The 115,343-nt window shown below is 42.1% G+C and carries 117 protein-coding genes, 1 tRNA gene and 10 pseudogenes (1 of these 128 running past the window's edge); 61 read left to right on the plus strand and 67 right to left on the minus strand.

All coding sequences use genetic code 11. The features are described 5' to 3' along the window. A pseudogene (locus AACQ83_RS24565) lies at positions 1-122 on the plus strand (IS982 family transposase); the annotation flags it as partial. A gap of 40 nt (positions 123-162) precedes the next feature. Continuing rightward, the gene (locus AACQ83_RS06640; protein ID WP_112876872.1) at positions 163-432 is read left to right on the plus strand and encodes a type VI secretion system PAAR protein; all 270 of its coding nucleotides are present in this window, start codon (positions 163-165) and stop codon (positions 430-432) included. Positions 433-607: 175 nt separating this feature from the next. On the opposite strand, the gene AACQ83_RS06645 is transcribed toward AACQ83_RS06640, so the two are convergent. The 19 genes from AACQ83_RS06645 to fliF form a co-directional block, all read right to left on the minus strand. After that, positions 608-1,018: a hypothetical protein gene (locus AACQ83_RS06645; RefSeq protein WP_112876873.1), complete on the minus strand. Its 411-nt coding sequence runs from the start codon at positions 1,016-1,018 to the stop codon at positions 608-610. A gap of 5 nt (positions 1,019-1,023) precedes the next feature. Further along, a complete protein-coding gene (locus tag AACQ83_RS06650; RefSeq protein ID WP_112877004.1) occupies positions 1,024-1,560 on the minus strand; it encodes a LemA family protein in 537 nt (178 codons plus the stop codon). An 11-nt stretch (positions 1,561-1,571) separates the two neighbouring features. Next, positions 1,572-2,453, minus strand: coding sequence for a hypothetical protein (locus AACQ83_RS06655; RefSeq protein WP_112876874.1), 882 nt, complete (start codon positions 2,451-2,453; stop codon positions 1,572-1,574). 17 nt (positions 2,454-2,470) lie between these two features. Beyond that, a complete protein-coding gene (locus AACQ83_RS06660; protein ID WP_112876875.1) occupies positions 2,471-3,028 on the minus strand; it encodes a LemA family protein in 558 nt (185 codons plus the stop codon). 528 nt (positions 3,029-3,556) lie between these two features. Beyond that, entirely contained in the window at positions 3,557-3,841 is a 285-nt protein-coding gene (locus AACQ83_RS06665) for a CopG family ribbon-helix-helix protein (RefSeq protein ID WP_112876876.1), read from the minus strand. A gap of 572 nt (positions 3,842-4,413) precedes the next feature. Continuing rightward, positions 4,414-4,821, minus strand: a complete 408-nt coding sequence (locus AACQ83_RS06670) for a cytidine deaminase (protein WP_112876877.1) — start codon at positions 4,819-4,821, stop codon at positions 4,414-4,416. A 187-nt stretch (positions 4,822-5,008) separates the two neighbouring features. Beyond that, on the minus strand, positions 5,009-5,791 hold the full coding sequence (fliR, locus tag AACQ83_RS06675; RefSeq protein WP_112876878.1) for a flagellar biosynthetic protein FliR: 783 nt from the start codon (positions 5,789-5,791) through the stop codon (positions 5,009-5,011). A 2-nt stretch (positions 5,792-5,793) separates the two neighbouring features. Further along, a complete protein-coding gene (fliQ, locus tag AACQ83_RS06680) occupies positions 5,794-6,063 on the minus strand; it encodes a flagellar biosynthesis protein FliQ (RefSeq protein ID WP_049581963.1) in 270 nt (89 codons plus the stop codon). Positions 6,064-6,083: 20 nt separating this feature from the next. Continuing rightward, on the minus strand, positions 6,084-6,800 hold the full coding sequence (gene fliP / locus AACQ83_RS06685; protein WP_112877005.1) for a flagellar type III secretion system pore protein FliP: 717 nt from the start codon (positions 6,798-6,800) through the stop codon (positions 6,084-6,086). Between the two features lie 46 nt (positions 6,801-6,846). Next, entirely contained in the window at positions 6,847-7,299 is a 453-nt protein-coding gene (fliO, locus tag AACQ83_RS06690; RefSeq protein WP_112876879.1) for a flagellar biosynthetic protein FliO, read from the minus strand. Between the two features lies 1 nt (position 7,300). After that, positions 7,301-7,720 carry a flagellar motor switch protein FliN gene (gene fliN, locus AACQ83_RS06695; protein WP_112876880.1) on the minus strand — a complete coding sequence of 140 codons (420 nt, stop codon included), beginning with the start codon at positions 7,718-7,720 and terminating at the stop codon, positions 7,301-7,303. Further along, positions 7,713-8,717, minus strand: a complete 1,005-nt coding sequence (fliM, locus tag AACQ83_RS06700; protein WP_112876881.1) for a flagellar motor switch protein FliM — start codon at positions 8,715-8,717, stop codon at positions 7,713-7,715. Before fliM ends, fliN begins: the two co-directional genes overlap by 8 nt. Before the next feature lie 5 nt (positions 8,718-8,722). Beyond that, positions 8,723-9,199 carry a flagellar basal body-associated protein FliL gene (fliL, locus tag AACQ83_RS06705; RefSeq protein WP_112876882.1) on the minus strand — a complete coding sequence of 159 codons (477 nt, stop codon included), beginning with the start codon at positions 9,197-9,199 and terminating at the stop codon, positions 8,723-8,725. A gap of 173 nt (positions 9,200-9,372) precedes the next feature. After that, a complete protein-coding gene (locus tag AACQ83_RS06710) occupies positions 9,373-10,704 on the minus strand; it encodes a flagellar hook-length control protein FliK (RefSeq protein WP_112876883.1) in 1,332 nt (443 codons plus the stop codon). Next, complete coding sequence (gene fliJ / locus AACQ83_RS06715) at positions 10,704-11,147, minus strand: flagellar export protein FliJ (protein ID WP_112876884.1); 444 nt, start codon at positions 11,145-11,147, stop codon at positions 10,704-10,706. Before fliJ ends, AACQ83_RS06710 begins: the two co-directional genes overlap by 1 nt. Before the next feature lie 42 nt (positions 11,148-11,189). Next, positions 11,190-12,554: a flagellar protein export ATPase FliI gene (gene fliI, locus AACQ83_RS06720; RefSeq protein ID WP_112876885.1), complete on the minus strand. Its 1,365-nt coding sequence runs from the start codon at positions 12,552-12,554 to the stop codon at positions 11,190-11,192. Beyond that, positions 12,554-13,258 carry a flagellar assembly protein FliH gene (gene fliH / locus AACQ83_RS06725; protein ID WP_112876886.1) on the minus strand — a complete coding sequence of 235 codons (705 nt, stop codon included), beginning with the start codon at positions 13,256-13,258 and terminating at the stop codon, positions 12,554-12,556. Before fliH ends, fliI begins: the two co-directional genes overlap by 1 nt. Beyond that, positions 13,251-14,243: a flagellar motor switch protein FliG gene (gene fliG, locus AACQ83_RS06730; protein ID WP_112876887.1), complete on the minus strand. Its 993-nt coding sequence runs from the start codon at positions 14,241-14,243 to the stop codon at positions 13,251-13,253. The genes fliH and fliG overlap by 8 nt, the downstream gene beginning before the upstream one ends. Next, entirely contained in the window at positions 14,240-15,943 is a 1,704-nt protein-coding gene (fliF, locus tag AACQ83_RS06735) for a flagellar basal-body MS-ring/collar protein FliF (RefSeq protein WP_112876888.1), read from the minus strand. The genes fliG and fliF overlap by 4 nt, the downstream gene beginning before the upstream one ends. A 410-nt stretch (positions 15,944-16,353) precedes the next feature. On the opposite strand from fliF, the gene fliE reads away from it, so the two are divergent. After that, positions 16,354-16,665, plus strand: coding sequence for a flagellar hook-basal body complex protein FliE (gene fliE, locus AACQ83_RS06740; protein WP_088371893.1), 312 nt, complete (start codon positions 16,354-16,356; stop codon positions 16,663-16,665). A gap of 24 nt (positions 16,666-16,689) precedes the next feature. Here the strand turns inward: fliE and AACQ83_RS06745 are convergent, their stop codons facing one another. After that, positions 16,690-16,941 (minus strand): type II toxin-antitoxin system MqsA family antitoxin, encoded by a 252-nt coding sequence (locus AACQ83_RS06745; protein WP_240000719.1) that lies wholly within the window; start codon positions 16,939-16,941, stop codon positions 16,690-16,692. A gap of 453 nt (positions 16,942-17,394) precedes the next feature. Here AACQ83_RS06745 and AACQ83_RS06750 point away from each other — a divergent pair, with 453 nt between their 5' ends. Continuing rightward, positions 17,395-18,171, plus strand: coding sequence for a DUF2829 domain-containing protein (locus AACQ83_RS06750; RefSeq protein WP_445260523.1), 777 nt, complete (start codon positions 17,395-17,397; stop codon positions 18,169-18,171). A 384-nt stretch (positions 18,172-18,555) separates the two neighbouring features. On the opposite strand, the gene fliT is transcribed toward AACQ83_RS06750, so the two are convergent. The 3 genes from fliT to fliD are packed head-to-tail and all read right to left on the minus strand — an operon-like array spanning position 18,556 to position 20,777. Further along, positions 18,556-18,930: a flagella biosynthesis regulatory protein FliT gene (gene fliT / locus AACQ83_RS06755; RefSeq protein WP_112876891.1), complete on the minus strand. Its 375-nt coding sequence runs from the start codon at positions 18,928-18,930 to the stop codon at positions 18,556-18,558. Next, the gene (fliS, locus tag AACQ83_RS06760; protein WP_036775505.1) at positions 18,930-19,340 is read right to left on the minus strand and encodes a flagellar export chaperone FliS; all 411 of its coding nucleotides are present in this window, start codon (positions 19,338-19,340) and stop codon (positions 18,930-18,932) included. Before fliS ends, fliT begins: the two co-directional genes overlap by 1 nt. A gap of 12 nt (positions 19,341-19,352) precedes the next feature. Next, positions 19,353-20,777, minus strand: a complete 1,425-nt coding sequence (fliD, locus tag AACQ83_RS06765; protein ID WP_112876892.1) for a flagellar filament capping protein FliD — start codon at positions 20,775-20,777, stop codon at positions 19,353-19,355. Between the two features lie 274 nt (positions 20,778-21,051). Between fliD and AACQ83_RS06770 the strand changes: the two genes are divergently transcribed. The 3 genes from AACQ83_RS06770 (at position 21,052) to fliZ (ending at position 23,659) form a co-directional block, all read left to right on the plus strand. Then, positions 21,052-22,125, plus strand: coding sequence for a FliC/FljB family flagellin (locus AACQ83_RS06770; RefSeq protein WP_112876893.1), 1,074 nt, complete (start codon positions 21,052-21,054; stop codon positions 22,123-22,125). Between the two features lie 246 nt (positions 22,126-22,371). Continuing rightward, complete coding sequence (locus AACQ83_RS06775) at positions 22,372-23,094, plus strand: RNA polymerase sigma factor FliA (protein ID WP_112876894.1); 723 nt, start codon at positions 22,372-22,374, stop codon at positions 23,092-23,094. 52 nt (positions 23,095-23,146) lie between these two features. Continuing rightward, entirely contained in the window at positions 23,147-23,659 is a 513-nt protein-coding gene (fliZ, locus tag AACQ83_RS06780; RefSeq protein ID WP_011146218.1) for a flagella biosynthesis regulatory protein FliZ, read from the plus strand. 630 nt (positions 23,660-24,289) lie between these two features. Here the strand turns inward: fliZ and putA are convergent. Beyond that, positions 24,290-28,270, minus strand: coding sequence for a trifunctional transcriptional regulator/proline dehydrogenase/L-glutamate gamma-semialdehyde dehydrogenase (putA, locus tag AACQ83_RS06785; protein ID WP_112876895.1), 3,981 nt, complete (start codon positions 28,268-28,270; stop codon positions 24,290-24,292). 486 nt (positions 28,271-28,756) lie between these two features. Here putA and putP point away from each other — a divergent pair, with 486 nt between their 5' ends. After that, entirely contained in the window at positions 28,757-30,241 is a 1,485-nt protein-coding gene (gene putP / locus AACQ83_RS06790) for a sodium/proline symporter PutP (protein ID WP_112876896.1), read from the plus strand. 174 nt (positions 30,242-30,415) lie between these two features. On the opposite strand, the gene xylB is transcribed toward putP, so the two are convergent. Continuing rightward, on the minus strand, positions 30,416-31,927 hold the full coding sequence (xylB, locus tag AACQ83_RS06795) for a xylulokinase (RefSeq protein ID WP_112876897.1): 1,512 nt from the start codon (positions 31,925-31,927) through the stop codon (positions 30,416-30,418). Positions 31,928-31,930: 3 nt separating this feature from the next. After that, the gene (locus AACQ83_RS06800) at positions 31,931-32,959 is read right to left on the minus strand and encodes an NAD(P)-dependent alcohol dehydrogenase (protein WP_112876898.1); all 1,029 of its coding nucleotides are present in this window, start codon (positions 32,957-32,959) and stop codon (positions 31,931-31,933) included. A gap of 242 nt (positions 32,960-33,201) precedes the next feature. Between AACQ83_RS06800 and AACQ83_RS24570 the strand changes: the two are divergent. Continuing rightward, a pseudogene (locus AACQ83_RS24570) lies at positions 33,202-33,387 on the plus strand (IS982 family transposase); the annotation flags it as partial. A 44-nt stretch (positions 33,388-33,431) separates the two neighbouring features. On the opposite strand, the gene AACQ83_RS06805 reads toward AACQ83_RS24570, so the two are convergent. From AACQ83_RS06805 to cycA, 4 genes and pseudogenes are all read right to left on the minus strand, one after another. Beyond that, complete coding sequence (locus AACQ83_RS06805) at positions 33,432-34,448, minus strand: alpha-xenorhabdolysin family binary toxin subunit B (RefSeq protein ID WP_112876899.1); 1,017 nt, start codon at positions 34,446-34,448, stop codon at positions 33,432-33,434. Positions 34,449-34,490: 42 nt separating this feature from the next. Further along, positions 34,491-35,717 carry an alpha-xenorhabdolysin family binary toxin subunit A gene (locus AACQ83_RS06810; protein ID WP_275658139.1) on the minus strand — a complete coding sequence of 409 codons (1,227 nt, stop codon included), beginning with the start codon at positions 35,715-35,717 and terminating at the stop codon, positions 34,491-34,493. 552 nt (positions 35,718-36,269) lie between these two features. Then, positions 36,270-36,471: pseudogene (locus AACQ83_RS06815) on the minus strand (NAD(P)H:quinone oxidoreductase); the annotation flags it as partial. Between the two features lie 358 nt (positions 36,472-36,829). Further along, positions 36,830-38,236 (minus strand): D-serine/D-alanine/glycine transporter, encoded by a 1,407-nt coding sequence (gene cycA / locus AACQ83_RS06820; RefSeq protein WP_112876901.1) that lies wholly within the window; start codon positions 38,234-38,236, stop codon positions 36,830-36,832. A 252-nt stretch (positions 38,237-38,488) separates the two neighbouring features. Between cycA and AACQ83_RS06825 the strand changes: the two genes are divergently transcribed. Beyond that, positions 38,489-38,564: transfer RNA gene (locus tag AACQ83_RS06825), tRNA-Lys, on the plus strand. Positions 38,565-38,744: 180 nt separating this feature from the next. Here the strand turns inward: AACQ83_RS06825 and AACQ83_RS06830 are convergent. Continuing rightward, positions 38,745-39,317, minus strand: a complete 573-nt coding sequence (locus tag AACQ83_RS06830) for an Ail/Lom family outer membrane beta-barrel protein (protein ID WP_112876902.1) — start codon at positions 39,315-39,317, stop codon at positions 38,745-38,747. A 514-nt stretch (positions 39,318-39,831) separates the two neighbouring features. Further along, the gene (gene dsdC, locus AACQ83_RS06835) at positions 39,832-40,770 is read right to left on the minus strand and encodes a DNA-binding transcriptional regulator DsdC (RefSeq protein ID WP_112876903.1); all 939 of its coding nucleotides are present in this window, start codon (positions 40,768-40,770) and stop codon (positions 39,832-39,834) included. Between the two features lie 241 nt (positions 40,771-41,011). Here dsdC and dsdX point away from each other — a divergent pair, with 241 nt between their 5' ends. After that, positions 41,012-42,349, plus strand: coding sequence for a D-serine transporter DsdX (dsdX, locus tag AACQ83_RS06840; RefSeq protein WP_112876904.1), 1,338 nt, complete (start codon positions 41,012-41,014; stop codon positions 42,347-42,349). A gap of 415 nt (positions 42,350-42,764) precedes the next feature. Beyond that, positions 42,765-44,096 carry a D-serine ammonia-lyase gene (locus AACQ83_RS06845; protein WP_112876905.1) on the plus strand — a complete coding sequence of 444 codons (1,332 nt, stop codon included), beginning with the start codon at positions 42,765-42,767 and terminating at the stop codon, positions 44,094-44,096. Positions 44,097-44,288: 192 nt separating this feature from the next. On the opposite strand, the gene AACQ83_RS06850 is transcribed toward AACQ83_RS06845, so the two are convergent. After that, positions 44,289-46,010, minus strand: a complete 1,722-nt coding sequence (locus AACQ83_RS06850) for a phospholipase (RefSeq protein WP_112876906.1) — start codon at positions 46,008-46,010, stop codon at positions 44,289-44,291. Positions 46,011-46,419: 409 nt separating this feature from the next. Between AACQ83_RS06850 and AACQ83_RS06855 the strand changes: the two genes are divergently transcribed. From AACQ83_RS06855 to AACQ83_RS06870, 4 genes are all read left to right on the plus strand, one after another. Continuing rightward, complete coding sequence (locus tag AACQ83_RS06855) at positions 46,420-46,656, plus strand: TA system antitoxin ParD family protein (RefSeq protein WP_112876907.1); 237 nt, start codon at positions 46,420-46,422, stop codon at positions 46,654-46,656. After that, the gene (locus AACQ83_RS06860; protein WP_112876908.1) at positions 46,625-46,954 is read left to right on the plus strand and encodes a type II toxin-antitoxin system RelE/ParE family toxin; all 330 of its coding nucleotides are present in this window, start codon (positions 46,625-46,627) and stop codon (positions 46,952-46,954) included. Before AACQ83_RS06855 ends, AACQ83_RS06860 begins: the two co-directional genes overlap by 32 nt. Positions 46,955-47,314: 360 nt before the next feature. Continuing rightward, on the plus strand, positions 47,315-48,370 hold the full coding sequence (locus AACQ83_RS06865) for an alkene reductase (RefSeq protein ID WP_112876909.1): 1,056 nt from the start codon (positions 47,315-47,317) through the stop codon (positions 48,368-48,370). A 181-nt stretch (positions 48,371-48,551) separates the two neighbouring features. Continuing rightward, entirely contained in the window at positions 48,552-48,953 is a 402-nt protein-coding gene (locus AACQ83_RS06870; RefSeq protein ID WP_112876910.1) for a nuclear transport factor 2 family protein, read from the plus strand. Between the two features lie 62 nt (positions 48,954-49,015). Here the strand turns inward: AACQ83_RS06870 and AACQ83_RS06875 are convergent, their stop codons facing one another. Then, positions 49,016-50,056, minus strand: a complete 1,041-nt coding sequence (locus AACQ83_RS06875; RefSeq protein WP_112876911.1) for a LacI family DNA-binding transcriptional regulator — start codon at positions 50,054-50,056, stop codon at positions 49,016-49,018. Positions 50,057-50,334: 278 nt separating this feature from the next. Here AACQ83_RS06875 and AACQ83_RS06880 point away from each other — a divergent pair, with 278 nt between their 5' ends. From AACQ83_RS06880 to AACQ83_RS06890, 3 genes are read left to right on the plus strand one after another with little or no spacing between them, the layout of a single operon-like run. Further along, positions 50,335-50,778, plus strand: coding sequence for a PTS sugar transporter subunit IIA (locus AACQ83_RS06880; protein WP_112876912.1), 444 nt, complete (start codon positions 50,335-50,337; stop codon positions 50,776-50,778). Positions 50,779-50,806: 28 nt separating this feature from the next. Continuing rightward, the gene (locus AACQ83_RS06885; RefSeq protein ID WP_112876913.1) at positions 50,807-51,094 is read left to right on the plus strand and encodes a PTS sugar transporter subunit IIB; all 288 of its coding nucleotides are present in this window, start codon (positions 50,807-50,809) and stop codon (positions 51,092-51,094) included. A gap of 13 nt (positions 51,095-51,107) precedes the next feature. Further along, on the plus strand, positions 51,108-52,364 hold the full coding sequence (locus AACQ83_RS06890; RefSeq protein ID WP_112876914.1) for a PTS ascorbate transporter subunit IIC: 1,257 nt from the start codon (positions 51,108-51,110) through the stop codon (positions 52,362-52,364). A gap of 319 nt (positions 52,365-52,683) precedes the next feature. Here the strand turns inward: AACQ83_RS06890 and AACQ83_RS06895 are convergent, their stop codons facing one another. From AACQ83_RS06895 to AACQ83_RS06910, 4 genes and pseudogenes are all read right to left on the minus strand, one after another. After that, positions 52,684-53,379: a helix-turn-helix transcriptional regulator gene (locus AACQ83_RS06895; protein WP_112876915.1), complete on the minus strand. Its 696-nt coding sequence runs from the start codon at positions 53,377-53,379 to the stop codon at positions 52,684-52,686. A gap of 55 nt (positions 53,380-53,434) precedes the next feature. Continuing rightward, positions 53,435-54,106 carry a helix-turn-helix transcriptional regulator gene (locus AACQ83_RS06900; protein ID WP_112877006.1) on the minus strand — a complete coding sequence of 224 codons (672 nt, stop codon included), beginning with the start codon at positions 54,104-54,106 and terminating at the stop codon, positions 53,435-53,437. 80 nt (positions 54,107-54,186) lie between these two features. Next, a complete protein-coding gene (locus AACQ83_RS06905; protein WP_112876916.1) occupies positions 54,187-54,516 on the minus strand; it encodes a hypothetical protein in 330 nt (109 codons plus the stop codon). Positions 54,517-54,842: 326 nt separating this feature from the next. Beyond that, positions 54,843-55,001 (minus strand): annotated as a pseudogene (locus AACQ83_RS06910) (MurR/RpiR family transcriptional regulator); the annotation flags it as partial. Positions 55,002-55,562: 561 nt separating this feature from the next. On the opposite strand from AACQ83_RS06910, the gene AACQ83_RS06915 reads away from it, so the two are divergent. From AACQ83_RS06915 to AACQ83_RS06965, 11 genes are all read left to right on the plus strand, one after another. Next, complete coding sequence (locus tag AACQ83_RS06915) at positions 55,563-55,757, plus strand: hypothetical protein (protein WP_112876917.1); 195 nt, start codon at positions 55,563-55,565, stop codon at positions 55,755-55,757. After that, complete coding sequence (locus AACQ83_RS06920; RefSeq protein WP_112876918.1) at positions 55,757-56,377, plus strand: tyrosine-type DNA invertase; 621 nt, start codon at positions 55,757-55,759, stop codon at positions 56,375-56,377. The genes AACQ83_RS06915 and AACQ83_RS06920 overlap by 1 nt, the downstream gene beginning before the upstream one ends. Before the next feature lie 561 nt (positions 56,378-56,938). After that, a complete protein-coding gene (fruB, locus tag AACQ83_RS06925; protein ID WP_112876920.1) occupies positions 56,939-58,066 on the plus strand; it encodes a fused PTS fructose transporter subunit IIA/HPr protein in 1,128 nt (375 codons plus the stop codon). 72 nt (positions 58,067-58,138) lie between these two features. Next, positions 58,139-59,806: a PTS fructose transporter subunit IIBC gene (fruA, locus tag AACQ83_RS06930; RefSeq protein WP_112876921.1), complete on the plus strand. Its 1,668-nt coding sequence runs from the start codon at positions 58,139-58,141 to the stop codon at positions 59,804-59,806. 152 nt (positions 59,807-59,958) lie between these two features. Then, positions 59,959-60,864, plus strand: coding sequence for a GntR family transcriptional regulator YhfZ (gene yhfZ, locus AACQ83_RS06935; RefSeq protein ID WP_112876922.1), 906 nt, complete (start codon positions 59,959-59,961; stop codon positions 60,862-60,864). 23 nt (positions 60,865-60,887) lie between these two features. Next, entirely contained in the window at positions 60,888-61,244 is a 357-nt protein-coding gene (locus tag AACQ83_RS06940; RefSeq protein WP_112876923.1) for a PRD domain-containing protein, read from the plus strand. 117 nt (positions 61,245-61,361) lie between these two features. Then, complete coding sequence (locus tag AACQ83_RS06945) at positions 61,362-62,540, plus strand: YhfX family PLP-dependent enzyme (protein WP_112876924.1); 1,179 nt, start codon at positions 61,362-61,364, stop codon at positions 62,538-62,540. 43 nt (positions 62,541-62,583) lie between these two features. Next, positions 62,584-63,474: a phosphotriesterase-related protein gene (locus AACQ83_RS06950; protein WP_112877007.1), complete on the plus strand. Its 891-nt coding sequence runs from the start codon at positions 62,584-62,586 to the stop codon at positions 63,472-63,474. Between the two features lie 11 nt (positions 63,475-63,485). Further along, a complete protein-coding gene (locus AACQ83_RS06955; protein WP_112876925.1) occupies positions 63,486-63,845 on the plus strand; it encodes a DUF2620 domain-containing protein in 360 nt (119 codons plus the stop codon). Between the two features lie 10 nt (positions 63,846-63,855). After that, entirely contained in the window at positions 63,856-65,211 is a 1,356-nt protein-coding gene (locus AACQ83_RS06960) for a YhfT family protein (RefSeq protein WP_112876926.1), read from the plus strand. A gap of 225 nt (positions 65,212-65,436) precedes the next feature. Then, positions 65,437-66,573, plus strand: coding sequence for an aminotransferase class V-fold PLP-dependent enzyme (locus AACQ83_RS06965; RefSeq protein WP_112876927.1), 1,137 nt, complete (start codon positions 65,437-65,439; stop codon positions 66,571-66,573). A gap of 289 nt (positions 66,574-66,862) precedes the next feature. Here the strand turns inward: AACQ83_RS06965 and AACQ83_RS06970 are convergent, their stop codons facing one another. The 15 genes and pseudogenes from AACQ83_RS06970 to AACQ83_RS07045 all read right to left on the minus strand — a co-directional run bounded on the left by AACQ83_RS06970 (position 66,863) and on the right by AACQ83_RS07045 (position 76,630). Next, complete coding sequence (locus AACQ83_RS06970; protein ID WP_112876928.1) at positions 66,863-67,558, minus strand: helix-turn-helix transcriptional regulator; 696 nt, start codon at positions 67,556-67,558, stop codon at positions 66,863-66,865. Between the two features lie 147 nt (positions 67,559-67,705). Then, on the minus strand, positions 67,706-68,377 hold the full coding sequence (locus tag AACQ83_RS06975) for a helix-turn-helix transcriptional regulator (RefSeq protein ID WP_112876929.1): 672 nt from the start codon (positions 68,375-68,377) through the stop codon (positions 67,706-67,708). A 27-nt stretch (positions 68,378-68,404) separates the two neighbouring features. After that, on the minus strand, positions 68,405-69,085 hold the full coding sequence (locus tag AACQ83_RS06980; protein ID WP_112876930.1) for a helix-turn-helix transcriptional regulator: 681 nt from the start codon (positions 69,083-69,085) through the stop codon (positions 68,405-68,407). Between the two features lie 30 nt (positions 69,086-69,115). Beyond that, entirely contained in the window at positions 69,116-69,796 is a 681-nt protein-coding gene (locus AACQ83_RS06985; RefSeq protein WP_112876931.1) for a helix-turn-helix transcriptional regulator, read from the minus strand. A 29-nt stretch (positions 69,797-69,825) separates the two neighbouring features. Further along, positions 69,826-70,506 carry a helix-turn-helix transcriptional regulator gene (locus tag AACQ83_RS06990; RefSeq protein ID WP_112876932.1) on the minus strand — a complete coding sequence of 227 codons (681 nt, stop codon included), beginning with the start codon at positions 70,504-70,506 and terminating at the stop codon, positions 69,826-69,828. A 29-nt stretch (positions 70,507-70,535) separates the two neighbouring features. Further along, positions 70,536-71,216, minus strand: a complete 681-nt coding sequence (locus AACQ83_RS06995; protein WP_112876933.1) for a helix-turn-helix transcriptional regulator — start codon at positions 71,214-71,216, stop codon at positions 70,536-70,538. A gap of 29 nt (positions 71,217-71,245) precedes the next feature. Further along, positions 71,246-71,926, minus strand: a complete 681-nt coding sequence (locus tag AACQ83_RS07000) for a helix-turn-helix transcriptional regulator (RefSeq protein ID WP_112876934.1) — start codon at positions 71,924-71,926, stop codon at positions 71,246-71,248. Between the two features lie 29 nt (positions 71,927-71,955). Beyond that, positions 71,956-72,324, minus strand: a pseudogene (locus tag AACQ83_RS07005) (helix-turn-helix transcriptional regulator); the annotation flags it as partial. Further along, positions 72,316-72,978 (minus strand): annotated as a pseudogene (locus AACQ83_RS07010) (helix-turn-helix transcriptional regulator); the annotation flags it as partial. The pseudogenes AACQ83_RS07010 and AACQ83_RS07005, both read right to left, overlap by 9 nt. A gap of 76 nt (positions 72,979-73,054) precedes the next feature. Beyond that, a complete protein-coding gene (locus AACQ83_RS07015; protein WP_339366762.1) occupies positions 73,055-73,237 on the minus strand; it encodes a hypothetical protein in 183 nt (60 codons plus the stop codon). Positions 73,238-73,267: 30 nt separating this feature from the next. After that, positions 73,268-73,951 carry a helix-turn-helix transcriptional regulator gene (locus tag AACQ83_RS07020; RefSeq protein ID WP_112876935.1) on the minus strand — a complete coding sequence of 228 codons (684 nt, stop codon included), beginning with the start codon at positions 73,949-73,951 and terminating at the stop codon, positions 73,268-73,270. A gap of 287 nt (positions 73,952-74,238) precedes the next feature. Further along, positions 74,239-74,919 carry a helix-turn-helix transcriptional regulator gene (locus AACQ83_RS07030; RefSeq protein ID WP_112876936.1) on the minus strand — a complete coding sequence of 227 codons (681 nt, stop codon included), beginning with the start codon at positions 74,917-74,919 and terminating at the stop codon, positions 74,239-74,241. A gap of 48 nt (positions 74,920-74,967) precedes the next feature. After that, entirely contained in the window at positions 74,968-75,177 is a 210-nt protein-coding gene (locus AACQ83_RS07035; RefSeq protein WP_315903389.1) for a hypothetical protein, read from the minus strand. A gap of 29 nt (positions 75,178-75,206) precedes the next feature. Continuing rightward, positions 75,207-75,887, minus strand: coding sequence for a helix-turn-helix transcriptional regulator (locus AACQ83_RS07040; protein ID WP_112876937.1), 681 nt, complete (start codon positions 75,885-75,887; stop codon positions 75,207-75,209). A 50-nt stretch (positions 75,888-75,937) separates the two neighbouring features. Beyond that, positions 75,938-76,630 carry a PAS domain-containing protein gene (locus tag AACQ83_RS07045; RefSeq protein WP_112876938.1) on the minus strand — a complete coding sequence of 231 codons (693 nt, stop codon included), beginning with the start codon at positions 76,628-76,630 and terminating at the stop codon, positions 75,938-75,940. Between the two features lie 932 nt (positions 76,631-77,562). Between AACQ83_RS07045 and AACQ83_RS07050 the strand changes: the two are divergent. Both AACQ83_RS07050 and AACQ83_RS07055 read left to right on the plus strand, forming a co-directional pair. Continuing rightward, positions 77,563-78,578, plus strand: a pseudogene (locus AACQ83_RS07050) (PAAR domain-containing protein); the annotation flags it as partial. Positions 78,579-78,615: 37 nt separating this feature from the next. Further along, positions 78,616-78,804, plus strand: a pseudogene (locus tag AACQ83_RS07055) (DUF6392 family protein); the annotation flags it as partial. Between the two features lie 221 nt (positions 78,805-79,025). Here the strand turns inward: AACQ83_RS07055 and AACQ83_RS07060 are convergent. The 4 genes from AACQ83_RS07060 to AACQ83_RS07075 form a co-directional block, all read right to left on the minus strand. Then, positions 79,026-79,694 carry a LuxR C-terminal-related transcriptional regulator gene (locus tag AACQ83_RS07060; RefSeq protein WP_112876939.1) on the minus strand — a complete coding sequence of 223 codons (669 nt, stop codon included), beginning with the start codon at positions 79,692-79,694 and terminating at the stop codon, positions 79,026-79,028. 746 nt (positions 79,695-80,440) lie between these two features. Further along, positions 80,441-81,115, minus strand: a complete 675-nt coding sequence (locus AACQ83_RS07065) for a helix-turn-helix transcriptional regulator (protein WP_112876940.1) — start codon at positions 81,113-81,115, stop codon at positions 80,441-80,443. Between the two features lie 836 nt (positions 81,116-81,951). After that, the gene (locus AACQ83_RS07070) at positions 81,952-82,755 is read right to left on the minus strand and encodes a lipopolysaccharide core biosynthesis protein RfaZ (RefSeq protein WP_146747888.1); all 804 of its coding nucleotides are present in this window, start codon (positions 82,753-82,755) and stop codon (positions 81,952-81,954) included. A gap of 140 nt (positions 82,756-82,895) precedes the next feature. Beyond that, positions 82,896-83,492, minus strand: coding sequence for a serine acetyltransferase (locus AACQ83_RS07075; protein ID WP_240000720.1), 597 nt, complete (start codon positions 83,490-83,492; stop codon positions 82,896-82,898). A 110-nt stretch (positions 83,493-83,602) separates the two neighbouring features. On the opposite strand from AACQ83_RS07075, the gene AACQ83_RS07080 reads away from it, so the two are divergent. From AACQ83_RS07080 to AACQ83_RS07095, 4 genes and pseudogenes are all read left to right on the plus strand, one after another. Next, the gene (locus tag AACQ83_RS07080) at positions 83,603-83,791 is read left to right on the plus strand and encodes a hypothetical protein (RefSeq protein WP_113048417.1); all 189 of its coding nucleotides are present in this window, start codon (positions 83,603-83,605) and stop codon (positions 83,789-83,791) included. Positions 83,792-84,034: 243 nt separating this feature from the next. Beyond that, complete coding sequence (locus tag AACQ83_RS07085; RefSeq protein WP_112876943.1) at positions 84,035-84,916, plus strand: phage tail protein; 882 nt, start codon at positions 84,035-84,037, stop codon at positions 84,914-84,916. Between the two features lie 854 nt (positions 84,917-85,770). Further along, a pseudogene (locus AACQ83_RS07090) lies at positions 85,771-86,389 on the plus strand (tail fiber protein); the annotation flags it as partial. Positions 86,390-86,619: 230 nt separating this feature from the next. Next, positions 86,620-87,246, plus strand: a complete 627-nt coding sequence (locus AACQ83_RS07095; RefSeq protein ID WP_112877008.1) for a tail fiber assembly protein — start codon at positions 86,620-86,622, stop codon at positions 87,244-87,246. Positions 87,247-87,529: 283 nt separating this feature from the next. Here AACQ83_RS07095 and AACQ83_RS07100 read toward each other — a convergent pair whose 3' ends face one another. After that, entirely contained in the window at positions 87,530-88,534 is a 1,005-nt protein-coding gene (locus AACQ83_RS07100) for a phage integrase (protein WP_112876944.1), read from the minus strand. A gap of 149 nt (positions 88,535-88,683) precedes the next feature. After that, positions 88,684-88,998, minus strand: coding sequence for a helix-turn-helix domain-containing protein (locus tag AACQ83_RS07105; RefSeq protein WP_240000721.1), 315 nt, complete (start codon positions 88,996-88,998; stop codon positions 88,684-88,686). Positions 88,999-89,190: 192 nt separating this feature from the next. On the opposite strand from AACQ83_RS07105, the pseudogene AACQ83_RS07110 reads away from it, so the two are divergent. From AACQ83_RS07110 to AACQ83_RS07135, 6 genes and pseudogenes are all read left to right on the plus strand, one after another. Next, a pseudogene (locus tag AACQ83_RS07110) lies at positions 89,191-89,595 on the plus strand (phosphoadenosine phosphosulfate reductase domain-containing protein); the annotation flags it as partial. Positions 89,596-89,597: 2 nt separating this feature from the next. Further along, positions 89,598-92,063, plus strand: a complete 2,466-nt coding sequence (locus AACQ83_RS07115; protein WP_112877009.1) for a replication endonuclease — start codon at positions 89,598-89,600, stop codon at positions 92,061-92,063. Positions 92,064-92,065: 2 nt separating this feature from the next. Beyond that, positions 92,066-92,398, plus strand: coding sequence for a MazG-like family protein (locus AACQ83_RS07120; protein ID WP_240000722.1), 333 nt, complete (start codon positions 92,066-92,068; stop codon positions 92,396-92,398). Beyond that, positions 92,395-92,586 (plus strand): hypothetical protein, encoded by a 192-nt coding sequence (locus AACQ83_RS07125; protein ID WP_112876946.1) that lies wholly within the window; start codon positions 92,395-92,397, stop codon positions 92,584-92,586. Before AACQ83_RS07120 ends, AACQ83_RS07125 begins: the two co-directional genes overlap by 4 nt. 213 nt (positions 92,587-92,799) lie before the next feature. Further along, positions 92,800-93,381 carry a hypothetical protein gene (locus AACQ83_RS07130; protein ID WP_112876947.1) on the plus strand — a complete coding sequence of 194 codons (582 nt, stop codon included), beginning with the start codon at positions 92,800-92,802 and terminating at the stop codon, positions 93,379-93,381. Positions 93,382-93,391: 10 nt separating this feature from the next. Beyond that, a complete protein-coding gene (locus AACQ83_RS07135; RefSeq protein WP_112876948.1) occupies positions 93,392-93,769 on the plus strand; it encodes a type II toxin-antitoxin system YafO family toxin in 378 nt (125 codons plus the stop codon). A 381-nt stretch (positions 93,770-94,150) separates the two neighbouring features. On the opposite strand, the gene AACQ83_RS07140 is transcribed toward AACQ83_RS07135, so the two are convergent. Both AACQ83_RS07140 and AACQ83_RS07145 read right to left on the minus strand, forming a co-directional pair. Then, the gene (locus AACQ83_RS07140; protein WP_112876949.1) at positions 94,151-95,206 is read right to left on the minus strand and encodes a phage portal protein; all 1,056 of its coding nucleotides are present in this window, start codon (positions 95,204-95,206) and stop codon (positions 94,151-94,153) included. A gap of 2 nt (positions 95,207-95,208) precedes the next feature. Beyond that, positions 95,209-96,924: a terminase large subunit domain-containing protein gene (locus AACQ83_RS07145; RefSeq protein WP_112876950.1), complete on the minus strand. Its 1,716-nt coding sequence runs from the start codon at positions 96,922-96,924 to the stop codon at positions 95,209-95,211. A gap of 145 nt (positions 96,925-97,069) precedes the next feature. On the opposite strand from AACQ83_RS07145, the gene AACQ83_RS07150 reads away from it, so the two are divergent. The 17 genes from AACQ83_RS07150 to AACQ83_RS07230 all read left to right on the plus strand — a co-directional run bounded on the left by AACQ83_RS07150 (position 97,070) and on the right by AACQ83_RS07230 (position 107,939). Beyond that, the gene (locus tag AACQ83_RS07150; protein WP_112876951.1) at positions 97,070-97,909 is read left to right on the plus strand and encodes a GPO family capsid scaffolding protein; all 840 of its coding nucleotides are present in this window, start codon (positions 97,070-97,072) and stop codon (positions 97,907-97,909) included. A 20-nt stretch (positions 97,910-97,929) separates the two neighbouring features. Continuing rightward, positions 97,930-98,988 (plus strand): phage major capsid protein, P2 family, encoded by a 1,059-nt coding sequence (locus tag AACQ83_RS07155; protein WP_112876952.1) that lies wholly within the window; start codon positions 97,930-97,932, stop codon positions 98,986-98,988. Positions 98,989-99,035: 47 nt separating this feature from the next. Beyond that, positions 99,036-99,827, plus strand: coding sequence for a phage terminase small subunit (gene gpM, locus AACQ83_RS07160; protein WP_112876953.1), 792 nt, complete (start codon positions 99,036-99,038; stop codon positions 99,825-99,827). 98 nt (positions 99,828-99,925) lie between these two features. After that, the gene (locus tag AACQ83_RS07165; protein WP_112876954.1) at positions 99,926-100,417 is read left to right on the plus strand and encodes a head completion/stabilization protein; all 492 of its coding nucleotides are present in this window, start codon (positions 99,926-99,928) and stop codon (positions 100,415-100,417) included. Continuing rightward, complete coding sequence (locus tag AACQ83_RS07170; RefSeq protein ID WP_112876955.1) at positions 100,417-100,617, plus strand: tail protein X; 201 nt, start codon at positions 100,417-100,419, stop codon at positions 100,615-100,617. Before AACQ83_RS07165 ends, AACQ83_RS07170 begins: the two co-directional genes overlap by 1 nt. Before the next feature lie 43 nt (positions 100,618-100,660). Then, positions 100,661-100,978 carry a phage holin, lambda family gene (locus tag AACQ83_RS07175; protein WP_112876956.1) on the plus strand — a complete coding sequence of 106 codons (318 nt, stop codon included), beginning with the start codon at positions 100,661-100,663 and terminating at the stop codon, positions 100,976-100,978. 2 nt (positions 100,979-100,980) lie between these two features. After that, positions 100,981-101,382, plus strand: a complete 402-nt coding sequence (locus AACQ83_RS07180) for a structural protein (RefSeq protein WP_112877010.1) — start codon at positions 100,981-100,983, stop codon at positions 101,380-101,382. 9 nt (positions 101,383-101,391) lie between these two features. Beyond that, positions 101,392-101,841, plus strand: a complete 450-nt coding sequence (locus tag AACQ83_RS07185; protein ID WP_112876957.1) for a lysis protein — start codon at positions 101,392-101,394, stop codon at positions 101,839-101,841. A gap of 8 nt (positions 101,842-101,849) precedes the next feature. Then, on the plus strand, positions 101,850-102,302 hold the full coding sequence (locus tag AACQ83_RS07190; RefSeq protein WP_112876958.1) for a phage tail protein: 453 nt from the start codon (positions 101,850-101,852) through the stop codon (positions 102,300-102,302). Further along, entirely contained in the window at positions 102,299-102,940 is a 642-nt protein-coding gene (locus AACQ83_RS07195) for a phage virion morphogenesis protein (protein ID WP_112876959.1), read from the plus strand. Before AACQ83_RS07190 ends, AACQ83_RS07195 begins: the two co-directional genes overlap by 4 nt. Then, positions 102,937-103,566 (plus strand): phage baseplate assembly protein V, encoded by a 630-nt coding sequence (locus tag AACQ83_RS07200; RefSeq protein WP_112876960.1) that lies wholly within the window; start codon positions 102,937-102,939, stop codon positions 103,564-103,566. The genes AACQ83_RS07195 and AACQ83_RS07200 overlap by 4 nt, the downstream gene beginning before the upstream one ends. Continuing rightward, positions 103,566-103,904: a GPW/gp25 family protein gene (locus AACQ83_RS07205; RefSeq protein ID WP_112876961.1), complete on the plus strand. Its 339-nt coding sequence runs from the start codon at positions 103,566-103,568 to the stop codon at positions 103,902-103,904. The genes AACQ83_RS07200 and AACQ83_RS07205 overlap by 1 nt, the downstream gene beginning before the upstream one ends. Positions 103,905-103,908: 4 nt before the next feature. Then, positions 103,909-104,817, plus strand: a complete 909-nt coding sequence (locus tag AACQ83_RS07210; protein WP_112876962.1) for a baseplate assembly protein — start codon at positions 103,909-103,911, stop codon at positions 104,815-104,817. Continuing rightward, positions 104,810-105,418: a phage tail protein I gene (locus AACQ83_RS07215; protein WP_112876963.1), complete on the plus strand. Its 609-nt coding sequence runs from the start codon at positions 104,810-104,812 to the stop codon at positions 105,416-105,418. The genes AACQ83_RS07210 and AACQ83_RS07215 overlap by 8 nt, the downstream gene beginning before the upstream one ends. After that, positions 105,415-107,061, plus strand: coding sequence for a phage tail-collar fiber domain-containing protein (locus AACQ83_RS07220; RefSeq protein WP_112876964.1), 1,647 nt, complete (start codon positions 105,415-105,417; stop codon positions 107,059-107,061). Before AACQ83_RS07215 ends, AACQ83_RS07220 begins: the two co-directional genes overlap by 4 nt. Beyond that, positions 107,061-107,687: a tail fiber assembly protein gene (locus tag AACQ83_RS07225; RefSeq protein ID WP_112876965.1), complete on the plus strand. Its 627-nt coding sequence runs from the start codon at positions 107,061-107,063 to the stop codon at positions 107,685-107,687. Before AACQ83_RS07220 ends, AACQ83_RS07225 begins: the two co-directional genes overlap by 1 nt. Before the next feature lie 51 nt (positions 107,688-107,738). After that, positions 107,739-107,939: a hypothetical protein gene (locus AACQ83_RS07230; RefSeq protein ID WP_112876966.1), complete on the plus strand. Its 201-nt coding sequence runs from the start codon at positions 107,739-107,741 to the stop codon at positions 107,937-107,939. Here the strand turns inward: AACQ83_RS07230 and AACQ83_RS07235 are convergent. The 6 genes from AACQ83_RS07235 to AACQ83_RS07260 form a co-directional block, all read right to left on the minus strand. Then, on the minus strand, positions 107,919-108,353 hold the full coding sequence (locus AACQ83_RS07235; protein WP_112876967.1) for a phage tail protein: 435 nt from the start codon (positions 108,351-108,353) through the stop codon (positions 107,919-107,921). The genes AACQ83_RS07230 and AACQ83_RS07235 overlap by 21 nt on opposite strands. Positions 108,354-108,357: 4 nt before the next feature. Then, positions 108,358-111,516 (minus strand): phage tail tape measure protein, encoded by a 3,159-nt coding sequence (locus AACQ83_RS07240; RefSeq protein WP_112876968.1) that lies wholly within the window; start codon positions 111,514-111,516, stop codon positions 108,358-108,360. After that, on the minus strand, positions 111,513-111,578 hold the full coding sequence (locus AACQ83_RS07245; RefSeq protein ID WP_315903414.1) for a GpE family phage tail protein: 66 nt from the start codon (positions 111,576-111,578) through the stop codon (positions 111,513-111,515). Before AACQ83_RS07245 ends, AACQ83_RS07240 begins: the two co-directional genes overlap by 4 nt. An 83-nt stretch (positions 111,579-111,661) precedes the next feature. Beyond that, positions 111,662-111,967: a phage tail assembly protein gene (locus tag AACQ83_RS07250; RefSeq protein WP_112876969.1), complete on the minus strand. Its 306-nt coding sequence runs from the start codon at positions 111,965-111,967 to the stop codon at positions 111,662-111,664. 65 nt (positions 111,968-112,032) lie between these two features. Next, positions 112,033-112,545 carry a phage major tail tube protein gene (locus tag AACQ83_RS07255; RefSeq protein WP_049585618.1) on the minus strand — a complete coding sequence of 171 codons (513 nt, stop codon included), beginning with the start codon at positions 112,543-112,545 and terminating at the stop codon, positions 112,033-112,035. 12 nt (positions 112,546-112,557) lie between these two features. Further along, entirely contained in the window at positions 112,558-113,736 is a 1,179-nt protein-coding gene (locus AACQ83_RS07260) for a phage tail sheath subtilisin-like domain-containing protein (protein WP_370446046.1), read from the minus strand. 159 nt (positions 113,737-113,895) lie between these two features. Between AACQ83_RS07260 and AACQ83_RS07265 the strand changes: the two genes are divergently transcribed. Both AACQ83_RS07265 and AACQ83_RS07270 read left to right on the plus strand, forming a co-directional pair. Then, positions 113,896-115,053, plus strand: a complete 1,158-nt coding sequence (locus AACQ83_RS07265) for a phage late control D family protein (RefSeq protein ID WP_112876971.1) — start codon at positions 113,896-113,898, stop codon at positions 115,051-115,053. A 46-nt stretch (positions 115,054-115,099) separates the two neighbouring features. Next, on the plus strand, positions 115,100-115,343 hold the 5' portion of the coding sequence (locus AACQ83_RS07270) for an ogr/Delta-like zinc finger family protein (protein ID WP_112876972.1). The gene runs 8 nt beyond the window's last position; only the first 244 of its 252 coding nucleotides appear in the window; its start codon is at positions 115,100-115,102; its stop codon lies off the right edge, out of view.

Below are 115,343 nucleotides of genomic sequence, written 5' to 3' on the forward strand. Positions count from 1 at the left end.
ATCGGAGCATTGTCGGCTTTTTGTTGGAGGTGGTATCAGGCTTAATTGCTTATACGTTCCAACCGAAAAAGCCGAGCTTAGGTTTACGTGCTCAGGAAATCGCAATGCTTAAGCAGAGTTGAGGTTAATTATATTAATTTTGCCAGATATAGAGGAAGAAATATGGGTAATACAGTAAAGATTGGCGATATTGGCACAGCGCATGGTGATTGTGAAGCGACACCGGTTATTTCGGGATCGACCAGTGTGAAAGTTGACGGTATTCCTTTAGCTCGTCAGGGCGATAGTTTGGCGCCGCATTCATCTCATTCACGAATAATTGCTGGCGGTTCCAGCACCGTTTTTGTTGATGGTAAACCTGCGGCGAGAACCGGTGACGCGGTGAGTTGTGGTGGAATTGTGATTGGTGGTGGTAGTGTTAATATTGGTTAAGGAAAAAATATGCTCTCAGTTACTATGGAGAGTGTAATTTGTGATTGCTAGAATTTGGCTCCCTGTATTCTCGTTCACCTCGGTCACATAGTTAGTTATGCATAGTTATCTATGCTCCCGGGGATTCGTTCCCTTGCCATCTTGATGCACTTTGAAATCCATAGGATATATGTATTTATTTCCTCTGCTTTCTTTTCTTTTTCTTGGTATTATTTTTTCTTTCTATTTTCGAATGCCTCTGGCGTAGGGCGTCATCCTGTTCAGCCAGTTTAAACACAGCTCCTTTATTAATAAACCAAAAAGACAAACAGGCCGTTTGGACAATAATCAAGCTCCAGAACAGGCGGATAATATCGTTTGTAAAGATTAAATAAATGACAGCGACACAGAGTAAATTAATAAAAGCAGAGGTTAATAGACTGATAACCAGTGTTTGAATAACCTGGCTAATTCCTGGTATTCGAGCAAAGGGAAGTAGGCATAACATTGCACCCACAGGGCCGAAAATCGCAGTAACGATTAAAATACCCGGATTATTACGGATGGCGTCAACAAATCCGAATAAATCAAATGGAATGGTAAACATGGGTTTTATCCTTGCATGGGGTTCAGCATTGGGCTAGGTTTATATCTTAATATCCGGGCGAAAATGATATTGGGAAACTGCCGGATCCCGGTATTGTAAAGGGCAACACTTTCATTAAAGAATTCACGTCTGTCTGCAATCTGATTTTCCAGCAGAGTGATCTGCGCTTGCAAATGTTGAAAAGGCGGCTGACTGATTAGGGCCGGATAATTCTTTGCAAGTATCAGAAATGACAACAACTGATGTGCTAATGTATTACCCATTTTCACCTTTTCATTGGTTGTTTTTGCACTGGGGTAGTTTTTCCTGATTTCTGCTAGTTGCAGAAAGAACGATTTTTCATGGGCCATTGCTTGTTCTGTTATTGCGATAAGCTGTGGAATTAAATCAACCTGTTTTTTCAGTAAAATATCAATATTGGCAAATGCTTTATCCCGGTATCTTTTTAACATAACGATTTTATTAAAAACGCCTATGAGATAACGAACCGCAATGATCAGGATGACGGCCAGAATAAGAAAAGTGAGAAGATATCCACCCATTGCTGTTATCTCTAAAATAACCATTTCAGTAATGGAGATTCACGATAAAAAACCGTTAAATGATGAGACTGATATTCATAAGGAACGGTCAGAATAAAGGCAATCAGAATTGCTGCGCTAATGACAGTAATTGCAAGATTACGGCGCATTGGCGCAACTTCATTCCAGGTGCCTAAATATCCCTTAGAGGCAATCCCCAGTAATCTGTGAGGAGCAGCCTGAGTAATAACAATTTGATCGTCTTTTTCAATAGCTGTGCCAATAATTAAATACTCTTCATTTGGAAATAACAAGTACTCTTGGTAAGAAACGGAATCGGTTTCATCGTTCTGATAAGAAGAAAAATTCACAAATGTCAACGTTTCTGGCGTTGCATCAATACGGACTGATCCTGAATCATCGGTCAAAGTGAATTGACGGATTTTTTCTTCCGAATGACGCAAAGAATAACGTTTATCGCCTTCTGAATCTTTTATGACATCATATTCATAATAACGATAGCCATAGCATAGCTTGTTACTCAGAGGACTTTTGAAGTGAGTTCCCGCTGTTATTTTTCCTTCTACTTCTACCAAGCCCATAGCGATTGAACGGATTTTTGAGGTAGGCAAAATCTGCTGAAATTTAAGGAATTTTTTTTCTGGTGTTGTTTTCAGACCGTTATAGATAAATAGTAATAAAATTAAGCCAAATAAGGCACCGGGTGAAACAAAAAAGGCAATCAGAAAAATGGCAATAGCCGCCGAGCCTAAAATCACTTTCCAAATTTCCTTGCTGGCAAATTTACCGGACTGCCGTGTTTGTCTATAATACTCTGCCGCGTTTTTCCCAAACGAAAAGATTAATACACAGGAAAAAACAAAAATAAAAGTAAAAAATAGCATAGTCATCATAAGGTTTACCATCTGATTTATTTAAATTTGATACCGTTATAGGCTTTTTCTTCCTGACAGATTTCTAATAAAGGCAGCCTCTGATAATGAAACATGCGGGCAAAAATCAGATCAGGGAACAGATAAATCGCCGTATTATACTCCGTTACTGCATCATTAAACATTTCGCGGCGATGAGCAATTTTATTTTCTAGATCCGTCACCGATGTTTGCAATTGTGAAAATTGGGAACCTGAAATTAGAGTCGGATAGTTTTCAGCTACGGCCAGTACAGATCGGAATGCATTGTGCATTTCATTGGAGGCTTTGATTTTATCTGTGAGGCTATTGGCATTAAGATATACCTGCCGTGCATCACTTAACCGAGTAAAAATATCACGTTCATGTTCCATAGACTTTTCCAGCACGGTCACAAGCTGCGGGATCTGTTCTGCACGCTGTTTTAAAATAACATCGATATTGGCAAATGTATTGCTTGTCTGTTCTTTCAGGGCAATCAGGCGATTATAAATTGTGATCCCCCAGCCGATAAGTCCTACAGCAATCAGAGAGATAATAATAGTGGTTATTGTCATCTTTTTCTCCACGAAAATTCGGTTATATTTATTGTTAAGTCATGCCCTCCCTGCTGATTTGCGTAGCATCAGGGAAGGAGCCCACTTTGTTTAACCTGCCATAATCATTTAAAAATGAAAATACAGAGGTATTAAGAATACTATATCGAGGGCAGATTTAATTCAATAAGTGAAATTTTTCAAAAGAAGATTTAATTGCACTTACTATGAGAATTCAAGGGATATTAAAGTTATCTTTGCTATTTTTTTACTAATCTGGTTTTTGCCGCCGTTTAACTTTGTTATATCCAATTGAATTATTGAGAAGATTTCCAGTCCCGATACTTTTTATAAATCGCTTTTGGTACCAGAAGAATTGGTATTGGTAACGGTTGATTTTGCATTGGTAAGACAAGGATAGCTTAAGAACTATGAAGGAGGGAAATGTCGCTTCCTGTCATGTAGGGTGTCAAGATTTGGGCCATTGTCTGGCGGTATGTAATATTTCCTCACGGTCTTGAATGGCTTCTGGCGTCCAAAATAATTGCATTACTTGGCCTCAAAACGGCGGAGTGTGGCTTTGCGGCGGGCTAAAAATTTAGCCTCGACTTGGTCGGCTGGCACTAGATTACCAGCATTGGCAGAAGCTTGGCCTATTTCTATTTGCCTGCGGAACCAAGCATCATGGGCGCTCGTTTCTTGTTGCTGACGCACGAAATCCCGCATGAAGTCACGTAGTAGTTGTGCACCTTTGCGATCGAGTGATTTTGCTGCTGCGGTAAAGTCATTTTTCAGGGCATCATCGACCCTAAAGGTAAAAGTAGTTTCGCTCATAGCTAATGATTCCACTGTAATGTGTTACAAAGTAAGTATAGTGTAGTACTTAAGTGGGTAGAATACTACCAGAAGGATGGTAAAATATAATATTTAGATAAAATTAAATCCGAAATAGTGTCACCTATTTGTAAAAAATTTATTATTGTCTCTTATTTATTCTCGTAAATAATATTGTGAATTGTTTATTTAAAATATCTTTAATAAGTAAGATGATATATTGATAAGTCTTAACTAAATTAATAAATGAAAATGATAGTCATTATTTTTAATTCTGGCTTGTTAAAGCTTAAAATTAATGTACCTTGATGATTAAATTATTTTGATGTCTTGGTGGTAATGTTTTGTTAAAATATAATTTCATTTAATATAACCAAGTATTAACCACAATGAATAGTTAATACTTGGCAATAAAATAAATAACCAAGTTAAAATAAATTACATATATACCAAATGGATTTCAAGATGCATCGCGACGGCAAGGGAGCGAATCCCCGGGAGCATAGATAACTATGTGACCGGGGTGAGTGAGTGCAGCCAACAAAGAGGCAACTTGAAAGATAACGGGTATATTAGAGTTTCTCTCCATTAACGGCTGACCAATGATAAGGTTGCAGTTCACGTATGGCTTTAAATAACAGTTCATTTTTATCATTAGTCACCGCGGCTTTTACTGAGCCTCCCCAATGAACCAAACGCTCCTGACATATTCCACATGGCGTCAAAATGATATATTCACAGCCGTCATCTTCACGGTAGAGACATAAAGAGTGTGTCACCGCTTCATTCAGTTTATGGGCTTCCAGATAAGCGCCAACTTCCATACAAAGGGATAATGCGTCAATTTTGGTATCAGGGGCAATGCTGGTTAAGATTTTTCCCGATTCTGTCCGTACTGCGGCAGCGCCACCCCATCCTTTAGGGTATCGTTTTTCAATTAAGTTAACTGCGGCATTATATAACTCTTGTTCTATATTCATTAATTTATTACTCCGCTCTAATGAGCTTATTTTTTTTCTATGTTAATAACATCTTTAAAAATAAGCGGTTAGTTGATAATAAAATGCGCTTGTCTTTTTCTTATCGACAGGAGTATAAAGCAATACGATTTATGTTGTATAGAATACTTATAATTTTTTCAGATCAATTCCGGTTTTAAAAATGCCTTTAAATAACCATTCCACTGATAATGACCGCCAGTCGATTAAATAATTCACTAAACATACGCTCGGTAAATGGCGCTAACATCGGGATTAAAAGCGTGAGTACCAATATACCGGTAGTCAGCGTTAACGGAAAACCGACCACAAAGATGGAAAGTTGTGGTGTCATCCGGTTTAAAATCCCCAATGATAAATTCAGTGTTAATAATAGTGTTATCAATGGTAGAGCCAGCATCATGCCGTTGATAAATATCATACTGGCGCTTTGTGCTAGCAGTAAAAATCCTTGAGCGCTGAGTTGCAGTGGTTGTACCGGAAGAATCTGGAAGGTGTCTGCCAGAACCGATAATAGCCATAGGTGACCATCAAAGGCCAGAAATAACAGTAAAGTCAAGAGGTTAAAGATTCGTGCCAAAATAGGCATATTGGGGCCGCCGGAGGGATCAAAAAAGGTAGCGAATGAAAGCCCCATCTGTAAACCAATTATTTCACCGGCGTGACGCACGGCTGCAAAGGCAATTTGCATTGTCAGGCCAAGTGATGCCCCAATTAAGATTTGCTGGAGCATCACCCAGAATGCCGCAACAGAGAAAATAGGCACTTGCGCAGGTTGCAGGTTTGGCATCAAGAGCAGTGTTACCATCACGGCTAGTCCAATCTTAACTTTCTTAGGCGCCTGTTTTTCACTGAATAATGGCGCAGTACTGAACAGCGCAAGCACCCGAACCAGCGGCCAGAAAAATTCACTGACGAACTGGATCAGCATTTCACTGTTAAAAGAGATCATAACTAGCCAATTATCACCGGTATGCTGCTGTAGAGTTCACGCATGTAGTCCAGTAATAGGTTTAGCATCCAAGGGCCGGCGATAACGGTAGTGACAAATACCGCCAGAATTTTGGGAATAAATGAGAGTGTCATTTCGTTAACCTGTGTTGCAGCTTGCAATAAGCTCACAATTAAACCACATAATAAAGCCGCTAACAGCAACGGCGCAGCTAGCGCCAATGCGACTTTCATGGCTTCTGTTCCCAATGCCATGACTGATTCAGGAGTCATAATGTTTGCCTCTTTTCAGGTCAACCGTAAAAACTTTGTGCCAGAGAACCCAGTAGTAATTGCCAGCCGTCAACTAAGACAAATAGCATGAGTTTAAAGGGCAGTGAGATGGTTGCAGGGGGGACCATCATCATCCCCAACGCCATCAATACGCTGGCGACCACTAGGTCAATAATCAAAAATGGAATAAACAGGGTAAAACCAATCTGAAAAGCGGTTTTCAATTCGCTGGTAATAAATGCCGGCATTAATACTCGCATAGGAACAGAATCGGCGGTTTCAAACGGCGGTTGATCAGCAAGACGTGCAAACAGCGCTAAATCGTTTTCCCTTGTCTGACGCAACATAAATTGCCGTAACGGCTTGGCGCCATTTTCTAACGCGGTTTCCAGACTCATTTTATCTTCACTGAAAGGCAGATAAGCATCTTGATAAACTTTATCGAAAACCGGTGACATAATGAAAAACGTCATAAATAACGCCAGTCCAAGTAAAACCTGATTCGGTGGCGCCGATGGGGTACCTAAAGCATTACGCAGTAAACCCAACACGATAATAATGCGGGTAAAACTGGTCATCATGAGTAAGGCTGCGGGAATAAACGTCAGCGCGGTAATGAAAACTAATGTTTGAACCGGTAGTGACCAACTCTGCCCACCGTTTGCCAGCGGTTGACTGATGATGCTCGGTAACTGTGCCGCGGCATCTATCGGTAAAATAAGCGCAGCGAGTATCATCCCCAGGCGGCATGACAATGCAAACTTATCCCTTATAAAGAGAGAACTACTTTTTTTCATCATCTTTGCCTTGTCGCATCAGCGTATTTTTTAAAATCTGACCAAATAGTGCCGGTTTTATAGTTTGTTCTTCGGTGGTATTACGGTGGGATTCAGGTATTGGCATCTGGTGTAATAAATTAATTTGCTGAGCAGTGACACCTAATACCAGCCAGTTATCTTCAACTTCGACAATGACGACACGTTCACGTTGCCCCAGAGAGCAACTGGCTTTGATACTCAATTGTTGCTGAGTTTTCCCTTTGTTGGAAAACAACCCTATACGGCGTATTAGCCAAGTGAGGGTGAAAATCAATAGCAACACCCCCGCCAGTGCACTGCTGACCTGCATCAACGTCTGACCTGCGGGAAGTGGCGCGGATGTGGCGACTTGAGTAACCGCTTGGGTTTGCGCGGCAGAACCTGCCGCGCCATTATGCAAAGAGGGCTGGAAAGCCATATTAACGACTCAGGCGACGCATACGTTCAGAAGGGGTGATGATATCAGTGATACGGATACCGTATTTATCGGATACAACCACAACTTCACCCTGAGCAATCAGATATCCATTGATTAAAATATCCAACGGCTCCCCGGCAAGGCCATCAAGAGAAACTACTGAACCTTGAGATAATCTCAGCAGTTGTTTGATGGTCATTTTTGTCCGACCCAATTCTACGGATAATTTGACCGGTATATCCAGAATCAGGTCGATATCCGATAAGTGAGCCAGTGTATCCTGAGGCTCCAGAGATTCAAAAATTGCCGCGCTGCTGTCCGAGGTTTGTTGTTGCGCGGCCTGTTGTTCCAGAGCTTCTGCCCACATATCTTCGGCAGATCCGGTTGAAGCGGTATCTGTGGGTTGCTTAGCATCACTCATTGGGCTGTTCCTCATCCAGAGCATTTAAAACAGGGTTAATAAGATGTTCGACACGCAGGGCATATTGCCCGTTTAATGTTCCGTACTGACTGGTGAGCACGGGCACACCATCAACGTGAACGATCAGGCGTTCGGGTTTATCAATAGGTAAGATATCGCCCGGCTGAAGTTGCAGGATTTTTGACAGCCTCAGCGGGATATCAACAAAGTTAGCGACCAATTCCAGCTCTGAATGCTGAACCTGTTTTACCAGGCTTTCTCGCCACAGGCTGTCTTCTTGCCGGGCATTTTCTAATGGTGGATTGGTCAGACGTTCCCGTAGTGGTTCGATCATGGCAAACGGAATACAGATATTAAATTCACCACTCAACGCACCAATTTCCACTTGAAATGGCGTTGTCACCACAATATCGTTCGGTGATGTTGTAATGTTGGTGAATTTCACCTGCATTTCAGAGCGAATATATTCCACTTCAATTTTGAAAATGGCGCTCCAGGCATCACGATAGGAATCCAACGCCATGCGTAACATCCGGTTAATCACTCGCTGTTCAGTATGGGTGAATTCACGACCTTCCACTTTGGTCGGGAAACGTCCGTCACCACCAAACAGGTTATCTACCGCGATGTAAACCAGGCTTGGTGCAAATGCAAACAGCGCTGTTCCTCTTAGCGGTTTCAGATGAACCAGATTAAGGTTGGTCGGTACTGCCAGGTTACGGGCGAATTCATGATAAGGCTGAATTTTTATTGCGCCGACGGTAATGTCAGGACTACGGCGGAGCATGTTAAACAACCCCATCCTAAAATGACGAGCAAAGCGTTCATTAATAATTTCCAGTGCTTGCAGACGTTCCCGAATAACACGACGTTGGGTATTGGGATCATAAGGGCGAACCTCATTTTCCCCGGACGCGGTATTTTCTACGTCGTCACTGGCACTGTCGCCATTGAGCAGAGCATCAATCTCTGCCTGTGAAAGAATATTGTCACTCATGGTGATTATCGCAGAATAAACGTGGTAAACAGCACATCGGTGATGACCTGATCCGGTTCACCGGGTACCAAGGTTGGGCGAAGTGTTTGCTTGATGTCGTCCATCAGACGCAATTTACCGCTGTCATGAGCCAGATCGGCCGATTTTTGGCGTGATAATAGCAACAACATACGACTACGAACTTCCGGCAGATACTCGTGGAAACGCTGGCGAGTTTTTTCATCAGCTAAACGTAAAGTCACACCAATGTAGAGCACTCGGTCAAAGTGATCTTCATTGTCGATCAGGTTGACGGTGAAAGGCTCCAGAGTCATAAAGACAGGGACTTCTATGGCTTTGGATGCCGTGGAGTCACTCTCTTTTGCCTGTTTAAGCGCCCACCAACTGTATCCCCCGATGGCGGCGCCGATAACGGCAATCAGTACTAACAGTATCATCCCAAATGGATTTTTGCGTTTATGCTCGTAGCTATAGTCAGACATGGACAGACAAATTCCTGTTTTTGTTGCGGATAAGTGTCCACGCATTCCGTGGTGGGCTGACTTATCCATCAATATCGATAATCATTATCCCGCGTATTTCCGCAGGCAATAGCTGGAACAAACGGGGAAAAAACGACTAACTCGTTCGTTTGTTATGAAGCTACTTTCCACTATCAGGCGAAAATATCCACACCTCCTCGGGCGGACGCGAGTTGATGAGGTGTTAAATGTACTGTGGATTCAGTGGCTGAGTGATTTTCTGAGGTGGCATCAGCATTGCGGCTTGCGGTTCCGCCTGAATGTTGTGAATCAGAGCGTTGTTCTTGTTGCCATGGGCTAGCGTTGTCACTGCTGACACTGCTTTGGGTCAGTTGAATACCACTTTCTGCCAGTGCGTGGCGAAGTCCAGGTAATGCCGCTTCCAGTGCCGCCCGGACATGGCTGTGAGCCGATGCCAGATGTAATTGTGCTTGATTATCTTCAACGGACATGCGGATTTGCAAGGCACCTAGCTCTTGTGGATGCAGGCGTAACTCTGCCTGTTGCAGGCCGTTGCGGTTGAATAAAATGATTTGTTGATTTAATTGTTGTTGCCACTCTTCACTACCCAATTGGGCATTCAGTAAGGGGGTAGAGGCACTGGATAACTGAAACTGGGCGGTCTGATTGTGCCCTACGGAGAGCAGGGGAGAGGTTGCCACAGAGGAGATTTGCCCGGTTTGTTGATTTTCAGTGACTGCTGGCGCGGGCTGGATCTCAGCTTGAGCGGTAGTTTGAGTTAGTGCTGATTCACGTGGATGAGGCTGAGTTGCAGTTTCATGCTGGATAGTTGCGACAGCAATCTTGGGTTTTACCGAAGAATTTTGCCCAAATCCGTTTTCAGGTTTGGTTTTAAAAAAGGCTTCTGCTTTTTCTTCTTCCTGTTTTGGTTGTTCTGCAATCGCTGTCAGAGGATTCTCTTCAGTCGATAATCCTGTAACGACCAATTCTTTAACGCTAATTTGACGGTTTTTATCATTATGCTTAACGAGTCCGTCAGGTTGGAGGCTACTTTTCTGGTTTTCTGATTTGATGGCTAACCCGGATAATTGTATGGGTAAACTTGCCGCCAGCTCTTCTGCTGACATGAGTTTCTCATCAACAGCAACCGGTTGTTTGTTTGCATCTACTTTTACATCGAGGGGAATCAGCGAGGAGGTAATAGGTTCCGTTGGTATTTCATTTGAGGTAGATAATTCATTTGCGATAGACAATTCGTTTGGGACAGACAATTCGTTTGGGACAGATAATAGTGGCGACAAATCGTGGTCTGTATCATCTATAATCTTTTCTCCTTCTTTGGATGATATTTTTCCTGGTTTGGTCCCGCCTTTCTGCGCCAGTTCGGTTTCCAGATTAAGAAACTGAGCAAAAGCCGAAGGTTGATCGGCATCAGTGAGTGAATTGCTGCGCGGTGGTTGATTTTCTGTCGGTTTCAGGTCGGCAGGCAAAAGAGTGAGATTCATTATTTATTTCTCCGTTGTGCGCTACGTTGGGCATACTCATCCATCTGTTTCTGTTCCGTTCTGTTCTGATGTAATCTTCGGTTGTTATCTGCCCGTTGTTGCAAAGTATCGAAGGCATTAAGGCGCTGTTGTTTTTCCCGCCACTGTGATAAAGCCGTATCAAGCCGCTGTTGCCATTGATTAAGCTGCAATTTGTGCTGTTCAATCGCTTTTTCCAGCGTTTTCATGAATTGCTGATAATTTTGCCAAGTGGTACATGGCATACCATTACTCAATGTGTCATTTAGGCGTTCTCGGTATTCATCCTGATAGCCCATCAACGTTGCGAGTTGTTGCTCCATTTGCTGATAGTTCTGACGAACTTGTGCTAAGTGAGTGGCGGCTTTTTCCACTGCATTTTGTGCAAGGTCACGCAAGGTTATGAGAGGTGATTGTTGCTGCATCTTATTCCTCGCTTTAATGGCAACACCCAGAAAATCGTTACGTTATGTAGGTAACAACTGTTGTAATTGAATGCAGGCAGCTTCATATTCACTACGCTCTTCAATATCTTGCTGTAGAAATTGTGCCATGTAGGGATAAAGCTCAATGGCTTTGTCCAATAGCGGATCACTGCCAGCCGCATAAGCACCGACGTTAATCAGATCACGGTTACGCTGATAGCTTGCGAGTAGTTGTTTGAACTGCTGTACCCGCCGGTAGTGCTGCTTATCAATGAGCGCGGTCATTGCGCGGCTGATAGAAGCTTCAATATCAATCGCCGGGTAATGTCCTGATTCTGCCAGCGAACGGGAGAGGACGATGTGACCATCGAGAATTGCTCGGGCAGCATCGGCTATCGGGTCTTGCTGATCATCACCTTCGGTGAGTACGGTATAGAACGCGGTAATCGAGCCACCGCCATTCACCCCATTGCCTGCACGTTCCACGAGTGCCGGAAGTTTGGCGAAAACCGAAGGCGGGTAGCCTTTGGTTGCAGGAGGCTCGCCAATGGCTAGGGCAATTTCACGTTGCGCCATGCTGTAGCGGGTCAATGAATCCATAATTAGCAATACATGTTTACCCCGGTCACGAAAATCTTCAGCGATACGGGTAGCGTAGGAGGCGCCTTGCATGCGCAACAGAGGTGAGATATCGGCGGGTGCGGCGACAACCACTGAGCGGGCTAAGCCGGCGGAGCCAAGGATGTTTTCAATGAAATCTTTAACTTCGCGGCCACGTTCACCGATCAAACCAACGACAATCACATCAGCCTGTGTGTAACGTGCCATCATGCCAAGCAGAACACTCTTACCGACCCCGGAACCGGCAAACAACCCCATACGCTGCCCACGGCCTACGGTCAGTAGGGCATTAATCGCTCGTACACCGACATCCAGTACATCACTGATTGGTGTACGTTGCAGTGGATTGATTGGCGGTGTGGTGAGTGGGGCACGATAGCCGGTATCTGGCGAAGGAAAACCATCCAGTGGACGACCGGCGCCATCCAAAACTCGCCCTAACAGTTCCGGGCCAAGTGGTAACTGGCGCCCACTGCCACAATCTTCACTGTATGGGCGGGCGTATACCCGGGCGCCGGGTACAATCCCTTCCAGATCTTCAAGTGGCATGAGGAGAAGTTTTTCGCCATTAAAACCGACAACTTCACTTTCAACTTCTTCAACATTGCTACCGTTTTGTCGCTCAATCAGGCAGGTTGCTCCGAGAGGCAGATGTAAACCCGTTGCCTCCATCACCAGCCCGGTCGCTCTGGTCAGACGTCCATAACGACGCACTGGTGAAGTTTTCTCCAGTTTCTGCTCAAAAGCATCCAGTGTCGCTAGCCAGCGCCCGAGTCTTGCTGTCATTACAATTCCCCCGGTGCGGCCAGCCGGCATAACTCATGCCAGCGGGTTGCCAAACTGGCATCCAAATCGCCTTCATCGGCACTAATTTTACAACCACCGGGATGCAGTTTGTTATCTGCCAGTAAGCGCCAGCCGTGTAATGAGAGCGTGTTGCCTAATTGTTGTTCAACCATTGGCATATCTCGTGGATGAACCCGCAATTGGGGTTTTCCACTCAACATTGGCTCCTGTTGAATAAATTCACGGATCTGATTGAGCAGGGCAGTGCCATCACAAATCGCCGGTTGACCCAAGATCTGTTTCGCCGCGGTCAGTGACAGTTGCATCAAGCGGGATGCAATGATCGTGTCAAGCCCTTCCAATGAATGTTGGAAATCCGCTAGCAGATTTTGCCACTGCTCGGTGATAGGTTGCTGCTGCTGAATGGCATCTTTTCGCCCCTGTTCCAAACCGGCTTCTAAGCCGGCTTGGTAACCTTTTTCATAACCTTGCGCTTGACCTTCGGTAAATCCCTGTTCATGGCCTGCTTGTCGAGCCTGTTCTTTCAGGTTATCCAGCATTACCGCTTGTTCAAGGATTTCATTGTGCTCAGAGTCTTCCTGTGAGTCATCTACGGGCTCTGGTTTGGTCCGTAGTTTTTCCCACTGTGTGAGTTCGTTTGGTTTCCAAGGTTGCCAGTCAGCATTGTTTAACTTATCAGACATAGCTATCGTCGCCACCATTTAGGATAATCTCACTGCTTTCTGCCAGACGACGAACAATAAGCAGAATCGCTTTCTGTTCGCTTTCCACTTGCGACATCCGTACCGGACCACGGTTTGCCAGATCATCGCGCATAATCTCTGCGGCACGTTGAGACATATTGTTGAGGAAATGATCGCGTAGTTGCTGGTTGCAGCCTTTCAGTGCAATGAGCAGAGAGTCGGTAGTGATTTCCTGCAACAGGCGTTGGATACTGCGGTCATCCACATCAATGAGGTTTTCGAACAGGAACATTTCATCGATGATTTTTTGTGCCAGTTCATTATCGTAGGCACGCATGGCTTCGATAACATTCTCTTCTTGCTGACTTTTCATCAGGTTGATAATTTCAGCCGCAGTACGAACGCCACCCATTTTGCTACGCTTGAGATTCTGACCGTCTAACAGGTTATTGAGCACTTCTGTCAGTTCAGCCAGTGCCGCCGGCTGTACGCCACCAAAAGTTGCGATACGTAGCATGATGTCGTTGCGTAATTTGTCATCAAACAGCGCAAGGATATCGGCTGCTTGTCCACGATTTAAGTGAACCAAAATGGTGGCGATAATCTGTGGATGCTCTTCACGGATCATATCGGCTGCCATTTGAGGTTCCATAAAGTTGAGGGTCTCAATACCGGTGGTGGTTTCACGGGATTCGAGAATATCCTCAAGCAGACTAGAAGCGCGTTCTTCACCTAGCGCTTTAATTAACACTGAGCGCAAATAGTCACTGGCGTTGATACTCAGTGCCGCATACTGGCCGGCATCTTCTTCAAACTCTGCCAATACATCCACCAGTTGCTGGTTAGAAATTTGGCGCATGCCTGCCATTGTGATACTGAGTTGCTGGACTTCCCTGGAGTTCAGGTGTTTAAACACCTCGGCCGCCTGATCTTCTCCCAGGGTCATTAACATGACGGCGCTTTTTTCTGTTCCGTTCAGGCTCATTGTTCGTTACTCATCCATTGACGGATCACCAGTGCCACTACGCGAGGATCTTTTTCTGCCAGCTCGCGAATGCGTTGGCTTTGAATTTCAGCACTGACTCGTTGACGCGTCAGTTTCTGGCGCGTTTTTTCATCCATTTCTGCACTAGATTCAGTCAGTTGTTTTTTCTGAACTTTCTGTGCTTCAAGGGCGGCTTTTTCCGCAGCGCGTTTTTTGGCAAGTTGAGGAACAACCATTTTGCGCCATAGCAGCCATGCCACCAGAATCAATAGCAGGTAGCGGCCAAAATCGAAGGCTTTTTCCAGCAGAATTGGGTTCTGCCAGACAGGAATAACCTCGATGTTTTCTTTGCTTTCAGTAAATGGCGTGTTAACCACATTCAAGCTGTCGCCACGTTCTTTAGAAAAGCCCATCGCTTCTCTGGTCAGCGCTTCTATTTTTGCCAATTGCTCAGGGGTTAGTGCCTGAGTTTCCGGGCCATTTTTGCCTTCTACCGTGGCATAATTGACGACAACGGCGACAGATAAGCGTTCAACACCGCCGGCTTGTTGTTGCACATGGCGAATAGTCCGGTCCACTTCATAGTTTGTGGTTTCGTCACGGCGGTTATTGCGATTACTGTTGACCGTGCGTTCGTTACTACTACCGGTGGATGAGGTTTTCTTATCGCTCTTGTCGTTTTTGTTGTTCTCTTTGGTATTTGGTTTATCAATCGGCGCACTCGGTGGAGGGCTCGGTTGATTGGAAAGCGCACCGGGAATACCGCCAACCTGAGGGCCGCCACTCTGTTCGCTCTCGCTTAACTGTTTTGAGCGAACCGCCGCCTGATTTGGTGGCTGATTAGGTTTATATTCTTCCGCTGTCTCTTCACGACGTGAAAAATCCACCTGTGCCGTCACTTGTGCGTGAACGTTACCACGACCGACAACCGGAGCCAGAATCGCTTCAATACGATGTTGGAAGCGGTTCTCTACTTCCTGAATGTATTTCAGTTGACTGGTATTGAGATCGCGTCCGGTAGCATCGGCTTGGGTCAACAGACGTCCGGCCTGATCAACGATGGTGACATTGCCCGGCGGTAAGCCGGCGACACTGCTGGAAACCATATGGACAATGGCGTTTATCTGGCCTTCATCCAGGGTCCGGCCTTGCAGTAATCCAACGGTCACGGAAGCTGAGGGCGATTTCTGTTCACGGACAAACAGCGAGGGTTTGGGGAGTGCAAGGTGAACACGGGCATTTTGCACCGGCCCTAAAGATTCAATGGTACGTGACAGTTCACCTTCCAATGCCCTTTGGTAGTTAACTTGCTCACTGAATTGGCTGATCCCAAACTTTTCTTTATCGAGTAGTTCGAATCCAGCAGCTCCACCCTTAGGCAGCCCTTGTTGCGCCAATCTTAGCCGTGTCTCATGCACCTGTTCGGCAGGGATCATGATAGCAGCGCCATTTTCGGCAAAACGGTAAGGGATATTTAATTGGGTTAATTGTGTGACAATATCGCCACCATCTTTATCGCTCAGATTACTGTAAAGCACCCGATAATCGGGGCTGCGTAACCACAGGAAAAGGGCAATGACAATCGCAACGGCTGCGCTGCCGGCAACTAATAATGGTACTTTAGGATCAGCTTTTATCTGGTTAATGATAGCACTGAAACCTTTAGTTTGATTTTCAACGTCGGTTGTTGCGGCACTCATAGACGATCCTTGCCTTGCTGTTCAACATGAATACTAAAAGCGTGGCGTAACAAAACAGACTCCCCATACGCAAGCGAAAAAATTCTTCCTATTTTCAGTTTTGTCATTATTCGCTGTTCACTCATCTTTTAATGGCACAATAAGCCCAGACTTTTTACTTTAATTACCCGCTTTAGATCGAGAGGGCTATGTTAGGGTGGCAGTCTAAAAATATGCCGTATATACCCAATAGATTTCAATTTGCAGCGCGGCGGCAAGTGAACGCATCCCCAGGAGCATAGAGAACTATGTGACTGGGGTAAGTGAAAGCAGCCAACAAAGCAGCAATTTGAAGGATGAAGGGTATAAACTTTGGGTTAATATGGCATTGAATTGAGTAGGTTATAGGGGTGGTTTAACACGAGGTTTTTATGTCAATTCAGGCAATTGAAGGCGTGCTGCAACTGATGCAAGCTCAGGCGTCACAGGCAGCAAGTATCGCAAAACCAATACCATTGCAGAGTGGATTTGCCAGTCAACTGATGGCGGCTGTTGGTAAAATTAATCAGACACGTTTGAATGCCACAAAACAAACTCAGGATTTTACACTAGGTGTACCCGGTGTTGAATTGAATGATGTTATGGTGGAGATGCAGAAATCCAGTATCGCTTTGCAAATGGGAGTCCAGGTAAGAAATAAGCTGGTGGCTTCTTATCAGGAGATTATGAATATGCCGGTGTAGGTATTAATTTATTGATATCTATTGTTAGTAAGACAGATCGCGAGTGTCGTGGATAAATTCCGCGGCGCTGCAAACAGGACATTCCATCGGTTTTATTTCTGGTCTTTTGTGTTGAGAGCTAATCCATAGCTCATACTGAGATTGCATTTCTGTCCACATTTCAGTACTGCCCATTTTGTTATAATCAGCCCCTTTTAGCGGATGAAGTTTCCAACTCGGAGCGTTCATATTATCTGGTTTTTTAGCCGTGTTTATTGCGGTTAACTGAATTTGCAATGTTACCGCATGTTTTGGTTGAATACTTGTTGTAGTTAGCGGTTTAATTAAGTGTTGTAAAACTCATAGTCAATAAAATATTTAAGGTGTCACGGTTTCGAATAATAATTCTCAACTCTATTTTATGAGGTTAATGTTAACTTATTGATAAGTATCAAAAAACGATAAGGAGAATGAACAGCATATCCTGTTATAATTAAATCTTAAGTTTTATGCTGGTTGCATTAATTCATAAAAATTTACTGAATGTTTAATGATAGATTGAAAGTTAAATCATGTGGTTTAATTTTTAATTATTTATACCCGTTATCTTTCAAGTTGCCTCTTTGTTGGCTTTTGTTGGCTGCGCTCACTCACCCCGGTCACATAGTTATCTATGCTCCCGGGGATTCGCTCCCTTGCCGTCGCGATGCATCTTGAAATCCATAGGGTATATAGATATAAGGAAATAATATTTCTGAAGTTATGAAACCTGAGAATGAATGCCCGTTTGATCCTAAGCAATATGAATGTCACAGTGTTATCGCTCCGGTTGGTTCTTTTTCTTGGGCTTTAATTCAATTAAAACTACGTAAGCGTGTCGTTCGTTCTGTTTGGAGCGATAAGAATATGTATTTAGTTATTATCCCTCGTGTGAATGATTTAACTGTGGAAGAAGGAAGTGCCTATGCTGTTGATGGTGTCGCTGTTGGTACTAAATATGATTACTTAACGCATATCGATTTATGCAATGAGCACGGCAATTTTGTACCGTGGCAGCCAACACAAGAAGATATGATGGCTTGTGATTGGGAATTAAATATTGATATTTCAGTCCCTTATGAATACATGTTGGTTTTCGATGCAACGCCATATGAAATTTCGAAAAAAGAATCATATAAAGAATGGGGGGATCATAGTAATAAAAATTTAGTTACGATTGAAAACAATATAAGCAATGGGAATGAAACTGTTAGTGGTTTTTATTGGAAAGAAAGCGAAGATCTTATTTTTGGGCATACATTAGATATAAATTTGACCGAATTATCTATATACAAAGACCATCTGACAAGTGTTACAAATAAAAAACTAACAATTACAGTGGATGGAGTCAAATACCATCTTGGGCATCGTATAAAAGAGTCAGTTTATTATTCTCCACAATATAAAAGTAGTGAAGCTGAGAAAATAGGTGATCTGTTAAAACAAATAGATAAAACCTTCCGTTTTTACTGTAATTGGCATGATTAATTTATATAGCTGATTTTTTTCAACCTTGGCAAATGCTCTGTATCTTAGTCAGAGTTCTGGTTAAGAGACGGGCAACTGGGGGGATTCTTCGATATATCAGTAGTAAACTTAGAGTTTACAACTAAATATCTGGAATTTTTGTATTGCTAGATTATTCAAGGCTGCGCTCCGGCGTGGTCTTTTTATTTTTCACAATCAACTTAAATCACAGGGCTACATATAACAGCTCATTAATGCCTATTGGTCGTGATGGGGGAGAATATGAAGACGAAGGGCAATCCTGATTTGTAGATCGGAATACTACAAGGTTTTAAAGACATCCTAAACCAAGCTCACAAAACGGGTAAATAATGGTGATGAGAGTACATCACCTTTATTTCTCGATTACTTTTGTTCCGTAGAATTCATAAGAGTATAATAGGGTTCAACAGGGAATTGGCCGTAGCTATCATTTAATAATTGCTGTTGGCTTGCTTGTTTGATGAGTTTACTTAATTCATCAAGTCTTTGCTGTAGTAGTTTTTTAATCTCATTTTCATTATCTAAAATTATCTGCAAAATGTTGGTCATTTTTTGCTGTAACGAAAGAGAAACAGTCGATGATATTGAAGAGTGGCTGATCACTTCTACTGCTTTGAGGTAGGTGATTTCCATATCAACAAGTTCATCCCATTTTTCATTTTTAGCTAAATTAAGCATTTGCTCACTTAAACTTAGGATCCGTTGGTAAGCTGACAAAAGATCCATTTCATTATCCATTAAACAATATCCTGACTGGCGTTGTAATGAGGGCCAATTTGCCGCCAAGCGTCTGAAATCTCGGTGAGTAACTTTATTACTTCGGTAATGGCTGGCTCATCATTGCGTAAATTAGCGTGGAGTAAACGTTGGGTCATATAGTCGTAAAGGGAAGCGAGATTGTGTGCCAGCTCTCCACCTTTTTCATTATCTAACCCCTGTTTGAGGCCATTATCGATGATATTGATCGCTTTGGAAATAGCTGCGCCTTTTTCTGCGATATTACCTTGTTCCATCAGAATAATTGCTCGACGTAGGGCGCTAAGCGCCCCGTTGAACAAAATCTGAATCAACTGATAGGGGGAGGCGTTCATAATTTCGCTCTCCACATCTATCTGGGCATATAATTGACTTGCCGAACGTTGATACATAATTTCCTTTAATTATCTTATTGTCTGTAGCTGTGATAGGAAGTTACCGGTTTTTCCCAAGGAAGAGACCATTTTATCCAGTTGTGAAAATTGGCGTTTATAACGTTCAATTGTTGCGTTAATAGTGTCTTTCGTTCTGTCTACTTGTTTCTCAAGGGTTTTTAGATGCTTGTTAATGCCATTAGTCGCGGTAACTAAGGTACCTTCATGGCTATCCAGAGCATCTTTTAATAGCTTATGTGTCTGGGTGGCAAAACCCGTTTCTTTACCGTCACCCATAAAGAATGCTTTCACATTAGCCGGTTTTTCTTTTAGATTTTTTTCCAGTTTTTCGTTATCAATTTCCAGCTTGCCGTCAAACTTTTGTTTAATGCCCAGTTTATTCAGGGTTGGAATATCATTGACCTTTTGAGAGCTGAAAATTTGGCTTCTTAGCTGGTTCTGTATTCCGCGTAATGTGCTGTCACCTAATAAAGCACCATTATCTTTCGACGGTTCTTCACCCTGTTTTACTGGCTTATATTTGGTCAGCGAATCAAACGTTGTTTGCAACTCATTATAAGCATCAACCCAGTTTTTAATCGCCTCTTTCATCGGCTCAATATCACGGGATATGACCAGTATTTCTGGATTATGTTCCTCAGGCTTGTCTTTATCATGGGTTATTTTTTTCAGATCTAGTTTAACGCCTTCGGGTGCATCGGTAATATGGTTTGTTTGACGCTCAATTTCGATGTTGTTAACTTTCAAGAGTGCATTTTTAGCTTTGACTGTTTCAGTTAGTTTACTTGTTGCACCCGGCGTATAGTCTAAAAATTGGCTAAGTTTGTTATCACCTTCAACTTTGATGGTCATCACGGATTCAGTGCCAGCTTTTTTAGCCGTCAGCACTAAATAGTTTTCGCCATCTTTGGCCTTAAGAATACTGGCGCTGACATTACCTTCCTGTTTATTAATTGCATCCTTGATCTCAATAATGGATGTTTGTCTGTCTGTCAGCTCGATTTTCATCGGCTTTTTTTCGCCAGGTTGAGTAATGGTGATTGTCCGGGTTTTACCTTCACCCAAAGATTCGCCCATATACTCTTTGATATTACTGACTTTTTCTGCCTGTAATGATTGTGCCTGCGCCAACTGCGTAACTTCAATACTGTAGTTACCTGGGCTGGCTTTAGAATCAGTACTGGCAGTGAATGCGTCATGTTTTTCGCTGGCAGTGGTTGTATTAAGTTTATCGAACTTTTTCAGGGATTCAGACGCGGTTTCCAGCTTTTCCAAACTGCTTTTTAATGTGCCAAAAGCCGTTAGCTTACCTTTATAACTGGTTTGCTGTTCTGTCAGAGGGACTAAACGCTTTTGTTCTGCTGCCTGAAGTTTATCCAATATAGAACCAAGATCCATCCCCGACCCGGCGCCTAATGAAGAAATGCTAGCCATTTATTGACTCCTTTATTAGTAAAGCTTTATTGAACCGGTTATCGGTAAGTTTTTAGAAAAGTTTACTAATAAAAATAATTTTTCTATGGTAAGAATAGTCGTGAAGAACCGACGCTGTTTGGCTTATCAGGGCAAAGTGATAAAAAAGAAAAAGTTTTTTCAAGAAAAATTAAAGGTTCTTTGAGGGGCGCCGATAAAACTGTTGGCGGTGGTGAACACCGTGGGTAAAACCCAAACTTATATATCGACTTGATTTTAAAAAGGAACTCTAATTATGGCACAAGTCATCAACACCAACAGCCTGTCCCTGCTGACTCAGAATAACCTGACCAAATCCCAGGGTACTTTGGGTAACGCTATCGAGCGTCTGTCTTCTGGTCTGCGTATCAACAGTGCCAAGGATGACGCGGCTGGTCAAGCGATCGCTAACCGTTTCACTTCAAATGTTAGAGGTTTGACTCAGGCAGCACGTAACGCTAATGACGGTATCTCTATTGCACAGACTACTGAAGGTGCTCTGAACGAAATTAACACCAACTTACAGCGTATTCGTGAACTGGCTGTTCAGGCGAAAAATGAAACCAACTCTGCGAGTGATACCAAATCTATCCAGGAAGAAGTTACTGAGCGTTTAAAGGAAATTGATCGTATTTCTAAACAGACTCAATTTAACGGTGTTCATGTTCTAAGTGAAAAGAACGAAATGACCATTCAGGTTGGTGCTAACGATAACGAAGTTATCAAAATTAATCTGGAAGAAATTAACAGCAAAATTCTGAAAGTGGATACATTCACTGTTTCTGCGGCAGTTCCACACGGCGAAGCAGTTGCACAGGTTGACGATGGTAAAGGTGGTGCGAAGAAAAATATCGATTACACTGCTGATACTAAAGTTAAAGACCTGAAAAGTGTAGAAGTTTATAAAGCTGTTAAGGGTGATGGTTCAGTTGATCCTGACAACTATGTTGTCAAAGGTACTGACGCTACAGATGGTAAAGTAAAATATTTCAAAGCTCAGATTGATAAGACCAATGGTAAATTAACCGCAGGTGATGAAGTCACAGCTAAAGCATCAGAAAAGCCTCTGGAAACTTTGGACAATGCTCTGGCAAAAGTTGACAGCCTGCGCAGTTCTCTGGGGGCTATTCAGAACCGTCTGGAATCTACCGTTAACAACCTGAACAACACCGTTAACAACCTGAGCGCTGCTCGTAGCCGTATCGAAGATGCTGACTATGCGACTGAAGTATCTAACATGAGCCGTGGTCAAATTCTGCAACAGGCAGGTACTGCGGTTCTGGCTCAGGCTAACCAAATTCCTAATAACGTATTGTCTCTGCTGCGTTAATTGCTCAGCTAGGGCAATATGTGAACCTGATTCACATAAAAATCCAAATAAATCAAGGATCGGCTCGCCGGTCCTTCTTTTTTAGGAGTTTATCAGGAACAGCCTAAAATTTGTGATACTATTAGGCAGACAATAAATTTCGCATAGGTGAAAAAGAAGCGTTTTTACTACATTGTTCAAACGATTGCCCTTGTTAGGGGATTGGATAATGAGGGTTAGTCTCTTTTTCCAAAGGTGTCTGTTGTTGTGAGCGATTTGTATACCGCCGAAGGCGTGATGGACAAAAACAGCCTCTGGAAGCGCTACGTACCATTAGTTCGCCATGAAGCGTTAAGGCTACAAGTTAGGTTACCCGCGTGTGTGGAGCTGGATGATCTACTTCAGGCCGGGGGAATCGGCTTACTAAATGCGGTGGAACGTTTTGATTCCTTACAGGGAACCGCGTTTACCACTTATGCGGTACAACGCATCAGAGGTGCAATGTTGGATGAGTTAAGGAGCCGCGATTGGGCTCCGCGTAGCGTGCGCCGTAATGCGCGCGAAGTGACGCAAATCATCCGAAAACTTGAGCAAGACTTAGGCCGTCCAGCCAGTGAGCAGGAAGTTGCTAAAGAATTAAAGATTGATCTGGTAGAATATCGGCAGATACTATTAGATACGAATAACAGTCAGTTGTTTTCGTATGACGAATGGCATGAAATGCATGGTGAAAGTTGTGAACCTGTCATTGAAGAAGGGCATGAAACCAATCCATTACAACAATTGCTGGAGAGTGATGTTCGTCAACGGGTAATTGAGGCTATCGATTCGTTACCTGAACGAGAAAAAATGGTTCTGACGTTGTATTATCAGGAAGAACTTAATCTGAAAGAGATTGGCGCAGTACTTGAAGTCGGGGAGTCCCGTATAAGTCAGCTACATAGCCAAGCGATTAAACGCTTGCGGGCACGCTTAAATCCGGAAAAGTAACTTTTTTGCTTATTTGTTTTTTGTTTAAGACTACACACAGGGCTTATCTCTTATGTCTGTTACAACACAAAAGAAACGGCCGCTCAGCCGTTACATTAAAGACTACAAGCATAGTCAAACTCATTGCTTGCATTGTCACAAAGCTCTTGACCGTATCTCTTTGGTTTTTAATGGCCAAGTGATCAACAAAGAGTCCATCTCCGAGATGACGGAGTTGATTGATGACAAGACTTGGGATGAGCTGCAAGATAAATTTGTCGCGTTATGTCGTTTTTGCAGTGAGATTTATTGCAATAGCGAGACAGATTATTTTGACATCATGTCGTTCAAACAGTACCTGTTTGAACAGACTGAAATGAGTCATAGTACTGTTCGTGAGTATGTGGTTCGTTTACGACGTTTGGATGAATTGCTCACTTCAAGCAATTACCCTGTAAAAGAGTTCACAACAGAGAAAATTCAGGAAAAACTGAGTGAAAAGCTGTCACAGTCGGCATTCAGTAACTACAACATTGCTTTGCGCAAGTATGAACAGTATTTGAGCTGGCAACAGGGCGGTCACTAAGCTGGAAATATAAACAGCAAAGAGATGATTAATTTGGGGGGAACACATGTTTGATGTGTTCCCTTTGGACCGTGGACAAACCACGTTAAAAATAACGAGGTTCGTTTCTTTCATTATGAATAATAATGCAACTCATTTTCTTCATTAATCCGGTTTAATCGCCCATCAGGGTGTGTAGAAGAATTTATACGTTGGGCAAATTACCTATTTGTTACGGGATTTTTTCTATTATTTCATTTGCTTAAAATTACAGAAGTGATGTGGGAAGTTTTTTAAATATCACAATAGGCGCCAATTTATTTTACCTTATTATTTTTTTTAGCCATCTCAACATTAATTTTCCCAATATCATTCGAAATCTTATTGATTTTTGTGTTCGGCAATATATTGTATACCCTATAGATTTCAAGATGCATCGCGACGGCAAGGGAGCGAGTCCCCGGGAGCATAGATAACGATGTGACCGGGGTGAGTGAGTGCCGCCAACAAAGAGGCAACTTGAAAGATGACGGGTATATATGGCTAAAGGAATATCTGAAACAGTAATGAACCGTGGGCAAACAACCAGTGATTAAGCTAAGACTCTTGGGGAATACATTTTTGATGTATTCCCCTTAGCTACAGCCGAAATTAACCGATAGTCATCAAACTGGCATTACCCCCCGCCGCTGCGGTATTAATGCTCAATGAGCGTTCATGTAGCAAACGTTCTAACAGCAGATTAGTTTCTCCACGGGCAAAACCTTGTACGGAAATGATAACGCCTTTACGTTGAGCGACTTGTTCGCAAACTTGACGCAGTTGATCAGAGTCGCCGTGGTAAATAACCGCTTCGAATGCCGTATCTTCACTCTGCCAGTCCTGAACCAAATTGATTGATTTACGGACGCTATCTGGCAATTGACGAAACAGTTTCTGATGTAGTTCATCATTTTGCCATAGCAATTGACAGCCTACAGACAGTGTTGCTGCCAGTTGAATGAATGTATCTTGTTGATTATCCGCCAGACACAGCACCTGACCACGAGGTAACAGGGTGTAAGTGTTGCGTTCGCCCGTCGGCCCAGGCAACAGGCGGGTGGTGCCACCTTGTGCCAGCAATTTATATTGTTGAACTAACTGATTTAGCTCTTCGTTGTGCTGATTGGCTGCCCATTCTGTTAATGCATCAAAGGGAGCCATTAGCGCTGAACGGGCATTGGCATCCAATGGATATTCAGCATCTTGACGTTCCAACGTTTGGTTGATCGCATTTTGAGGACGGCAAGAGAGTAGACGGTACAAATAGAGTGGGCCGCCTGCTTTCGGTCCGGTACCAGACAAGCCTTCACCACCGAATGGCTGTACGCCAACAACAGCGCCTACCATGTTGCGGTTAACATACAGATTACCGACTTTCGCTTTAGCGGTAACTTGTGCAATCGTTTCGTCAATACGAGTATGGACACCCAGAGTCAGGCCATAGTTGGAACTATTAATTTGATCCAGCAATTTATCCAGTTCATTACGTTTAAAACGGACAACATGCAGAACCGGCCCGAAAATCTCCTGCTTCAATTCATCAAAGCTTTCTAGTTCAATTAGTGTCGGTTTAACAAAGGTGCCTTGATCCCACTCTTGATTGTCAACCACATTATCTTGTGCTGCCTGATAAATCGTGCGCCCTTTGGTACGCATTGCTTGAATATGACGATCAATGCCGGCTTTGGCTTCCGCATCAATGACCGGGCCGATATCGGTAGACAGGCGCTCAGGATTACCCATCCGGCATTCAGACATGGCGCCTTTCAGCATAGCAATGGTGCGTTCTGCTACATCATCTTGAATACAGAGGATACGCAAGGCAGAGCAACGTTGACCGGCACTGTCAAAAGCAGAGGCGACCACATCAGTAACAACTTGTTCTGTCAGTGCGGAAGAGTCGACAATCATGGCGTTCAGACCACCAGTTTCGGCAACCAGAGGGGTTGGGCGCCCTTGTGCATCAAGCCGTCCGGCAATATTACGTTGTAATAGGCCGGCCACTTCAGTGGAGCCAGTAAACATCACGCCTCGTACTCTCTCATCACCCACCAGAAGAGAACCAATGGTTTCACCTCGGCCGGGTAATAATTGCAATGCGTCGTGGGGAATACCTGCTTGATGCAGTATTTTGACCGCTGTTGCCGCAATTAATGGGGTCTGTTCCGCAGGTTTTGCTAATACGCTGTTACCGGCAGCCAATGCAGCCGCTATCTGTCCGGTAAAAATGGCTAATGGGAAGTTCCACGGGCTGATACAGACAACCGGCCCCAGTGGGCGATGCGTATCATTAGCGAAATCATGGCGAATCTGTCCCGCATAGTAGTAGAGAAAATCGACCGCCTCGCGTACCTCAGCAATCGCATTATTAAAGGTTTTGCCAGCTTCCCGCACTAAAATACCTAATAACGGTTGCATCTGGTTTTCCATCAATTCCGCCGCACGAACTAAAATGGCTGCCCGTTCTGATGGTGGCGTGGCAAACCAGATTGCGCCGGCTTCTGTTGCAACATTCAGCGCATGACCGACTTCCTGTTCAGTTGTTTCACGAACATGACCGACAATATCCGAAGGTGTCGCCGGGTTAATAACCGGTTTAGCGGCTGGTAACTCACCTTGATGGTGATAATTGCCGCCCAGTAGTGGCTCGCTATACTGCTCTTCGGTAGCAGAACTTAATAGCGCACTGGAAAGAGATGCCAGACGATGTTCGTTGGCAAGATCTAGACCGGCTGAGTTTGCGCGATCTTTGCCATATAAATTATGAGGCAGAGGAATTTTCGGATGTGGAAGACCGATTTGACCTTCGGTTTCGGCCAGTTTCTGAACCTTTTTCACCGGATCGGCAACCAGTTCATCCAGTGGTAATGTGGTATCGGCGATACGGTTGACGAAAGAGGTGTTAGCACCATTTTCCAGCAGACGGCGGACCAGATAAGCTAGCAGTGTTTCGTGAGTGCCTACTGGCGCATAAATACGGCATGGGCGGTTTAATTTACCATCAGCGATTTTCCCGACCACTTGTTCATACAATGGTTCTCCCATGCCATGCAGACACTGAAATTCATATTGACCGGGATAATAGTTTTGGCCCGCCATATGATAAACAGCAGCTAAAGTATGGGCGTTATGAGTAGCGAACTGAGGATAAACCAGATTAGGTACTGACAACAGTTTGCGGGCGCAAGCCAGATAAGAAACGTCAGTATAAACTTTGCGGGTGTAAACTGGATAACCTTCCAGCCCGTCGATTTGAGCACGTTTAATTTCACTATCCCAGTAAGCGCCTTTTACCAGTCGCACCATCAGCCGACGGCGGCTGCGCTGTGCTAAGTCAATAACTGTATCGATAACAAAGGGGCAGCGCTTCTGATAAGCCTGAATGACGAAACCAATGCCATTCCAGCCAGCTAGTTGTGGTTCAAAACAGAGCTTTTCCAACAGATCGAGAGAAATTTCCAGACGATCTGCTTCTTCGGCATCAATATTGATACCAATATCATATTGGCGAGCTTGTAATGTCAGAGAAAGCAGGCGTGGATATAGCTCATTGATGACGCGTTCATATTGAGCACGGCTATAACGCGGGTGCAGGGCAGAAAGCTTAATGGAAATTCCAGGCCCTTCATAAATGCCGCGGCCATTAGATGCTTTCCCGATAGCATGAATGGCTTGTTGATAGGAAACCATATAATTCTGAGCATCTTCCTCAGTTAAAGCGGCTTCACCTAGCATGTCGTAGGAGTAACGGAACCCTTTTTCTTCCAGCTTACGTGCACTTGCCAGCGCTTGGGCGATGGTTTCTCCGGTCACAAACTGTTCACCCATCAGGCGCATTGCCATATCTACGCCTTTACGCACTAATGGTTCGCCGCTCTTACTGATAATGCGATTCAGTGAATTGGAGAGTTTGGCTTCGTTGTGGGTAGAAACCAGTTTGCCGGTAAACAGTAGCCCCCAGGTTGCTGCATTGACAAACATGGACGAACTTTGGCCTAGGTGAGAATGCCAGTTGCCGTTACTGATTTTGTCGCGGATCAGCGCGTCGCGAGTGGCTTTATCAGGAATACGGAGCAGGGCTTCCGCAAGACACATTAGCGCAACGCCTTCCTGAGATGAAAGCGAGAATTCCTGCAATAACCCTTGAACCAGACCTGAACGACCCATGCTGTTTTTCTGGTTACGCAATTTTTCTGCAATGCTGTAAGCCAGCTTATGAGTTGCTTGTGCCTGATCTTCTGGCAATTGCGCCTGTTGTAGCAGCATGGGAACGGCCTGTGTTTCTGGCAGGCGATAGGCAGCAGTAATTGCGGAACGTTTTACTGATTGAGGCAGGATATGTTCTGCGAAGTCGAGGAAAGGTTGATGAGACGAATCTGTTACCGTTTCTTCTGCGATTATCTTCTCTTCTTTAATATCCTGACTAGCAGAGAGTTCAGCGATCTGTTCATCGTTTTCAAGACGTTCAAGATAATTAAAAATAGCTTGTTTAATTAGCCAATGTGGAGTGCGGTCAATCCGTTGTGCCGCAGCTTTAATGCGATCGCGCGTTGCTTCATCAAGCTTCACGCCCATTGTTGTACTACCCATCCTTGCTCCTTAATAGGTAAGGTTTATCTAAAATTGCATGATAATATCTGACATGTTGCAACTTTGTGCAACCTTATGAGAATCGCTTGTTTTATTTTTGTGAAATTAATCTAGTTATTATAATTAGGTGGATATATTTATTTTTGTGACTTTATTTGATTGATATATATTGGTTTAACCTTTTGTGGCTAATGTAGGCGTATAACCCTAAAATGGTTAAAAAGTATAATTTTTAAATCAAATAAATGTGATTCAGTAAACGTTTTTTGTAAAAAATGGCGTTAATTAGTTGTTAAATTACCTGATGCTAATCTAGGATTCACTGTAACTTTCTAATTGGTTACAAAAATAATTATTTCAATTTAGAATTATGGTCCATCTTTAGGTGCAATCAGGTGCAACGTTCCTGAACCTGACAGGGAAAACTCTGTGTACCCGGGAGAACTGCGGATTTGCAAAACACAGATAACACTATGGAGAACTTGCATGACAGTAAATACACCAATGCTAATCACCTTTATTGTCTACATTACTGGAATGTTGTTGATAGGTTTTTTGGCTTATCGTTCAACCAAAAATTTTGATGACTATATCTTGGGAGGAAGGCGATTAGGTAGTGTGGTAACGGCTTTGTCTGCCGGTGCTTCGGATATGAGTGGCTGGTTATTAATGGGCTTACCTGGCGTAGTCTATTTTGCGGGGATTTCAGAAAGCTGGATAGCCATTGGTCTTGCTTTAGGTGCTTACCTGAACTGGAAATTGGTGGCAGGCAGGCTACGTATCCAGACGGAAGTCAATAATAATGCGCTAACATTGCCGGATTATTTCACCGGTCGTTTTGAGGATAGTAGCAAAATTCTACGTATTATTTCTGCACTGGTTATTCTGATCTTCTTCACCATCTATTGTGCTTCTGGCGTGGTTGCCGGAGGATTGTTATTTGAAAGTACGTTTGGTATCAGTTATCAGAAGGCCATGTGGCTCGGTGCCGCAGCAACAATTGCCTATACTTTCCTTGGCGGCTTCTTGGCGGTCAGTTGGACTGATACGGTTCAGGCCTCATTAATGATCTTTGCGCTTATCTTGACGCCGGTCATCGTTATTTTCTCTGTGGGTGGCATTGATACCTCTCTGGCTCTGATAGCAGCAAAAAGCCCGGCTTATATGGATATGTTTAAAGGGTTGAACTTTATTGCCATTATCTCGCTGTTGGGTTGGGGGTTAGGTTATTTTGGTCAGCCACATATTCTGGCGCGTTTTATGGCGGCAGACTCCCATCACACTATCCGCAAGGCTCGTCGTATCAGTATGACCTGGATGGTGTTATGTTTGGCAGGCACTATTGCTGTCGGTTTCTTTGGTATTGCTTATTTTGAAATGCATCCTGAACTGTCTGGCCCGGTCACAGCCAACCGTGAGCGTATCTTTATGGAATTGGCGGTTATTCTGTTTAATCCGTGGATAGCGGGCATTTTACTCTCTGCTATTCTGGCTGCGGTGATGAGTACCTTAAGCTGTCAGTTGCTGGTGTGTGCAAGTGCTTTGACGGAAGATCTTTACAAACCCTTTATCCGTAAATCTGCCAGCCAGAAAGAGTTAGTGTGGGTGGGGCGTTTCATGGTGTTGCTGGTGGCGGTCATCGCAATGGTGATAGCAACCAACCCGGACAATAAAGTACTGGCTCTGGTCAGTAATGCATGGGCTGGATTTGGTGCTGCGTTCGGCCCGGTCGTACTGATTTCTGTTATCTGGAAACGTATGACACGTAATGGCGCATTAGTGGGGATGTTGGTAGGGGCCGTCACGGTATTGGTGTGGATGAAATACCAGTGGTTTGCGTTGTATGAGATTATTCCTGGCTTTATCTTAGCTTCTATTGCGATCGTGATTGTGAGTCTGTTGGGCAAAGCACCGAGTAGCACAGCGCAACAGCGTTTTATTGATGCTGAGGCGCAATATAAGACTAAATGAGTTGAAATAAAGTAAATTGAAATAAAGGTAAAAAAGCGTGAAGGCGAAACGCCTTCACCACACTGCCGACAAACCTCGTTTAAAATAGCGAGGTTTGTTTTTTCATCATGAAAAATTATTGGATACCAGTGACCTTGAGTCATTCATTAAGAGAATTATCGGCGATCAATGTCGTCATATCTTCACCTCGGGATATTCAGTAGTAAGCAGAGATAAATAATCTTGATAAAACACATCATATAATGTGGCCGTTTCGGGGGTTGGAACGGTGCGGGTTTCTTCATCAAGATGAACAAAATATTGGCAAAGGTGGGCGAGCTGCGCTTGTTTATCTTTCTCTTCTGCCAAGGAATCACACCACATAGCTTGAATAGCCGCACCCAGTGCGGCAGCTTCTTGGTTAGTGACACAAATAACAGGCGTATTCATGACATCAGCCACAATTTGCCGCCATTTTTTACTGCGAGCGCCGCCGCCGGTCAAACGGATCTCATTAATTTCAATCCCTTGCTTGCGAAATAATTCAATACCAAAACGTAGCCCGTAGGTGGCGCTTTCGACTGCCGCCAAAATGAAATTTTGTTGATTCATATTGCTAATATCCAGGTTATGGAGACTCGCTTTGGCGTGGGGAAGCGGTGGAACACGTTCACCATTAAAAAACGGTAGCATCATCAAACCATTAGCACCGGGTTTACTCTGGTTCAATGTGTCATTAAAAGCCTGAATATCCATATTAAACAGCTTTTGAATGGTGGTTGTGGCTGAAGTCACATTCATCGTGCAAATCAATGGTAACCATCCATTATTAGAGGAACAGAAACCCGCGATCATTTCAGAATCAGCGACAATTGGTTTGTCAGAGTAAGTGAATAGGGTGCCAGAGGTGCCTAAACTCATGGTCGTGATACCTGGAATGATATTACCCGTTCCAATTGCAGCCATCATATTATCGCCCCCGCCAGACGCAACTTTGGTTGTCGGTGAAAGCCTTAATCTTCTTGCTATTTCAGGCTTTACTGTGCCAATACAGGTCTCAGCGGAAACCAATTCAGGTAATGCATTCCAAAGACGGCCATCTTGATCAATGAATTGGGCAATTTGGTTATCCCATTCGCGTTTACGAATATTCAATAATCCCGTTCCTGAAGCATCACCATATTCGGCAACTAATCTGCCTGTTAGCCAATAATTGAGATAATCATGAGGTAATAAAACGGCGTTCAGTTTTTCCCATAACTCAGGGTGGTATTTTTTGAACCAAAGAATTTTAGATGCGGTATAACCTGTTTGCGGCATTAATCCGAGTTGTGCTAAAGCAGCTTGCGTACCACCGAGTGCATCAATAATTTCCTGATTTTCAGCCGTAGTTTCAGTGTCACACCAGAGTTTTACCGGCGCTAAAACATGACCTTCTGCATCCAGAGGAACAAAACCGTGCTGTTGGCCTGATACGGCAAGAGCGACAATTTCTGTACCAGAAATTCCTGCTTGCTTGATCGCCTGAGCAAAGGCATTTTCCAGTGCTTCTGTCCACCAGTGAGCCTGTTGTTCACGACGGCCGTTTGAATCGCTAATTATTGGGTGAGGAGAGCTGCCTTCACCCAAAATATGCGCTTTTTGGCTATCGACAATAATGACTTTAGTACTTTGTGTACCGCAATCGATACCAGCATAGAGCGCCATGTGTTACTCCATTTCCAACATAATTTTGATATCTGTCGGACGACCCTCTGCGGCTCGTTCATACGCCTGAACGCTGTCTTTAAATTTATAGGTTGCGGATAATAGGGGGGTTACCTTGAGCTTGCCAGCGCTGAGTAAACGAATAGTACGAGGATACATATTTGCGTAGCGGAAGATTGTTTTGAATGTGATCTCTTTAGCTTGGGCAGAGACAATATCAAATGGCGCTGGATCAATAGGCATCCCGACCAGAACAGCTATTCCACCCGGTGTAATGTGCTCTGAAATAGTGGTAATGACGGGTTTTGCGCCACTACATTCAAATAGAATATTGACGCCATTACCATCGGTTAAGGTATTCACTTTCTCAGCAAGTACTTTGTTATTAACCGGGTGAAGACCTGGATACTGTTTTGCAATTTCTAGTTTTTCATCGAACACATCACAAATAATGACATCAGAACAACCACCGGCTAATGCAGCAAGTGCGGTAACAATTCCGATCGTGCCAGCACCAACAACTAATGCGATATCTCCAGGTTTAATTTCTGCTTTTGTGGCTGCTTGCATACCGATAGATAATGGTTCAACCATTGCACCTTCGGCAAAACTGACATTATCAGGTAATTTGAACGTAAATGCTGCCGGGTGAATAACCCTTTCACGTAAGCAACCATCAATAGGGGGCGTCGCCCAGAAACAGATTTCTGGATCTAAGTTATAAATACCTGCCCGTGATTGTGGTGATTGCAGATTAGGAATTCCAGGTTCCATACAGACACGATCACCGATTTTTAAGTGAGTCACGTTTTTACCTACTGCTGTGATTACACCTGATGCTTCGTGCCCGAGGATCATCGGCTTTTCGACAACAAATGGCCCAATGCGCCCGTATTGATAATAATGCACATCGCTGCCGCAAATCCCCACTGAGTGAATTTTTATTTCAACATCATTTTCACCCAGTATTTCGGAGGCTTCCCAATCTTGAATTGAAATCTGACCTGCTTTTTCTAATACTAATGCCTTCATGATTTGCCCTCTTAATTTTGATGTTATTGATATCATTTATTTGAGGGGATATTAGATCGAAAATTATTATATTTATGTGATTTAAGTTAAGGTCTTATTAAATGGTGTATTTTATCGTCGATATTGAGAAAGGAACTGCCCACTTGATCACTATTTTGACATGTATATTGACAATATAATGATATCAATATTATGAGTATGAGCAAGCAACTGTATATTGAAAAAACAATAACTTTTTTGGCAAAAGGTATATTCAACCGGTCGTGGATCAGCTCAAAAATATTTCTTAGATGGGCATTCAGGGCACCGCAATCAGCTCGGCTTTTTATTGGAAGTCGCCGTAGGCCTAATCGCTTATACGTTCCAACCTAAAAAAACCGAGCTTGAATTTACGGGATTATGATATCGCTATTCTTAAACGAAGTTGACGTTACCAATATATTTATTTCTATTTCAACATATTATATTGATATTACAAATTATCCAAGAAATTTAATTGTCCGTTTATCAGATTGGTTAGATAGTCCTGATTAATATCCTTATCTGATAATTCGTGTAATTGACTGGAGAATAAACGCCACGCTTTTTCTAGTTTACCCACTTCGTTAAGCATAGTGGTGCGTTCTGTATCGATTTGCATCACATCATTTAAACCAGAAAGCCTCAGCTCTGTTTCCTCTAATGTCGCTTTCAGTGCCTTAGATTCTTGCATGGTATGATCAATTTGCTCAGTGAGCTTCATTCTGGCATTTTCCAAATCGATGTATTTCAATCCTTCAGAAACCTTGCCCAATACTTTTTTTACTATCTCAATACTTTGTTTAATAATTTCTTTTTCAGGTTGAGCGAAATTCAGGCCATCGATATCATTGGTATTTGGGAGATAATCTTTAAACATATCCGCAATATTTTTTGCGCGAATAACATCCTGACTTTCGATAATTTTATTCCGTTCTGCATCTAAATTATTTCTTTCTTTGGTTTTCTGTTCAATATCACTCTGCAATTCTGCCTTTTGTTTTTTTGTTTTCGCCAACACATCTTTAAAATGCTCTGCAATCACTATATCGTTAATATCATTAATTTTTCCAGTCAGTTTGTTGATTCTGTCATCGAAATTAGCAATCACATTGTGAATATCTTTCGATAATTTCTGAATCAATTGATCGCGTCCTTTTAGTATGGCATTGCGATTCTCATCACTCAAATCATGAGCTTCCAGGGCTTTATCAATTTTACGGATTGATCGGAAAATATCTCCTGCTAAAAATTGACTTAATATTGGTGATAATTGTGATAAAGATTCACTTACCAATTCACTGAGTTCACGGCTATAGAACCTGATTCGCTCGGTTTTCTCTCCAATAGCTGTAATACCGGATGTTTGTCGTTCTGCCAAAAGCCAAATTTTATTTACAGTCTCATCCAAGGATTTGATATTAACTTTTGGATACTGGATTTCTTTTTGTGAGATGATACTCTCAGACATTTTTTAATATTCCTTTTTCACTTTATAAATTAATTTAAGAAATTATCTAGAGAGTTTTTTATATTCCGCCAATGCTTCATCAAAAATTTTAACCAATTTTTCAGCAGAACCTTGAACTTCTTTCCAGGGGCTAATAGCTTGCTTAAATGTTTCCTCAAACACTAAAAGCATCGATGCATTATCAATTTCAGCAAACGATTTTTTGGAGAGCTTAATTTGCATTAGCATTGTACTCCACATGAAATCCAAGTGTTTTAGGGCAACTTCTGCATCTTGCATACAGGTCTGAATACTAAGGCAGTGTAAGGATAAATTTTGGATTGCCGTTTGTAATGCACTTTTACCTTTAATTTTCTTTTGTAACTCTTTGACTTCCTCAATCAATTCATTTTTCCGTTTACGCGCATTTTCTGCTTTAGGACCAAAAATACCACCGGTAATCGCCCAGCCAATAAGACTAGCCGCGCCAGAAAATGACAATTCAACATATTTATTATAGTCTTTTTGGAGTTGCTCAATATCTTTTTTCTTCTCATTGATCTCATCTTGCAGCTCTTTGATAGTTGCAGAAAGATTATTATCATCCATCAGTTTTTGCTTGATATCAACCTGTGGCAGTAATCCATCAGCTTTTTTGCCATCTGATAAAGTTCCACCAAACAGTGTGATTTTAAAGTCGGTTATTGCATCTTTAACTCGCTGGCTATTCTCCTTATGTTCTTTTATATCTTTCTCCATGCTTTCTAGGATACTTTTCAATCCGACTGCTACTTTTTTATCAACATCGGTATAAGTTATTTTAAATAATTGCTCATTGGTTGGTTTGCGATTATTGTATGTGTTTTTTAATGTCTCTATACTATCTGTAATCGGCATTTTTTCAATGATTTTGATTATTGACTCTCCCTTTTGGGTAATTTGTTTTCCTGCATTTTCCAGATCGATACTCTGTCGTTGGACTTTATCTTCTACCTCACTCCAGCTAAGCGCATGGTTATGAATTTCTTCAAATAAAGTCTTAATATTTTCAGGTTTCAAACCATCAATATCAGTATCATTGTAATGAATATATTCCTTTACCGCCGGCAAAGTAAAAGGAAGTTCCAAGCCATTTTTAACATATAATTTGATATTAATGAGGTCTTCTTTAGTAAAGATTCCCGCTGAACGGGCTGCTCCTTGTGCTTGGCCGGTTAATATATTTAAAGTAGCAGCAGGAACTTCTAATTCAGGTAATTTATTTTCTTCTAAAGATTGATTTAATAACATATTGTTATCCATTAGTGTTGATTATTTATCAAATTAAATTTAACTACATATTTAATGTTATGAAAACCTTTTTATTTAATTACAATTAAAATAGGTTTGCTTACATGGACTTTAATGACAAAAGTAAATATTTTCATCCAAAAATTTATTTTAGTTTATTTTTTTGTTTCTTTACAGAAAACATTTCTCAAACTGAAATTTGACTTTAATGAGATTAAAGTAAAAAAAATTTAATAATATGGTCATGTATTTAAAAGTTAGATTGCCTATCATCATAGCTGAATGCATTCCAATCATTTTCATTTGGTTAGGCATTTCATTCTGTACTGTGCATTATGATAGAGGTGTTAACCCTATTTTAATGAGTGCAGAATATACCGCCTAGCTGTGCGGAATTGGTTACCTTGCTACAGATTTAAAGGAAAAATGGGTAAATAGAATAAATTACAGTCATATTTATGACGTTAGTTGTGTAAAAATTTTTCAATAGATGAAACACAATTGTCGCTTCATTTATCGAGCAGATAGGCGAAATTTATCGCATGCGGCGGCATCATAATCAACCAGCTCTTGTACGGATGCAATCGGAGCAGATTGATCTACTTTACCACCTGCTTTGGTAAATGCTTCTGGTGGAATGGTTTCTGGCACGCGTTTAATCGTGACTTCTACGTCAGAGACTTTCTGCCACTGTGGATGCCAGCGCTTCAATATGACCGTACATGGAATAATAAAGCACAAGAATTTTAGTCATATTGCTTTCTCCTATAAGGTTAAAAAGTGGCTGCGAAGTTTACAATAACGGCAGCCTGTTATTTAAATTCATCAATATTATTGATGGAATAAGGTGGAATGACCTTATTTTGCAAGAAAGATTTTCTTAACCGATAGAGTAAGTGTAGTGGTGATTTTTCGGCTTGCAGCAATAGAAAAGACCTGTGGAGTATTATTCCAACAGGTCATATATACCCGTTATCTTTCAAGTTGCCTCTTTGTTGGCTGCACTCGCTCACCCCGGTCACATAGTTATCTATGCTCCCGGGGATTCACTCCCTTGCCGCCGCGATGCATCTTGAAATCCATAGGGTATAGATATTAAGGATTTGAATAAGTTAACTGTACAAACGTGTTCTACGTTTTTTTACAACTTGAAAACCGATAATTAAAACCATAAACCAGATAGGCGTGATGATTAATGCTTGGCGGGTATCATCCCGTAAAGTGAGTAATATCAGAACAAATGCAAAAAATGCCAGACAGACCCATGACATGATAACACCCAATGGCATTTTATAGGTTGAAGCCTTATGTAATGTTGGGCGACGTTTCCGGTAAACCAAATATGAGCACAGGATCATGCTCCAAATAAACATAAATAGAATGGCTGAAACGGTAGTGACTAGGGTAAATACATGCATAACATCAGGAATTAAATAAATCAGCACCACACCACAGGATAAACATAAACAAGTGAAGATTAACCCTGATGCAGGCACAGAACGGCGTGAAAGGCGGCTGAATTGCTGTGGCGCATCGCCTTCTTTTGCTAATCCAAATAGCATGCGACTGGTGGAGAAAACCCCACTGTTTGCTGAAGAGGCGGCGGAGGTTAATACCACAAAGTTCACGATACTGGCGGCAGCGGGTAAACCGATTAGAACAAACAGCTCAACAAAAGGACTTTTATCTGCAATGATTGAACGCCACGGTGTGACTGACATAATAATTATCAGCGCCAGTACGTAGAAGGTGATAATACGAATCGGGATGGCATTAATGGCTCTGGGCAGCGATTTCATTGGATCTTTAGTTTCTGCGGCCGCTGTGCCTACTAATTCAATGCCCACAAAGGCAAATATAGCTATCTGAAATCCGGCAAAAAATCCACTTAACCCTTTGGGAAAGAATCCACCATCATTCCATATATTTGCCAGTGAAGCGGTATGACCGGCTGGAGATTGAAAATGCATGCCAATCAGAACAGCGCCTGTCACGATTAAAGCGATAATGGCAACGATTTTTATCATAGCGAACCAGAATTCCATTTCCCCGAATAATTTCACTGTAGCCAGATTAAGGGAGAGCAGTAGTGAAACACAGAGTAGGGAAGTAAGCCATTGTGGAAAATCTGGTTGCCAATAGCTGATATAGGAAGTGATTGCGACTACATCGGCGATACCGGTAATGACCCAACAAAACCAATAAGTCCAGCCGACGAAAAAACCTGCCCAGGGCCCGAGCAAATCGGCGGAGAAATCACTGAATGATTTATAATTCAGGTTTGAAAGCAATAGTTCACCCATTGCGCGCATCACGAAGAACAGCATGAAACCGATAATCATATAAACGAATATGATCGATGGTCCGGCGAGAGAGATTGTTTTCCCTGATCCCATAAACAGACCCGTGCCGATGGCGCCGCCAATAGCGATAAGTTGTATATGCCGGTTGCTTAGATTACGTTGCAACTGCGTTTCCCCGGTTTTAGCGGAAAGTGAAGTGTGTATATTTTCTGCCATAGTATATAGTATCCAATATTTTCTTAGGTAAATTGTTACGGCTCTTTAAGTGGCCTTATATATGATGATGTTTGCGAAAAATATTGTGACACAGATTACTATAGTAATAACAGTCTGATCTCACTTTAAAAACAAATTGGTTGCAATTTAACTTGTCAATGCTGTTGGAATTGAATGTGAATTATTCTTTTAGAAAAAAATAGTCATAATATATTGACGACAGCTTTGTGTAGAGGAATAATTACTTGTATTGGGTTGTTAGCTCAGTCGGCAGAGCAGTTGACTCTTAATCAATTGGTCCGGGGTTCGAGCCCCCGACAACCCACCAAGTTAAGGCCAATCAAACGCGTTAATTATTGGCGGCTACTCATGGTTGATAAGCTTTCTTAAGCGAGGGTCAGGCTTTCTGGCATGCAGAATTGAGTTAAGATTATTTCGATAAATCACCAAGATTGTCAATTTTGTGGAATATTCAACCCCGGTGATGATACATTGCTCATTAATTAAATTAGAAACGATAGCCGACAGTTATATTAAAACCGTTAGTAGATAAGTGATCTTTCTCGTTTCCGTCTTTAATACTAAAACGGCTACCTTCATAACCGGCAGTAATTGAGGTGTTGGTAGTTGGGTTGATAATAAAACCCGCGCCCCAACCTAAAGTGTTTTTGCTTACTGCTTCCTTTTCAATATATCCACCACTATAGTGTGGAGAAGGTTTATAGTGGGTGGAAGATTCTGCATTAATCCTGGATAATCCCAGTTGACCATATAAGCTAATATAGTTATTAATCCTATAGGTTGGGCCCGCCATTAGGGAATAGTACTTAACATCACTTTTTGAGTGATAATCTTTTGTCGTCTCTTTATCATCTCCTTTAGCAAAGGTAAATGATGATAATAGCCCCCATTGGTCATCCAATTCGTATCGATAACTCAATATTGCGCCATTTAGCGCACTCGCATCTTGTGGTTTCACATAGGCGTATCCGATTGAAGCTGTATGTTGTTCTGCTTGAGCAGGTAAAGTTATCGCAGATACAGAAAAGATAACTCCACAGCTTAATAACAATTTTTGCATTTCATTACACTCTATATACTTCTAAAATAAACGACTTTATAACTCATTTAAACGATTTGCTTACTAGCAGTTGTGACAAGTATCATAACTTACACCATTAGTATATATTTTTTGATTAAATTTAGATGTTATTTTCAAATAATTACATTATTACTGACTTTTTAAGGATAGAAATAGTGATAAAGATATAAATAATAAAGCTAGTATTAAAATCATCATGTATTAAAGGTAGAACAGTATTTGAGACGGTGGTAAGCAATATTTTCCTAGAGCTAATATACCCCATGGATTTCAAGATGCATCGCGACGGCAAGGGAGCGAATCCCCGGGAGCATAGGTAACTATGTGACCGGGGTGAGTGAGTGCAGCCAACAAAGAGGCAACTTGAAAGATAACGGGTATAAATGATGGGATTGAAAGTACGGTAGAATCCGTTGTTAAATTCTGTGGCGACTAACTGTCGCCACTTAAAATAGAGCAGATTTGTTATATCCGTTAATGGTTGGCTATATTTTTATTTGTCTATAGTTGATTTTAGCCATTGGATAAAGGCATTGACTTTCTCATTCTGTTGTTGAGGAAGGGTACAGGTATAGTAATATTGTTGACATAATACTTCAGTGTTGGGAAAGGGGGCGATTAATTCATTGTTTTCAATTTTTTCCCAAATCATATTTTTTCTTCCCATTGCAACACCTGCATGGTGTATTGCAGCAACGGCAGCTAAATCGGAACGATCAAAGACAATACACTTTTGTGATGGCTCCAGTGTCATGTCAAAGTGTTCTGCCCAAGTATTCCACTCTTTGGTATCAGAATCGTAGCTCCATGCTTGTTTATCATGCAATAGTGTGCAGTATCGTAAATTATCAATATTTCCCATTAGATTATGTTGTTCGGCATACTGCGGGCTACAGACCGGGGTAATATATTCACTCATCAGATATTGATGTGATAATTCGTTGGATATAATATCATCAAAATAGATCGCAAGATCGATACCATAACCGCGGAAATTCACATTTTCATTACCGACTAAGATGTTCAGGTTAATGGATGGATATAGCTGATTAAAATCAGCCAATTTAGGCACTAGCCAGCATTGAGTAAAGGTCGGACGGGAGTAAATAGTCAGGTTACCCGATAACTCCTGATTTTTTATTTCCAGAATTTCCTGATTTAGGTGTTCCAGCGTTGATTTAATTGTCCAAAATAAACGCTTGCCTTCACTAGTTAATTCAATTTTTCTGTGAAAACGTTGGAAAAGTTTGAATCCTAACTCTTGTTCCAGAGAACTGATTCGATGGCTGACCGCACTGGCAGTGATAGCTAATTCGTCAGCAGCCAAAACAAAAGAGCAGTGGCGAGCGGCTATCTCAAATGTATGCAGTTTTGATAACTGGCTTCCATTGAGTAATTTATTTACAACCATGAAATTATCATCTGTGTACATATTTATCGTGTTTCTAGTTCATCGACGACGGATAATACAACCGTATCATTAAGGCGGTATGTTTCAGATAGTTTTAGTGATTTAAATCGCAAATAAAGTGAAAATTTTGATCGGTATCACTGAATTGACTCAATTTGATTCATGCATGACTATGTATTAATCATTTGTCAAAAATTGAATATTCATATTCAATAATGAAAATTCGTGTGACGAACAGAGGCTAACTGTGGGGAATGATTAAGTGGATTCACAACCTTGGGTGATTGGTACGTTACTCACAAGTATTGTGTTAATTGTATTTACGATAATTAAATTAAAAATTCACCCTTTTCTTGCGTTATTATTAGCCAGTTTTTATGTCGGTGCCTTAATGGGAATGAACCCTGTTGAAATGGTGAGCGCCATTCAAGGGGGAATCGGGGATACGTTAGGTTTTTTGGCCGTAGTGATTGGTCTGGGGACCATTCTTGGTAAGATGATGGAGATATCCGGCGCGGCAGAGCGTATTGGTATCACATTGCAAAAATGCCGATGGCTGTCACCCGATATCATTATGGTACTAATTGGTCTGGTTTGTGGTATTACGCTGTTTGTCGAAGTAGGGGTGGTATTGTTAATTCCATTGGCATTTTCTATTGCCAGGAAAACCAATACGTCACTGCTGAAATTAGCGATCCCGTTATGTACAGCGTTGATGGCGGTTCACTGTATTGTTCCTCCACACCCGGCTGCATTATTTGTGACGAATAAACTGGGTGCAGATATTGGTTCGGTGATTGTTTATGGGCTGATTGTTGGCCTGTTTGCAGCTTTGGTGGGTGGTCCATTATTTCAGAAACTTCTCGGTAGCCGTCTGCCTTTTAAATCGGTTCCGGCAGAATTTTCTGAAATTGCAGTTCGTAAAGAAGAGAATTTACCCTCTTTAGGCATGACATTGTTTACTGTGTTATTACCAATTGGGTTAATGTTGGTTAAAACGGTTACTGAATTAAATATGGAAAAAGGCACCACGTTTTATATGGTGCTGGAATTTATTGGTAATCCTATTACAGCTATGTTCATTGCCGCGTTTGTTGCCTATTACACCTTGGGCATCAAGCAAAATATGGGAATGAGTATGCTGTTGACGAAAACAGAAGATTGTTTCTCTTCTATCGCCAATATTTTATTAATTATCGGCGCGGGCGGAGCATTTAATAGTATTTTAAAAGTCAGTGGCCTTAGTGAATCGTTGGCTGTTATTTTGTCGAGTCTGGATATGCACCCAATTCTTTTGTCTTGGTTGGTTGCCATTATTTTGCATGCGGCGGTTGGTTCTGCAACAGTCGCAATGATGGGAGCAACAGCAATTGTTTCGCCTATGTTGCCGTTATATCCAGATATTAGTCCTGAAATCATTACATTGGCTATTGGTTCCGGTGCTATCGGCTGTACTATTGTGACTGATTCACTGTTTTGGTTGGTTAAGCAATATTGTGGGACAACGCTCAGTGAAACTTTTAAGTACTATACAACCGCAACACTTATTGCGTCTGTGGTTGCGTTGATTGGGACGTTTCTTCTTTCTACCATTGTGTAATGGAAAGAAGCAACAGCTCAGTTTGAAAAATAAGAATAAGAAGTGCGAAGTGTCAATACCAGGGAAGCCTATAAAATAGGCAGCTTTTATAGCTAAAATAATAAACAAAATAAACATTAACGTAGTAATCGAAATAAGGGGAAGATAAAAAATAAATAAAATATGATGTGCTGATATTGGTAAGAAGTTGTAGTAAACATAACATATTGAATATAATAAAATTCTAATAATCGAAAAAGCAACAGTTGTTTTTATATACCCTATGGATTTCAAGATGCATCGTGACGGCAAGGGAGCGATCCACGGGAGCATAGATAACTATGTGACCGGGGTGAGCGAGTGTAGCCAACAAAGAGGCAACTTGAAAGATAACGGGTATATACCAGGGAAACACTCATCTTGGGTTAATACATATATGAAAAGTACTGAAATTCAACAATTACTAAATGAACATCCGTTAGTAAAAAATTTGATGGAATTAGAGGAAATCTTCTGGCTTAACCCTTGTAATACCACCTTGAAAGAGGGATTGCCTTTTGTCGGTTTGGGCGCTGATGATGTTGAGGATGCTGAAGCACGCTTGGATCGTTTTGCGCCTTATTTATGTAAAGCTTTTCCGGAAACAGCCGTCACACATGGCATTATTGAATCAGAAATAGTGGCTATACCTACGATGCAAAAAACACTGGAGCAACATTATGGTGTGGGTATCACCGGGAGAATTTTGCTTAAAAAAGACAGCCACTTGCCCATTTCCGGTTCGATTAAAGCCCGTGGTGGAATTTATGAAGTGTTAACTCACGCGGAAAAATTGGCATTACAGGCAGGGTTGCTTTCTGAAAACGATGATTACAGCAAACTGTTTTCAGAAGAGTTTAGACAGTTCTTTAATCAATACAGCATTGCTGTAGGTTCTACCGGCAATTTGGGGCTGTCCATTGGTATTGTCAGTGCAAAACTGGGCTTTAATGTCAACGTGCATATGTCTGCCGATGCTCGTGAATGGAAGAAGCAAAAGCTACGTTCACATGGGGTCAATGTTGTGGAACATGAGCTAGATTATGGGGTAGCCGTAGCCAGAGGGCGTAAAGAAGCCGAATCTGATCCTAACTGTTTCTTTATTGATGACGAAAACTCCCAAACGTTGTTTCTGGGATATTCTGTCGCAGGTGGACGGGTAAAGGCGCAGTTTGAGCAGATGAATATTGTGGTTGATGAAGATCACCCACTATTCGTTTATTTGCCGTGTGGTGTCGGTGGCGGTCCTGGTGGTGTTGCATTTGGATTGAAACTGGCTTTTGGTGATCATGTGCACTGCATTTTTGCTGAGCCGACCCATTCTCCCAGTATGTTGTTGGGGGTATATACTGGTTTGCATGACAATATTTGCGTGCAGGATATCGGAATCGACAATATCACTGCTGCTGATGGTCTTGCGGTAGGCAGGGCTTCTGGCTTTGTTGGGCGCGCGATGGAACGTTTGCTGGATGGGTTTTATACTGTTCAAGATCAGGAAATGTATAATCTGTTGGGTTTACTGGATCGTGATGAAGGTATCCGGTTAGAGCCTTCGGCGTTAGTTGGGATGGCGGGCCCTGCTCGTGTGAGTGGAAACCTTGATTACCTGAACAATAAGAACCTTTCAGCAGAAAAGATGAAACAGGCTACGCATTTGGTTTGGGCAACCGGTGGTGGTATGGTGCCCGATGATGAAATGACAAAGTACTTGGCGACAGCCAAAATCTAATTGGTATCTTTCACAGGGGCAATCCGGTTGCCAGCATCTGGTTTCTCAGGTTCGAGGTCCTGCTGGCCTCAAGGCTATTACTGAAAAACGCGTTGATTTGGTTTCCTACCCTGAAAAGTCATCTTCTTAATGTTTTTCAAGTGATATTCCCGCCAGCAGTTGGCGGGAATAACAGTACATTTGTTACTTACATCAAACATTTTTGTAATTAAATGAATGTGTTCCTGAGTATTTCCATAACGGTTCCCAGTAGGATTCTATGAAAGCTTTCACCGCATCTTCTCCCTCAATAAGATAGTTGAACTCCGAAAGATACCCTGGATAGAGATTATCAGAACCAACCACGTAGAGTTCATCATCAATTATTGTTACTTTTGCATGATTCCCAGGAGCAGGGGGAACTTTGGGATATACCGGACCACTCGCTTTAATTAAGGACCGGAATGGGCGTCCTATAGCACCTTCCTGTGGAAGTCTTTCAGAAAGAGACGGTTCTTTTAGCGTAGCAGTATAAGAACTTTCGTCCGCGCTTGGCCATTTGTATGTATTACCTTCAATCAAAAGATCTTCAGGTACTTTGTCTGTAAAGAAAAAAGGGGCAACCTCTATTCTTTTCAGTGCGGCTTGCCTGATTCCATCCGGATCTTTCAGCTTCTCATTGGTATGCTCATCATGTGTCAAATAGTATTTAAATAATTCAAACGTTCTTTTGGCTCCAGAACCAAAAGAATATTGATCACCAGAAGCACCTGCGGCTGCATCAAGTGGCGATACAACAATTTGAACTTCCAGCTCGGGGTTAGCAAGCAATGCTTCTATCAACCATCGGCACACATGGTGATCTCGCCATTGTTTTTTCCATGCACTGACAAGATCCTGTTGGGACATGCGGATTTTTTTCTTTGCATTCTTTATTATAAACTCTTTCATTATTTCGGAGCCTTTTTTATAATCCGTTCGCATATCAGGCCCAGACCAATATTTACCTACGGATAATATCCTGCTTGTTTTCTTATATTCTGGGTCCTTAGGTGGATTTTTTAGGCATTCTTCTTTTTTTCTGTCTATATATTCAGTAATGTGCTCTTTTTTTAATGGATCTGCCGGCTTTCCCACAATACCATTTGCATTAACCCATCGATTTTCATCTATATCAAAGAATTCTTTAGTTAAGAGGTCTGTATCAGCCTCCCACATGTTATTTAAAAATAATTGTGAGCTTAATGATGCCGTTCCTATAACTTTAACAGAGACATCATGAACTGGAGGGTAGTTTTTAAAAAGATCCATATTTAAATTATGGCCCCCGACAAATGATTCAATTCCATCAACTGCGATAATTTTTGTATGATTCCATGTCATTCTGGTATCAGCTTCTGGAAACATTTCCTCTGGCAGCACTTTCTTCTCTAATGATACTTTGAGTCCGTCTACTATCCTGTAAAACCGACCAATCCATATTTCAGGTATACACTCCCAATTATCTCTCCTTTCTTGAATTAATTTAATAATATCATCCTTCAATGCCAGATATTCAGGAGTACCTTCAAAGTATGAATTCACACCGTTTAACAAAGATGTCGGTGTTTGAGCGAATAAGAACCTTATCTGAGTTCTGTCCTTCCTGTCTATTTTTTTGGTAAATGCGCGATCGATAGCTGATAGGATAACTTTTCTCCACTCTGCATCCGGGGCATTCAAGGAGGAAATATCGCAGCGATAACGCATGTTTTCCAGAATGCTGACAATAGCCTCTTCAAATTCCACTGCTCTTTTAACCGCCTGTGGCATTATCTCTTTTCCAAAAGGAAGCCCCCATATTTTGGGAGTATCAAATATTTTTACATAGTTGATTTCACTTGTTTTATTAAAGTAACCGTCCAGTTTTTTTTGTAAACCATCCAATAAATTCATATATACATCCTCCAAGCAACAATTTTTTTACATATCAACCAACAGCCTGCCAGCATCAGGCAAGCTATTTATAATCATAATCAATTTTTGAGGGGGGGAAGTTAAAAAAGATAGAACCGACTTCGCATTTTTAAAGGGGAGATAAATCGATTTTTCTGAGTCATAGGTCCGTAATTCAGGCGATATCAACAATTCAATGAAGCCAGTTTTATTGAGGATGAGAATAAAATTGGCCTTGCTGTGTCTTATTGCGTTGAGCGGGGGATTTTGAGAGATTCCCTTTTATATCATGGGGATAGAGATATCGAAATTGTAATTAATAATTGCATAATGCGATAAAATGTTGCATTTTATACACGTGCATTTTATAACACATGTAGTACAAAATCCCAGAGGGGTAAACTAAACTATGGCTATCAGTATACGTTTGGATGATGATTTCGTGAATGATGTAAAAATTCATGCAGCAGCTTCAAGCAGAAGTGTACCTAAGCAAATCGAGCATTGGGCTAAGATTGGCCGCATTGCGGAGGATAACCCTGATTTGCCGTACTCTTTTATCCTTGATTCTTTACTGGCAAAAAGCGAAGTCAATAGCGGTAAGGTGTCGCGTTATGTCAGAAGGACAAAAAGATCTAAAGATTGAAGTTTATGAAACAAGACGTTTCTCTAAGGCATTATCTAAGTTATCTGAGGATCTTCTTACGATAGTAGAAGATGAGATTGATAGAATAATTGATAATCCTGAAATCGGTGAGCAGAAGAAAGGTGATTTAAGTTTCCTTCGAGTCCATAAATTTAAGTTAAATAACCAGTTAACATTGCTTGGTTACTGTTGGGTTGAAGAGAAAATAGAGTTATACCTGCTGAACTTTGGCTCTCATGAAAATTTTTATCAGGAACAAAAGCGACACAGAAAAGCAGATTTAAAGCTCATTGGATAGGGACTCTATCCAATAAAGCGCGTTTCAAGGCTGCGTATTGCGTGGCCTTTTTTACACCACTCATTCAATAGACCCTTATTCACTTAAATCAAAGGCTACAAGCGGCCTATACCCTATGGATTTCAAGATGCATCGCGACGGCAAGGGAGCGAATCCCCGGGAGCATAGGTAACTATATGACCGGGGTGAGTGAGTGCAGCCAACAAAGAGGCAACTTGAAAGATAACAGGTATATATCATTCTCAAGCAAAGTCATTGTTGTGTTATAACATTATTAGTTTGTTTCTGGTATGACCTGGCTATGCAGCTATTGATGATTTGCAACGAAGTGCATTTATTAATCTATATGAGAGAAAAAATATGCCTACACTTTTTGACCCAATTCGCATTGGTGATCTCGACTTGCCAAATCGCATCATTATGGCTCCTCTGACACGTAATCGTGCAGAAGGAGAAGGGCGTGTCCCTAATGCGCTGATGGCGGAATACTATGCTCAGCGCGTTTCTGCTGGTTTGATTATCAGCGAAGCGACTTCAGTAACTCCGCAAGGAGTTGGCTACGAGAATACGCCGGGTATTTGGTCAGATGAGCAAGTTGCTGGTTGGCGATTGGTCACGGATGCTGTGCATGCTGCTGGTGGGCGTATTTTTATACAGCTTTGGCATGTGGGGCGGATATCGGACCCTGTTTTCCTTAATGGAGAACGGCCAGTGGCGCCAAGTGCAATTGCGGCTGATGGTCATGTTAGCTTATTACGCCCAAAACGTCCTTTCGTGGTTCCACGGCCACTTGAGTTTGAGGAGATTCCCGGTATTGTCGAAGCATTCAGGCGCGGAGCGGAAAATGCGAAAACGGCAGGGTTTGATGGAGTAGAAATACATGGCGCCAATGGATATTTGCTCGATCAATTCTTGCAAGATAATGCTAATCTGCGCACAGATCAGTACGGAGGTTCAGTCGAAAATCGGGCTCGATTACTGCTGGAAGTGACAGACGCTTGTATTTCAGTTTGGGGATCATCACGTGTTGGCATGCATTTGTCCCCACGTGGTGGTTATTACTCTATGGCGGATTCCAATCCTGTGGCGACGTTTGGATATGTAGCACGTGAACTTGGTAAACGAGGTATTGCTTTTATTTTCTCACGTGATGCTGTGGTTGATGGTGACTTAAGTAAGGTGATAAAAGAGGCTTTTGGGTCAATCTATATTGCTAACGAGGAACTTACTCAAGAAAGTGCCGAGCAAGTTCTTGCTGACGGCCGGGCTGATGCAGTGGCTTTTGGTCAATTATTCATCTCCAATCCAGACTTACCTCACCGGTTTTTGGTTAAAGCGTCATTTAATGAACAACAACCGGAAACTTTTATGGTTCCTGGGGCTATAGGCTATACTGATTATCCAGCGCTTACCTAGGTAAGGGGATATCTTACCCACAATGGATAGCCTAACATGAAAGATATTCGAATTGTTTTTCGGGGATGTTAATTTAAAGCTTTAATGGCGCTTTTTGGTTGAACGTCCCAAGATATCCGGCTGGCTCCTTTTATAAGAGCCGGTCATATTTCATTGCAGGATAATTTGAAGGAGAATGATAATGTCAGATTCATTAAATGTATCTATTGTTCGTCGTTTTTACGACTCTATGGGTGATATCGATGTTCTTCGCCAGATCATGGCGAGTGATATTATTTGGGATGTTACCGAAGGATCTCGGTATGGTGGGGTTTATGAAGGAATTGAGGATGTATTAAATAATTTTTTTGTGCCGTTTTTAAATGATATTGATGAGTTTGTGGTGGACAGTTCTGAATATTTTGAGTCAGATGATCATATCATTGTTCTGGGTAATTATTTGGGACGGGTGAAGCGTGGCAAACGGTTCATTTCTCGTTTCGTTCATATATGGACAGTGTGGGATGGGCGGTTAGTTAAATTACAACAAACTGCCGATACGCTTCAAATTGAGCGTGCTCATACAGATTATGCTATTCGGTGACATCGGTTATTATGCCAGCAATATTAACTGAGCCAAACAATAGCATAGGGTGATCAATTTTGCTAAGCACTTTGTCCAGGCTCGAACTTATACGAAAATAGGTGATATCGGTTGTTTTGATGTTTTGTTTCATCTTCACCTTGTTGTTTGAGCAGTTTTATCAGCAATTTTCCGGTGTCCCTGCCTATTTGGGGATAATCAATGCGAATTGATGTCAGTGTTGGCTGTGTGTGGTCACAATTATCTGAACCATCCAGACAAGCAACAGCCAAATCAGCGGGTATTTTAAGTAGACGCCGCTGACATTCAAACATGACTCCTAAAGCAATCACTTCATGACTACAAATCACACCTTCCAGTTCAGGTTGACGTAATAACATTTCAGTAATTGCCTGGCGACCAAATTGCATGCTAGCCGTATCCGAAGTAGTGATATTTTGGTCAGCATTCTGATAGTGATGCAGCATGGCTTTATGCCAGCCATTAATTTGCTGATTGCGTAAACGGCTGTCCATTTGGGCGCCAATATAACCGATATGCTTGCGGCCATTATTCAACATATGTTCAGTCAACGTATAGGCAGCTGCGGAAAAATCGGTTTCTATATTAATCGTCGTCTGCTGTTGATGAGAGCTTGCAACATTAATAATGGGAATATTGATATGAGAAATATTGCTGTGGGTTTTATCTGCCAATTGCGAACTGAAAATCACCAGTGCTGCTGCATTGCTTTGCAGTAGTGTCATGATAATTTCGGTTTCTTTATTATGGTTATATTCATGACATCCAAGCAAAACTTGAAAGGCATGTTTATTCAGCACTTGTTGCAGTGACTGTATAAATGTAGCGCTAGCTTTATCTGTCAGTGAGGGCACAAGTACTGCAATAATATTACTTTGGCCCGAAGCAAGTACGCCGGCAGCGCCATTTGGGATATATCCCAATTCTTGTATAGCGTGTTCAATTTTTTCTCGCAATTTATCCGATACCACTTCTGGTGTTCTCAATGCGCGTGAAACTGTCATTGAACCGACACCAGCATACTTAGCAACATCTTGTAATGTTACTCGCCCTGTATTACGGCGTTTTCGTGTCTTTTTCATCAAAATATTTTTCTATTTTTTTAATTAACGGCTATGAATTTGACGATGGGATTCTACCTGATCTCAGGCAAGCCGTGGGGAAAAAACCATGATGTACTTTCGCTTTATGGTGAATTAATCAAATAACAAATGATAGCGGTATCACAATTATGAGTTACGATCATAGATAGCGCTATCATTTGTGACTAATATCACTAGCAGAAGATAAAGATAGAAAACAGAAGATAGAGGGTAAGAGGGTAGGTAGAGCGGAATGAGATTTTAATTAGGGGAGATTGATGCTAAAGACGTTACTCACCCAAGATGTGATCCAAGTGATACCGGATGCTAAAAATTGGCGCGAAGCAATCGCGATTGCTTGTCAGCCTCTGGTGGAAAATGGTGCCATTTCTTCTTGTTATATTGATGCTATTTATCGTTCGCATGAGGTAATTGGTCCCTATTATGTTGTTGGGCCGGGAATTGCTATGCCACATGCCAGACCGGAACAAGGGGTTAACAAATTAGCTTTAGCGTTAACTGTGATTAGCAAAGGAGTGGAGTTTGGTTCTGAAGAAAATGATCCGGTTAATTTGTTGATTGTCTTGGCAGCAACTGATAGCAACAGCCATATCGAAGTGATCGCTAAACTTGCCGAACTATTTGATAATCAACAAGATATTGCATTACTGATGAGTGCCGAAAGTAAAGAAGAGATTCTTGCCGTGATTAACAAGTATTAAGTCGTTATTTTTGCTATGGGGTAACAGTATGAAAATCACTGTCGTTTGCGGACATGGGTTAGGTACCAGCTTGATGATGGAAATGAGCATCAAAAATATTCTGAAAGAGATGGGAGTAGATGCCAGTGTTGATCACGTCGATCTGGGGTCAGCAAAAGCAACTCAAAGCGACATTTTTGTCGGTACTAAAGATATTGCAGAACAACTGGTTATTCAGGCAGTCGATGGCAAAATTGTTGCGCTGGACAATATGGTGGATAAATCGGCAATGAAAATACGTCTGTCCGTGGCATTAGTTGAACTTGGTGCACTGTAACCGGGGGATTGTCATGGAATTTTTTCATTTTCTGATGAGTGATGTTCTGTCAGAACCGGCGATTTTGGTGGGGTTTATCGCGCTTGTTGGTTTGATCGTGCAAAGGAAACCGGTGACTGAATGTATCAAAGGTACTATAAAAACCATTATGGGGTTTTTGATCTTGGGGGCGGGTGCTGGATTAGTCGTCTCTTCACTGGGGGGTTTTGCTGAAATTTTCCAACACGCTTTTGGTATTCAGGGAGTCGTACCAAACAACGAAGCAATTGTTTCCATTGCGCAAAAGAGTTTTGGTAAAGAAATGGCAATGATCATGTTCTTTGCTATGGTGATCAATATCTTGATTGCACGTTTTACACCGTGGAAATTTATCTTTCTGACTGGGCACCACACATTATTTATGTCCATGATGGTCGCGGTGATTCTGGCAACAGCAGGGATCAAAGGCTCGATGTTGGTGGCTATTGGTTCTGTGGTTGTTGGCGTTGCTATGGTTTTCTTCCCGGCGATTGTCCATCCATATATGAAGAAAGTAACAGGTTCTGACGACGTTGCCATTGGGCATTTTTCCTCGCTTTCCTATGTTCTCGCTGGTTTTATTGGCAGCAAACTAGGAAATAAGGCCCATTCAACCGAAGAGATGAATGTTCCGAAAAGCTTGCTGTTTCTGCGTGATACACCGGTTGCCATCTCTTTTACGATGGCGATTATTTTCATGATCAGTTGCTTATTTGCTGGTGGTGATTTTGTGAGGGAAGTCAGTGGTGGGAAAAATGGATTTATATTCTCGCTAATGCAATCTATTACCTTTGCCGCAGGTGTATATATTATTCTGCAAGGTGTGAGAATGGTCATTGCAGAAATTGTTCCTGCATTTAAAGGAATTTCTGACAAACTGGTCCCAAATGCTAAACCTGCGTTAGATTGCCCGGTTGTCTTTCCTTACGCCCCTAATGCAGTATTGGTAGGATTCTTGAGCAGTTTTGTGGCTGGTGTTATCGGTATGTTTGTACTGTATGCACTCGGTATGACGGTCATTATTCCCGGTGTTGTGCCGCACTTTTTTGTTGGTGCGGCGGCCGGGGTTTTTGGTAATGCGACAGGGGGGCGTAGAGGCGCTATTCTTGGGGCTTTTACTCAGGGCTTTCTGATTACCTTCTTACCCGTATTTCTGTTACCCGTTTTGGGGGATATCGGTATTGCCAACACGACATTCAGTGATGCTGACTTTGGCGCATTGGGCATTCTGTTAGGTATTATTGTTCGTTGATTGTGGAGTATCTGGATCTTGGAATTGAAACAGGGCTATAAACACCCTGTCTCTTGTCAAAATGTTGATGTAAACCATTCGACCATGATAAAGCACCCGTCAGTGCTCATGAGAATTTCTTGGTTTCATCGTTTTTTATATAAAGTCTTCAACAGAAATAGAAAAGTAAATTTTCAAAAAAATGATTATTTAGTCACGTTTTTAGCCCTTTATTTTGATTTATCAAATTGTTATCCATATATCAGTTAGGGGAAATTTAAGCAAAATTCAGGTTAATTAAACAGGTCAGAGAGAAATATGTAATAATGAAATCGATTATTTATAGCAAAATATGGCCTATAGATTGAAGGTATTGGGGGGGAATATAAAGATCATAACTATTCTCTTTGCAAAGTGTTCTTAACTCAATTGCTGAGCTAACTGATAGTTTCTCATAGATACTTTCGAAATATTTTTCCACAGTGCGATATGAAATTTTCATTTCGTCAGCGATATATCTATTACTAACGCCACGGCAGAATAAAAAAATGATTATCCATTCTTTCTCTTTTAATAGATTGTTAGGTTGTTGAAATCGAATTGATATAGGAATATTGTTCTCCATATAATGAGATACAGTAAAATTATGTATTTCTCTTGCGTGAGCAATTATACCAATACACTGTTTATTTTCATCCATTAACGGATATTTATCACAGAAATAGGATGTGGCTTGTTCATTTTTTGCTTGAGGGTAAGTGCTAAGAGATGATATTCGTTGCATACCCTGTAACACCTTATGATCATGTTCCTCAAAAAGATGAGAGAATTGATTCACTGGCGAAGGTAATTCTTTATCGGTATACCCAATAATATCAATATTTTCAGGTAGCTTATTAGCTTTGATAAACATTTTATTTGCATAAATAAAGCGGAGCTCCTTATCTTTTACAAACCACGGTTCTGAGCTTTTATCCCACATATTAGTTAATTGAGGAGTAATAAAAGGGACTTTTTTACATCCTGATTGACTCATATTTGACCTTTATAACATTATTACCTTATAAAAAATTTGAATAAATAGACGATATTTATAAGTAAGACAATAAGAACCTTTTTGGTGCATAGAGATCAAAACTATTTAGTCGGCAATATTCCTCCAGTTGTGAGTCTGAGTTAACTTTCAATTTATTATAAATCTTTCTTATATATTCCTCTATGGTTTTATCTGAGATTTTGAGTAATTGACAGATTTGTGTCCTACTATATTTTTGTAGAAAAAGAAAGACAATTTCCCATTCCTGTTCAGTAAGGAGATGAGTCGGCGATTGAAACATAATAGAAGTAGGTAGTTTACTGTGAAATAGCCGAGCCAGTGAATTATCCTGAACTTTCCAGGCATGGAAAAGAATACCGATGCATTCACCTTTATCATCATCGAGTGGAAATTTTTCCTGGAAATAAGATGATAAAACTTTATCTCGCCCAAAGACATGTGTCTCTAATGATAAAATACTTTCTCTATTTTTTATTACCTGCAAATCATGTGTAATAAAATCTTTGGCAAATTCATTGCCCCTCCAGGGAATATCACTATCATATTTACCTTCATAATCATAGTTGGCATTTATATTTTGGAGTTTAATTAATGCACTATTACCATAGAGAAAACAGGAAGATTTATCTTTTACTCCCCACGGTTCATTGCTTGCTTCCAATGTGTTGATTATTTGTAACGAAGTGGTTGAATTTTTTCTAGTCATATTTGTGTAATATTTTGATTTAGGAAAACATAATGCTTTCTTGTTGCAAAAATTTTTCTGGTGTGTCGAGATCAACATCGTTAAGACAACAATATTCTTTTTGTTTTTGGTCGATGTATTTTTGTAAAACACAGACAGGTTAGAGAGAAATCTTTTTCTTTATTGGCATCAAAGAGAGTATTAATACAACTTCCTGAATTTTCATATTTTGCAATAGGCGAGGGTAACTCACTTGCTGAAAGTTCGGTAATATCAGAATTTTCAGATAAGTTGAGTCGTTGGCAAAAAAGCGGATTTGCATAGATAAATTTTGACCGGCAATATTTAGTTTCCCAAAAATCATGACTATTTTCCCACATGTAAACTAATTGCGGAGTAATATTATTTTGTTTATTTTTTATATTTAACATGGCAACTCCTTAATGAGTCTTTAAATCATTATCTGAAGCGTTTTTTTAATGATTACACTTAAAATAACCTGAATATATAAGAGATTGCAATGATTAATTCGTAAAGAAATAAAATTTATTGATTTTTACACATATCTGTTAATTAAATAGTTTATTATTCTGTGTAAAAAATACCTCTATGTAAAAAATATAAGTATTAATATTGTTTAGTTCTGAAATTATTTAAATCGTCTTTATACAGGTTTGATTTAATCCTTAACATCTCTTTCTCTGTTTTTATTTTCCTTGGCTGTCGAGATCATATTGTATAGCTTGTACTCAATGAATTAAGACGTTGCTTGTAATAATAGTAAATCAATGAACATGATCAGATTAGACTCGAATGAAGTTATTTCGTTGATTTCTGCATCGAAATAAATTGCCTCGTCATACAGTGCAAAGTGCACATCAGCTAGTGAAGCTAATGGATTAGCAGATGAGCGGGTAGAGGATGCGGATCACTCCTCAACGTCAATTAACGGGAAAAGTAACATGTAACTTTTAAACGTGTGAGTACACTCGCAAACCAAATTTTGTTGCAAATGATTGGCGGAGGAGGGCAATAATGGGTCATAATATTGAGGTTTAAAAAATTTATAAAAGGCATCATTGATGACGACATGGATAAAATCTGGTAGTGATCTGAAAAGCTGGATATTGTATCTAGCTGATATACCAGATCATTCTGCATAGAGAATCGTCTACCTGTGTTACCAGTTTGTTAGATTTGCTGTCTGCCGGGTTCCTCTAGCAAAGATAGAGAGATTAAATGTTTATCGGAAGCCGGCAAACATTGCTGCATCAACATCCTTCCTTAGTGATTTGAACCAGATATCAATCTGACGGACATGTCCTTTTGTTAAAATGGTTATTGGGCCTATCGCAGCGATTTTTGTTGGTAATTCTAGCCAAAAAGTCTTATTTGGTGGGGATCGGTTAATTGAATCACTATTTTTCTTTTGGCCTTGTGATGGTAAGAATAGGGGGGGATTACCGGAGAACAGACATTGAATATCTATCCATTACGCAGCTTGAGCATAGATCAAGTACAGGAACAGGGTTTTCATACAGTCATCTGCCGCCATTTCGGTGCAGGTTTAATTACTATGGGGGATTTAGGGTTGGTTCCGGGTCTTAATCAGTTACAGATAACGCAGCATGTTAAATGCGTTGAAACAAAGAATATTTGGGATAGACCATAATGGGTCAGCGAAGACATCTAACGCAACACGAAGTGGAAAGTATGCTGGAAATGGCGAAAAAGAGCCCTAATGGGGAGCGCGACTATTGTCTGGTATACATGAGTTTTGTTCATGGCTTACGTGTTAGTGAAGCTAGGTATCTACGGATATCTGATCTGGATTTGGAAGATGGAAGTTTATATATCCGGCGTTTAAAAGGCGGATTTTCTACTATTCATCCTCTTTTGGGCTATGAAATCCAGGCGATCAGGGAGTGGCTAAAAGTCCGTAAAACCTTCCGAGGGGCAGAAAGTGATTGGTTGTTTCTGTCGCGTACCGGAAAACCACTAACTCGCCAGCGCATTTATCAAATTATTAGTCAGTTAGGGAGATTGGCTAATATTTCCGTAGGTTCTCATCCGCACATGTTGCGCCATGCCTGCGGTTTTGCACTTGCAGATAGGGGAATAGATACGCGGTTGATACAAGATTATCTTGGGCACAGTAATATTCGCCATACTGTGCGGTATACTGCCAGTAATGCAGAGCGTTTCCACGGTGTTTGGGGTGTAAAAAGGAATCGGCATCGGGAATTACACTTTGATTATGTCCCACAGGAAAATGCTTGTTCAATTGAATAAGCGATTCTGATGTATGCGCCTGTTAAGGCGCATACATAAAAACCATCTGTAGAACTCGCTTTTCTTCTTCTTCACCTCGTAAAAATAAGCGTTTCGGAAACCCTTCAACTATTTCCAGAATAGGGTAAATAACCGGTCTAAAATCTAGGGTATTTAATGCCGCAGTTTCGCTGAGACTTGTTTGGATTGCCTCATTGATAAATGCGGTTAAACCTGTTCCATCTGTCGATGAAAAAAATGTTTCACAGAACCCTCAACATCGACATCTCTGCCAGCATAGGCAAGCACACTCATCTTGGGAAGGTTGGTGAATGGCAAGTGAGTTATTGGTTTACCAAATCTGTTAAACCGAAGATAGACAAAAAACGATGGCAGAAAAAATGTGAGTAATCTCAAAAAATTGCGATTTTATTTCACATAAGTATTGAATGAAAATTAGTCATGTCCCACACTCGTTGAAACGTTTCAGTTTTTTATCTCTTTTTTCTTTTATTGGACTTAATGCTTTTTTCTCTACGTATAAACTGAAACGATTCTATTTTTGGTAATAGGGAGAAAATTATGTTCCAGTTGGCTCTGCAAAATATCCATACTGGCGCAATTGCAACCAGTAAAGAGGATGCCATTCGCCAAGTGGCGGCCATGTTAGCCGCGAGTGGTAACGTCAGTGATGCCTATGTTGACGGCATGTTGCAACGTGAAAAGCAAATTTCCACCTACCTTGGCAACGGTATCGCCATTCCGCATGGCACGCTAGATACCCGTGATCTGGTCATGAAAACCGATGTACAGGTATTTCACTTTTCACAGGGTATTGAATGGGATCAAGGAGCGATGTGTTATGTGGTTATTGGTATCGCCGCGCGTTCCGATGAGCATTTGGCACTACTGCGTCAGTTAACACACTTACTGAGTGATGATCGTATTGCAGAGCAGCTAAAAACGATTGAGTCAGCACAGGCACTGCATAGCTTGCTAATGGGAGAAGTTCAGCAGGCTGAGTTTAAATTCGATACCAGCTTGATCACGTTAGATGTTAATGCCCGCGATCTGATGACATTACAGGCATTGAATGCCGGGCGGTTACAGCAAGTGGGGGCCGTAGATACGACCTTTGTCAGCAAAGTGATTAACAGCAAACCACTGGATCTTGGGCAGGGCATTTGGCTCAGTGATAGCCCCGCCGGTAACTTAACCAGCGCTGTGGCAGTGAGCCGATTATTCACGCGGGATAACGAGCCGGTGGTGATGTTGCTGACGGTTGCGGTTGCTGACGACCAACCGCTAAATGTGTTGCACCACCTAAGTAACTTGCTATTAGCACAAAAAGCGGAATGTTTGCTGAAAGCTGATGCGCCGACAGTGCTGACATTACTGACCAGTGGCGTACTGGCGCAGAGCGCCATATCCAGCGGGGAATTTGTCCTGTGCAACGAACATGGCTTACATACTCGCCCAGGTGCTCTGTTGGTTAATGTTATCCGGCAATTTTCCAGTGAAATTACCATCATCAATCTTGATGGTGCCGGTCAACCGGTAAACGGCCGTAGTCTGATGAAAATCATGGCATTGGGCGCTAAAAAAGGCCATCGGCTTCATGTTACTGCCAATGGTGATGATGCGCAGCAGGCGATAGCGGCCATTGGCGAAGCGATTACTTCCGGTTTGGGGGAGGGACCGCGAGAGTAGAAATCCCCAATTTGCCGTGATAATGGGGCGCGTCGATCTACAACCCTTTTAGCTAACAGCAGGAGAAGCATAATGAAAATGCTGATTATCGTTGATCCTTCACTCGGACTTGCCGGAAGTTATCTGGTGAAAACAATCCTCAGTGCCGCTGCGGCGGAAAACGGACTGATACTAACAGAAAATCCAGCAGAGGCCGATTTGGTGGTCGTGACCGGCAGTCGCATCCCCACCGATAACACATTGAACGGTAAGCTTGTTTATCTCGGCGACACGGAACAGGCATTGCATGCGCCGAAAAATTTCTTTCAGCAGGCAAAAGCTGACGCGAAGCCGTATCAGATACCGGCAACTGACATCAGTTGTGATACAAAACGGATTGTCGCGGTGACTGCTTGTCCTACAGGGGTAGCGCACACCTTTATGGCCGCGGAGGCCATCGAAACCGAAGCCAAAAAGCGCGGTTGGTGGGTAAAGGTGGAAACGCGCGGCTCAGTAGGTGCGGGCAATGTTATTACGCCGGAAGAGGTGGAAAAAGCGGATCTGGTGCTAGTCGTTGCCGATATTGACGTAGATCTGGCGAAATTTGCCGGAAAACCGATGTACCGTACCTCCACCGGGCTGGCGTTGAAGAAAACAGCGCAAGAATTTGATAGAGCGCTAGCCGAAGCCAGGCTTTTCGAACCGGAAGGGCAAAATGTTAAAACTGACCGGAGGGAAGAGAATACCGGTATCTATCGTCACTTGTTGACGGGCGTCTCTTATATGTTACCGATGGTGGTGGCGGGTGGCCTGTGCATTGCATTGTCATTTGCTTTTGGCATCACTGCATTTAAAGAATCGGGTACATTGGCGGCGGCGTTAATGCAAATCGGTGGTAGCTCAGCTTTTGCTCTGATGGTCCCTGTATTGGCTGGTTACATTGCTTTCTCGATCGCTGATCGCCCAGGTCTGACACCCGGTTTAATTGGCGGCATGTTGGCAACTAGCACGAACGCGGGATTTATTGGCGGTATTATTGCGGGTTTCCTCGCCGGTTACGTAGCGAAGTTGCTTAACACCAAAGTGAAATTGCCGCAGAGTATGGCAGCATTGAAACCGATCTTGATCATTCCGCTATTTGCTAGCCTGATCACCGGCCTGATTATGATTTACGTTATTGGTAAACCTGTCGCCGGTATCATGGCGGGGCTAACGTATTGGCTTTCTCATATGGAGACAACCAACGCACTCCTGCTAGGAGCCATTTTAGGCGGGATGATGTGTGCTGATATGGGGGGAGCGATAAACAAAGCTGCCTATGCGTTTGGTGTCGGCTTGCTTAGCTCGCAAACCTACGCGCCAATGGCTGCCATTATGGCTGCGGGGATGGTTCCCCCGCTGGCTATGGGAGTGGCGACACTGATTGCCCGGCAGAAGTTCGATAACGTTCAGCGGGAAAGTGGTAAAGCCGCATTGGTGTTAGGTTTATGTTTTATTTCCGAAGGCGCGATTCCCTTTGCTGTCCGTGATCCGATACGTGTGCTCCCATGTTGTATCGTTGGTGGTGCGGTGACGGGAGCCATCTCTATGGCAATAAGTGCGCAATTAATGGCACCGCACGGTGGCCTGTTTGTGCTGTTGATTCCAGGTGCTATCACACCAATACTGGGTTATTTGATGTCGATTATTGCTGGTACTTTGTTGGCAGGATTGATCTATGCACTGCTTAAGCGTCCAGAAACGACCACAACTAAAACATAAAAACAGAAATTATTAGTTATCAAATTAAAATCATTGAAATTTAAGAAAATTACCTATTTATTCGTGACCTCATTCGCATTTTTGCTATTTTCCGATTGTTATTTGCCTCCTTAAATTGGATATAAATATATTCAAAAAAATGAAGAATTATTATGAGTCATGGGCTGCTTAAAAAAGAGGGGGTTGCACAAGCGTGCCTGGCACGTTATCTGCTAGGTGAGCGCTGTGGTAATCGGTTGAAAACGATTGAAGAGCTGTCATCTGACTATGGGTTATCTGTTGGGTTAGTTCAGTTTGCATTAAAAAAACTGGAGAGTTCTGGTGCGGTTTATGTGGAACGACGGGGGCGCAATGGTAGCTATTTGGTCAGTATGGATCACAAAGCACTGTTAGCCCATGCTGATATTAGTAACGTGGTTTGTGCAATGCCGTTGCCTTATACCCGATTGTATGAGGGGCTGGCAAGCGGTCTGAAAGCGCAATTTGAGGGCATTCCATTTTACTTCGCCCACATGAGAGGTTCAGATGCTAGGGTGGAATGCTTGCGTAAGGGTATTTATGACTTGGCGGTGGTATCACATTTGGCGGCGCAAACTTATTTGGAACAAGGTGATGTTTGTACTGTACTTGAATTGGGACCACATACCTATGTTGGTGCACACCAACTGATTTATCGCAAAGGAGGTGAACATAATATCCGTCGTGTTGGGCTGGATCATCGTTCTGCCGACCAGAAAATCATGACTGAAGTGTACTTTGCCGGGCAGGATATCACGTTGGTGGATATTTCTTACCACGAGAGCCTGTATAAGGTAGCGAAAGGTGACATTGATGCCGTGATCTGGAACGTCAGCAGAGAAGTTGAACTCAGTTCCAGGGAGCTTATTGCAGTACCGCTCCATGGAAGTGCATGTTTTATCCGAGCCTCTGAAGCGGTGATTTTAACCAGAGCTGATGACATTCTGATGCAACAACTTTTACGTACGATGGTAAATACAACAGAGTTATTAGTTCATCAACAACGTGTACTGGCAGGTCAGCAGGACCCAAGCTATTAATTTGGCATAGATGGCGTTAACGAATGGAAAATCGACTGAATTTGCTCTATCAGGGAAATGTCATTGATCAGGATATTCATGATGGCATGTTACAAGTTGTGGCTCAGCTTGAAAACGATTGGGAAATTCCTGTCAGGAATGCGTTAGGAGAAATAGTAATAACACATATGGCCAACGCGTTAATGCGCTCACGCCGGGGAGAACAAATCAGTTCAATGGATACTGAACTGCTGATGGAAGTGCGTCAATCGAGAATCTTTTCTCATTTGCAAGCGATTAATGCTTCGCTATTAGTACATTTTGACGTGCAATTACATCCCTGTGAGGAGGGGTATCTGCTGGCAAACTTGTTTAGCCTTTGGGCGGCAAAGGGGCAGTGATAACACGACAACAGAGATGAAGGATTTTTTTTTCCATCAAATATTCAAAAAAATGATGATTTAACATCTAACTTATTGCAGTGGCATTGATCGCCGAAGGAGTACAGGAGGTACAGCATGTTTATACATGCGCTGAACAAACAAAATCCGGCACTGATTGAGGCAGCTCAGACATTATGGGCGCGAGGGGTCTTACTGCCTGATACTTATGTTATTGACGTTGATCAGGTTTTAGAAAATGCCAGACGATTGCTTGCGGTAGCGGAGCATTATGGTATTGCTCTCTATCTGATGACCAAACAGGTTGGGCGTAACCCTTGGTTGGCTCGTAAACTGATGGAACTGGGTTATCAGGGTGTCACCGCAGTGGATTTTAAAGAGGCCAGAGTCTTGATGAGTGGGAAAATCCCGGTGACTCATGCAGGCCATCTGGTACAGATCCCTCGTAATATGGTCTCCTCAGTGATGCAGCAACATCCGGAAGTGATCACAGTATATTCTTTAGAAAAAGCGGAGGAAATTTCCAGTTTGGCGCAGCATGAGGGAAATGTGCAACGCATTATGCTGAAAATCTATGATGATCATGATCATTTATATCCAGGTCAGGAAGCGGGTTTTCACTTGTCGAAATTGCGCACCATCGTTCAGCGCATCATGGCAATGCCCGGTGTAAAACTGACGGGGTTGACACATTTTCCTTGCTTGTTGTGGCAAGAGGATCAGCAGCAGACACTGCCAGCGCCAAACTTATTTACTTTACTGAAAGCAACAGACATTTTACGACAAACTGGGATTGAGGTGACGCAGATAAATGCGCCGTCGGCGTCAAGCTGTAGCACACTGCCGCTATTGGCAAAGTATGGCGTTACCCATACCGAGCCTGGACATGCGCTAACAGGAACAATCCTTGCCAATTTTCGGGGAGAGCAGCCAGAGCGCATCGCTATGCTCTATCTGACGGAAATATCCCACCGATTTAACGGTAACAGTTACTGCTATGGGGGCGGTTATTACCGTCGTGGACGGGCGCATAACGCGCTGATATTCCTGCCAAACGGCCAGATTACCGCCACGCACCTGTTACCGATGGATGACACCAGCATTGATTACCATTTTCCTCTGAGCGGTGAATTTCCGGTCGGCTGTGTTGTCGTGCTGTGCTTTCGCACCCAGATATTTGCTACTCGCAGTGATGTGGCGTTGGTTAGCGGTATCCAGTCAGGGCATCCGGTCTTGGAAGGGCTTTATGACAGCCAGGGAAACCCTATCCCGATTAATGGAGAAAATGGCCTGTGAACAGACGCAGTTCCACTCTCTTCGTCTGAGGACTCTCTTACTCATGACCCAGAAAAACAGAATTGATGCATCTGGCTATACCTATGCACATGAGCACCTGCATCTCGATTTATCGTCATTTAAAAACAGCATTGACTGCCGGCTGGATCAGTACGACCTGATTTGTGAAGAGATGAAAACGCTGGTCAGCCTGGGTGTACACAATATTGTGGAGATGACCAATCGTTACATGGGACGTAACCCACAGTTTATGCTGGATTTGATGCGGGACTCCGGCATTAATGTAATAGTTTCAACTGGCTATTACCAATCTGCCTTTTTTCCTGAACATGTAGCACATACCACAGCTCGACAACTGGCGGATGAAATGATCGCTGAGATTGAACAGGGTATCGACGCTACGACGCTGAAAGCCGGAGTCATTGGGGAAATTGGTTCCAGCAAGGGGGTAATTACGCCTGATGAAGAGAAAGTATTTTATGCTGCGGCGATAGCCCATTTGGAGACCGGGCGTCCTGTTTCGACCCATACGACATTAAGCACAATGGGTCTTGAGCAACTGGCATTACTGAAAAAGCACGGTGTAGATGCTGAACGCGTAGTGATTGGTCACTGTGATCTTAAAGATAATCTGGACAACATCTTGCGCATCATTGAACAGGGGGCCTACATCCAGTTCGACACGATTGGCAAAAACGATTACTACCCGGATGAAAAGCGGATCGCTATGTTACAGACTCTGGCCCAACGTGGCTTGCTTAACCGCGTCATGTTATCGATGGATATTACCCGTCGTTCTCACTTAAAAGCCAATGGTGGCAATGGATTTGCTTATTTAATTACCACCTTTGTGCCGATGCTAAACCGGGCTGGATTAACGCAAACCGATATTGATTTGATGTTACGTGATAACCCAATGCTATTTTTCAACTAAAGGAAAAACATATGAGATTTGTTATTGGAGGACAAATTGAGAAAGAAAAAATTGCTGAAACTTTACGCCGTCTGGCCGGGGATAAAACCTTATCCATTACCGTGATGGGTGACATAGATGCCGCTATGGCGCTTAAGAGTGGTGATGCGGATTACTACTTGGGAGCCTGTAATACCGGTGGAGGCGCTTTGGCAATGGCAATTGCGATTGTTGGTATTGACAAATGCGCCACCATCAGTATGCCAGGGAAGATCCTGCCTGATGAAGAAATTATTGCCCATGTTAACGCCGGGAAAACGGCATTTGGTTTTACTGGTCAGGATATAGACGCGGTTATTCCGGTGGTTATCAAGGCTATTCTTTCTTCATGAGGACAGGAAAATGGAATATGAATTTTTCACTCGCTTAATGGAAATTGATCCGTTTAAAGCGGGTTTGTTAGCGGTGATTGGTGGGATATCTGCCATGATGGCTAACCGCGGTATTGCTGTATTTCATGATGGGCTACGTCCTTTAATGCCGGAACACCTGGAAGGGCGTATGAATCGTAAAACCCTGGCTGCCACCAGTTTTGCCCTAAGTTTTGGGTTGGTTATCGGCTTTGGTATTCCGTTCTCGCTGACCGCCCCGATTATTCTGGTGCATAGCTTATTATTGGGAACCGATGTCATTGGTACCTGGTGTGCAAACAGTAAAAAAGGTTTCATACTTTCCGCTGTCTTGGGAGCGCTATATGCCGTTGCCTTGATGACCGGTTTACGATCTGTTGTCGATATCTTTGCCCATTTGCCGGTTAATTTCATGGGTAACCTGAGTAAAGTTGGCGATCCTATCGTAGCCTGCTTTGCACTGTTTCCTGCGATTGTTGTGGCCTATCAATACGGATATGGCAAAGGAATATGGGTACTGATTGCGACATTGGTGGGATATATCGCGACGAAAGCGGTAGGATCATTGAGTTTTGGTGGGGCTCTGAGCAAACCGGTGCAATTGGATCCTAACGGGATAGCTCTGCTGATCTCAATGATTGTGATGTTCTACTTTGCTATGAAACAGCGTGCTCCCAAAGCCGGCGAGGGAGCTGCTCCGGCTAAAGGTGCGAATGAGACGCTGGTTGGACTATTCTCCACGCGGATACAGCGCATTCAAAATAACATCTGGTTGCTGGTATTAAGTGGTGGTTTGACTGCGGTAGCGGCTTCGATGTCACTCAGTCTGCTGGCGGAAGGTCCGGTATCACTGCAACTGATGGCGCAGGGGGAAGGGGCTAACGCCATGTTGGTGGCGCTTGCCAGAGCGATCAGCTTTGTGCCGTTAGTCGGTATGACAGCCATTGCGACTGGGGTTTATAGCCCGGTCGGCATGAAGTTCGTGTTTGTCGCCGGGTTAGTCACCAATAATCTGTGGATTGCCTTCATTGCCGGTAGTTTGATTATGTTTATAGAAATCAAACTGCTGGCGAGAATTGCTATCTGGTTGGATAAATATCCCGGAGTCAAAGCTTGTGGTGAGCATATTCGTACTGTTATTACCCGCATGTTAGAAGTTGCCTTATTGGTGGGGGGAATGATGGCTGCCAACGCCATTCTGCCGGGCATGGGATTTATGGTGGTGGCGGGTATTTATCTACTCAACCGTACGGCTAAACGTCCTTTGGTTGAAATGGCGATTGGGCCGATTGCAACGATTGTGGTTGGTGTGCTAGCTAACGTCATCTATCTGTTGGGCATCAGCTAATTGAATATACCCGTCATCTTTCAAGCTGCCTCTTTGTTGGCGGCACTTACTCACCCCGGTCACATAGTTCTCTATGCTTCCGGGGATTTGCTCCCTTGCCGTCGTGATGCATCTTGAAATCCATAGGGTATAAATTTCCCCCTTTATTTTGTGATGATAAAAATAGAGGGGAAGCACGAGAAAATAGATAGCACGAGAGAATAGATTAATGCGGGAGAGCCGATATTGAACACCTATCCATTACCTAGTCTGAATATGGAGCAGGCGCAGCACAAGCAGTTTCGTTTAGTTGATATTATCTGCCGCTATTTTCCAGGTGCGGATTTTCTCACTACAGGAGATTTAGGGCTGGTGCCGGGATTGAACCGGCCACAGATAACCCAACGCGTTGAACAGGTCATTGCCGATTTCTTTTCTGCTGAGGCTGCTGTGTTAGTACAAGGGGCGGGAACTGGGGCAATACGTTGTGGGTTGTCGGCATTACTTAATGCGGGCGATAGCCTGCTGATTCATGATGCGCCGTTATATCCTTCGACAGCGGTTACTGCCGAGCAAATGGGCTTGCATCTGGTGCGGGCCGATTTCAATCAATCCGAACAAATACGGGCTGCGATTTTGCAACATTTACCGGTCGCGGGGTTGGTACAACACACGCGGCAGAAAATTGATGATGCTTATGAGCTGGCAGACGTTATATCACTGTTGAATGCTGCATCACTACCGGTTCTGGTTGACGATAACTATGCTGCCATGAAAGTGGAACGTATCGGTTGTGAATGGGGGGCTATGTTATCGGCTTTCTCCAGCTTTAAACTGTTTGGCCCGCAAGGTATCGGTGTTGTGGCAGGTCAACAAGCGGCAATAGAGCGCATCCGGCGTAGTATGTATTCCGGTGGCAGTCAAGTACAGGGATTTCAGGCATTGGAAGTATTGCGTGGATTAGTATTTGCTCCGGTGATGCATGCTGTGCAGGCACAGGTGAGTGAAACATTAGTGGCCCGGCTTAATCAGGGAATCATACCGCAGGTGAAACAGGCGTTTATCGCCAATGCACAATCGAAAGTATTGCTGGTGGAGTTTTATGATGAGATTGCCGAACAGGTACTTCATGTTGCTCATAAGCTTGGTGCACTGCCATATCCGGTGGGCGCTGAATCAAAGTTTGACATTCCGCCACTGTTTTACCGGTTATCTGGTACATTCCGTCAATCTGATCCCACGTTAGAGAGACGGATGATAAGGATAAATCCTAATCGAAGTGGTGCGGAGACAGTAATAAGGCTCCTGAGTCAAAGCTGTGCACAGGCCGCTTCCTTGCTACACCCTCAACCACTCCCGATATACCGCTTTCCATCAGTATGAGAGGCAGACAACAAGCCCGTTCTTGGGTCTCGTTTTCATTTTGCCGGCGCGTGTGACGATGCTCGAAGTTGTGAAACACTATACGGGACTAACGTCCCGTCGAAACTCCCTTCCCGCCTTGTGTCGGCGAGAGTACCCTCTTAAAGGAAAAGATGGGGAAATCGATATCAAGGCTCAAGGCTTATAAATCCTGAATTAATGTAAAGGTCGGCGATGTCATTAATTGTATCCCTAATTATTACCTGAATGGTTAATAGAATTATTAATAATTAACAGTAAAATCGATTATTTATAATATAAAATGACCTATTGATAGAAAATACCTTGGTGGAACATAGAGATCATACCCCTTTTCTTTGCAAAGTAATCGTAACTCAGTCAATGAGCTGACGGATAGTTTTTGGTAAATACTTTCAAAATGTTTTTCCACCGTGTGGCATGAAACATTCATTTCAATGGATGTTTCATTATTATTCATACCGCAGCAAAATAGAAAAATAACCATCCACTCTTTCTCATTTAACAAATCATTAGGTGGTCTGAGACTGGCTGACGTTGGTATATTGTCTTTAATATAATGATAAACCGTAAAGTGCTCTAATTCTCTGGCGTGAGAGATAATGCCAATACAGTGATTATCCTCACCCATCAATGGATATTTTTCGCAAAAATAGGATTTAGGTGGCCGACCATTACCTTGAGGATAAGTGCCGACAGAGCATACTTTCTGCATGCATTCTAAGACCCTGCGATCATGTTCTTTAAAGTGATGAGCAAAACCATTAACAGGTATTGGTAATTCGTCAACGGTATACCCTATGATATTAAAGTTTTCCGGTAACTTAATGACTTTAATAAACTTGGTATTTGCATAAATAAAGCGGGATTCCTTATCTTTTACAAACCAAGGATCTGGGCTTCTGTCCCATATATGTGTTAATTGCCGAGTAATAAAAGGGACTTCTTTAAATCCTGATTTATTCATAAATATCCTTTAAGATAATTATTGCTTTTTTGAATTATTGAATGTAAATATATCATTGAAAGCAAAGCATATTTCCATAGGGTTGTCTATTTTATCAATAAATAACTAACAAAGGTAGTATGTAGAAACTGGGAAATAATACGTAATCTAAGACAATAAAAACCTTTCTGGGATATAGTGATCAAAATTATTGGCTCGACAATACTCTTCCAACTGTTGACTGGAGTGAATCCCGATTTTACGATATATCCTTGACATATGTTCCTCAACCTCATGATAGGCGATATTCAATATTTTCCCGATCTGTTTTTTGGGCTGTTTCTGTAAGAAGAGAAAGATAATATCCCACTCCCGATGAGTAAAAAGATCGGAGGGGGGTTGGAGTAGCATGGATGACGGTAATTTATCATAATATTGATATAGGTAGGTTAATGAATACTCTTTAGCCTTCCACATATGGTACATAACTCCCATACAATTACCATTGTCATGATAAAGAGGCAACTTTTCACAAAAATAGGATGACAAAATTTGCTCTTGCCCAAAAACATGGGTTTCAAGTGAACAGACTCTTTCGCCTTTAACCATGACATTTTTATCGTGGAGAATAAACTCCTTGGCGAATTCAGCACCATCCCAGGGCAGTTCATGATCATAAAGCCCTTCATAATCAAATGACTCTTTAAAATTATGAATAAACCTCTTTGTGGCTGAATTACCGTAAATAAAGTTTGAAGAACTATCCTTTATTCCCCACGGTTCATTACTTATTTCCATTGTATTAATAACTTGAGGTGATATTGCATAGTTATTTTTCATATTAGCAAAACTCCTTTATTCTAAAGGTTAAAGAAAAACTCTGTTTTTTGGATGGATAAATTTTTTGGGCATATAGAGATCATAATCATTGGTGCGACAATATTCTTCCAATTGATAACTAGAATGAACCCCAATTCTTCCATATATTCGTGAGATATGAGTTTCAACCGTACGATAAGAAATATTTAACATTCTACCAATTTGCTTGCTGGTATACTTGTGTAACATCAGGAAAATAACATCCCATTCCCGTTGAGTAAAGCGATCGGTCGGTGGCTGGAACATAATATTGGCTGGCAATTTTCCATGAAATAGCCGGGTGAATGAAAAATCCTGAACTTGCCAACCATGATATATAGTCCCCATACAGCTTCTGTCTTCATGATAAAGAGGATATTTTTCAAAAAAATAGGATGATAGAATTTGTTCTTTTCCATGTACATGTGTTATGAGTGAACACATCCTTTCTTCTTTTTCCATCACTATCTTATCATGAATCATATATTCTTTAGCAAATTCGGCTCCATCCCAAGGAAGGTCATAATCATAAAGCCCCTCATAATCAAAAGAGCTTGAAATATTTTGAACATGTTTACATGCTTGGTTGGCATAAATAAAACATGCATTTCTATCCTTTATTCCCCAAGGCTCATTGCTTTGCTTCATTGTATTAATAATCTGAGGTGATATTACATAGTTCTTTTTCATATTTAATGAGAATTCTTATTCATCTAGTGGTTAAAGAAACATTCTGCTTTCTGGGCGCACAAACCTTTCTGGCACATAGAGATCATAATCATTGGTGCGACAATATTCTTCTAATTGACGACTAGAATGAAGACCCATTCGTTTATATATGCGTGAGATATGGGTTTCAACCGTACGGTAGGAAATATTTAACATTATACCGATTTGCTTACTGGTATATTTGTGTAACATCAGGAAAATAACATCCCATTCCCGTTGAGTAAAAAGGTCAGTCGGTGGCTGGAACATAATAGATGCTGGAAGTTTTTCACGAAATAGTCGGGTAAATGAAAAATCCTGAGCTTGCCAACCATGATATATCACGCCCATACAGTTACCATCTTCATGATAGAGAGGATATTTTGCAAGAAAGTAGGATGACAGAATTTGTTCTTTTCCAAATAAATGTGTTTCGAGTGAACATATTCTCTTTTCCTGTTCCATGACTTTTTGATCATGAACCATGTATTCTTTGGCAAATTCGGCGCCATCCCAGGGTAATTCATGTTCATAAATCCCTTCATAGTCAAAAGAACTTGAAATATTTTGAAGACGTTTACATGTCTGATTGACATAAATAAAGCATGAGTTTTTATCTTTTATTCCCCAAGGCTCATTACTCTGCTCCATTGTATTAATAATCTGAGGGGAGATGACATAGTTCTTCTTCATATTAGTGAGAACTCCTTTTAATCTAAGGGTTAAGGGAGCATTCTGCTTCCAGGTTGCACAAATCTTTTTGGCACATAGAGATCATAGTCATTGGTGCGACAATATTCTTCCAATTGACGACTAGAATGAAGGCCAATTCGTTTACATATGCGTGAGATATGGTTTTCAACCGTACGGTAGGAAATATTTAACATCATACCGATTTGCTTATTGGTATATTTGTGTAACATCAGGAAAATAACATCCCATTCCCGTTGAGTAAAGAGATCGGTCGGTGGTTGAAATAATATAGACGCCGGGAGTTTTCCATGAAATAGGCGAGTGAATGAGAAATCTTGGGCTTGCCAACCATGATATATAATGCCTACACAGCTTCCGTCTTCATGATAAAGAGGATATTTTGCAAAAAAGTAGGATGATAGAATTTGTTCTTTTCCATGTATATGTGTCTCAAGTGAACATATTCTTTTTTCCTGTTCTACCACTTTTTTGTCATGGGCCATGTATTCTTTGGCAAATTCGGCGCCATCCCAGGGTAATTCATACTCATAGAGTCCTTCATAGTCAAAAGAGCTTGAAATATTTTGAAGACGTTTACATGCCTGATTGACATAAATATAGCGTGTATTTTCATCCTTTATTCCCCAGGGCTCATTACTCTGCTCCATTGTATTAATAACCTGAGGGGAGATGACATAGTTCTTCTTCATATTAGTGAGAACTCCTTTTAATCTAAGGGTTAAGGGAGCATTCTGCTTCCAGGTTGCACAAATCTTTTTGGCACATAGAGATCATAATCATTGGTGCGACAATATTCTTCTAATTGACGACTAGAATGAAGACCCATTCGTTTACATATGCGTGAAATATGGTTTTCAACCGTACGGTAGGAAATATTTAACATCATACCGATTTGCTTACTGGTATACTTGTGTAACATCAGGAAAATAACATCCCATTCCCGTTGGGTAAAAAGGTCAGTCGGTGGCTGGAACATAATATTGGCTGGCAATTTTCCACGAAATAGCCGGGTGAATGAGAAATCCTGAACTTGCCAACCATGATATATTGTTCCTATACAGCTTCCGTCTTCATGATAGAGAGGGTATTTTTCAAAGAAGTAAGACGACAGAATTTGCTCTTTGAAGAATTTATGTGTTACAAGTGAACATATTCTTTCTTCTTTTTCCATTACTATTTTATCATTGGTCATGTACTCTTCAGCAAATTCAGCTCCATCCCAGGGAAGATCATAATCATAATGCCCCTCATAATCAAAAGAGCTTGAAATATTTTGAACATGTTTACATGCTTGATTAGCATAAATAAAGCATGAGTTTTTATCTTTTATTCCCCAAGGCTCATTACTCTGCTCCATTGTATTAATAACCTGAGGTGATATTGCATAGTTCTTCTTCATATCAGTGAGAACTCCTTTTAATCTAAGAATTAAGGAAACATTCTGCTTTCTGGATGCACAAACCTTTCTGGCACATAGAGATCATAATCATTGGTGCGACAATATTCTTCCAATTGACGACTAGAATGAAGACCCATTCGTTTATATATGCGTGAGATATGGGTTTCAACCGTACGGTAGGAAATATTTAACATCCTACCGATTTGCTTACTGGTATATTTGTGTAATAGGAGGAAAATAACATCCCATTCCCGTTGGGTAAAGAGATCAGTCGGTGGTTGGAACATAATATTGGCTGGCAATTTTCCATGAAATAGCCGGGTGGATGAGAAATCCTGAGCTTGCCAACCATGATATATTGTTCCTATACTACTTCCGTCTTCATGATAAAGAGGATGTTTTTCAAAAAAATAGGATGACAGAATTTGTTCTTTTCCAAAAGTATGTGTTACAAGCAAACATACTCTTTCTTCTTTTTCCATCACCTTTTGATCATGAGCGATGTATTCTTTGGCAAATTCGGCCCCATCCCAGGGTAATTCATCATCATAAAGCCCTTCAAAGTCAAAAGAACATGAAATATTGAGAAGACGTTTACATGCTTGATTGACATAAATGTGGCATGAGTTTTTATCCTTTATTGCCCAAGGGGCATTACTTTGCTCCATTGTGTTAATAACCTGAGGGGAGATGACATAGTTCTTCTTCATATTAGTGATAACTCCTTTTAATCTAAGGATTAAGGAAACATTCTACTTTCTGGATGCACAAACCTTTCTGGTACATAGAGATCATAATCATTAGTGCGACAATATTCTTCTAATTGACGACTAGAATGAAGACCAATTCGTTTATATATGCGTGAGATATGGGTTTCAACCGTACGGTAGGAAATATTTAACATCCTACCGATTTGCTTACTGGTATATTTGTGTAATAGGAGGAAAATAACATCCCATTCCCGTTGGGTAAAGAGATCAGTCGGTGGTTGGAACATAATATTGGCTGGCAATTTTCCATGAAATAGCCGGGTGGATGAGAAATCCTGAGCTTGCCAACCATGATATATTGTTCCTATACTACTTCCGTCTTCATGNCTTTCTGGATGCACAAACCTTTCTGGTACATAGAGATCATAATCATTAGTGCGACAATATTCTTCTAATTGACGACTAGAATGAAGACCAATTCGTTTATATATGCGTGAGATATGGGTTTCAACCGTACGGTAGGAAATATTTAACATCCTACCGATTTGCTTACTGGTATATTTGTGTAATAGGAGGAAAATAACATCCCATTCCCGTTGGGTAAAGAGATCGGTCGGTGGTTGAAATAATATAGATGCGGGAAGTTTTCCATGAAATAGTCGAGTAATTGAGAAATCTTGGGCTTTCCATGCATGGAGAAAGAGACCGATACATTCATTTTCATCATTATATATTGGATATTTTTCCGAAAAATAAGATGATAGAAATTTATCTTTCCCATATGTATGTGTTTCAAGTGAACATATTCTTTTCTCTTGTTTCATAACATTTTTATCGTGAATAACGAATTCTTTTGCAAATTCAGCCCCGCTCCAAGGGAGTTCAGTATCATATTTCCCTTCATAATCAAATAAATCTGGGAGATTTTGGATTTGTCTGAATGCCAAATTACCAAAAATCCAACATGAGTTTTTGTCTTTGATTGCCCAAGGTTCATTACTTTGCTGCATGGTGTTAATAACTTGAGATGAAATAATTAATTCATTTTCCATGTTATCATTCCTCTTTCTAGCTTTAAAATTAGATTTTTAATCTTATAATCAATTTAACTCACGACTACCTCAAACCCTAGGGTAGTTCATGATCATAAAACCCTTCATAATCAAATAATTGTTTAAAATTATGAATAAATTTTTTTTTAGCTGCATTGCCGTAGATAAAGTTTGAAGAACTATCCTTTATTCCCAACGGGTCATTGTTCATCGCCATTGTATTAATAATCTGAGGTGATATTGCATATTTCTTCTTCATATTAGTGAGAACTCCTTTTTAATCTAAGGGTTAAGGGAGCATTCTGCTTCCAGGTTGCACAAATCTTTTTGGCACATAGAGATCATAATCATTGGTGCGACAATATTCTTCCAATTGACGACTAGAATGAAGACCCATTCGTTTACATATGCGTGAGATATGGTTTTCAACCGTACGGTAGGAAATATTTAACATTGTACCGATTTGCTTACTGGTATATTTGTGTAACATCAAAAAAATAACATCCCATTCCCGTTGAGTAAAGCGATCAGTCGGTGGCTGGAACATAATATTGGCTGGCAATTTTCCATGAAATAGCCGGGTGAATGAGAAATCCTGAGCTTGCCAACCATGATATATTGTTCCTATACAGCTTCCGTCTTCATGATAAAAAGGGTATTTTTCAAAAAAATAAGACGAAAGAATTTGTTCTTTTCCAAATGAACATGTTATAAGTGAACATACTCTTTCTTCTTTTTCTATCACTTTTTGATCATGAGCGATGTACTCTTTGGCGAATTCGGCCCCATCCCAGGGCAATTCATGATCATAAAATCCTTCATAATCAAATGACTCTTTAAAGTTATGAATAAATTTTTTTGTAGCTGAATTACCATAAATAAAACATGAGTTTTTATCTCTTATTCCCCAAGGCTCATTACTTTGCTTCATTGTGTTAATAACTTGAGATGAAATAATTAATTCATTTTCCATGTTATCATTCCTCTTTCTAGCTTTAAAATTAGATTTTTAATCTTATAATCAATTTAACTCACGACTACCCCAAACCCTAGGGTAGTTCATGATCATAAAACCCTTCATAATCAAATAATTGTTTAAAATTATGAATAAATTCTTTTTAGCTATATTGCCGTAGATAAAGTTTGAAGAACTATCCTTTATTCCCAACGGGTCATTGTTCATCGCCATTGTATTAATAATCTGAGGTGATATTGCATAGTTCTTCTTCATATCAGTGAGAACTCCTTTTAATCTAAGAATTAAGGAAACATTCTGCTTTCTGGATGCACAAACCTTTCTGGTACATAGAGATCATAATCATTAGTGCGACAATATTCTTCTAATTGACGACTAGAATGAAGACCCATTCGTTTATATATGCGTGAGATATGGGTTTCAACCGTACGATAGGAAATATTTAACATCCTACCGATTTGTTTACTGGTATATTTGTGTAACATCAGGAAAATAACATCCCATTCCCGTTTAGTAAAAAGATCGGTCGGTGGTTGAAATAATATAGACGCCGGAAGTTTTCCATGAAATAGCCGGGTGAATGAGAAATCCTGGACTTGCCAACCATGAAATATCGTTCCCATACAGCTTCCGTCTTCGTGGTAAAGAGGATATTTTTCACAAAAATAGGATGACAGAATTTGTTCTTTCCCAAATAGATGTGTTTCGAGTGAACATATTCTTTCTTCTTCTTCCATCACTATTTTATCTTGAGTCACGTGTTCTTTAGCAAATTCAGCACCATTCCAAGGAATTTCATAATCGAAAAGCCCTTCATAGTTAAAAGAATTTGAAACATTATGAAGAGATTTTAATGCCAAATTAACATAAATAAGGCATGAATTTTCATCTTTTATTCCCCAAGGATCATTACTCTGTTCCATTGTATTAATAACTTGAGATGAAATAATTAATTCATTTTCCATGTTATCATTCCTCTTTCTAGCCTTAAAATTAGATTTTTAATCTTATAATCAATTTAACTCACGACTACCCCAAACCCTAAGATAGTTCATGATCATAAAACCCTTCATAATCAAATAATTTTTTAAAATTATGAATAAATTTTTTTTAGCTGCATTGCCGTAGATAAAGTTTGAAGAACTATCCTTTATTCCCAACGGGTCATTGTTCATCGCCATTGTATTAATAATCTGAGGAGAGATGACATAGTTCTTCTTCATACTAGTGATAACTCCTTTTAATCTAAGGATTAAGGAAATATTCTGCTTTCTGGATGCACAAACCTTTCTGGTACATAGAGATCATAATCATTGGTGCGACAATAATCTTCTAATTGACGAGTAGAATGAAGACCAAGTCGTTTATATATGCGTGAGATATGGGTTTCAACCGTACGATAGGAAATATTTAACATTCTACCGATTTGCTTACTGGTATATTTATGTAACATCAGAAAAATAACATCCCATTCCCGTTGAGTAAAGAGATCGGTCGGTGGTTGAAACATAATATTGGCTGGCAATTTTCCATGAAATAGCCGGGTGAATGAGAAATCTTGGGCTTGCCAACCATGATATATCGTTCCCATACAGCTTCCGTCTTCATGATAAAGAGGGTATTTTTCAAAAAAATAAGACGAAAGGATTTGTTCTTTTCCAAAAGTATGTGTTAAAAGCAAACATACTCTTTCTTCTTTTTCCATCACCTTTTGATCATGAGCGATGTATTCTTTGGCAAATTCGGCCCCATCCCAAGGTAATTCATCATCATAAAGCCCTTCAAATTCAAATGAACTTGAAAAATTCTTAAGAGATTTTAATGCCAAATTACCATAAATAAAGCATGAGTTTTTATCCTTTATTCCCCACGGGTCATTACTTTTCTTCAATGTATTAATAACTTGAGATGAAATAATTAGTTTATTGTCCATATTATTACCCCTATTTTTCTAACCTTAAAATTAGATTTTTAATTTTATAATCAATTCAATTCCATACTACCTATAGTGACAAATCTTGCGGGAATATAAACGTCAAGTTTATTTTCTTTGCAGAAATCTTTCAATTCTTCGTGTAATGATAAATTGAATTTTTGGTAAATTGACTGAATATGATTAACCACATCTTCGGCACTTATCATTAACTCTTCACCGATTTTCTCTTCATCTAATGAGCGCAGAGTTAGAAAGAGAACTTCCCATTCAGTTTGTGTCAATTTGTCATTAGGGGCGATAAATTCCAACGTTGCCGGAGGGGTTTTATCATAATAGTAAGCAGTAGAAAAGTTTTGGGTTTTGCACATATGAAAAGTGATCCCAATACAATTGCCATCTTCATCACAAAGTGGGTATTTATTACAAAGATAGATTTGCTTAATCTTATATTCTTCAAATGGATGCGTTTCTAGTGAACTAACGCGTTGCATAGTTTGAAGAACTTTTTGATCCTGACGGTGGAATTCTTTTTCATATTCTGCAATAGGTGAGGGTAATTCACCTGTTGTAAGCCCGGTAATATCGAAATCTTCAGGCAAATTGTGTAGTTGATAAAAAGCGGAATTGGCGTAAATAAATCTTGATTGGAGATCTTTGGCCCCCCAAGGTTCATCGCTGTTTTCCCACATATGAATTAATTGTGGGGTGATATTATTAGGTCTGTTTTTTATATGTTGCATTGGTGACTCCTGAACGATTATTTCAGTTGTTATCTGACATGTTTGTTAACTAATTATACTCAAAATGCCTTGGTAATATAATAGAATATAATAACTTGCTCGTCAAAATACATATATTTATTAATTAAGACTTTTATTGTTATATAATGATACTTTTAACATTAACGAATATAACTAAAAATACTATTTTGTATAAAAACATTTTAGTTTACTTACTAAACAGCAAAATTAATGAATAAGCTTTTTAAATCATGAGTAATTAAGTGACGTAGATCAAAAATTTTCTGTCATTAACCAAAGCGTGAGGGAGTGGTTGTTATAACGATGATAGGTAATAGGATGAAAAAGAAGGTGTTATTTTTGGAGCGGAATAATGGCGAAAAAATGGCATTTAATCGGAATAATATTCGATCAATTAAAGAATGCTTTTTAAACGGCGTATGTAGAGCATTGTAATTAGATAAACCATATTTTGGAATTATCAGAATAATCAACTAAATAGAGTTTTCAATCTAAAAACCGAGTTTGAATTTGCCTACTGCGGACAATGGCTATTCTTAAATAAAATTAAGGTTAGGTAAATTCTATAAAATTAAATTATCGAAGAATAATTAAATAAAAAACTTACTTAAAATGGTATAGTCCGAGATATAAAGTTGCATTTCAAGTTCCACTTAGATGTTTGTTACAATCAGGTTCTTACCCCATATCCCGCAGTTTGTATCAATGATTTTCTGCTTTGACAGTGCCGGCGAGGTAACGCCGGAGGTAAAAATTTGACCTGATTTTCATTAACTTCAGAATATTCCTATATTTTTTAACTTAAATTTGTTGCATTATTGATCATCGCTTAACACTTAAGTGGTAATAATATGTCAATGATTTTAGTTAAACCCATGCTTCATGTGGTAAGTCAATGGAAAAGTGAATAGATGGCAATAGGATATTTCCTGCTGGTTGGTGACAAAACCACCTGTGGCGGACAGATTATTACTGGTGACCACACCATGACATTTAATGGACGCGCAACGGCTCGCGAAGGGGATAAGGTTACCTGTGGTAAGCATCCCGGTACTTACATCATTGTCGGTGGTGTATCCGATATGTTTGACATGGGGCGAAAGTTGGCCGGCACACTGGATAGTGTCAGCGCTTTCCCCTGTCGGGCCCGGTTTATTAATTCTGAGATGGACAGCTATGAGAAGCAGGATCAGCCTCGTCAACAAGCGGTAATGGCGGCGCAGAACTTCTCATCACCGGTGAAGGAAGTGAGGGATATTCAGCCCAGTCCTCCACCAGTAACGCAGGAGCTTCCGCCTCCGATCCCGGTATTTGCCAAATCCCGCCAACGGGCCAAAGGTTGTACTGATGCCGGTACGGAGACTGAACCGGCAAATAATTTTGGCAGGATAGCGATATATCAGGTGCCGTCATCTCCTGCGCCGGTCACGGCACAAGAGCCTGAACAGCCTCCACAGGGCAAGAAATACCCGCCAAACCGGATAAGCCGCAGGATAAAAAATTACCGTGGTATAAGCGGTGGTTTAGCGGTAGCAAAGATAAGGCCGAAGCCGCCGTTACCGCTGTGGCCGCCATTGCTCGCGGTGCGATAGCGGACGGTGAAGCATTGGTGATGCGTTACGTTGGTGGTGGCGTTACCAGTGCTGGGCGCTGGCTGGCGGCACCGAATCTGTTGACAGTCGGATTAATGGGACTGTTTTATTCATCGGAGCTAAATCAAGGCGAAGAGGACTATTTAGATCGGTATCACCTGAGTGAAATTGCGGAACGGTCCGGTAAAGCGCCGACTCGTGTTCGCTTTCGTTGGATCAGAGATGAAAAAAGCGGAAGGATGACGGTTCAGGGCTATCACGTTAGCCCGGAAAGTGGTTTGGATAAAGTGCCAGTTCGTATGATGAGATTGAATCCGACTACCGGTAATTATGAATGCACAAACTTAATCAGGAACAGGAGTTATACAAATAATGGCGGCCAACATTGAAGCATTGATTAATTTCTTGGGTAAGTCTTATCAGGAAATTTTTGATAAAGGGTTAATTCCTTATAAGACCAAGCCAACAGGATACCCAGGAGATCCTGATATCACTTTGGATATGATTAAAGAAGGGATGTATTTGGCTTTTAAGAGGGATGGTAAGATTCTGTTTGCTATATACCCGTCATCTTTCAAGTTGCCTCTTTGTTGGCTGCACTCGCTCACCCCGGTCACATAGTTCGCTATGCTCCCGGGGACTCGCTCCCTTGCCGTCGCGATGTATCTTGAAATCCATAGGGTATATAATATTTTTAAATAAAATATTCCAACAGGGCGGGTTATTTTCTCCATTAATAATGAATAAGAACAACATGAAAAAACTAGGAATAAATACGTAATCTAAGACAATAAAAACTTTTCCGGTATATAGTGATTGAAATTATTGGCTCGACAATACGCTTCCAGTTGTTGGCTGGAATTAACCCCTATCTTACGGTATATCCGAGTCATATAAGATTCAACAGTGCGATAGGCCAGATTCAGTATCCGTCCAATTTGCTTTCTGGTATTTTTCTGTAAAAAGAGGAAAATGACATCCCATTCACGTTGAGTAAAAAGATCAGTTGGTGGTTGCAGCATAATTGAGGCGGGAAGTTTGTTGTGGTATTGATGTAAATAGGATAATGAATAGTTTTGTGCTTTCCAACCATGATATATGACTCCGATGCAATCTCCATCTTTATGGTAAAAAGGTGATTTTTCGAAAAAGTAAGACGATAGGATTTTCTCTTTGCCAAATATATGGGTTTCGATTGAGCATATTCTCTGCTGTTTTTCTATTACCTTTTTGTCATGATTAATAAATTGTTCCGAAAATTTAGCGCTATCCCAAGGAAGTTCATTTTCATAGACCCCTTCAAATTCAAATGAATTTGAAAAGTTCTGAAGAGATTTTAATGCTAGATTACCGTAAATAAAGCATGAATTTTTATCTTTAATTCCCCAAGGCTCGTTGCTTACTGCCAGTGTATTAATAACTTGAGATGATATAGTTATGTGATTACTCATATTATAGTTCCTTTTTACCTATTTTGGGTTTAAGTCGTGATATGTTTGAATCATATTGTCAGTTTAATACTTTATTACCAGCAATAACAGGCTTTTTCATAAAATAATTATTATGGTTATTTTTATTACGAGAATTGTTTAGTTGTATATGACATTGTAGATTTAATTTTGGGTAAATTTTCTTACTATAATTAACTGTGTTTTCTACAATAGATGAAGGTAATTTACCAGTTAAAAATCTTTCAATATCCTAATTCTTAGGAACATTGTGATATTGGTAGAGAATAGGGAGGGGGATTTTTGATAAATAATTATTTTTATTGGAAATTATTGCCTTTTTTACACAGGTAAATTAGTTCAATAATGGTATTATTTTTGTTGTAATTTATAGTTAATATGACATTTTATTATTTAGGTGATTATTTAAATGATTTATTTGTTTATGATATTTAAAATAGCTGTGTTTTATAATAGAGAGAAATGGCTAATTCTTTCTTTTAATTAAATTTAAATTTATTTAAGATGTGAATTTCAAATATGAGGAAATGTAACAGGAAATAATTATTTTTTCTAAAAATTAAATAGGCATTAAGCTGTTTATGTAACTGATATTTTTAATATATGAAAATTATGCCGGTATAATTTGAAATAATCTTACCATCCATTGATGGTAAGATTGTATTATACCGACAGCGATAAACTATTTAATCATGCTTTTTATGATTAAAAAATAGTAAATAAAATCATTAAGATAGTAAAAATTTTTCGGGTACATAGCGTTTAAAATTGTTGATGAGACAGTATTCTTCCAGTTGTTGGTTGGAGTCAACACCTATCTTGTGATATATATTGGTCATATGGGATTCAACTGTATGATAAGAGATATTTAATATTTTTCCAATCTGTTTCCTGGTGTATTTTTGTAAAAAGAAGAAAATAATATCCCATTCACGTTGGGTAAAAGAATCTGTTGGTGGGTGAAATATAATAGAAGTGGGCAGCTCGTTATAATATTGATGTAAGTTAATTAATGAAAAGTCTTTGGCTTTCCATCCATGAAAAAATATGCCTATACATTCCTTTGCATCGTTATATAGTGGTAATTTTTCTTGGAAGTAAGACGATAAGATTTTTTCTTTTCCATATGTATATGTTTCAAGTGAACAGATTCTTTTCCCTTTTGTTATTACAATTTTATCGTGATCAATAAATTCTTTCGCAAACTCCGCTCCACTCCAGGGAAGTTCGTCATCAAAAAGCCCTTCATAATCAAATGACGTTGGAATGTTTTGAATAGATCTTAGGGCCAGGTTAGCATAAATAAAGCGTGAATTTTTATCTTTGATTCCCCACGGTTCATTGCTTGCTTCCATCGTGTTTATTATTTGTGATGAAATATATGTTCCATTAATTTTTTTCATGATTAAGACCTATTATAGTGATGATAAGTTTATAATACTCGGCAACCCTAAGTGATCAATATTTATACCCGTTATCCTTCAAGTTGCCTCTTTGTTGGCTGCACTCGCTCACCCCGATCACATAGTTTGCTATGCTCCCGGGGATTCACTCCCTTGCCGTCGCGATGCATCTTGAAATCCATAGGGTATATAGGGTGTAAAAGAGGGTAGTTATTTTTCTTGTAGTGGTCTCCAAATGAGTGAGTTTCTAGCAAAGTGACTCTGCATCGTTTCAAAGTATGTTTTATCTTAGTAGAGGAATTCTTGTTCATATTTTAAGATTATCAAATATAATTTATATGTTTAAATGACTCTATTTTTATTCTTCGTACAAGTTAAGATTAAAGTGATACTGTTTAGTTTACTTTTTATATTTTGCATAGTAAATCCTTGGTGATTACTTAAGACATTATCTGAATGATTTAAGTAATAACTCTACTTAACATGATTTGATTCTATAGCATAGAACAACAATTTGTTTTTCAAGGGAAAATAACTATTAATTAAATTCTTTATTATTTAATAGAAAAACTTTAAATAAAAACAAATATATTTATTGGTATTATTTTACAGCAAAATTATTTAATAAGGGTGTTTTTTATGAATGTTCAATGATAGCTGGTAATACTTATTTTTTTTCGATGGTAATTATTGATGAATGGTTATATACCCTATGGATTTCAAGATGGATTGCGACGGCAAGGGAGTGAATCCCCGGGAGCATAGCAAACTATGTGACCGGGGTGAGTGAATGCAGCCAACAAAGAGGCAACTTTAAAGATGACGGGTATAATCACTTAAATTTCCCTATAATCTAACTTTTCAAATGAATTTATAGCGCTATTTTTCGATAGATTATAAATTTTAACTCCTCTTTTTATTGCTATTTCATGAGCTAGGTTGAAACAAGGAATGATGAAATCATGTAAGTTATTATTTAATTTGGTATCTAGCTGATCATTTTGGGTTTCATAAAATCTTGGTTTCGAAAAATTGTTCATGTCTAGACCTGCGAAATATATTTTTTTATAGCCCAAAAACAATGCTATTTGCAGAGCGGAATATGCAACTGTTGTTCCGTTGTAGAATCCGAGATTTAAGTTTAATGAGAATGCTACACTATTCTGTATTATTATTTCATCACTCTTTATTTCAAAAAGTTCTTTTTCCTCTTGATAAACTGGCTGGTCAATATTCTCAATAATAATGACTTTACATGTTAATTCAAGATAACCGTAATGAATTAAGATATCATTGAGACAATCCATTGTTGTGAAGAGTATCAATTCATCGTCTTTTAATATATTTAAAACGATATTCTTCCTATTTATAATGAATGTGCGGTCAATTATAACATGGTATTTGAATTTCACTTCTGGTGATAATTCATACGAGCCGTTAACACCCATAATATCAAATTTGGTATCATCAAAAAAATCTGTTTTGATGGTAGATACCGACGGTCCAGATGCAATAATGATTAAGGGTTTTTCTGATTTTTTTGGGAATTCATTGATGTTTATATTTTTCTTATTGAATGAAACGGAGTCGATTTTGCCATTAATGTTTCTTGAGATCTTTATGTGAGGCCAAAAGTTCATATTGTGTTTCATTTTTTTACTGGATACATTTCTGTATATTGATTTTGTTATATTCTGCTTACAGAGCATACCTAGTTTTAAAAGATATTTATATTTAAAAAACATATTGTAGTCCCATTGTTCATTTTAAATTGGAATATTCAATTAATTATTTTTTGCTTTTTTATCTTTATCTCATTTTGAGATTTAGGTGTATATGCAATACAATTAGCAGGGATATCTTTATTAACAAATGACATTGCGCCTATGTAGACATTATCTCCAATTGTTATATTATCACTTATAATACAAGAGTTTGCACCTATTTTTACATTATCACTTATACTTATTTTCCCTTGAGTATCTTCATTAAGAACGCCAATGGTTGTATTTTGTAAAATATGAAAGTTATCACCAATAACGCAAGTGCGGGAAATAACAATGCCAACATAATGAGATATACGTAAATTTTTTCCTATATAGGAGCCTAATCCTAAATCACATCCATATTTATTTCTTAAATTTCTATTGATACGAATTGAGATTTTCTTGGCTTTATTTGTCCTGTATAAATAATTAGCAATTCTCCACCAGAAATAGAACCTGCGGTCTGGGCATTTAAGGACTCGATGGATTGTTTTGAACCATGAAAACGATGTCCGTGAACAGATAACTTCGCTGAGTAAACATGCTTTTAAATGGCTTAGCTCTTCTTTATGTGATAACACCGTGTTCATTTTTTTATCAATACCTTGCACTGATTAGCCGTATCATTTTTCAGACATGGATTATATTAAAAATGTTGAATTTAGCCAAATAAATCGATTTGGCAAACCTAGCTATGTGAATTTTTGTTGACGAAATACAAGTGAATCCCAAGAAAAAACCACCGTCAAGTGCAAATGACGTAAATTCAGTAAACACAGGCACAATTTCAATTGTTGCCAACGCTGATATTGCGGTAGGAACAGCAACGTACTGGAAAGATCATAAGTTTGGTATTGCTCTTGCTCAAATCGTATTAATTAAAGTTGGAAATTTTTTAAATTATCAGTAATTAAAGTGTCAATAGTGATACTGAATTGGTATTAATAGATAAATTTCTGGATGTAGTTTCTAATGTTGAATTACTGATTGCTAGCAATTATATAAAAATAATTAACCTTGTAAGTAATAAAAACACTGCATTATTATTTTTCTGAACTAGACTTGATTGGCGCGAATTGCAAGAGGGATTGCTTTTACAATAATTTAATATATTGATTATAAAATAATATTATTTAATTTTAGGAGAAAGTACATGAGTTATAAGAATGATTTTAAGGCTTTTTCTATTGGTGATAATGCGAATGTGGTAAATCAAGGAAAATATGAAGAAAACCAAAGTTTGAAGAGTGGATTTACACCAGATAATGTTCCCACTCACTTGTTAAATAAGGTATTACGTCAAGCGTCAACCATATCATCTGTCGTGGCTGATTTTATCGCGACACGATCTGGCAATGATGTTCTGGATGATGGCAACATAGCCAAACTCACCGATCAATTAAATAAAGCGCTAGAGCAAAAAATTACAACAGACATTCCCAGTGCTTCATTAACACAAAAGGGCGTTGTTCAGCTTACAAATGTGATTGGCGATAGCAACACATTGGCGGTTACACAAAAGCTTGTTCAGGAAGTCATAAATTCATTACGTGAATATACCCGCGAAGAGATAGATAATCGGATTAAAACAGCCAATGAAATTCCTGTTGGTTCTCCTATTCCGTGGCCGTTACCTCATCCACCGTTTGGTTATTTCGCTTGTAATGGTTCAGCATTTAATAGATTGCAGTATCCGAAGTTGGCGGAAGCTTATCCTGACGGCAGATTGCCTGATTTAAGAGGCGAATTTATCCGCGGATGGGATGATGGTCGAGGGATAGATCCAGAACGTTCATTATTGAAGTTGCAGGAGGGGTCTTATTTACTACAGGAAGCTGGTGGAGCTGATAATGTTGTTAATTTTTCACGTAATGATCGTGTGGCATTACAGTGGGATATTCCGCAAAATAAAACCATTTCATTAAGGGCTAGGGCTGCTACAGCAGGCCCTGGGACTTGGACCACCACTGCAACTTATATAGGGGTATCAAGACCTCGCAATATCGCATTTAGCTACATAGTGAGAGCAGAGTAATGGCTGAAAATACGCTTGATAGCCAGAATATAGAAGTATTCTAGGATATGGGAATTTTGCTTGTTGATGGACAAGCATGTTGGCTGCAAAGGGTAAAATGTAACTGAAAAAATGATATTTCCCCGAACCTAAATTTTACCCTTTTTTAATGACCAACTATAATTCATTGATTTTTAATGAAATTTAATTTCTCTCATAAAAAAGGGTTTTTTTGCTTTTGATAAATATATTCTTTGATAGTCAGTGAGTTGGAGTTAATATGTAACAGTGCACTGCCGTACAGGCAGCTTAGAAAGTCTAATGGAGGTGAAGCCTTTGTTGATGTTCCGGCAAGTGTTGCAGTTAAAGTATTGTTGTTAAATACAATGCTGCAAACAAAAACAAGTAATGCAGAGCTAGCGAGAAAACTAGGAACGCGTCCGCAAGATGTTCAACGTATAGTCTCATTGCGTCACAACACGAAGATTGACACGGTAGAAAGCGCGTTAAATGTTCTTGGTAAAAGATTGAATCTCGCTATTAGTTAACAACTTATTATACACGTTCAAAGGCTGCGCATTGCGTGGCCTTTTTTATTGATAGATAAAATTTTCTTTTCCGTCGGTTCTACGAATAGAGAAAATAGTTTTCAGATGTTAAATATAAATGGTTTTGGCATGTTCTCGATTCTAAAATATTTAATTACTTATTGCCGCTAATTATATAAAAATAGTCAATCTCCTAATAAATAGGAATGCTGTATTACTCTTCTTTCTGAACTAGACTTTGATTTTAATGAATTACAGGCGGATTATTTTTACAGTAATTAAATATGTTGATTATAAAAAATATTATTTTTCTTAAGGAGTAAGGATATGAGTCAAAAAAATGATTTTAAGGCTTTTTCTATTGGTGATAATGCTAATGTAATTAGCCAAGAAAAATATGAAGAAAATCAGAATTTGCAGACTGGGTTTCCACAAGATGGTATTACTACTGATATGCTAAATAAGGCATTACGTCAGTCGTCCACGATATCTTCTGTAGTCGCTAATTTTATCGCCACACACTCTGGCAATGATGTTCTGGATGATGGGAATATAGAGAAACTCAACGCTCAATTAAATAGAGCACTGGAACAAAAAACAAAGGTTCCTGATGCCTCATTAACACAGAAAGGTATTGTTCAACTTACAAATGAGGTTGGCAATAGCAATACATTGGCTGTTACACAAAAACTTGCTCAGGAAATAATAAATTCATTACGTGAAGAAATTAATATCCCTGTGGGTTCCCCCATTCCGTGGCCGTTACCCTATCCACCTATCAACTATCTCGTTTGTAACGGTGCATTTTTCAATAAATTACAGTACCCAAAGTTAGCAGAAGCTTATCCTGACGGCAGATTGCCCGATCTAAGGGGAGAATTTATCCGTGGCTGGGACAGTGGTCGAAATGTGGATCCATCTCGTTCAATATTGTCATGGCAAGAAGGGGCTTATTTGCTACAGAATGTTGATCGGGCTAATAATTTTATGATTACCCTCTCACGTAATGAGTTTGCAAAATTGCAGTGGGATATTCCCCAAAATAAAAATACTTCGGTAAAAGCTGTATATTATAAAGCTCAGGCAGATTGGATTGCAAATTCCGCATTTATAGGGGTATCGAGGCCCCGTAATATAGCATTTAACTACATAGTGAGAGCAGCAGCATGCAGCATAATGACAGAACAAAAATACGCTTTAGAACATGAAACCGCCGTATTGGGTGAAGACGGATTAGCAATTCAAGCCGGCTGGATAAAAGTTTATCACACGGATCAAATAACAAGAGAATTTACTCACGCTGATATTGAATATGTCATGCTCGGTGTCAGTTTGTCAGCGAATTCTTATTTAGATGCACCAGACTTTCCCGATTCTGATGATGTGGCTGTTTGTCGCAGTGAAGACGGTAAGTGTTGGGAAATCGTTCCTGATTATCGGGGGAAAATAGCTTACGGCACGTTAACTCGCGCTCCGACTGAAATTACTGAAATCGGTGAATTGCCGGATACTCTCACATTCAAAAAACCCCCCACTGATTTTGACACGTGGAACGGCAAAGAATGGGTAGTTGATAAAGACCTTCTCAAATCCCATCAGATTAATGAAGCTAAGCAACAACAAGCAGCACTGTTACAACAAGCAAATGAAACACTCTCATTGCTACAAGACTCTGTTGACTTAGAAGTCGCTACAGACTCAGAGAAAGCCGCTTTGCTGGAATGGAAGAAATACAGAGTATTGCTTACGCGTGTAGATGTGAATCAAGCGCCGGATGTGGAATGGCCGGAGGTGCCGAAGTGAGGAAAATATAGCGAAAGGATATAGTGAACGAATAGTGAAATGTGATTTGTATCAACAAAAAAGCCACCTTGCGGTGGCCTTTTCTTTTCCCTAACTCACTGTTTTATAGTAAGTTTTCATTTGGTGCCCAGGGCGGGACTTGAACCCGCACAGCCTTAAGGCCGAGGGATTTTAAAAACCATCACAGCATTTTAAGAAACAATAAGTTAAGTTAAATCAGTTAGTTATATTTTATATATGTGCATTAATGTAGAGCTATATATGATGTTGTCGCCACTTGAAATCAGTCATCTTCAATCTGATCATAAGGGTTGAGAGTTAGTGCCAAATCGAGATGCTCTGGAGCAAAGTGTGCATAGCGCATTGTCATATTTATAGTGCTGTGACCCAATATTTGTTGTAGCACTAAAATATTACCGCCCCGCGTCATAAAATGTGATGCAAATGTATGACGGAGCACATGAGTTAATTGTCCATCCGGGAGGCTTATTCCCGCTCTTGATAATGCTCCTTCAAAGGCGTCGTAACAGTTCGAAAACAGAATTCCTCGGCGCTTCGGTAATCTATCGTATAAGCGTTTTGATATTGGCACTGTACGATTTTTGCTACTTTTTGTTTTTGTGAATGTTACTTTGTATTTCATTACTTGGGATTGAGTTAATTTTTGTGCCTCTCCCCATCGGACCCCGGTTGCAAGACATATACGTACAACATGACCTAGGTCTTTATTTTTGGAATCATCGCAGGCATCCAACAAGCGTTTAATCTCTTCTTGGTACAGAAATGCTAGTTCTTGGTCTCCTTCCTTGAATTGTCTGATGCCACTTAAAGGGTTGTCCCTTTCCCATTCACCCATTCTCTTTAATTCTGAGAATACGGCATGCAAATATGATTGTTCTCTATTAACTGTAGATTGCGCCGGTGATTCTCGGCCTTTTGCGTTCCATTTACCATTCAGTCTTTCTTCTCGATAAATAGCAAATGTATTTTTATCGAAATCAATAGCAAAGGGATCACCTAATCGTTTACATAAAGTATCTAATTTAGTTTTGCGTGATTTGCCATCATTAAGTGTTTGCCCGTGCATTTCATACCAACGATCAACCAAGTCGCTTATCTTTTGAGTATTCTCAGCGCTAATGTCTAAATGTTCTGTGGAAGTCATGCGACGATCAAATGAAAGTGCTTCCCCTTTTGTGGCAAACTGTTTTCTTACTCGCTTTCCATCTCGTCCGTTGGGGTAGCATTCACAAATCCATTTGCCGGATTGTAATTTTCTTACTGTCATAGAAATTTCCAAATTCACCAACAGCATTTTGCGATATGGCGATATCGGCAATGATATTGGTGAGGTAATTATTAATATTTTTAATCACTTATTGCAAAGTTCTAATGCAGTATCAATAAGCTATTCTAGCAATAGGGCTAATTTAGTTATCATCCCACTTCTTTTTTGGTCTTTGATTGCGCGAACGAATCGCTAACCGCCTGCATATTTAAGCGTGCCGCATCGTCCATTGTGCGGTAATTTTCTATTAGTTTCTCCTCATCATTAGTTATATTTGATTGTCGAACCCTTGAACCTGTGAGTACGTACATTATATCTACACCCGCGGCGGCTAATGCTGATAGATAGTTCGCATCAGGTGCTCTCTCATCACGTTCGTAATGAGCTTGAGCATTTCTAGAGTACCCAGCCAGCTCTGCGAAATCAGTTTGATTAAGCCCCATGCGGTCACGTTCTTCGCGCAATCTGCATCCGATTGTGTTCATTTTTTTGTAATTCCAATTGGCTTGACTACTTTTGTGGTCAATAATGGGTTAATGTGAAACTTAATGGATCACAATATACCATTATGATAAAGCAAGTTAAGCATAATCAACGATCAAATATCCCAAGAGGAATTGCATCACAAGGTCCCGTTCCGATGAGGCTATCGGATATGGACTCATGAGCATGTTTTTGCACTGGCGAAAAAGCACAGTATTAAACCCAACCCCCTGTATCAGCAGGGGTGCTCTCGTGTTGGGTGTATGCCGTGCATTCATGCCCGCAAATCTGAACTCGCGGAAATATTCGTTCGTTTCCCAGATGAAATTGCCCGCGTCGCTCAATGGGAGCGTATGGTCGCGGCTTGTTCCCGCTACGGTAACAGCACCTTTTTTCCTTCTCATCAGGATCCCGTGAAACGGGAACGTCGCATTGACTGTGTGACTCTTGAATCTCACGGCATAGAGACATACCGCGATTGGGCGTTGACCTCTAGGGGGGGGCGTCAGTTTGATTTATTGGCCGAAGAAAATTCATATCAGGCGTGTAGTTCTGTTTATGCTGGAGTGTGTGAGTGAATATGCAATGTGAATGGGCGTTTTCGTGGAATGCGCCCCGTCCGGCGATAGCATCACCCTTTTTTGAGGATGCTTTGTTATCAAAGGGTGAGGTGACGTCCGAACATCCACATGTAAAAAAATATCTGACCCGCTTAATAGAGCGGGATTTGCTGCATAGCCAGGTCTTAACGCCCGCACAGCAAGAGGCTCGCCGCCAATGTGCTTTACAAGAGAAACAGGCTTATGAAGAGAATCGGCGCTCGTGGCATGAAACTGCCGCAGGTGTTGAGTCTTATTTAAATGAACAACCGCATTTTATTAAATCGTATTTTCAGAAAAAAATAATTTGGCTGCGTAAAAATCGCGGTATCAAACATAGCAATGCATTTTTGCTCGGAACAGTTAAGAGTGCATTGCTGCGTTTAAATGCCGTCAGAGAAAAACAAGGCGTCAAGCCTTATTGTGAACTGGCGTCTTATTACCAGGGCGTTTACCGCCATCTTGCCGAAATGAATAAGCGCCGGATTAAATCGCTGGCGAATGAAATCGCGGCGCGTATCAATGAGATGTTTTGTATTGAAACAGAAAATGCAAACGGTGAAACCGACGATTTAACAAAAGCTGATCTCTTGCTGATATATCGCAATTTGGCCGCCGAAGTTTATTCACTGCATATTATGCCGCCCGCCTGGTCACAACTAAAACCTATTCCCGGTCAATCTGACGATGAGCTGGATTTATACCCGGCTCTACCCGCGATATCAAGAATGATTAACACAGATTGGTGGGAGCGCCAACTCTGGCGTCTGCGCTGCGACTGGCGCGAGGGGCAGCTACGCGCAGCAAATCAGGTCAATAAAAAGGCTCATCCTTACCTGAGTTACGAAGCGGTTTCGGACTGGCAGGAACAACGTCGCCGCAATGCTGAATTCTTTAAAGCGCACGATTTGGTTGATGAAGCCGGTAACGTGGTTTCATTGGAAAATATGGTTTATGCAAGCATCAGTAATCCGGTTATTCGTCGCCATGAATTAATGGCGCGAATGCAAGGCATTGAGTTTGTTGCTCAAGAACGCGGTGACGTTGGCGTTTTTTATACTATAACTTGCCCGTCCAAATATCACGCCAATAATCATAGTGGTCATGCTAACCCAAAATGGAATCATTCAACGCCCGTTCAGGCACAGCATTATTTACGTAAAGTGTGGGCCAATATCGGCTCAAAACTGGATCGAGATGGGTTGCGAATTTACGGCTTCCGGGTTGTTGAGCCGCATCATGACAGTACTCCGCACTGGCATTTATTGCTGTTCATGCGCCCGGGTGAGCGTAAAGCCGTCACTGATATTATGCGCAGTTATGCCATCAAAGAAGACAGGCAAGAATTAGGTAAGCGGACAAGCGCCCGGTTTACCGCCAAAAAACTCGATCCGAAAAAGGGCAGTGCTACGGCATATGTTGCTAAATACATTTCAAAAAATATTGACGGTTACGCGCTTGACGGCGAGCGTGATAAAGAAACCGGTAAGCCACTAAAAGAGACGGCCAAATTCGCGATGGCGTGGGCTTCTCGTTATCGTATTCGTCAGTACCAGGCAATCGGGACTCCGCCCGTCACTGTCTGGCGTGAATTGAGAAAACTCAGCAATCAATTAACATCGGTATTAAAAATTTCAGGTGAGTTTAAGCGTGGGAAAGCGCTATTAAGTGACCCGCAAATGGATGCGGTTACTGCCGCCGCCGACGTCGGGTGCTTTGCTTCATACATCATGAAACAAGGCGGTGTGCTGATCCCGCGTAAAGATTATGTTGTTCATCTTGCGTATCAGCAAAATGATGAACCCGATGCCTATGGTGAAGTGGTAGATAAGATTTTTGGTATTTGGTCGCCACATATCGGCGAAGATTCCCGCGTATGCACCCGTCTTACAAAATGGAAAATTGTCTCTAAGAAAATTAACTCCAGCTCTAACAACTCTGAATCCGTAGGTTTGTCTTTTGGGTCTTTGTCTTTTAGCGGCCCCGCCGCCCCTTGGAGTTCGAGTTCGAGTTCGAGTTCTGTCAATAACTCTCCGGTGGTTCAAAATTCAAACAACAACAGGAGAGAAATTGACAGACATTACGATGATTTGTTGGTGAATGAGTTTCATCAAAACTACCCGACAATGCATTTTGATGAAAAAGTGAAACGGATTTATGAGTCGGCAGCACTCAATAACATCGACATGGACGATTTTTTAGCTCGCTCATTACTTGATGGAGGAAATATTATCGTCAATGACGAACGTTATTGCTTATCTATGTTTGGTTATTTGCAGAAAGAAACCAAACAACATAGAAAAAGCGTAAAAGCAATCATGAACAGGTTAAATGATAAATTGGGTAACCCTATTAATCTTAACGATATTTTTCATGATCCCGGAGGGCATTACTCTGCCATGGCTGAAGAGGCCGAAAGAAAATATTTTGATGAGCTAAGGGGTTAAAAATGACTGACTATTCAACTACGCGCGCAATGAACAATGTTCTGTCAGAAATGACAAAACAAGATGAACTCTGGGGTGCTGACCGTGATCATGACCCGTTCGTGTGGGCGGCAATATTGAGTGAAGAGATTGGGGAGTTCGCGCAGGCTATTTTGCATGATGAATTCGGCGGCAGTCACGCAGGAACGGCAAGAGATGAAGCGGTACAGATTGCCGCCGTCGCGCTGCAAATTATTGAGTATTATGACCGGAAAAAACGGAAACGACCCGATTTATCATTTTCGAATAACCCGGTATGGGTTGGTTTTGATCCGGGCGAAGAGCACACATCATGAAGGTGACAAAATTTCAACAAAAAGAAGATAAATTACTGGCTATTTTAAAAGAAAATAGTGACCGTTTTTATATTGATGATAACGGTATGATCCATATCAACTGGGAGCACCCCGCAGTACGCGCGGAAGTGATGAAACATATTGAGCAGCTTGCTCATATAAAACCGGGTGATAAGCTGCCGGGATGACCTCGATTAAATTAACTTAAGCCCGTTAATAGCGGGTTATTTTTACCACTTTGGTTTATTTTACTGATAACTATATAATTTTTATGGTAAATATCGGATGAATGAATTTCTCAAAAAAATCATTGAGTATTGCGACAGGAAAAAACCAAAATATCGACAAAACGAGTCACACATGATTCAATGGGATCAGTCTTGGCATTCAGGATATTATGTATGAGTAACACTAAAATTACCTCTATGGCGGCGGCAATGGCGATTGCGATAGCCCCTGTGCCAGCTGATAGCATAGGGTGCCATGATGCAATAACCAGCACCAAAAACACCATGACATTACAACAGGTGAGTGATTCAGTCGTTTTTCTTCCCATTGAAGAGGCGACTGCTTTTATCGCGAATATCGCTAGTCGGATGCGATTCCATTTAAAAAATCTGCGATCTGAGTGGGAATCAAAGCGTATCCCCATTGACGATAAAAGCATGTCCAGTTTTGCGAAGGACAACATGCATTACCTAGCTAAACATATTGTTGTCTGTGCAAGCTTCATTCAAGCGGCAAAAGTCGCGTTAACTTCCGTTCCTGATACAGACACGGAATTACGCAGTATGATTACGCGCTTCGGGCGTGCATCTGCTGACTTACGGTATACGTTGGAAGAAATCACTGCATTTTCAAAAAGTACGCATATCCCTAATAAAGCATCAAATGCCGGTGCTGACTTAGATAAAGATGCGGTCCGGGAACTTATTCGTACCGAACATGTTGCTTTAGGCTTGGAAGCTCCAGTTTTCCATTGAAGGGGATACCGTGATCCACGTTTCTATTCACAAAGATATTGAAATCCCCGCAGTGGCAAGGCAGTATGCAAAAATTTTGCAAGATTGGAAAAATGGCGGATCGCTTCCCGCCATTTTTGGTGATGAGGGACGCTGGGAAGACCACGCGTCTCTATGTCAATCTTATGTTTTTAAAATTCATATTAGATTACCCGACGAACCTCCCTGGCCTAGTCATTTACCCGCTGCCGCCAGAAAATCTGATAGCTACCTGGTTTATTCCCGACATTGGTGTGATCCATCAAAATATCAAATCATTAGCATCATGAGTCCCAACGCTCATGAGCTAGCAAGAACCTCATTTCTTGCCGTGCTGGTTGATCGCGCGGAAGATTTTCAAAACACATGAGAATGAGTTTGCCCGCCAACTGGCGGGTTATTTTTTTGTATGAAATTCATTGCACAAATCTGCATAATTTTGCACAATAATCACCACGCCAGCGATCCCCTTCCGCGCCAGACCCGGCAAGCCTTCATCCACTACGCACAATTGCACAAAAACGCGCCCTTTTTGCGTGCGGGCGAGGCGGGGGAGCAAGCGCGAGCAAAGAGGGGTATTCGTGGGTTACTTTGGTAATCGCGAAATAGGCCGCTGACACCGCGCCAGAACCGCGCAGCGACGCGGATGTCTCAGCGTTCAAGGCGGGGGGCGGAAAAGAAAGAAAATGAACACAGCGCGATTGGGTGACGATTAAATGCGTTGTGTCCGTGGGAAAGGTTGGTTTGGTCGTTATTTGCTGCTGTTCAACGCATCAAGCAAAGCGTAGCGATTGAATTGCACAACGGCTTCACCCGCCCAATCATTGACTGACTTCAAGCTTTCAGTAATGGGGTTAAGTTCATTGATAGAAAAAACTTTCGCCGCTTTCTCAATATCCCCAAAGTTACCCCCACTCGTGGGAACAATCCCCATCAATTGCGGTGGCACGCGGTGCATAGCTAGCATGTCATCGCGGGTTGCTTCTTTAACGTTAGTAAATTCATCTTTGGCGCTGATTTGGCTGAACGGTAGGATTTGCAGCCCGTCTTTCTTTCCGTTGGCTGCATAGACAAACAGGTTCTTGAATGCGCCATCTCGCCGGGATTTTTGCAACGCAGTTTTCAAATTGTCTACGCCTCTGGGGTCGGCAAGCGCATCAGTCAGATAGACAATAACGCCTGCGTGACTGCCGTTTTCGTAATAGTTCATTCTGAATGTTGTTGCAGCCCGGTTGAGGTTGGCGGAAAGAAGACCGGCTAAATATTCAGGTAAACCGTAAATTTCTTGATGAATGTCGGGGTTCATCAGATGAAAAATACTGCCAGCGCTGAATTCAAATTCTTGTAGCCAGCTTTGTACGAACCAGTATTTGTCGATTTCTTCTCCCCGTCGAGTGTACTTTGCTGGCGTGTGCTTGAGCTTTAACAGTCCGCCAACTCGATTCATTCGCTTTTCCAGATAGGCATTACCAAATACCAAATAATCCAGTACATAGGCGGCCATGTCCTGTCGTGACAATAGCGGGTGAGGTTTAAAGCAGCTCATGATCACATTACGTTTAAAAAATAGGGGCGACTGATGATAAACCGCCGCTGAAAATGCGCGGGCCAGGCCGTAAAAATCAATGGGGGTTTCATACCAGCGGCCATTTTTGGCGCATTCCATGCAATCCAGCAGATCCCAGCCAGATGTGATTGGGGTGGGTGTATCAAAAGTAAAGGCTGCGCACTGTGCCACGTCGCCGTCATTGATTGTATTCGTTACTTCAGGCTGGTGTTTATTTTCAGCCGGTAAAAGTGTGTGCATGATTAAAACTCCATTACAAAAGACTCATTCGTGCCCGCATCGCTGGATATTGGCTCGGCATACAGGGCATTCATAACAGCCCACGCAATGTCGCCGTGATCGGCTCCGCGCGTGCGGTTGGCGTCATAAGTCACAACACTGCCCTGTGTAATTATTTTCTTAATGGACATAAACGAGGTAGCGACTTGTTTCATGCCAGCGTCATATTCAAACCTGCCGGAACGGATTAGCATTTGTGCTTTCATCACTAGCAGGCGCTTAAGCGGCGCGGAATATTTCAATAGGGTTGCGGCCGGAAACCATTTGCAGACCAGTTCATGCACGGCTTCACCCGTTCCGCCTGTGCCATCTATTGTTATCCCCTGTACATTATAGCGTTCGGTGAGTTTACGAATTTCTTCGGCTTGCTTCTCAAAAGCCATACCGCGGCATTGCAGGGCTTCGATGACCCGCCATTTGCCGCCGCTGACAGCAGGCGGTGACATTACAACCAGCCCTAAACCGTCACCGTTGCCGCCTGTACCAGTTGGATCAGCGCCGATATAGACGGGTTTGCGTCCTAGCGGCCGCAGCGCATAGGGTTTCCAGTCCGGCCAGACATTGTCGTTGTAACCGTCAACACCGCATTTAATCACTTCGTTATAGTCAAAGGCTCGTTCACCCGATTTAACAAAAATGCAGCGGTACAGGTTGTCAAAATCAGCCGGATTGTTTTCGCTCTCAATTTCTTCTAAGTCAACAAGATTTAGACCTGCCGCGATAGCGTCATGAATAGTCACGATCTGTCGCCAGATGTTATCTCCGCACAACACGCCATGCCGTAATGCGGCATGGCTGGTATCAATAACAACTTGTTTCTTGCCGCCGCGGGCTTTATTAAAAAAGTCGCCTGTCCAGAACGGGAACCCTTCGTGTTCCTCGCTGGACGGTACCGAAAAATAAGTTCGTCTTAATCCGATGTGGGTTGCCATCCCCGCCGCCACTTTGCGCAGGTTCATAAAATTGCTAACCCAAAAGAATTCATCGAAATAGAGATCGCCGGTATAGGATTGCGCGGTTGCTGCCGATGTGCCGAGAAAATGCAGCGTCGCCCCGTTGGACAAAATAATCTCGTCACCGCCTTTAAGCTCAACACCCACCTGGCGGGCGACAATCTGGATAAATTTCTTGAACTGATATGCCTGCGCACGGCTGGCAGACAGAAATATCTGGTTATTGCCGGTTTCCAACGCGGTGATCAACGCTTCACGGGCAAAATACCATGTGGCCCCAATTTGCCGCGATTTTAATATCATGCGGTTACGGCGGTCTTTCTGTTTGTACCAGCGTTTTTGATACTCAAACAGGGATTCATAAACCGACGCACGCAATGCAGCGACTTGCTCATCACTAAAATGATTTTTCGGGGTTTTTACCTTTTTCTTTTCTTCTTTTTTAGCTTCAGCGCGATCGAAACGTTCCAACTGGCGATAAAGAAAATCAAGCGTCTTAAAATCATGCGGTGCCAGGGTTTCTTTCGCTTGTAACCGTAATATTTTTACGTGAAGCTCGCCGTTGACGCGCTCGCGGGGGTTGGCTTCATCCCACTTATCGCGCCGCCGCCACGAATAAATCGTGTTCGCACTGACGCCCAGTCGTTTTGCTATTTGCGAAACGCTGTAGGCTTGCCAGTACAGGCTTTTTGCTTCGTGTCGAGGATCATGTTCTGTCGTCATCATGCCGCCACTTTCCCACGGTCACGCGCGTGCCGCTATGACTCCTGCCTGTCGCGGGGCCCCGACACGGCGAAAGCTTTGAGTCAAAAAGCCGTGACTGCGAACATAGCGCTATCAAAAGTCAGAAGTGCCTGTTGGAGAAGTGACAATGCCAAAAACCATTAAATTAACGGTCTGCACGGAGGGAATGACGCTCAATGGCTTTGCCGTCACCCGCGAGCAGATCCAGCAGATGGCCGATAGCTATAACCCTCGACTGTACGCCGCCCGCTTGAATCTGGAGCACGTCAAAAGCCTGTTCCCGGACAGTACGTTTCGTCAGTTTGCGTTAGTACAATCTGCCAGTGCCTACGAGGTTAAAGACGGCCCATTACAGGGCAAGTTGGCGCTGGAGGCCACTGTTGAACTGGATGAAGAAAAGGACGCGGAATTAATCAAGCTGAACCAGAGTGGGCAGAAGATTTTTTCCAGCATTGAGTTTTACTCCCGTTTTCCTCAGACCCAGAGCGCCTATTTGACCGGCATTGCGCTGACGGATACCCCCGCCGCTGTCGGTACGGAATTAATCAAGCTGAGTGTGCAGGAGCGCGGTCTGCCGGCCAGTGATGATCGCTATTTGTCGGCATCACTGGAAACCATGGTTGAATTGCTGGCGGGGACTGAACAGAACCCTGTCGATGATAAATCCCTCGGTGAAAAGTTTGTTTTATCCGTGAAAAAAGCGCTAGGGCTGCACCGTGATCACAACAACGCAGAATTAAACATTTTGCGGGAAATGGTGCAATTAACCGCTGAAAAATGCGGTGAAGCCCTTAATCAAGCGCAAAAGTTGTGCCAACTGGAAACCCTATGCGCCAGTCAGTCGGAAAAAATCACTGTGCTTGAAAATGAACTCTCTACGCTGAAAAGCCAACTCAGCAAGCAGGATAATTCATCAACACATCGACCACTGGCAAATGGTTCAACCCAAGTGTTAGCCGATTATTAATTGCTACAGGAATTTTATTTATGTCACTCAGTAACGAAGGACGTCAACAATATCTGTCCTACCTTGACCAGCAAGGCAAATTAAACGGCGTCAGACGCGAAGGGGATAGCATTCAATTAACGGTGACCCCCGCTGTTCAGCAGCGTCTTGAAAAAGCCAAGATGGAAGCCAGCCCATTTTTGAATGAAATCAATTCTGTCGGTGTAACCGAGCAGGAAGGGGAAAAAATCGGCGTGGGTATCAACCGCACCATTGCTAGCCGCAACACATCCACTACGGAACGCCGTGAGCCAGTCAGTGTCCATGATTTAAAGGCTAACAGATATCGTTGTGAGCAAATTAACTTTGATACCTTTGTCAGCTATACGCAAATTGATGCGTGGAATGACCACCCGGAATTTCAGCAACTGATTAGTCAGCAGATTGTTCAGCAGGAAGCCAATGACCGTCTAATGATTGGTTTTAATGGTACATCGTGCGCCCTGAAATCCGACAGAGCAAAAAACCCGCTGTTACAAGATGTCAATATCGGCTGGTTACAGCACATGCGCGACAACGCCCCGGAGCGTGTGATGAAAGGCATTACTATTACCAGTCGTGACGAAGACGGGAAAATCATCAAGAAAGGCGACTACGGCAACTATGACGCCGCTGTTTATGACGCGGTGACCTCTTTACTTGAACCTTGGCATCAGAATGCCCCCGGTTTGCTCGCAATCACCGGTTCACGCCTGACGACACAGAAAAATTTCAAGATCCTGAACCAACACAGCCAAAACAACCCGAACATTGAACTACTGGCCGGTAATGAGTTGATGAAACTTAGCACGCTGGGTGGTCTGCCGACGATGAAAGTCCCTTTCTTTCCTGACGGTACTATCTGGATCACCACATTTAAAAACCTGTCGCTCTATTGGCAAAAAGGGAAATACAACCGCTATATCAAAAACGAGCCGGAATACAACCGCATAGCAACCTATGCGCAAAGCAATGACGGTTATGTTATTGAAGACTACGGCCTGAGTTGTCTGATTGAGGGGATTTCGTTGGCAAGCGCAAAAAGCAGCGGCGAAGAATAAGTCACAGTATCTGGTGCCGTCATCATGCGGCACTGGCACGAGGGGGAATGATGCTGACACCGGCACAACAACATTGGCAACAGGTTATGGCTTCACGCCGTGGCGATGAAACTATGTCATCGGAAGCGCTGACCGCCTATGAACAGATATTACACCGCCTGCGCATTGATCAGTCACGGTTATCTGACCTGCAAGGCACAGAGCGAAAAATTGATTACAAACGCGAAGTCATTGCGCATTATGACAGTTGGGTTGACGGAGTGTTGGCAGCCGGTACCGGGCAGGCCGACGAGGTACTCATTCACGTGATGATTTGGAGTATGGACATTGGTAATTACGCGCGGGCACTGACGCTGGCCGGGTATGTCATTCGCCATAACCTGCCCTTGCCCGATCACTATCGCCGTACCGTAGGACCATTATTAGTAGATGAGATTTGCGATAAAGCCCTAACGATTTTTTCAGCGTGTAGCGAGTCCGTTGAGCCTGTCCCTCTCGCAATACTTGAGCGACTTGCTGAATTGGTTGAATCATTGGACATGCCCAATCAAGTTAGAGCCAAGCTGTTTAAAACAGTGGCGTATACCCTGCGCCTCAGTAAGCAGCGAGCAGACAAAGAACGCGCATTATTCCTCATGCAGCAAGCATTGTTATTGTTTGCCAATATCGGGGTGAAAAAAGATATCGAAACTCTGACGCGAGAATTAAAAAAGGCCGCTGATGGCCCGGCCTCACCAGATAGCGCAGTAACTGAGTCCCCAAAGACGAAGCCAGCGGCGACGGGGAAAAAAACGACCAAGGCAAAAACAACAGCGGCGAAGAATAAATCTTCACGTTAACTGAATGCACCCCGCGTGCCAGGCGGCACGGTGATCAGACCGGTTTTTAAACTCAGTCCGTTTTGCCGTTCACCGCCGTTTCTTTCAGCAGGTGGATTATGAGCTTAGTAGCAGCCAAACAACCCCGTTCTATCGATACTCATGCAGATATCAATGACGGTGGGGCAAAAGTCACTTCCGGTACATTCTGGCCGGATATCACGCTCGCTGATTTGCGTAATTCGATGCGCCTGAGCGGAGCAGTGACAACTGAACGATTGATACATATCACTGTTGAAGCGGTGTTATATGTCAATCAATTGCTCGCTGTGTGGCAACAAGAACAGGAAGAAAACGGCTTTGCTTCACTGGCTGCGGTTCCTTCTCCTGCTATCAACGACACTACGGCGTATATTTTCCGCTACCGACACGCGGTTTACAGTTTCACTAAAGCTTTGCTGATTGAAAATTATCGCGACATTGACACAACACGCGACGGAGAAAAACACGCCGAGGCGTTGAGTACGCAAATTGATGATCTGCGACGCGATGGACAAAATGCGGTTCGTGATGTGCTCGGTAAAAATCGCATGATAGCGGAGCTGGTTTGATGGAAGTGCAAGCGCTCCAGGGGGACACTGTTGATCTGATTTGCCAACGTTACTATGGCCGTACTCAAGGCGTTGTTGAGGCTGTGTTGAATGCTAATAACGATATTTGCAACACGACGCTATTACGCCCCGGCCAGCTTGTCATCTTACCCGATTTTGCGCCATCGGCGCAGGATAGCATCGTTCAATTGTGGGATTGAATACCGGGCTGTAGGGAGCCTGTGATTAAGGAAAGGATGATACATGAAAAATCAGCCTGACGTTTTTTTTCAGTTATGGGAGTGGCTGCTATCAGTTAGAGAACAAGGTATAGGTGCAGCACTGGCGGCCGCAATGGCTTATCTCAGGGGTCGCTATAACGGCGGTAAATTCTGGACGACAATGATGGACGCCATTATGTGTGCCATGATCGCCTGGTTTATCCGTGACGTGTTGGATTTCTTTGGTATGAGCACGGACTTGGCTTACATCGGCAGTGTGATTATTGGTTATCTGGGAACAGATTTTTTTGGTCAGTTACTTCGCGGAACGTTAAATAATAAAGCGGGGATAAAAGAATGAATATAAGCAGAGGTATTCGAAACAATAACCCCGGCAATATCCGTTGGGGTGATGACTGGCAAGGATTGGTCCCTCAATCACAACGTACCGACCAATCTTTCTGTCAGTTTGTCAGTCCTGAATATGGTCTTCGGGCCATGATTAAAATTATTCAGAATTACCATCGGAAATACGGAATCAATACAGTCAGCGGCATTATTTCACGATGGGCTCCCACTAATGAAAATAATACTGATGCCTATATTAACCACGTATGTAAAAACACGGGAGTGACTCGCGATCAGGTTGTTGATGTATTTAATAAAGTATTTATGACAGAGCTGATTAAGTCCATTATTACCATGGAAAATGGTAGTCAACCTTATAGCGATGAGGTCATTGATAAAGCCTTTTCCCTTTTGTAGGGCAGTATTATGAAGTTTAACGCTCATGCTTATACAGTTATTGCGCTGGCACTTGTCTGTCTTATTGCTTATCACTATCGAAGTAAATATACAGACCAGCTTAATACAAGCATTAAGCTACAGAATGCATTGCTAGCGCAACAGAATGAAATCGTTAATCAGCAGGAGAGGATAAGGTGCCTGTCTGAACTGGATAATCAGCATACAAAGGAACTAGCCAATGCCAAATCTGAAATTGATGTGCTGCGCAATGATGTTGCCGCTGGTCGTCGCCGGTTGCGTATCACGGCCACCTGTCATCAAGGCGAAACCGATTCCTCCGGCAGCGTGGGCCATGCAGACACCCCACGATTTAACCCGACAACTGAACAAGATTATTTCGATTTCCGAAGAATGATTGTTGAGAATGAGCAACAAATAAAATATTTGCAGGACTACATAAAAACCCAGTGCCAGTAGGGGGAGATATGCTGAAAACAAAACTGATGAGAGACATCATCACAAAACACAATCCCTTTTTTGTTCAAAATCCAGACCGACTGGAAGTGTATGTCACAGAAGGAAATCTGATAGCGACAGGAACGGCGTCACCGTCATTTTTGTATCAGTATAAATTACATGTGCTTGCGCTTGACTACCCGCATTCGCTCGACAGTCTCAGCGTGTCGGTTCTTGAGTGGGCGCGTCGGCATCAACCTGATTTGTTATTTAATCCTGATCAGCGTACGGATGGCATGAAGTTTGATGCCGATATCTTAAGTGACGGTACCGCAGATATTTTATTTGTATTGCGAACAACTGAACGTGTTGTTGTTCAATCAGAAAACGGGCGATTGACAGCCCAACATCTTGATGAGCCTCCTTATCCCTCTGCTAAAGATCCTTGGGGTGTATTGATTGACGGGAGCGTACAGCAATGACGGAAAATAATTCACTGTTCGTTGCGCTTGATAATGAACTGCAAAAATTAATCAGTACCACAAAACCGGCATACCGCCGCCGACTGGCTAATAAGCTGTCAAAGGCGATCCGCGCTGACCAACAGAAGCGCATTCGCAGCCAAAAAAATGTGGATGGTACCGCTTATGAGCCGCGCCGCCGTCGCGTATTACGCTCGCAGAAGGGTATTAAATTTTTGTACCAAGGAGATGTGCGCACGCTGAAAAATTGGCGCGTAACGCGCGGACGCCGGGGGCGTATGATTACTGGCTTTGACGGAGAACGTAACGCGGTACGTTCATTTTATCGCAGTAATATAGAGCGTTATCTGGAAATCAATCACAGTGAAGTGAAAAAAACGTCAAATCGCCGCGATCCGATGTTCCGGCGATTGAGAACCGCGCGTTTTCTTAAGTCCAGTGCATCATCAGCCGCCGCTGTTGTTGGTTTTCAAGGCCGGGCCGCAGCAATTGCTCGTCAGCATCAATACGGTTTGGAAGGCAGTATTAACGCGTTGGCAGAAACGAAGTATCCGCAACGTCAATTGTTAGGCATCACGCCGCATGAGCGACTGCAACTGATTGAATTAATTTATCATGACCTCGTGAGTGAACTATGACACTGCCAGAATTGCATCGGCTATTAACAAATATTATCCGCGTCGGCTTGGTCACGGATGTTGATCTCGTTGGTCATCGTTGCCGGGTAAGGACAGGTGACTTAAAAACGGATTGGATACCCTGGCTGACACTGCGAGCAGGTCATTCCCGTACCTGGTGGGCGCCCAGTGTTGGCGAACAGGTTTTATTGCTTGCCATTGGTGGAGAGTTGACTACTGCTTTTGTCTTACCGGCTGTTTATTCTGATCAGTTTCCGGCGCCGTCAGTTTCTGCCGAGGCTGTTCATATTGCTTTTCCTGATGGGGCAGTGATGGAATATGAGCCAGCGGTCAGTGCCTTAAAAGTAACGGGTATTAAAACCGCAACGGTGAATGCCTCCGGTTCTGTTCATGTCACTGCGCCAGAAATGACTTGTACCGCAAGCAGTCAAATTACGCTTGATACGCCTCACGTCATTTGTACCAATTTACTGACAACAGCCAGCTTGGTAGTGCAAAAAGGCGGAAAAATGACTGGAAATATTGAGCATAACGACGGGCAATTCAGCTCAAACGGGGTGATCGTGGATTCCCATAAACACACCGGCGTCAGATCAGGCGGTGACACATCAGGAGGCCCTGCATAATGAAATTTTTGGGTATGAATAAGCAAACGGGCCGCAACATGACTGATATTGAACACGTTCGCCAGAGCATCACCGATATTTTAATGACTCCAATCAACACACGCGTCATGCGACGCGAATACGGTTCATTGCTGCCCGCATTGATTGATCAGCCGCAGAATCCGGCATTACGTCTAAAAATTATGAGTGCTTGTTATATGGCAATCATGCGTTGGGAACCCCGCGTACGACTCACAACAATTACATTTCAGCGAGCAGAAGCGGGAGAAATGCACGTTGAAATAACTGGCGTTTATATCAACGGAAATGACTTAACAATAGCTATCCCCGTGAGGTGAAACTATGCCGACCATTGACTTAAGCCAGTTGCCGCCACCTGATGTCGTCGAGCCACTGGATTATGAAAGCCTGTTGGCTGAACGTAAAGCCAGGCTGATATCTCTTTATCCCGAAGAGCAACGAGCTGCAATCACTCGCACGCTTGAGTTGGAATCTGAACCCATTGTGAAATTATTACAAGAGAATGCTTATCGGGAGTTATTGCTGCGCCAGCGCGTGAATGAAGCGGCTCGCGCGGTGATGGTGGCCTATGCAGCGGGTAGCGATTTAGATCAGTTGGGCGCAAATAACAATATTACGCGTCTCATGCTGCAACAAGCTGATAACGACACGGTTCCGCCTATTGCGGCTATCATGGAATCCGATAACGATTTTCGCGTTCGTATCCCCCAGGCTTTCGAGGGGCTGAGCGTTGCCGGGCCGGTGGGTGCTTATGAATATCATGCCCGGAGTGCTGATGGCCGTGTTGCTGATGCATCAGCTATCAGCCCGTCACCGGCAAATGTCACTGTGACTATTATGTCGCGAGAAAATAACGGCGTAGCATCCCAAGATTTGTTGGATAAAGTGGCTATAGCTCTTAATGACGAGAATGTTAGACCGGTTGCTGACCGGCTAATAGTTCAGTCAGCAAAAGTAATTGAATATCAGATTGATGCCGTGCTTTATCTCTATCCGACACCGGAGTCCGAACCGATTCGCATTGCCGCCATGCAACAAATGAAACGCTACACAGAGACACAACATCGTTTAGGGCGTGATATTCGCTTATCTGCCATTTATGCCGCTCTACATGTGGAGGGCGTGCAACGCGTGGAATTGAAATCACCCGCTCATGATGTTGTGTTAGATAAAACCCAGGTGTCATTTTGCACCAGCGCAAAACTCAGTGTCGGGGGTTCTGATGAATGACCGCTTGTTGCCATCGGGTTCTACCGTTTTGGAAGTGGCCGCAGCTAAGGCATGTGCACAATTGCACAATGTTCCGGTACCGCTTCGCCAGCTCTGGAATCCTGATACTTGCCCGGTGGAGTTATTACCTTATCTGGCGTGGGCGTGGTCCGTTGATCGTTGGGATGAAAACTGGCCGGTAACGACTAAGCGGGATGTAATAAAAAACTCACTATTTTTGCACAAACATAAGGGCACTATTGGTGCTATCCGCCGTGTGGTAGAGCCATTGGGCTATTTCATTCAAATAAAGGAATGGTGGCAAACCAATGATGCGCCCGGCACTTTTCGACTTGAAGTCGGCGTTCGTGAGAGCGGGATTACTGCGGAAATATTTTCAGAGCTTGAACGTTTAATCTCTGATGCCAAACCTGTGAGCCGCCACCTAATCGGCTTGGCTGTCAGTTTAGATATATCGGGTGTCATTCACTGCGCGGCAACAAGCTATATCGGCGATAGTCTGACAGTTTACCCCTATTTGCCAGAAATGATTGAAACTAAAGGTACCGCTCATGCGGGATCTGCGGTTCATTTGATTGATACGATGAGGATTTTATCATGAAATACTTTGCCATTTTAACTAAGTTGGGTGCGGCAAAGCTGGCGAATGCTGCCGCATTGGGTACCAAAATTAGCATTACTCACATGGCCGTGGGCGACGGCGCCGGCAAATTACCAGAGCCTGACGCTAATCAAACACAATTAGTCAATGAAAAGCGTCGAGCCGCGATTAATACATTAAGCGTCGATCCGGTAAACACTAACCAAATTATTGCTGAACAGATTATCCCTGAAAGTGAGGGTGGTTGGTGGATGCGTGAAATTGGCTTATTTGATGGCGAGGATAGTCTGATAGCAGTAGCGAATTGCCCGGAAACCTATAAACCCCAATTACAAGAAGGGTCAGGCAGAACGCAGACGGTGAGAATGATTTTAATTGTTAACAGTACTGAGTCAGTCACGTTAAAAGTTGATCCCTCTGTTGTACTGGCAACGCGCGAGTATGTCGATAAAAACACGATTGAAGTGAAAGCTTACTGTGATAATGCATTTAAAGAGCATCTTGCAGCTAGTGATCCGCATCCACAATATTTGCTGAAAAAGAATTTACCGCCGTTGCCTGATGCTTCATTGACTCAGAAGGGGATAGTACAACTCAGTAGTGCGACAAATAGCGTAAGTGAAACCTTGTCTGCTACGCCAAAAGCCGTAAAAGCGGCTTATGATCTTGCAGCAAGTAAGCTTGCAAGCATGCCCGACGCCTCATTAACCCAAAAAGGCATCACCCAGCTCACAGACAAAACAGGCAACAGTAATACCCTTGCAGCCACTCAGAAGTTAGTTTCTGATGTAAATGATAATGCCAATAGCAAACTTGCCAAAAACCAAAACGGCGCCGACATCCCTAATAAAAGTGAGTTTGTGAAAAACCTCGGATTGGTGGAGACGGTGAATAAGGCGAATAGTGCCGTATCAGCAACAGGGGGGAACTATAAAGGAACATTCAATTTTTCAGAAATTGCAACAATTGCAAAAGAGAGAAACTCTGTTCAACTTGTATCAACAAGCGCGGGGGCGCCATCCGGGGCACTTGCTTCGTATATGAAAGCGGGCTGGTATGACAATGAAATAGCGATTGGCGCTGTGCGTGGGGGGTCAGTAGATCTAATCGGTGCCGGTATTGATATCAACTCAAAGCGAGCTCTAACAGTTTACAAAAATGGAACTATGGTACCGGCGAACTACGGCAATTTTGACGCTCGTTATGACAACATCCCTGTAGGAGTCCCGCTGCCGTATCCCCACCGCTACACCCCCCCCGGCTACTTAACATGCAACGGTCAGGCATTCGATAAATCCTTATACCCGAAGTTAGCCTTAGCCTATCCAGACGGAAAAGTGCCCGATTTAAGAGGTGAGTTTATCCGAGGGTGGGATGATAGCCGTGGTGTTGATATGGGTCGGGTGTGTGGAACATTGCAATTAGATGCGCTTCAGGGGCATACACATAAAGCATGGCCGAATGCCACAGCAGCCAGCTCAACTGATAGCCCGTCGCAACATGGAGGACCGGAATATACGGGACGTATTACAACAACACATGTCGTTAGTTCCCCTGTGTCAGACGGTAACGGAGAACCACGAGTAGCTAACGAAACCCGCCCCCGCAACATCGCATTTAACTACATAGTGAGAGCAGTATAATGACAGAACAAAAATACTCTTTAGAGCATGAAACAGCCGTATTGGGTAAAGACGGATTAGCAATTCAGGCAGGCTGGATAAAGGTTTATCACTCGAATCAGATAACGAGAGAATTCACAGTTTCAGACATTGAATATGTCATGTTGGGTGTCAGTCTATCAGCCGGTGCTTATCCCGATGCGCCAGAACTTCCCGATTCTCACGATGTGGCCGTTTGTCGCAGCGAAGACGGAAAGTGTTGGCAAATCCTTCCCGATTACCGTGGCAAAACAGCTTACGACACGTTAACTCGCGCTCCGACTGAGATAACAGAAATCGGTGAATTGCCGGATACGCTAACCTTCAAGAAGCCTCCCACAGATTTCGATACGTGGAACGGCAAAGAATGGGTAGTTGATAAAGACCTTCTCAAATCCCATCAGATTAATGAAGCTAAGCAACAACAAGCAGCACTGTTACAACAAGCAAATGAAACACTCTCATTGCTACAAGACTCTGTTGACTTAGAAGTTGCTACTGACTCAGAGAAAGCCGCTCTACTCGAATGGAAGAAGTACAGAGTATTGCTTACGCGTGTAGATGTTAATCAAGCGCCTGACGTTGAGTGGCCGCCTGTACCTAAATAAGAACAGGGCCGTTTGGCCCTTGTCTACTGTACCCAGATTTGGAAATTAGAGATGTCAATACGTCGTTTTTTTATTGCTGTAAGTAGTATCATGGATATCATGCCAGCAACCAATTATAGAAAGCTTATATCGTCGAAAAGTGATAATGAGAAAATCCGCAATGATATTGCTGCGATATCTCAAGATACAGTTAACGCTTTAAATAAAAACAGAGTGGGCAAACGTACTACATTACTTAACAATATTAAGTAGATCATCAGCAGTGATATTGCTTAAGCCTTCTCTAATATCTTCACTGACTTTTTTCAGTGATAAAGTAAATTCAATTTTTCGTGCTTTTCCATCAGAAAAAAATTCGGTCCGGGTTTCATTCAGGCTTTCAATCACGAACATACCGTAAATCATGCCGGTGCCCTCAATTAACGGCCAAGCCCTGCCCGCATATGCAAGTGTGCGCAGGGCTTCAAGAGAAATATCACCCCCCGTCACTTCTGGATAGAGCACTCCATCAAGCGTAATGCTATCTTCACCCGCCCCGATATACTGCCATTTTGCCGATTTCCCCACGCGGTCATTTTTCACATGCCGCCAAGCCATTTCACGACTTAACGTTTGGTAGGGCGCGGTATTCAACATAAAAACAAACATACCATAGATCATCATCATAAAATCAATCTCCATCAGTTAAACGAGAACGGCGACGCGTATTATTTTCTCGCATCAGTTCACGTATTTTTTCTTTCACTAAGTCACCCAGGGCTTTGCTGTCACGCATATCAACGCCGTAAAAATTCAGCTCGAAAGTGTAGTTGTCACTCGCTCTTTGCCGCTCATTTCTATTTCCGTTCAGATCAATCGGTACCGGAATGCCAGCGAACGCCGGTTGTGGTTCTGGCAGCACCGCATTTGCAAGCCCCATCGCAGAATCTTTTAGTCGAGATAACAATGAGGCACGCGGTACATTCAATTGGGGCTCACGATACGCGCCATCTATTGCAGTCACGGCGGGATAATTCTTAAAGACAATTTCACCCAGTTTATTCGCGTCAGCGAGTGATGCAGTATTTTGTAATGATGTATTTGTGGTTCCCCCGCCTGTCTGATTCTTATTGTTCTTTTTATCTCCTTTAGGGGTGTAAACCTCGGTACCGAATGCCGGTATATTGGTTTTTTTATCATTACCAGCTACTTCATCAGCTTTTTTGCCTGCTTGTTTGATTGGTTCTTCGGCGCCGGGTTTCCATTCTTCCTTGACCATTTTTTTTAATTTATCATCCCATCGCCACGCAACCCCATCACCGACTTCGGCAGGTTTGATAGGCTCACCAGCCTTATTCATGACCTGAGCAGCTTCAGCGGCGGCTTTTGTGGCATCGGGAATCGCGCCAAGTTTTTCAAGCAGCCAGCTAACGCCCTCGGCTACTTTCAAAATGACGGATACTACAGCACCGATTGCTTTTCCGACAATTTCCCCAAATGTTTTTCCGGCTTCTGTACACGCTTTCAAATCTTCTGATGTGGTATTGACGGGTTCAAATAGTTTTGTGAACCAGTCCCACACTTTTTTAACTGCATTCGCAATACCATCAAAAATAGGCGCAAATGGCGCAAACGCAGCGTTAAATGCCTGTTTAATCGGCGCCAGCCCTTCAATCAAGCCGGAAAAAAAACCACTAAAAAACGCTTTAATGGGTTCCCAGTATTTCCAAATCAATATCGCGGCACCGACAATAGCAACAATAAGTAGACCAAGCGGACTCAGTAACAGCGAAAACCCGCTCATCAATGCTCTAAGCGCGATTGTTCCGCCACTCCGCAATGCACCAAACCCCGAAGAAACTAAGCTCTTTAACCCGTTGAACAGCATAGACATAGTCGCCATTGGCTGTGTAAAAGCCATCGCGATCCCGCGTCCCGCTGCCGATGCTCCACTCCCTAACGCTTTAAATCCATTGGCTCCGCTTGTTACAAGCTGGCCGCCAAAACGGCGCAATGCCGCGCTGCTATTTTGGAAAATCGGCCCCCATCCCTTAATACTTCTGCTAACGCCACCTAGTGAAGGCAGCAACCCTTTTAAGCCCCCCGTTAATCTACCAACGGACGGAATTAATTTGCCGATCCCGCCGCCGCCCGTCAGCATAAATATACTGAGTTTCATCGCAGCAAGAGGCACAATGACCGCAGCAGCAGCCAGCGCCAGTGCACCCAGTGCGCCGACTAGCGTCACGATAACCAGCGTGCCAACCATGATTGCATAGGTTAATTTGGGATTGGCTTTCATCCAGTCGCCGACGCGAGCAATAATCTTTGTTAGCCCTTGTGTCAGTTTTCGGAACGGAGAGTCAACACTCTCCTCCATTTGTATCCCCAAATCTTCCCACGCTGATTTGAGTTGTTTAAGGTCGCCTTTCAGGTTATCGATTTTGACTTTTGCAACTTTTTCGGCTTCACCTTTTGAATTTTCATTAGCCTTTTTCTGTTCGTCATATTTACCGTTTGCGGCACCTTCTAGCACGGCCCCCATTCCGACCATCGCTTCTTCACCGAAGATGTCTTTTTTGATGCGTATTTGGCTGGGTTGATCATATTTGCGGAGTTTTTGATCCAGTTCTTTTAGAATATCGCCCATATCCCGCAATTTACCGTTGGCCCCGCTGACTTTAATACCCAGAGCCTTCATGGCATCCGCGCCCGCGCCGACAGGCGCGACAAGGCGGGATAACCCCCCCCTCAAAGCCGTACCCGCCATGCTGCCGCGCATGCCATTCGCGGCCATCATTGCGGCCATTGATGCCATGCTTTCTAAGCTAATGCCCAGGTTGGCAGCAATTGGCCCGGCATAAGTCATGGTTTCGCCAAGTTGCCGTAAATCAGTATTGCTTCGAGTAAATGTCGCAGTCAGAACGTCAGACACCCGGTCCATCTGATCAGCATTGAGTTTGAACTGGGTCAGCACGTTTGAGCCAATGTCAGCAGCTTCCCCCAGGTCCACGTCATCAGCTAATGCCATATTAAGCACGCCGGGTAACGCCGCTTTGATAGATTCAGGGGTAAGGTTCGCCATAGCCAAAAATTTCTGACCTGCCGCCGCATCAGTCGCGGTAAATGCCGTACTGGCCCCTAATGCTCTGGCTTGTTCTCTGAGTATCTTAAGGCGAGGATCATTTTTATCGAGACGGGTTAGTGCCTGAACGCCAGACATGCCCTCATCGAAATCTAGACCGGGTGCCATGATGCGAGATGAAGCATACAGAAAGCCCGCGCTACCCGCCGTCGCAGCAGCCCCTGCGGTGGCAAGCTTCCCGCGCATTTCCTTGGCTTTGCTATAGCTATTCTGGGCACGCGTGACCGCATTTAATCGCCGTTGCTGCTCGGCTAATTGCTGATTGTAAATTTCAGTGCGACGGGTTATTTGAGCAGTGGCATTATCGCTTTGACGAACAGAAACGCCGTGTCGGTACATCTGAGCGCCAACCGCTTGTAATTTCTGTTTTTCTTTATCCAGTGTGCGGCCATAGCGATCCCGTTCCTGTCTGGCTGCAAGCAGGATTTTGCGCTGTTCTTCGGTTTGTTCCCTGAACCGCGGAAATTGCGCCGCTAACTCTTTGGCTTTAGCTTTGGCTTTGTCGTAAGTCTCCGCGTTTTTTTTAATAGAATCGCTTAAGCGGTCAAACGTTTTTGTCTGACTTGCCAGGCTCTTAATGTCGCTTGACGTTGATTTGATTTGAGAAGCCAGCCCCGCCGCTGCACGACTGGCAGCACTAACGGGACCGGATAACTTATTAGCGGCGCTCAGTGATACACGGATGTTAAGATTACGATCTGTCATGAATCACTTCCATTGCGTGCGGCTGCGCGTTCATGCCATTTTAATAATTCGAGCACGGTCATTGCGTCATACTCAGACGGGGCCCAGTGAAAAACCGTCGCGATATCCGCGATAATTTCGTCTGTTTCCACAAACGGGCACGGAATTATTTTTCGTCCTGTGTTTTGATCGTATCGGCTTCCGAGCTCGGTGCTAAAAAATCAGCAACACCGCTTGCCAGTGCTGTGAAATCCTGAATCCCCATGCTGTTAATCTCTGCTTCTGTCAAACGCGGCTGTGTCACACGCGGCAATAGCGTGATGAGAGAGTTCACATCACTTGTCATGACGTCATACAGTTTTAACCCACGTAAGGCGCCCACTTGCTTCATCGTGTCAGTGATCGTGACCTGTGTAATGGTTTCCCCGTTGTGGCGCTCTAAAGGTTCTGAGAGGGTAATTGTTTTTGACATGGTTAAATCTCCTGCAATTGGCCAATTGGCGTAATTACGGCCATTAAATTAAGTAGATAATTAGATTAGTGGCCGATATTGGCCCGGTGCTGCTCAAGTAAATCTTTGCCGTCGACTTTCCAGACCAAATTCAACATATCGACTTCGAACACTTCACTATTATCAATCGTGACTTTGCAATACGTGTTTTTCAGCGTGTATTTATGTTGAGTGTTGTCACCCGCTTTTGCCGAACCCCAGTCAAGTTCCGTGAAACGTCCTCGCGTCTGAATTTCACACGCGATAGTCTGCCCGGTTGCATCGTCATAGTAAGAACCAGCAAAGCGCAATTGCAGACTGTCAAGCGTACCGCCCCATGTTTTCAGCAATGAAGCTTCAATACCGCCCATTGTGACATCCATATCCAACGCGCCCCCGTCCATTCCGACGAGTACCGCGACTGATCCCGGCATGCCGGCGCCCTGATAATCTTCGGTTTTCAATGACAGCTTAGGCGTAGTGACTTCTTCAACCTGGCCTAAATATGTTTGACCGTTGATATACGTATCAAACATGAACAACTTTTTTGGCATACCCATTGTGTGTTTCCTCTAGCCTAACTGATTAAAAACGGCGAAATATTCATCAGTGAACGTCTGAGTGAGTTGTAGATTTTCCAGCGGCGGTACCGGCGTATATTTGTAGCGAATATGCGCTTTACCATCCCGCAAGTTTTCTTTCGGATTGTCTGCCGGGTCATACCAACATTCGAAGCCCAACAATTTCCCTTCTGTGACCAGTTGTACTCCTTTTCTATTAATGCCATCGATCACATCTTTGATGAGAGAAGGGGTTAGCGTTTTATCAATATAAGAGAAATGCGCTTCGGCAATCATATCTGCCAAGATCTGAGCGGTACGGGTATAGACTTCAAAGAAGTAAGTTTCACTGTCGCAAGTACGATTGCCCCAGAAACGGAAACCATCTCTTTTAATCAGTGTAGTTACGCCTTTGCTGTTGAGATCGTTAGCGTCAGTGTCGGTACTTTGCAGCGTCCACCAAATATCAGCAGAAATGCCAAGCACGCCGTTAACGGGAACGTTAGATAACGACTTATGCCAGCCTTGATCAGCGTCAATACGAGCACGTAGCCCCAGGGCGAACGCCGTAGCGGGAATCGTTTCATTTTTCCCTGACTGACTGTTGTAAGTAATGAAATCGGGGTAAATCACCATCAGCTCACGCTGATTGAAGTTTTCACGATATTTCTTCACATCAGCCAGCGTTTTATTGCCATTCGCGCCGATGTAAGCGAATGCACGCAGCTTCTCCGCAAATATCGCTATCTGAGCCGCGACGGCCTGCGTATCAAGTCCGGGGGCCGCTAGAATCCGTGGATGTTCTCCAACATTGGATTCAGCTGTTAATAGGGCGTATAAGCCGGTATAGCGCCCATCGGTACCAACACCGCCGATAACAAGCTGATCTTGTGTTTTTGTATCTTCACCCGACTTTTGTTTCGCTGCGTCAGCAACACGGATAACAATCACTTTTGGGCTGCACTGATCAGAAATGGCTTTCAGTGTTGTGTATAGCGTCCCTGTTTTCCCGGCTTTACCAATCACACTGTTAATACGCGTTACCAGCGTTGGCATGTCCAGCGGAAACAGTTCTGGATCAGCATCATCAGCGGTACAAACAACGCCAATAATTGACGTATCAATGTCCCGGATTAGCGTACTGAGTTTTGTTGTCTCCGTAACAGAGACCCCATGATGAAAAGCGGCCATGATTTTTACTCTCATGATTGAACATGTTGCTATAGTGATAGCTCAGCAACAAGAAATCATGTTGTGCCGCGTGTCGTGGTACCGCGACAACACTCGCTAATTGTCTACACGCGCACGCGCGGCAATGATGGACTGAAATAAATCGGTACTGGGTGGGTGATGAGTTTTCTTGATAATTTAATGGCGAGTGAATACGTCAAGCAGCCTGCTTTTGATCTAATGATTGGCGGTCAGCAAATCACAACACTGAATGACCGGCTGATTTCACTATCACTAACGGATAATCGGGGGTTTGAAGCAGATACGCTTGAGTTGGTCATTGACGACTCAGACGGTAAAGTTGCATTACCGCCACGCGGCGTCGAGATTTCTGTTGCAATTGGCTGGCAGGGAGAACCCCTTATTCACAAAGGTTTTTTTACAGTTGATGAAATTAGTCACAGCGGTCCCCCGGACCAATTAACTGTGACCGCCAGGTCTGCAGACTTTAGACAAGAATTCAATGTCAAACGAGAGTACAGCTGGCACGATATCACGGTTGCAAAAGTCGTCAGTGCGATTGCTGGCAGATACAATTTAAAGCCCGGCGTCAGTCGTCAATTGATGAATATTGAGATTGACCACGCCGACCAAACCAATGAGTCTGACATTAGTTTTTTGGGCCGGATGGCTGAAATGCTCGGCGCAATTGCGACAATCAAAAACGGTATGTTGCTGTTCATTGTACCCGGCCAGGGCGTTTCACGCAGCGGTAAGCCCTTGCCGGTTGTTACTCTCAAACGTGAATCTGGGGATAAGCATAATTTTAGCCTGGCTGATAGAGATGCTTACACCGGCGTTAAGGCTTATTGGTTGGATTTAAACTTTGGTAAAAAACCCGCAACAACAATGAAGCGTAAAAGTCAGCCTGACCAATCCACAAAAACAAAAACCAAGGCAACAGCATCAAATAAATCAAGCAAAAAAGAGGGCGATTATTTAGAAGGTGCAGAGGGAAATGTGTATGTGATGCGTCAGACATTCAAGACAGAACGTATAGCCCGCCGTGCTGCCGCGGCGAAATGGGCCACTTTGCAACGAGGAGCCGCCGAATTTAGTATCACACTGGCAAGGGGCCGCCCAGATCTCTATCCGGATCTCTATGCGCAAGTGATTGGTTTTAAGACAGTGATTGACTCCTCTGAGTGGGTAATAACAAGAGTGGGGCACAACATCGGTGACAGTGGTTATACAACTTCACTGGAACTTGAATTAAAAATTAAGAATACAGAAATGAGCGTGGCTGACGAAAATAGCAAAAATAGTCACAAGTCGTGATATGCTTATATTAAGCAAACCCCTTTTAGATTAGAGGGCTAATATCATGGCGTTTATATGTCCCCGCTGCAATGCTGTAGCAAAGACCCGCACAAGTGAAATGATGAGTGAAGAAACTCGTCGCAGCTATCATCAATGCCAAAATCTGCTATGCGGCTGTACATTTACAACCATTACAACCGTTGAACGCTATCTCTGTACACCCAATCAACATGAATTACCGCCAGAATTCAAATTACCAAAAATGGCATTCCCGGCAAGTCACTACGGTGATGAGCAAATAGGTTTTG

The sequence above is a fragment of the Photorhabdus sp. S10-54 genome, from assembly GCF_963878145.1.
Lineage (GTDB): Bacteria > Pseudomonadota > Gammaproteobacteria > Enterobacterales > Enterobacteriaceae > Photorhabdus > Photorhabdus kayaii.

Bases quoted from the DNA above. Each gene is read 5' to 3' on its own strand.
- AACQ83_RS07060 (WP_112876939.1), bottom strand. From the start codon at position 79,694: ATGAGTAATCACATAACTATATCATCTCAAGTTATTAATACACTGGCA.
- AACQ83_RS07095 (WP_112877008.1), top strand. From the start codon at position 86,620: ATGACAGAACAAAAATACGCTTTAGAACATGAAACCGCCGTATTGGGT.
- AACQ83_RS07155 (WP_112876952.1), top strand. From the start codon at position 97,930: ATGTCACTCAGTAACGAAGGACGTCAACAATATCTGTCCTACCTTGAC.
- AACQ83_RS06895 (WP_112876915.1), bottom strand. From the start codon at position 53,379: ATGAGTCAATCAGGATGTAAAAAAGTCCCTTTTATTACTCCTCAATTA.
- xylB (WP_112876897.1), bottom strand. From the start codon at position 31,927: ATGGCGCTCTATGCTGGTATCGATTGCGGTACACAAAGTACTAAAGTC.
- AACQ83_RS07255 (WP_049585618.1), bottom strand. From the start codon at position 112,545: ATGGGTATGCCAAAAAAGTTGTTCATGTTTGATACGTATATCAACGGT.
- AACQ83_RS07125 (WP_112876946.1), top strand. From the start codon at position 92,395: ATGAAGGTGACAAAATTTCAACAAAAAGAAGATAAATTACTGGCTATT.
- AACQ83_RS06640 (WP_112876872.1), top strand. From the start codon at position 163: ATGGGTAATACAGTAAAGATTGGCGATATTGGCACAGCGCATGGTGAT.
- AACQ83_RS06960 (WP_112876926.1), top strand. From the start codon at position 63,856: ATGGAATATGAATTTTTCACTCGCTTAATGGAAATTGATCCGTTTAAA.
- AACQ83_RS06650 (WP_112877004.1), bottom strand. From the start codon at position 1,560: ATGGGTGGATATCTTCTCACTTTTCTTATTCTGGCCGTCATCCTGATC.
- fruA (WP_112876921.1), top strand. From the start codon at position 58,139: ATGAAAATGCTGATTATCGTTGATCCTTCACTCGGACTTGCCGGAAGT.
- AACQ83_RS06855 (WP_112876907.1), top strand. From the start codon at position 46,420: ATGGCTATCAGTATACGTTTGGATGATGATTTCGTGAATGATGTAAAA.
- fliM (WP_112876881.1), bottom strand. From the start codon at position 8,717: ATGAGTGACAATATTCTTTCACAGGCAGAGATTGATGCTCTGCTCAAT.
- fruB (WP_112876920.1), top strand. From the start codon at position 56,939: ATGTTCCAGTTGGCTCTGCAAAATATCCATACTGGCGCAATTGCAACC.
- AACQ83_RS06800 (WP_112876898.1), bottom strand. From the start codon at position 32,959: ATGAAGGCATTAGTATTAGAAAAAGCAGGTCAGATTTCAATTCAAGAT.
- AACQ83_RS07205 (WP_112876961.1), top strand. From the start codon at position 103,566: ATGAAATTTTTGGGTATGAATAAGCAAACGGGCCGCAACATGACTGAT.
- AACQ83_RS07185 (WP_112876957.1), top strand. From the start codon at position 101,392: ATGAAGTTTAACGCTCATGCTTATACAGTTATTGCGCTGGCACTTGTC.
- AACQ83_RS07115 (WP_112877009.1), top strand. From the start codon at position 89,598: ATGCAATGTGAATGGGCGTTTTCGTGGAATGCGCCCCGTCCGGCGATA.
- AACQ83_RS06905 (WP_112876916.1), bottom strand. From the start codon at position 54,516: ATGTTAAATATAAAAAATAAACAAAATAATATTACTCCGCAATTAGTT.
- fliF (WP_112876888.1), bottom strand. From the start codon at position 15,943: ATGAGTGCCGCAACAACCGACGTTGAAAATCAAACTAAAGGTTTCAGT.
- AACQ83_RS07250 (WP_112876969.1), bottom strand. From the start codon at position 111,967: ATGTCAAAAACAATTACCCTCTCAGAACCTTTAGAGCGCCACAACGGG.
- AACQ83_RS06880 (WP_112876912.1), top strand. From the start codon at position 50,335: ATGCTAAAGACGTTACTCACCCAAGATGTGATCCAAGTGATACCGGAT.
- AACQ83_RS07070 (WP_146747888.1), bottom strand. From the start codon at position 82,755: ATGAACTTTTGGCCTCACATAAAGATCTCAAGAAACATTAATGGCAAA.
- AACQ83_RS06875 (WP_112876911.1), bottom strand. From the start codon at position 50,056: ATGAAAAAGACACGAAAACGCCGTAATACAGGGCGAGTAACATTACAA.
- AACQ83_RS06850 (WP_112876906.1), bottom strand. From the start codon at position 46,010: ATGAATTTATTGGATGGTTTACAAAAAAAACTGGACGGTTACTTTAAT.
- AACQ83_RS06805 (WP_112876899.1), bottom strand. From the start codon at position 34,448: ATGTCTGAGAGTATCATCTCACAAAAAGAAATCCAGTATCCAAAAGTT.
- AACQ83_RS07145 (WP_112876950.1), bottom strand. From the start codon at position 96,924: ATGATGACGACAGAACATGATCCTCGACACGAAGCAAAAAGCCTGTAC.
- AACQ83_RS07000 (WP_112876934.1), bottom strand. From the start codon at position 71,926: ATGAAGAAGAACTATGTCATCTCCCCTCAGGTTATTAACACAATGGAG.
- AACQ83_RS07190 (WP_112876958.1), top strand. From the start codon at position 101,850: ATGCTGAAAACAAAACTGATGAGAGACATCATCACAAAACACAATCCC.
- AACQ83_RS06980 (WP_112876930.1), bottom strand. From the start codon at position 69,085: ATGAAAAAGAACTATGTAATATCACCTCAGATTATTAATACAATGAAG.
- AACQ83_RS06810 (WP_275658139.1), bottom strand. From the start codon at position 35,717: ATGTTATTAAATCAATCTTTAGAAGAAAATAAATTACCTGAATTAGAA.
- AACQ83_RS07130 (WP_112876947.1), top strand. From the start codon at position 92,800: ATGAGTAACACTAAAATTACCTCTATGGCGGCGGCAATGGCGATTGCG.
- AACQ83_RS06995 (WP_112876933.1), bottom strand. From the start codon at position 71,216: ATGAAGAAGAACTATGCAATATCACCTCAGGTTATTAATACAATGGAG.
- AACQ83_RS06950 (WP_112877007.1), top strand. From the start codon at position 62,584: ATGACCCAGAAAAACAGAATTGATGCATCTGGCTATACCTATGCACAT.
- AACQ83_RS07150 (WP_112876951.1), top strand. From the start codon at position 97,070: ATGCCAAAAACCATTAAATTAACGGTCTGCACGGAGGGAATGACGCTC.
- AACQ83_RS07220 (WP_112876964.1), top strand. From the start codon at position 105,415: ATGAAATACTTTGCCATTTTAACTAAGTTGGGTGCGGCAAAGCTGGCG.
- fliJ (WP_112876884.1), bottom strand. From the start codon at position 11,147: ATGCAGCAACAATCACCTCTCATAACCTTGCGTGACCTTGCACAAAAT.
- AACQ83_RS07085 (WP_112876943.1), top strand. From the start codon at position 84,035: ATGAGTTATAAGAATGATTTTAAGGCTTTTTCTATTGGTGATAATGCG.
- AACQ83_RS06710 (WP_112876883.1), bottom strand. From the start codon at position 10,704: ATGAATCTCACTCTTTTGCCTGCCGACCTGAAACCGACAGAAAATCAA.
- AACQ83_RS06985 (WP_112876931.1), bottom strand. From the start codon at position 69,796: ATGAAGAAGAACTATGTCATCTCCCCTCAGATTATTAATACAATGGAG.
- AACQ83_RS06770 (WP_112876893.1), top strand. From the start codon at position 21,052: ATGGCACAAGTCATCAACACCAACAGCCTGTCCCTGCTGACTCAGAAT.
- fliR (WP_112876878.1), bottom strand. From the start codon at position 5,791: ATGATCTCTTTTAACAGTGAAATGCTGATCCAGTTCGTCAGTGAATTT.
- dsdC (WP_112876903.1), bottom strand. From the start codon at position 40,770: ATGTACACAGATGATAATTTCATGGTTGTAAATAAATTACTCAATGGA.
- fliL (WP_112876882.1), bottom strand. From the start codon at position 9,199: ATGTCTGACTATAGCTACGAGCATAAACGCAAAAATCCATTTGGGATG.
- AACQ83_RS06860 (WP_112876908.1), top strand. From the start codon at position 46,625: ATGTCAGAAGGACAAAAAGATCTAAAGATTGAAGTTTATGAAACAAGA.
- AACQ83_RS07175 (WP_112876956.1), top strand. From the start codon at position 100,661: ATGAAAAATCAGCCTGACGTTTTTTTTCAGTTATGGGAGTGGCTGCTA.
- AACQ83_RS06955 (WP_112876925.1), top strand. From the start codon at position 63,486: ATGAGATTTGTTATTGGAGGACAAATTGAGAAAGAAAAAATTGCTGAA.
- fliG (WP_112876887.1), bottom strand. From the start codon at position 14,243: ATGAGCCTGAACGGAACAGAAAAAAGCGCCGTCATGTTAATGACCCTG.
- AACQ83_RS06885 (WP_112876913.1), top strand. From the start codon at position 50,807: ATGAAAATCACTGTCGTTTGCGGACATGGGTTAGGTACCAGCTTGATG.
- fliN (WP_112876880.1), bottom strand. From the start codon at position 7,720: ATGAGTGATGCTAAGCAACCCACAGATACCGCTTCAACCGGATCTGCC.
- fliD (WP_112876892.1), bottom strand. From the start codon at position 20,777: ATGGCTAGCATTTCTTCATTAGGCGCCGGGTCGGGGATGGATCTTGGT.
- AACQ83_RS07020 (WP_112876935.1), bottom strand. From the start codon at position 73,951: ATGGAAAATGAATTAATTATTTCATCTCAAGTTATTAACACAATGAAG.
- AACQ83_RS06865 (WP_112876909.1), top strand. From the start codon at position 47,315: ATGCCTACACTTTTTGACCCAATTCGCATTGGTGATCTCGACTTGCCA.
- AACQ83_RS06670 (WP_112876877.1), bottom strand. From the start codon at position 4,821: ATGAATATAGAACAAGAGTTATATAATGCCGCAGTTAACTTAATTGAA.
- AACQ83_RS07015 (WP_339366762.1), bottom strand. From the start codon at position 73,237: ATGAAGAAGAAATATGCAATATCACCTCAGATTATTAATACAATGGCG.
- AACQ83_RS06655 (WP_112876874.1), bottom strand. From the start codon at position 2,453: ATGATGACTATGCTATTTTTTACTTTTATTTTTGTTTTTTCCTGTGTA.
- AACQ83_RS06975 (WP_112876929.1), bottom strand. From the start codon at position 68,377: ATGAAAAATAACTATGCAATATCACCTCAAGTTATTAATACAATGGAA.
- AACQ83_RS06660 (WP_112876875.1), bottom strand. From the start codon at position 3,028: ATGACAATAACCACTATTATTATCTCTCTGATTGCTGTAGGACTTATC.
- AACQ83_RS07100 (WP_112876944.1), bottom strand. From the start codon at position 88,534: ATGACAGTAAGAAAATTACAATCCGGCAAATGGATTTGTGAATGCTAC.
- AACQ83_RS07120 (WP_240000722.1), top strand. From the start codon at position 92,066: ATGACTGACTATTCAACTACGCGCGCAATGAACAATGTTCTGTCAGAA.
- AACQ83_RS06645 (WP_112876873.1), bottom strand. From the start codon at position 1,018: ATGTTTACCATTCCATTTGATTTATTCGGATTTGTTGACGCCATCCGT.
- AACQ83_RS06970 (WP_112876928.1), bottom strand. From the start codon at position 67,558: ATGAATAAATCAGGATTTAAAGAAGTCCCTTTTATTACTCGGCAATTA.
- fliH (WP_112876886.1), bottom strand. From the start codon at position 13,258: ATGTCTGATAAGTTAAACAATGCTGACTGGCAACCTTGGAAACCAAAC.
- AACQ83_RS07035 (WP_315903389.1), bottom strand. From the start codon at position 75,177: ATGAAGAAGAACTATGTCATCTCTCCTCAGATTATTAATACAATGGCG.
- AACQ83_RS07030 (WP_112876936.1), bottom strand. From the start codon at position 74,919: ATGGAAAATGAATTAATTATTTCATCTCAAGTTATTAATACAATGGAA.
- fliZ (WP_011146218.1), top strand. From the start codon at position 23,147: ATGTCTGTTACAACACAAAAGAAACGGCCGCTCAGCCGTTACATTAAA.
- AACQ83_RS07200 (WP_112876960.1), top strand. From the start codon at position 102,937: ATGACACTGCCAGAATTGCATCGGCTATTAACAAATATTATCCGCGTC.
- AACQ83_RS06890 (WP_112876914.1), top strand. From the start codon at position 51,108: ATGGAATTTTTTCATTTTCTGATGAGTGATGTTCTGTCAGAACCGGCG.
- fliS (WP_036775505.1), bottom strand. From the start codon at position 19,340: ATGTATCAACGTTCGGCAAGTCAATTATATGCCCAGATAGATGTGGAG.
- AACQ83_RS07165 (WP_112876954.1), top strand. From the start codon at position 99,926: ATGAGCTTAGTAGCAGCCAAACAACCCCGTTCTATCGATACTCATGCA.
- AACQ83_RS06665 (WP_112876876.1), bottom strand. From the start codon at position 3,841: ATGAGCGAAACTACTTTTACCTTTAGGGTCGATGATGCCCTGAAAAAT.
- AACQ83_RS06920 (WP_112876918.1), top strand. From the start codon at position 55,757: ATGGGTCAGCGAAGACATCTAACGCAACACGAAGTGGAAAGTATGCTG.
- AACQ83_RS07140 (WP_112876949.1), bottom strand. From the start codon at position 95,206: ATGCACACACTTTTACCGGCTGAAAATAAACACCAGCCTGAAGTAACG.
- AACQ83_RS07045 (WP_112876938.1), bottom strand. From the start codon at position 76,630: ATGCAACATATAAAAAACAGACCTAATAATATCACCCCACAATTAATT.
- putA (WP_112876895.1), bottom strand. From the start codon at position 28,270: ATGGGTAGTACAACAATGGGCGTGAAGCTTGATGAAGCAACGCGCGAT.
- AACQ83_RS07195 (WP_112876959.1), top strand. From the start codon at position 102,299: ATGACGGAAAATAATTCACTGTTCGTTGCGCTTGATAATGAACTGCAA.
- AACQ83_RS06940 (WP_112876923.1), top strand. From the start codon at position 60,888: ATGGAAAATCGACTGAATTTGCTCTATCAGGGAAATGTCATTGATCAG.
- AACQ83_RS06845 (WP_112876905.1), top strand. From the start codon at position 42,765: ATGAAAAGTACTGAAATTCAACAATTACTAAATGAACATCCGTTAGTA.
- AACQ83_RS07240 (WP_112876968.1), bottom strand. From the start codon at position 111,516: ATGACAGATCGTAATCTTAACATCCGTGTATCACTGAGCGCCGCTAAT.
- AACQ83_RS07225 (WP_112876965.1), top strand. From the start codon at position 107,061: ATGACAGAACAAAAATACTCTTTAGAGCATGAAACAGCCGTATTGGGT.
- AACQ83_RS06990 (WP_112876932.1), bottom strand. From the start codon at position 70,506: ATGAAGAAGAACTATGTCATCTCCCCTCAGGTTATTAATACAATGGAG.
- AACQ83_RS07215 (WP_112876963.1), top strand. From the start codon at position 104,810: ATGAATGACCGCTTGTTGCCATCGGGTTCTACCGTTTTGGAAGTGGCC.
- AACQ83_RS07260 (WP_370446046.1), bottom strand. From the start codon at position 113,736: ATGGCCGCTTTTCATCATGGGGTCTCTGTTACGGAGACAACAAAACTC.
- fliQ (WP_049581963.1), bottom strand. From the start codon at position 6,063: ATGACTCCTGAATCAGTCATGGCATTGGGAACAGAAGCCATGAAAGTC.
- cycA (WP_112876901.1), bottom strand. From the start codon at position 38,236: ATGGCAGAAAATATACACACTTCACTTTCCGCTAAAACCGGGGAAACG.
- AACQ83_RS07265 (WP_112876971.1), top strand. From the start codon at position 113,896: ATGAGTTTTCTTGATAATTTAATGGCGAGTGAATACGTCAAGCAGCCT.
- AACQ83_RS06830 (WP_112876902.1), bottom strand. From the start codon at position 39,317: ATGCAAAAATTGTTATTAAGCTGTGGAGTTATCTTTTCTGTATCTGCG.
- AACQ83_RS07040 (WP_112876937.1), bottom strand. From the start codon at position 75,887: ATGGACAATAAACTAATTATTTCATCTCAAGTTATTAATACATTGAAG.
- AACQ83_RS06870 (WP_112876910.1), top strand. From the start codon at position 48,552: ATGTCAGATTCATTAAATGTATCTATTGTTCGTCGTTTTTACGACTCT.
- fliT (WP_112876891.1), bottom strand. From the start codon at position 18,930: ATGGATAATGAAATGGATCTTTTGTCAGCTTACCAACGGATCCTAAGT.
- AACQ83_RS07210 (WP_112876962.1), top strand. From the start codon at position 103,909: ATGCCGACCATTGACTTAAGCCAGTTGCCGCCACCTGATGTCGTCGAG.
- AACQ83_RS07170 (WP_112876955.1), top strand. From the start codon at position 100,417: ATGGAAGTGCAAGCGCTCCAGGGGGACACTGTTGATCTGATTTGCCAA.
- yhfZ (WP_112876922.1), top strand. From the start codon at position 59,959: ATGAGTCATGGGCTGCTTAAAAAAGAGGGGGTTGCACAAGCGTGCCTG.
- fliE (WP_088371893.1), top strand. From the start codon at position 16,354: ATGTCAATTCAGGCAATTGAAGGCGTGCTGCAACTGATGCAAGCTCAG.
- AACQ83_RS06900 (WP_112877006.1), bottom strand. From the start codon at position 54,106: ATGACTAGAAAAAATTCAACCACTTCGTTACAAATAATCAACACATTG.
- putP (WP_112876896.1), top strand. From the start codon at position 28,757: ATGACAGTAAATACACCAATGCTAATCACCTTTATTGTCTACATTACT.
- fliI (WP_112876885.1), bottom strand. From the start codon at position 12,554: ATGACAGCAAGACTCGGGCGCTGGCTAGCGACACTGGATGCTTTTGAG.
- fliP (WP_112877005.1), bottom strand. From the start codon at position 6,800: ATGATACTCGCTGCGCTTATTTTACCGATAGATGCCGCGGCACAGTTA.
- fliO (WP_112876879.1), bottom strand. From the start codon at position 7,299: ATGGCTTTCCAGCCCTCTTTGCATAATGGCGCGGCAGGTTCTGCCGCG.
- AACQ83_RS07235 (WP_112876967.1), bottom strand. From the start codon at position 108,353: ATGATGATGATCTATGGTATGTTTGTTTTTATGTTGAATACCGCGCCC.
- AACQ83_RS07065 (WP_112876940.1), bottom strand. From the start codon at position 81,115: ATGAAAAAAATTAATGGAACATATATTTCATCACAAATAATAAACACG.
- AACQ83_RS07230 (WP_112876966.1), top strand. From the start codon at position 107,739: ATGTCAATACGTCGTTTTTTTATTGCTGTAAGTAGTATCATGGATATC.
- AACQ83_RS06945 (WP_112876924.1), top strand. From the start codon at position 61,362: ATGTTTATACATGCGCTGAACAAACAAAATCCGGCACTGATTGAGGCA.
- gpM (WP_112876953.1), top strand. From the start codon at position 99,036: ATGATGCTGACACCGGCACAACAACATTGGCAACAGGTTATGGCTTCA.